Raw genomic sequence first — 115,343 nt, forward strand, 5'->3', positions numbered from 1 at the left:
ACCGGGCACAACAACGCCTCAATGAAAACGGCCCACCCAGCCTTCAAGCTATGGTGGGAAGTGTCATTTACGGGCATTGGGAGACTACCCGCCCCCCTACGCAAACCCAAAAGCAAAGTATAGCCGGGGCAGGGGAGGCCTTTTCCGTTTTTCAGCCGAAGATCCGGTCCTTTCTGGATGCCCTCCAGCAGTTGGAGTCAGATATGGAAAAAGCGGGAGCCCCCTACACTGCTGGTCGCAGGTTTTAGCCCGGAATTAAAATCTGCCAGGCCTGATCCGTTAAAAGGAGTCGATTATCTGGACGCCCGGATGGTCAAACCGATCCATTAAGGGCAGGGCTGTGGCGGCTTCTTCAAGGTGAATACGTTTTTGTATAAGTTTTTGTGGCTGTAAGATCCCGTTTTGGATCATTGTAAGCATTTCGGGGTATTTATGCGCCTGCATCCCATGAGTACCCAGAATTTGGAGTTCATCTGCAATTATCCTGCCCATGGGTACTTTGGGAGCTTTATGGTTTCCTGTCATAAGGCCGGCCTGAATGTGCTTTCCCCTTTTTCCAAGGCCGGAGATGGAATTCAAGCAGGTTTCCTGACTTCCCAGGGCATCCAGTGAAACCTGTACCCCTCCGTCGGACAGGTCTCTTATGGCCCCCGCGATATCAGTCGTTTCCCTGGCATTCAGGCAATGCTGCGCTCCCAGTTCGCGTGCCAGTTCCAGAGCAGCTTGCCTGATATCTACTGCAATTACCTGTGCTCCCAAAGCATTTGCAATCATAATGGCGGACAACCCTACTCCCCCACAACCATGAACTGCTACATATTGGCCTCCACTAACCCTTCCCTGGGCCACGATGGCCCGGAATGAGGTGATAAACCGGCAACCCAACACAGCCGCGGTGGCGTAGTCAATATCATCAGGCAACTTCACAAGGTTTGTGTCTGCATAGTCCACCGCCACGTACTCGGCAAAGGAGCCCCAATGTGTAAAGCCTGGCTGGGATTGCTTATCACATACCTGTTGATTTCCGGAAGCACATTCCCTGCAATGACCGCAGCCGCAGACAAAGGGAAGGGTAACCCGGTCGCCTGCTCTAAAGGCCCTCACCTCCCGGCCAACAGCCTCCACCGTGCCTGCCAATTCATGCCCGGGAACATGGGGCAGGGAAATATCCGGGTCATGTCCCATCCATCCGTGCCAGTCGCTCCGGCAGAGGCCGGTGGCTTTAACCCGGATCACCACTCCATGGGGATTGGGTTCGGGATCAGCTACCTGCCGGATTTCCGGGGTTTTCTGGAAGGCATCATAAAGCAGTGCTTTCATCTGGGAATATGGCTATTTGTGACGTTTGCCTGTTCATGTTAAATGATATACCTAATGGGCCAGGGGCTACTTTCCTCCATCCCCCATAGGCTGAATACCAGAGCTTTCCAGTAAACGGTTAACCTCTGGAATGTTTTCATTCATGACTTTCCCAAATTCAACAACATGCTCCTTCAGTTCTGCCGAAAGCTCCCTGAAAACGGTATAAGCCCCATCGGTAGGCCGGGCGTCACCGGTTTCCACGCTTCTTCTTAGTGAGGCCAGACGGTTATTCAATTTAATCGGGAAATTCAGCGGGTCCTGGCCGGATTGGTTCCGGACCTGGTAAAGTTTTTCTTCAATGACAGATAATTTACCTAAAAGCGGAACAATGATATTGGTGTAGCCCGGTTCATTAATTTCCGATTTATTGGATTCCAGAAAACCGCGAACCTTGCGAATATCAATGACCGTTTTGTTTGCTAAACTGGTCTTTTTCATAATTTCGGATGCGAGTTCAAATTGTTCCTTAAGGTCCGCTTCTGTAACCCCTTTTAGGTTGGGGTCTATGTGGATGGAAAACGGATAGGTTTGTTCATAGGACCCGGTCTTCATCCGCACACGGTATTCCCCGGGAGGGGCTTTGGGGCCCCTTTGCGGACGAGCGCTCCAGATAATCATCCCGTCAAAAGTTGTGGCCCCCGGGTACCTCAGGTCCCAGGTAAAGGTGTTCAGGCCTTTGGCCGTTGTGGGTTTGCTGGAGCCCCCGCGTTGCCACCAGGGGAGGTCCGGATCTACCTTGTATTCGGGTTGGCTGCCGGTAAAGGTGTCAATGAGCTGGCCATTCCCATCGAGTATCTCAAAGGTAATGCTGTCAATTTCTTTGCTGAGGTAATAGGGTATGGCTGCATCGCTGATCCCGCGGATCGCATCTGAGGGTTTGAAAAGTACGGCGCCGGCATCTTTCATTTCGGGCTGGTATTGCCGAAGGGAATGAATGTCATCCAGGATCCAGAAACCCCGTCCGTGGGACCCGAGGACCACATCATCATCCTTTACAACCAGATCCCGGATAGGTGTATCCGGCAGGTTGAGTTGCAGGCTTTGCCACAAGGCTCCGTCATTTAATGAGAAATAAACCCCATGTTCGGTTGCCAGGAACAACAGGCCTTGCCGCACCGGGTCTTCCCTGACCGCCCGGGCAAAATGCCCGTCTGCAATACCATTTGTGATTTTAGTCCAGGTCTTGCCGTAGTCATGAGTTTTAAAAACATAGGGTTGCCGGTCGTCTACCTGATAGCGATTTGCCGCCAGGTAAAGGGTTCCCGGCCTGTGCCTGGACTCATCAATAATACTGACCCTGGAATATTTCGGAAGGCCTTTGGGGGTAATATCCAGCCAGTTTTTACCGCCGTCCCGGGTAATATGTACTTTTCCGTCATCAGAACCTGCCCAGATGGTGTTGATGTCGTGATAGGAGGGCGCCAGGGCGAATACCGTAGCGTAAATTTCGGGGCCGTTCATATCCATGGTAATGACTCCCCCGGTTTTCCCCAGGGTCTCCGGGTCGGCATAGGTCAGGTCCGGACTTATCTTTTCCCAGGATTGCCCGTCATCTGTGGTTTTCCATACGTGTTGCGAACAGGTGTACATCACCCGTGAATCCTGAGGTGCAAACATGATAGGGAAAGTCCACTGCCAGCGCTCCGGAAGGGCCTCGGCCGGTTCTCCGGAGAAGAAACGCGGGTAAACCTGTATATCCCGGATTTGGCCGTTACTTCGGTCATAACGGGTAAGCAGGGCACCCTGGCTGCCTGCATAAAAAATATCGGGTTCGTCCGGATGCTGGGTAATCCAGCCACTTTCCCCTCCGCCCACGGCATAATACCAACCGTGATTAGGCCCTCTGGCCTGCATATGGTCCCAGCCGTCACTGGGCATGGCCAGGGTACTATTGTCCTGTTGTGCTCCTGCGACGTGATATGGCACATCACTGGTGGTCATTACATGGTAGAATTGCGTAGTGGTATAATCCTGCTCGGTCCAGGTCTTCCCGCCATTGATGCTGACATTTCCCCCTCCGTCATTGGAGTTGATCATGCGTTCCGGATTTTCAGGATCGATCCAGAGGTCGTGGTTATCGCCATGCGGCACCGGAAGGGTAGTGTCAAAGGTTATACCCCCGTCGGTAGATTTGTACAAACTGGTATTCAGGCAATACACCGTTTCTTTATCTTTTGGGTCTGCGTAGATTCGGGAATAGTAAAAGGCACGTTGGCGGAGTTTTCGCTCGTCATTGGTGCGTTCCCAGGTTTTGCCGCCATCCTCGGATCGGAAAACCCCTCCTTCGTTAGCCTCTACTATGGCCCAGACCCGATTGGAATCAACCGGAGAAACCGTAACCCCGATTTTTCCTATGGGGCCCTCGGGCATACCCGGGTTGCCGGTCAGGTCGGTCCAGTTGTCTCCTCCGTCTGTGGATTTCCAGAGTTTACTCTGGCCTCCGCCACCCCACATCTTCCAGGCTTTGCGATACACCTGCCAGGTACTGGCGTACAATACCTCAGGGTTGTTGCGATCGATGATCAGGTCTACGGCCCCTGCCTTGGGGCCTGCGTATAAAACTTTTTCCCAGGTTTTGCCCCCGTCCTTTGAACGAAATACCCCGCGTTCCTCGTTATCGCCATAAGGATGGCCGAGGGCTGCGACGTAAACAATGTCGGGATTATCGGGGTGGATCCGGATGCGGGCCACGGCCTGAGTCTCCTTTAGTCCTAAATGCTCCCAGCTTTCCCCTGCATCTGTTGATTTATACACCCCATCCCCCTGGGTAATACTACCCCTGAGTTGTACTTCCCCCATCCCGATATAAACAATATCCGGATTGGTTTCGGCTACGGCTACTGCCCCTACAGAAGAACTGGTGACTTTCCCGTCGGTAACGGGTTTCCACTCATTGCCCCCATCCGTGGTTTTCCACAAACCGCCCCCTGTAGCTCCAAAATAATACTCATAGGGTCTGCTGGGGCTGCCAGCGCAACCGAGGGAGCGACCCCCGCGATTGGGCCCGATATTGCGCCATTCCATGCCTTCATAAAATCCTGCCGGGAGGGTTTGATTTGCAGTATTCCGCGAATCTTTTTTTTGGGCCGCTGCGATCAGAAAACTGCCCAGGGCGATCAGGCTTAACAGGGTTCGGGTTAATTTCATTTCAAAAGTTTTTAAGGAGGATGTTGGTTATTGTCTTAATTGTTTAGGGTTGCATGATAACGGCCTGCCAGGGCTTAAGGGATACCGTCGTCCCGTCATTTTCAAGGGTTGTATAGTTGTTGATTATTGCCTTGCCAGCGCCCCATCCTTCCGGTAATGCTATCCGGGCCGGGCTTTCCGAAAAATTCAGCAAGACCAGCATTTGGTCTTCTCCCAGGGTTCGGGTATAGGCATAAATTTGCTCGTGGTCGGGCGCCAGCATTTTGTAGTCACCGTAAATCAGTACCTGGTTGTTATTTCTGAGCGCGGTCATTGCACGGAAATGGTTGAGCACGCTGTTCGGATCGGATTCCTGGGCGGCTACATTGATTTCCGTGTAGTTTTCATTTACCGGCAACCAGGGTGTTGCCGTGCTAAACCCTGCATGTTCTGTACTGTCCCACTGCATGGGGGTGCGACCGTTGTCCCGTGAGAGGAAATTCAGGGCCTGCATATGCAGCTCCATATCGGCACCTTCCGATAGCGCTTTCTGGTATCCGTTTATGGCGGCGATATCCTGGTATTGCTCAATGCTTTGAAAATCGATATTGGTCATCCCCAGCTCGTCTCCGTAATAGGTGTATGGGGTGCCCCGCATACTTAGTAAAAAGGTTGTCAGCAGTTTGGCAGATGGGCTTCTGTATTCGGGAGTATCGTTCCCAAAGCGACTGACAATACGGGAGACGTCGTGGTTGGAAAGGAAAATGGAAATCCAGCCTTTTTCAGCAAAGGCACTGTCCCATTTTGAGAAGACGTTTTTAAGCTCCTTCAACTTGTATCCTTCCAGGGAGTTGACCAGGTCCACAGTCTCGAAATGATAGGCCATATCCAATTCGTTCCGGTCTGCATCAACCAGCATATGGGCATCCTCAAAAGTAGAGCCGGCCCCTTCCGAAACGGAGAACACATCGTATTTGCTAAAAACCTCCCGGTTCATTTCCTGCAGGTAATTGTGCAGATGCGGACCCATGCCCACGTATTTGATAAAATCCTTCTCATAGCCTTTAGGCCAGGCAGGGAAAGTGGTGTCCTTGCTGACAAACTGGAAGGCATCCAGGCGAAAGCCATCAACGCCTTTATCCGCCCAGAACTTCATGATGTCATAGACTTCTTCCCGGACTTTGGGGTTTTCCCAGTTGAGGTCCGGTTGTTCGGCCGCAAAATAATGCAGGTAATAGGCATCCGTAATGGAATCGTATTTCCAGGCATTCCCTTCTGCATCAAATAGACTGTAGCGGTAAGGGGGGTCGCCTTTTTCTGCGGGCCACCAGTGGTAATAATCCCGATAGGGGTTGTCCCTGGAACTCCTGGACTGTTTAAACCACTCGTGCTGGTCACTGCTGTGGTTCACCACCACATCCAGCACAAATTTGATATCGCGCTGGTGCAGGCCGGCCAGCAACTCGTCAAAATCCTCCATGCTGCCAAAGGCCGGCAAAATAGCCCGGTAATCACTTACATCGTATCCATTGTCTACCATGGGAGACTCGAAAAAGGGGTTCATCCAGACCATTTTCACCCCGAGGCTTTCAATGTAATCCAGTTTGTCAATCACCCCCCTCAGGTCTCCAACCCCGTCCCCGTCACTATCCTTAAAACTTCGGGGGTAAATCTGATAAATAACCCCTTCCTTCCACCAGGCGCGGTTCGCAATTTCAGTTTTTTCGTCAGGCTTGTTCATATTTTCCGCACAGGCGAGGGGAATCAGCAGTAGCAGTAAGAGATAAAGCGATTTTTTCATAATGGTTGGTTTCAAGTGGGCCGGAACCTTAAATTTAAGGGATTACATTCAGAATTAATAGCTTAAAGCAGGTTACATTAAAATCATCAATTATTTACCTGATCGCTCTTTCTTTAGAGGGGGTTGCCCGATTGCTTCGAATTTAAAGATATCATCACGTGAATAATGCCCGGCGGGATCAAAATCCATCCTGCTTTCGGGTATTTTGCGCAGGTCCAGGGTAGCCATCAGGGCACCGGCGGTATCGTACAGGGGTCCTTCCAGTATTTCCCCAAGGGGGGAAACGATCAGGCTGCCGCCCCTGCAAAAGGGTTCCGGACTATCAGAAAGCTGATCCAGATAACGCACTGGATACATGGCTTTAGTAAAGAACTGGTTGCAGGCCAACACAAAACACCGGCCTTCAAGGGCAATGTGTTGCATACTGCTAACCCAGCTCTCCCTGGAATCGGCGGTTGGGGCTATATAGATTTCAACCCCCTGCCGATACATCGCCATACGGGCAAGCGGCATGTAATTCTCCCAGCAAATAAGGCCTCCCAATATACCGATGCGCGTCTGAAATGTAACCAGCGAACTGCCGTCGGCTTCTGCCCAAACGTATCGCTCTGCAGCCGTGGGTTTGATTTTTCGATGTACCCCGAGTAAACCTTCAGAGGGGGAGATATAAAGCATAGAACAGTAAAGACTGCCGTTTTTCCGCTGTTTTTCGGTAACCCCTATTACCAGGTATGCCCCGGTTTTTTTGGATAGCACTTCCAGGCGTTTCAGATCGGGGGAATCCAGGTCCAGGCTTTGCTCGTGGTATTCAGCATATAATTTCCTGCCTTCGGCACTTCTGCTCCCGATACTGGTCCCGAACGTAAACCCCCTGGGATAGCCGGGAATAAAGGATTCAGGAAACACAATGAGTTCTGCACCTTTCCTGGAATAGGTCTGTACCAGGGTTTCGATTTTGTCCAGGGTGGCGGCTTTGTCAAAGAAAACCGGGCTGTCCTGGATTAAGCATACCTTAACGGTCATTTATATCACACTTAAGTTTATGGATGCGCCTTTATTCATACTGTGGTCTTATGGGCATCCATATTTTTAAAGATAGGGAAATATTGAGAAGCTGCCCCTGTAGGTATTCAGGGCCTTTACAGTTTTTTCAGGAAATAGGTAATTCGGTCTTTGCGCTCAGGGAACTGCTTTTGGAGCCCGGGAGTTATGGGTTTCCCCCCAAGTTTCTCAACAGCTTTCTGAGATCGGATATTTTCCGGGGCAATGTGGAAGAAAACATAGTCTACTTGCTGAAAAGCATGGCTAATCATTAATTCCTTAAAAAGCCGGTTGTAAGTTCCGCCCCAATAATCCCTTTTTAGAAAAGACCAGCCAATTTCGATACCATTTGGAAAATCCACTATTCGCTTAAAGCGGGAACTCCCGATAATCTGCTGGTTTAACTGGTCGATGATGGCCAGGGCCCCGCAGGATGCCAGGGACTCCGCAAAGAAGCGTTCAAATTCTGCAGCTTGGTTGCGCTTGTTGGGGTGTTGTTCCCAGATCAGCGGATCGGAGGCTGCCTTAAAAAGGACTGCTTTGTCATTCGCCTGAAGCGGCCTTAATTTGAGGAACTCATTTTCGAGGGTGGGCTGTAAATCCATATTGGATTACATTCTGTAAACGGCAGCATTGATATTCATTCCGGCCCCAACCGAGGCAAAAACCACAAGGTCTCCCTTTTGCAGGTGATGGGGCTCCATCTGGTTTTTCAGGATGAGATCCAGCAGGGTTGGTACGGTAGCCACAGATGAATTTCCCAGGGTATCAATGGTCATGGGCATAACCCCTTCCGGCGGAGTATTTATCCCGTAGAGTGCGTATAGCCTTTTCAGGATGGCGTCATCCATTTTTCCATTGGCCTGGTGGATCAGTACTTTTTTGATCTTCTCAATGGGGGTATTGCTTTTTTCCAAACAACTCTTGATGGCCTGCGGCACAGTTTCCAGGGCATACTGATAGAGTTTACGCCCGTGCATCTTCAGGAAGATATTCCTCGATTTTTTGGATTCCGGTTTATAGGAGGGACCCATGTATAACATTTCAGAATACAAATAGGTGTCCGAACGGGTCGAATGGGCAAGAATCCCTGTAGGTTCCTCACTTTCCCGGGCCTCCAGAAGGGTTGCTCCGGCTCCGTCGGAATACAACATGCTATCCATGTCATGCGAATCGATTACCCTGGAGAGTACCTCTGCGCCAATTACCAAAATCTTCTGCGCATCCCCTGATTTGATATAGTAATCTGCCTGTATGAGTCCCTGCAGCCAGCCGGGGCAGCCAAAAGGAAGGTCATAAGCTACCGTGGCAGGGTTCTTAATACCCAATTTATGTTTAACCCTTGCCGCCAGGGTGGGTACCAGGTCAATTCTTTGGCTGTTGTGTTTTACATCCCCGAAATTGTGGGCCACAATAATGTAGTCAAGGGTCTCCGCATCCACTCCTGAAGAGGTTATGGCATCCCTGGCTGCAAAGTATGCGATATCTGAGGTAACGAGATGGTCCTTTACATAGCGCCTTTCCCTGATGGTAGTGATTTCCTCAAGTTTTTCAATAATTTGCTGATTGGACTTTTTTAATTTCTGCTGATCAGCCCCGTAAAATTCATTCTCGAGAAAGGCTTCATTTTTGACCTTTTGGGTTGGAATATAACTTCCTGTCCCTGTAATGACACTGTAAATTTTACTGCTCATAATTCAACCTGGCAAGAACTGCCGCTATGAGATTACTACTATTCAGGTACCTGACGACCTTTCTGCGGCTTAAAGGTCATCTTGCAAATCCTGTATTACAAAGGTACGTCAAGAATTCCGTATCCTTTGCTGTATCACAGCCGAACCCCTGTTTTTTTCGTGGACCACTTAAAACTGCACCCCGAAATCTGCAGGAAATTGCTGTGGTATTTCGCTGGCATCTTCCCCCAGGTTCTGTCTGAGGTCTATTTCTATCCCCCTGGCAATGGTGGAGATGGGTACATCATTAGAAGTACCCTCAAAGGGGTTTTCCCCCGTCCTTCCAATGCGCTCCATGGTATGGAACATCCAGGCTACCGCCACGTAGATGGGAATACTGAACCAGATAAACAATCTCGAAATAAGCGGGTAGGTTTCGGATAACCCCTTGCCGATATCCATAAATTGGGGGATGAGCGCCATAGGGAGCAGCATCAGTAACAACCACATAAAGTAATGATTCAGGGAGGCGTATTGGCGGGGGTATGGAAAATTCTTGATGCGTTCCGATTGTCCCTGTAGCGTAAAAAGCTCCTGTAGAAGGCCCTCAAGTTCCAGAAAGGAAAACTCCCAGATCACCCCCTGTTCTTTTAGCTTTCTGAAATGATGGGATTGCAGATACAGGACAGCTGTCTGCGGATTTCCCTTGCTTAGTACGTAATTCAGATCCTCATCGGAAAGGTAAGGCCTCAGATCTGCTTCCAGGCTGGATTTTCGTTCCGGGGGGAGAATGCCCCATTCCGAATTGGTTTTATGCCTAAAGGTGGTTTCCCAGCTTTTTTGCTGTCGCATGGAATGCCTTAAAGCTGTAAGCCAGGCCAGGTGCCGGTACGTCACTTTTTTGACAATAACGGCAATGTCTTTTTCAGTGATACCTTTCGGCCCCTGCTCCAGGGTGATCATATCCTTAGCATATACTCCCAGCGTCCTTGAGGTATTCACAATCCCACCCCAGATCTTGCGGGACTCCCAGATTCGCCCGTATACGGCGTTATTCTGAAACCCGATAATAAAAGCAACCGCCGTCCCGATCAGGGCCATAGGCGTCCAGGGGATCCTGAGCCAGTCCAGGTCCAGGAAAAAATATGCGCAAACCCATAGTCCGATAATAAGGATAAACACCAGGGTTTCGTAACGTGTCCAGCGCACCATATCAAATATGCGGTAGACTTTTTTGGTATACATGGTTCAGGTTGTTAGAGAGCTAAAAAGAGCACTTGGGATTGCTGACTTTATCTTGTAAAGCTCTCCAACAAGATAGGATTATTAATACAAAAGCAAAACAGTTTTGTGCTTAAAAGTCATGTAATGACGGGATTATCCTTATGCCTTTTTGCTGTGGAAGAAACCTGCAATCCAGTGGCATACTAAAATAAGGAGGGGTGCCGCAGCAAGGCCGTAGCTATATATCCAGAACAGTTGCGCAGCTAATTGTCCGCCCTGAAAGGAAGCCTTTTCTGAAAACGTATTCGTTAAATTCCCTGCCAGCAGGGCGCAGAGGGGAACCCATAGAACAGCAAGTACAACCACACCTTTTAAAGCCACTTTCAGCACTCTTCCAAATTTGGTATGAGGTTTTCGAAGTCCTTCTGAACCCAAAAGGATACAAATTGGAAGGGCAATAAGTCCTGCCCAGGTAATCAGGTTTCCAAGTGGAAACTCAGGGTTTTCCGAAAGGGCAAGGGTTAGTAGGGGGGAGCCTGTAACCAGTAAAAACAGGGCGGTTAAAAATACAAAAAGGCTAAACCAAAACCAGAATCTTTAGGAGGTCATAATTTGTTATAACAACTATTTGGTGAATAAAAGTAATCATTTTGGCGTTTTCCCAATTGATTCCTTCTTCCTTGAAAGTTGGGTTTCGGTAGTTTTTTCACATCTGTAACAATTCCTTACTGCAATCATCCTTACTATAAATTTTTAACAATGAAAGCGAACAAGTTGCTAACCTCCGGGCTGTTATTGTTACTGCCCCTTTCTATAATTGCGCAAGCGGAAACCGCATTTAACGGAATCCATTTGAAGCAGTCTGTAGATGCCGTCAGGCAAAAACTGACCCCAATTTCAGGAAACATACAAACCATCCGGGCAGAAGCTCCTGTTTTTCCGCTGGCACGCCAGGGGGAAACGCATCTGGTCTGCCATTCGGTTCAGCTTGAATCCGGCCTGATCGACCGGGCGGTCTTTACCTTTGCCGATAACGAGCTTTCCTATATAGAAGCCAGGGGAAATGCATACGAGACCTTTGCCAGACAGGACCGGGACAGCGCCCAGGTTTTTATGGGGTATGAGGTATATTTTGAGGATAAATTATTCCTGAACAAACAGGAGGATGCTGTTTGGATCATGACTGAAGAAGCCGTGCACCCAAATTTGTTTACCTGGAAGAATCCCTACTTGGGGGGAGCCTCTGAATCGGTACCGCTTATGCCCAATTCGGGTAAGATTCCTGAATTTATTGAAATGGGAGGGAGTTTTGATAAAATGAAGACTGTTCTTGAACAACAGAGTAGTTTTTTATATGAAGAGACCCTTGACGGGTCCGACCCAAACGCACAGGTGCAGCTAAATTGTTTCGGGATTCCTTATCTGGGGTTCCCCAGAAAGGTGGAAGCTCGCTTCGGGGATGGGGTTTTAAACGTGGTATGGATCCTCACTGGAAAAGGGGAAGAAGCACGGGTTAGGGCCGCCCTGGTTGAGCAGTTTGGACAGCCTGTTTTTGAAAATGAAGCATGGGAAATTTACAATGACTGGCAGGTGGGATTGCGCAAGGATAAGCCCGAAGTCCTCCTTATGGAGAAGGAAATAGGACAGTTTTACCGGAAGGAATATTTTAACCAGCAATAGCAGGAATAAGGCTTAGAGATATCCTGTTATTTGGAAGGCGAATCCGGTTTTGGCTGGGGAATGCCTGGTTGTTAGTAGCGTTTCTGATTAAAGATTCCTCCCCGTCCTGATATAATTTCTATATTTAACGGTCCGAAATGTTGGATACAGACAAACCAAACCACCCAAAACCACCGGGATGAAAATTATCAAACCAAGGCTTACGTTCTGGCAGATCTTTAATATGAATGTTGGATTCCTGGGGATCCAGTTCAGTTTCGGGTTGCAGCAAACCGCTGTAAACCCGATTTTTTCATTTTTAGGGGCCAACCATGAAGATTTGCCCATACTCAATATTGCCGGGCCCGTTACCGGGCTTATTGTCCAACCCATCATTGGGGCCATATCGGATAAAACCTGGTCTCCCCGATGGGGAAGGAGGAAGCCCTTCTTTCTTATCGGTGCCCTGCTGGGAAGCCTCTGTTTATTTGCCTTTCCATTCAGCCCGGCCCTGTGGTTTGCCGTGGGTCTCCTTTGGATACTGGATGTTGGAAATAATATGGCCATGGAGCCTTACCGTGCGTTCGTTGGGGATAAACTCAACGACAAACAAATGAGCTTTGGTTACCAGATGCAAAGCCTTTTTGTTGGTGCCGGAATTGTACTGGCCAACGCCTCAATTTTCCTGTTTCAGGATTGGTTTGGTGGAGCTGAAACGGTTACCGAGGCGGCGGATTCCATTCCCCGCTGGTTGTATTACTCCTTCTTTATAGGGGCTATCCTTTCCGTAACCACTATTTTATGGTCGGTCCTGAGGACGCCGGAAATCCCGCCTTCTTACGAAGAGATGGAGGAAATGAAAATTCATAATGCCAAACCTTTAAAAGATCGCATCCGGGCTCCCTTTATGGAAATAGTAGAGGCCATTAAGGATATGCCCAATTTTATGTGGAAACTCTCGGGTGTATATCTTTTTCAGTGGTATGCCCTGTTTGTTTACTGGCAATTCATTGCCCCGCTTTTTCGGGAGTCCATGAATTTTGACCAGTCGGAGGCGTTGAGCCAGGCTGCCAAAATGAATACCACCTATAATGTCACTACCATGGTCATTGCCCTTGCCCTGGTACCCCTGGCCGTGCGCTATGGCGGTAAGAAAGTATATACAGCCAGCTTGTTCCTCACGGCTATTGCGATGCTCTCAATCCCTTATATACACGATCCGTTGCTGGTCTTGTTTCCGATGGTTTTATTCGGGATTGGCTGGGCTGCCATGATGGGAATACCGTATTCCATGGTGTCCAAAATCGTGCCTCAGGAACGCCGTGGGGTGTATATGGGAATCCTCAATATGATGATTGTAATTCCCATGGGAATTCAGACCCTTTCTTTCGGGCCCATCGTTAAAAACCTGCTGGGCAACAGTGCCATCAATGCCATCCTTTTTGGCGGGGTCTTTTTTGTGATTTCCGGATTGCTGGCCCTGAGGTTAAAGGAACCAAAATCTTCCGAAGGGGAAGATGCTCCCATGCCGATGGGGGGAGGGCACTGATTCCTTAAATTTCCAATAAGGGCGTCAGGCAAACCTTCTTCATTAGCGCTACTCTGGCATTCAGGGTTCGTGGATTGCGTTTTGGCAAATGTGTTAAATTACTCCTTCTCCACAATACTGATCGCAAAGCCGCCGCCCGGGGCAAGGCGGATATCCATTTGGTCACCCTTTTTTACTTCCATGGCTTCAATGGCGTAGGCCTGTGGATTGGTTTCCCAGTGGGCATCCTCTGCATCCCGGTATACGTTTGCGGAATACGTTTTTCCGTCTTCCAGGAAGTCTAATGTCAGGTTGAGGGTCCTTTCATTTTCATCCGTAATACCCCCTACGAACCAGTTTCCGGTTTTCCGTTCCTGCCTGGCGATGGTAACAAAGTCACCAACTTCCCCGTTCAGGACCTTGGATTGCTGCCAGTCTACCCCCACATCGGTAATGAACTGAAAGGCCGGGTGGACCCTGCCATCCAGCATATAATGTTCCGGCAGGTCGCAAGCCATCTGTATGGGGCTGTAGATCACCACGTACAGGGCCAGTTGGTGGGCCAGGGTCGTGCTTACCCTGTTGTCTTTTTTGTATTCTTCAAATTTGATGTTGAAAACCCCGGGTGTAAAATCGATGGGGCCGGAAAGCATGCGGGTAAACGCTACCGTCGGGAGGTGGTCCGGAGGGTTGCCCCCGTCTGCAGACCAGGCGTTGAATTCCTGCCCCCTCAGGCCTTCCCTGGCTATGGCGTTCGGATAAGTCCTTCGTTTGCCGGTGGCCTTAATGGGCTCATGCGCATTTACGGCTATTTTTTTCTCTGCAGCTTTCTCCAGTACTTTCTGGTAGTGGTTCACCATCCATTGGCCGTGGTGGTATTCTCCTTTCGGGATGATCTTGCCCACATAGCCCGTTTTAACGGAATTCATTCCATTGGCTTTCATAAAATTATAAGCCTCTTCCATTTGTTTTTCATAGGTGAGGGGGGCTGCTGAGGTTTCGTGGTGCATAATCACCTCTACCCCTTTTTCATTGGCATAGCGCATTACCTCGTCAAAATCGTAATCCGCATAAGGCGTCATAAAGTCAAAAATCCCTTCGCGGTCTTCCGAATTCAGCCACTGGTCCCAGCCGGTATTCCAGCCTTCTACCAATAAGCCTTTAATTCCGTTCTCTGAGGCAAAATCGATATAACGCTTTGCGTTTTCGGTGGTAGCCCCATGCTGGGAAGACCCTACTTTTCCCGTCGTCCAGGTATTCATGTCCTGGCTGCCCTCCATGTCCCAGGTAGATTTACCAATGTGCATCTCCCACCAGATCCCCACATATTTCATGGGCGTGAAGTAGCTAACATCCCCGATGGCATTCGGGTCATTCAGGTTCAGGGTCATTTTGGATTCAATAAGGTCTCCCGCTTTTTCGGCTATCTGAATGGTTCGCCATGGCGTATTGAATGGCAAGCTTAGCTGTGCTTTCCCACCCAGTCGCTCTGAACCAACCAGTTCACTTACCATTCGGTGGTTTTCCGGGTCAACCTTGAGGGTCATCCCGGCATAGTTGGTAAGGTCGGCTTCGTGGAAACTCAGGTAAAGGCCGGTATTGGTTTTCATGGTTACCGGGGTGTTCACTGCATTTTCTGGAATATAGGTGGCCGCCAAGTCCGGGACGTCCCGCTTGGAGAGGGCGTCAATTTCGGAGAATTTGGTTTCGTTATACAGGTGTTCGTAAATGTCCCAGTCTCCAGGAATCCACCATACTGTATGATCTCCGGTAAGATTAAACTCGGTGTTTTCATCAAGGATAAGGATGTCCTTCAGGTTTTCCTGTTCGGGGAATTCATAACGGAAGGCCACCCCGTCGTTAAAAGCCTTAAAGTGGATGTTGACCTTGCGCTTTTCCCCATCCTTTTCTTCCAGGGATACCATCAGGCCGTTGTAGTTGTTTCGGACTTCCAATTGCTCCCCCCAGGGCATTTCCCAGGTCTCATCCAGGGTTTCCACCTGAGATGCAGTAACCTTAAAGTTATCTGCAAGTGCCGGCAGGTCTTTTAGCTCAAAGCTCATAAACGAGCTGTCAACTACCGTTTCGTTTTTATGTGCCACCATGTAAAAGGGTTCTCCTTTCTCAGTCAGGTCAAAGGTGATCTGGTTGTTGCCATCCGGAGAACTGAGCGTCAGGGATTCTGGTTCTGTCTCACAGGAGGTAAGGCTGAAAAGTACAAGCATAAAAGATAAAAGATAGTATTTGTTCATTGGTTTAAACTTATTTAGGACCCTTGCATTAAGGCAAAGGAGTTCGCTGATAATTAAAATTTCGAGGCCTTAATTTACGTAATTTATAGGCAGGAAGAAAGTGCAGTTTTTGAGGACTTCCGTCTCAGAACCCTAATGCGATCCCAATTCTCTGGGGTAGCGGTCGGCAATCAGGTTCAGATCTATACCGTGCTCCAGATAGGCCTTTAAGCCGGCAAGTACCCAGGAAAAACCGCCAGTTGCATCCCGGACAGTCGAAAGGATTTCATCTGTGCTGCCATCAAAGCCACTATTTACAACGGAAATATAAGTTTTATCATTCGCAAGGGGCCTGAAGGACCAATTAAGTTGTGTCTGCTTCCCTTTGTTTCCCCAGCTCATCAGTATACTTTTATCAGGCTCAATTTTTATCACCGAAACATCAACACTGTGGTTGTACATTTCCCAGGTCCAGCGAATCTCTTTGCCTTCCTTAAGCGCTCCGGAGCTTTTGGTAAACCAGAAGTGTGTCGTTATTTGCGGGTCGGTTATTGCCTGAAAAACTTCTGATACGGGTTTACGGATAAGCATACCGGCTTCAGCGTATGCATTTGATTTCCTGGAATCCATTGTTTTCAGTTTTTGGGTTTGGCATGCCAATGACAAACATTTCAGGGCCTCGCAATGTGTTGTTTGTCTTTGACCCTACTCCTTCTTGCTGTATACTACTTCCCCATTAAAAATGGTCATCACTACCTCGGTATCCAGCACTGATGGCTCGGGTACTGTCATCAGGTCCTGGTTGTAGATGGTAAAGTCTGCCAGTTTCCCGGGTGTGATGGATCCCTTTATATCCTCTTCAAAGGCTCCGTAAGCTGCATCAAGGGTATAAGACCTCAGGGCCTGTTCCCGTGTCATCCGTTCTGCAGGTTCATACCCTTCCTCTGGCGTTCCCTTCAGGGTTTTGCGGCTGATGCTGGCATAGAAACTTGGGATGGGGTCCAGGGGTTCTACCGGAACGTCTGTCCCGTTTACGATTGGAATCCCGCTCTGCAGCAGGGATTGCCACATATAGGCTCCTTCCTTAATGCGTTTCTCGCCCAGGCGGTCAATCGCCCAGGGTCGGTCTGATGACATGTGGATGGCCTGCATGGCCGGGATAACTCCCAATTCGGCAAAGCGCGGGATATCCTCAGGATGCAGGTGCTGAGCGTGTTCTATTCGGAAGCGATGGTCCCCTGCCAGGTCGGGAAGTTCTTTGAAAGCAGCCTCATACCGGTCCAGGATCTCGCGGTTGGCCCGGTCCCCAATCGCATGGGAACAAACCTGGAAACCGTTTTGCAGGCCATTAAGAGCTGTTTCCTTTACAATTTCCATGGGCAGGGTCTCGTGGCCGTAATGCCCGGGCCGGTCTGTATAGGGTTCCAGCAGCCAGGCACCACGGGAACCCAGGGCCCCGTCGCAGTTTAATTTAATGGACCGAATGGTCAGCAAATGTGCTGTATCTATTTGCGGCCCCCTTTCATACCATTCCTCCAGTAATTCAGGGTCCCAGCCGGTGAGCATGGTAAACAGGCGGATATTCATTTTACCTGATTCTTTCATTTGTTCGTAGAGCGCAATGGTTTCCCGGCCGATGCCCGCATCGTGGAAGCCTGTGATCCCGTTTCTGTGACAGGCTGCCACAGCCATTTCAAAAGCTTTTATATCCCGCTCCGGGGTATTTTCCGGTATATGCCGGGTGATCAGGGTTTGTGCCCTTTCGTTAAAGATACCGGTGGGCCTGCCCAGGTTATCCCTGAGAACTTCCCCGCCTTCTATTTCGTAGGTATCTGCTCCTTCTCCAGGAAGTATGCTGATCCCTGCAATCTCCATCGCCCTGGCGTTGGCAAAGCCAGCATGGCCACTGGCGTGACGCAGGTATACCGGGTTATCCGGGGACACGGAACTCAACAGGTCGTGGGTCTGAAACCCCTTGACCACTTCCTCCGGTATTTCTTCCCATTTGCTCTGGTGCCAGCCCCTTCCCGTAATCCATTCCCCGGGCTCGGCTTCGGCTACCTTTTCAGCCACGGCATCCACAATTTCCTGGTAGCTGGTGGTATTCATCAGGTCCAGGTCCAGTTCGTTATACCCCAGGCCCATAAAATGCCCGTGGCCTTCTATCAGCCCGGGAGTCATGGTCTTTCCCTGCAAATCGATTACCTGGGTTTGTTCTGTCTGGTATTGCTTTGCTTCTTCCAGGCTTCCTGCAAAGAGGATGGTATTGTCTTTGGTTGCAACGGCTTCCACCATTGCCTGGGTGGTATCCACAGTATAGATAGGGCCTCCGTAGATCAATAAGGTGGCCGATTCTTTTTCGGTTTTGGAACAGGCCGTCAAAATCAGGCAGGCAGCCAACAAGGTCCCTAAGACACTTTTTTGTATATGCATTGGTGTATGTTTATTGGGTTGAATTTACAATTTTAATTGGGATATGTTTCCTTTCCTTCCCCCTTATGGATTATGAAATGTGTAGCTATTCCGGAGCCAGAAATTATTTGTTTTTTGCCAGGAACAGCAGTTTGCCGTCCGGGTCCTTAAGGTTGATACGGGCTTTATTTAGATTTTTAATTACGGAAACAAATGGAGGTTAATCAAAATACCCCCCTGCAACTCCCCTCAAGGTAAACTGTGATTCTGTCTACTTCAACTGCCCCTACAGGTATTTCTTCCACTTCCAGGCCCGGGTAGCTTTCTGCAGCCTTCCAGTCTGCAATGGTGTTGCTGAAGAATTCAGTGGCCGCTGAATTGGTTTCATAGATAACCACATCAAAGGCCTCCCCCTGGTCTCCCCCGAAGCGGGTAATAACCTGCCATTCCCCGTTGTGTTTAAACGAAGTGTTGGTGTCATCAGATTGTGGGTAATATTTCTCGTCAGTAGGTTTTAACAACACCCAGATATCCTTATTATGCCCCATGGGATAAACCCCCATGGTCAGGATGCGGCATTTTACGGAATCGCCTTGCAGAGGGGAAATGACCTGTATGTCCTTTACCGGATATTCTACCGGTTTCTTGTCTTCAACAACCACGGTTTCGACCTGCCCGGGTGGGATCAGGGTTCCGTACGAAAACCCACCGTAAATGATCAGTAGTATCCCGATTACCCCGAGGGCAACCCCCAGGTTCGTGTTCACCAGCCCCAGGGGTTCCCCCTGGCGTTTTATGGCCGTACTCAATCCCAGAAGCAGAAATAAAATTCCAATGATGATAATGATGAGTTCTGCAGACATTGCTTTATAGTTTTTTTACCAAGACTCTGGCGCCTGTAAAGGCCTTATATAGAAACTATAAGATAATAAATATTTCTCTTTTTAGGGGCATTTTAAGAGGTGAAATTCAATCTTAATAAATTGAAAATCAATTACCTCTGAAGCCTTGGGAGGCTAAGATCTTCCTGTAAAATATAAAGGCATTATAACAGACTCTATTAAATAGCTACTGCAGCTTACTTATCGCTCCAAACAGCGAGCTCATTCCCGCCCGGGTCTTGAAAATGAAAGCGCTCACCCCCGGGGAAAGCAAAAATATCCCGGGTTATGGATCCCCCGGCAGCTTCAATTTTTTCCATGACGGCCTTAAGGTTTTCGTGATACAGAACAATCAGGGCCCCATTGACAGTTGGGTTTTCGGATATTTCAAAGCCTCCGGCAACCCCGCTTCCTTCAAAGGAGGTATAGGTAGGGCCGTAGTCAGTGAATTTCCATTCAAACACACTGCTGTAGAAGGATTTAATCTTTTCAAGGTCTGAGGCCTTAAATTCTATGTAATCAATATGGTTGTTTTGCATAATTGCCAGGTTTAATATTGATACCATATCCCATCACCACCCATTCAAATTCCAACAAAAGAGTTCATAAGGCTTCGGTTTCTGAAATAATCCCATCAATAATAGTCCCCGCTTCCATTAGATCATTTCGGTATACCAACAGGCGGTATAACAAATCGTCCATAAGGTTTTCATATTCCAAATCCCCGAAAATGGCAAACTTGTCTACCTGAAGGGAAGATTTGGTTTTCCATTGCAGCTCACCGTAAACATCGATGTCCTTTAGAGGGTAACGGGTGGTGAGGTAGGGGATCAGGTCCCTTTCTACCTTGTCATCGTAGCCTTCAAAATTGTCATCTGCTTTTTTCAATACCCGCGACCAGTTGTACAACAGGTCTTTCAGGGTTTCGTTCTGCAACAACTGCAACCGCCCCGATTGGATAAGGTCGGAAAGGGCGTTCTCGGATGGGTTAAAACGCCGGAAATCCACTGTTTTAAAGATCAGGCTGTCTGTGTTTGTGCTCCCGAGTTCCCCGGGCTCGCTGCCGATTAATTCCATAATATTCAGGCCGCTTTCATAGGATTTACCGTTCAGGTCCAGGACCGCATTCAGGGCCTCCTTGTTTTGCATGAATTCGCGGTTCAGGTTGGCCAGGATCGCCTTTTCTTCGGATTGCGACTTCCGTTCCTCGTTCCAGGTATCTATTTGCAAAGCGATCAGGATCCCGATTACCACCAGGGCAATTTCCCCAAGGGCGTACAGTATATATCTGCCGAATTGGTTTTCAGAAAGAAGTCTTTGTCGGAGATGGCGGAAAAATGTTATCATGGGTTATTTCAATTCCTGTTCAATCAGATCATTAATGGATTTCATTCCTTTAATTTGGCCCCGCATAAACACATTAGAGGTTTTTCGTGTTTGGATAATATCCACGATAAAGCCGGGGAGTCCTTCAATCTCCCGTAGCCTCTTGATTATATTTTCCGGATTTGTAATAGTTATGTTATCCCCGGTAAACCCACCCGGCTCCAAACTTTCATCGATATGAAGCCGGACTGCAGGAGGTAAAATGTCAGCCAGCAATCGACGCGCCCCGAAATTATAGGAGCTCCACTCGTGCTCCTGAAAGGTATTGACCAGTCGCATTACGTTGTACAGATCCGTCAATCTCATTTTTATTTCTTCATTACGGATGAGCCCTATATTCCCCGTGGCGTATAATTCACTCCAGACATCACTTACAAAAATAACTTCGTGGTTCCATCCGACATGTTCCAGTGCGATGGCCAGCTCCATGGGATCATAAGGCATATTGCCTTGTAGTAAATCCAGAATCAGCTTGCAGTTTATTATTTGGAAGTCGCTGAATTCGATCTGTTCATTTGCAAGTTGAATGTTAAATACCAATTCTTTTTTAAGATTTGCCAAATAGGTTGCTTCCAATCGCCTGTTCTTGCTTTCTTCATTCCAGGTGTTAATCTGCAGCGCGATCAGTATCCCTATTGTCACCAGTGCAATCTCCCCAACCGCATAGAGAAGGTACTTGCCGAATTTGTTATCAGTAAGAAGACGTTGGCGAAGTTGTCGGAAGAAGCGCAGCATATGGAAGGTAAAAGGACTAGGATTCTATTTCGCGATCTATCAGAATAATAAGTGCTTCTGCCATCTCCTTCATTTCCTGCATCTGGGCATTCATGGTCCCGTACTCCAGGATGGTCATCAAAAAGCCGTTCTTGATCTGCGTATTTTGTAAAAACGAATCGAAATAATCCGCGGGAATAGGAGTGTCCTTTCCCTGTGCTCCGTCGCTTACCCGGTATAAAAAATTATTGACCATGGGATTTAGATCCATAGTGTTGTACAGGGGTTTGTAAATAAGTTCTTCGGTGTCAAAACGGTAATGTTCCTCTTCGCTCTTTAGCTTTTTGTAAAGGGTTTCGATATTGAGAAGGGTATTCATTATGGAGTCATTGGATATAAGGGCCAAATTCCCGGAATTGACCAGTTCCTGGAACGTATTGTTGTTCTGGTAGAACTTCTGCCAGTTATAGATGGGTAAGCCCAGGGCGTTGAAATCTTCGATGTCTTCAATGGGTTTCCCTTCTATATGTGCAATAATCTGCTCAGCCGCCTGTATACTGCCATTGCGCACTTCTATATAACGGTCCAGTTCTTCTATGGTTGTTTGCAGGTCGGATTTCAGGTTGGAGAGGTAGTGGATTTCCTTGGCCCGTTCTTTTCGCGCCTCATTCGTATTGTTGATCTGAAGGGCAATCAGGATCCCGATAACGACCAGCACAATCTCTCCAATGGCATAAAGTAAGTATTTAGTAAAATTCTTTTCTGCCATAAGGGTCCGGCGGATTTTTCGCAAGAAAGTGATCATGGGTTGGCTGGTCTGATTTATCAGATAGTTAAAGTACAAAATAAATACAGGCGGCAAAGGGTATCTATCAGTGTTGCAGTTTAGGAGGGTCCACCTGATTTACTCAGGTTCCCAGCAAACCGTATCACGGCCTGTGCAATTTTATGCAGCACCCAGAAAATGGGCGCCAGGATACAGGCTACCAGCACTGGAAGTACTCCGCCTAAGACAAAAGCTGTTCCAAGGGCAAAGCCAATCAGGTATTCCCCCAGGTAAAGCGGGATAATAAATGCAATCACAAAAAGGGCCGCCATCATATATCCGGGGACCTCAGACCCGATGATAAAAAAATAGGACAGGATGCACCCGAAAAGCAGGCCAGCTGCAAAGCGGGTATAAATACCCCGTTTCTGCTGCATGGACCGGATGATGGTATCGCTTTTATACCGCCTGTTGATGCGAACCAGGACTACCCAGCAGAGTAGCGGAAGGGAAACAAGGCCCCACCAGTTTGAAATCCCGGGCAGGTCTGCCCGTTTCAGAAGGTGGTGGACTGGTACCCCTCCGTGGAAATAGTCCCACAGGATGTGTATAAGGGTACCGAAGAAGACGATTAGAGTATATAAGATCCGTTTATTTAAGGGCAGGATGGGTTGCATTGTGGTTGTATTAGCGTTGGTATTCCTATTGAAATATTTCCACCAACAGGAGTCCTAATTTAAGGAAATATTGGATGATACTCCGCCTGGGGTCATGCTCGAACCTTATCTGATAATCCAAGTGGCCGAGCCACCTCTGTTTTCAGGGGTTCCTTTTAAATACGGTTTCCCCGTTTTTTACCGTCTCCACAACCTGTATATCCTTGATGGCATCCGGCTCCACCTTCAGGGGGTTTTGGTCCAGGATCACCAAATCGGCTATTTTTCCCACCACCAGGCTGCCTTTGCTTTCCTCCTCGAAGTGCTGGTAGGCACTCCATATGGTGATTGCCTGCAGGGCTTCATAAGGGGTAAGCCTTTCCCCTTCCCCGATGACTATCCCGGAGCGGGACGTTCGCTGAACCGCTGTCCAGACCACCCGCATGAGGTTGGGCAGGGCCACCGGAGCATCCGAATGGATGGTCAGTTTCAGGCCCTTGTTCAGTGCCGTCCGTGTAGGGCTGATCCGGTTACCCAGGGAATCCCCGATTAGCTGCTTGTGCCAGTCGCCCCAGTAAAACGTATGCAGGGGGAATAAGGAAGCAATTACGTCCAACTCCCTGAATGAATCCAGTTGGTCTTCCCGCACATACTGCCCATGAATCAGGGTATTCCGCCGATCTCCCTTTCCATATTTCTCTACCAGGGGGCGTAGGGTTCGGATCATCTGGTCCATGGCTGCATCCCCGTTTGCATGGATCAGAGTTTGCCAGTTGTTCCGAAAGCCTTTGTCCAGGATCGCCTGCACGGTTGAATCACTGGGGATGGCCGGGTATCCGGCATATTCCGGGCCCTGCCCGTCAGGCGGGATCAGGTAGGGCTGGGTCCTCCATGCCGTACGGCCCTGTGGGGAACCGTCCAGGGTTACCTTCATGCCCCCGATACGGTAGTGGTTGGTGTAGGCCTTACTATCCCATTTGGAACCCATGTACTGATCCACAAGAAGGTAGTCGATGTAGCTCACCACATCCAGTTTCAGTTTTCCTGCCTCTGCATTGGCTGCAAGCAGTTGGTGGTTCTGCATGGCACGCCCTTCCTGGGCTGTGGTATAGCCATAAGACAGTGCCATGTCCTGCCCTGCCTGGAAGAAGCGCTCGGTTGCGGTTGTGTCTAGCGGCATCAGGGCTTTAATCATATAGGGGATGGCTGCCAACTCCTCCAGCACCCCATTGGGGGTTATGCCATCGGCTTCCCGGCGAATTACCCCGCCTTCCGGATCCGGGGTGTCCGGACCTAACCCCAGCATTTCCAGGCCTTTGGAATTCACCACTGCAAAATGGCCTGAAATATGTAGGATCATGATGGGATATTCCGTGCTAACCTGGTCCAGGTCGTGACGGGTAGGGAAACGCTTTTCCTCCAGAACCGAATCATCGAATCCTGTGCCAAAGATCCATCCGGTCAGGGCCCTGTTCTCCGGGGTATTCCATTCCCTGAGGATTTGGATCAGGGTTGGGATATCCTTACAGCCGGCATCAGGAGGGGCCAGCAGCTGCGCCCCGATTGCCTGCAGGCCGTAATTCGCAAAATGGGCATGCCCGTCAATGAAACCCGGAACCAGGGTCTGCCCGTTGAGGTTTACCATTTTATGCCCTGCCCCGGCCGCCTCCATTGCCTCTCCGGCATCCCCGGTGAACTCGATTACCCCATTACGGATAACGAGGGCATCCACATATTCCGGCGTTTCCCCTTCCATGGTCAGTATGTCCCCTCCATAGTATACCGTGGCGGGGGTTTTACCGGAAGCATTTGAAGAAGGGTCCTGCCGGCAAGCTGTAACTATCAAACAAAAGAACAGGCAAGCCGTGATGCCATAAGTGAAATTAGCTTTCATAAGCTTACAATTTTATGATTCAACCCCCAGGCCGGGATACGGGATAATTATATATGTTGATGAATTTAAATCATTTTAATTGAACCAGCCAGTGTGCTTATAATATTAAGTATCAGATAAGGGAATCTTAAGTCAGGCTTAAGTATCAGATATATTTGCTGGTTGTTACACTTTCAAATTACAGAAAAAGAGTTTATGGTTTGATGTTCTTAATGTGGAGGGGATATGCAGATGTGCAAACAACAATCTGCTCCGGTTAAGATGTGTAGTGCTGAACTTTGACATTTTCAAAATGCCTCTGTTTACTCTATTTTTTTCATCATTCTCTTATTTCCATCCTTATCCATAATCAAATCACCAACCAGGCTTAGCCCTAAAACTTCTCCATTTTTATCTAACTCTATCTTATATATAAAATTCTCATTTTTTTCTTGAGCGTAGAATATTAGATAATTTTTAGAATAGGGATGGATATTCCATTCTCCATACTTAGTACCATTGTTATACCAGATTATTTTCGATTCTTTCTTCTCATTAATTTCACCTTTCCATACTCCGGATCTTCCATACACACCCTCATAAACACCTAGGACGTGCTTAAAGTTTTTAAAGTCTTTAACCAATGAAGTGTCTTTTTCTATCAGAAGCATATCCATAATCTCCTTATAAAGATCTAAGGCTTTGGTTCTAAACCAGAGCATTCCACCTAAATGCCCACGTTCCCTATTATGTATCTCAATTACTTCATTTAAATAGAAAGGATCCGTCAAAGCAAACTGTATCATTTCGTCTGTGATAATACCATTGCCCAAATAGTCCGACGACCATGGTAACTCATCCATCCATTTCATTCTTTGATAAAAATGATACTCTGCTATTTCCTCATCATCTTTATCCGCATTTAATTTTCTTCTGCCATATAGATCTCTTAGTTCTGAGAGTATAGAATCCTGTAGCTCCGTGAGATTATTTTTACCTGCAAGAAGCTCCTGATAGTCTCCATCCATTAGGTTCGTTCTCATCCATAAATGTGTAAACCCAAATAAATTATAAGTTTTTTTATAGTCCTCGTAATCGACCTTTTTGTTGAATACAATAAAATATAGAGAATCTTTAACCAGATAGGTATTAATTATTTTATCTATTTCTTCAATATTCTGCACCAATTCTTCACTTACTTCCTGAAAAAGAATTTTGTTGTTCTCAGCTTTTATCCTTTTCTCATTCCAGTTGTCTACCTGTATGGCGATCAAAATCCCGATTACCACCAGCAGAATTTCCCCTACTGCATACAACAGGTATTTGTTGAACTTGTTATTAGTTAGTAGACGTTGGCGTATTTGTCGGAAGAAGCGGAGCATGGGTTATTCCTGGATTTAAATTTTTTATAAAACTATTTACTGCGTTGAGACTCTATTTCTTCGATAAGCCAATTAACTCTTTTCTGTATGTTTTTTAATCCGCCAATGGAATTCGTGGTTAAATAATTTACATTCCCGCACTGTAGTTGTAACTCAGTGTAAGCTTCTTCGAAGCGGACAGGGTCAATGACAGTAATTTCAAAATCAGAAGTCACAAAAAAGCCAATTTCCCTTTGAAGAAAGGGGATTAATAGGTTGTGGAATTTTTTGTCACTCACTTCATCTACATTTTCATATCTGGGACACCAATAATCATATAAGTCAATAAGGTCTGACTTAATCTTTTCCGAACTTATGAGATCAATTCCTTTATTGGACACCAGTGAATTATACGTCCCATACTTTGGAAAAAAGCTATACGCCCCATTGTAGACATCTAAAATTAATTCCGAGATTTCCCGGTTCGAATGCTTGTCCAACAGTTCTTTGGCATTTGAATTTAGAATAGTGTTTTGAGCGTTGAGGCTTTTGGTTTGAACATCAATGATCCGCACCAGCTCCAGGGAATCCTTGCGCAGGCTTGTTAATAGAACAGCGTAGGTCTGTTTTTCTGCGGCCTTTAATTCTTTTTTATTGGCCCAGTCATCCACCTGCAAGGCGATCAATATTCCAATTACTACCAGGAGGATCTCCCCAACCGCATACAGAAGGTATTTGCTGAATTTGTTTTCAGTGAAGAGGCGTTGGCGGATTTGGCGGAAGAAGCGGAGCATGGGTTGGTTGTAGATGGTTAAAATCGGTATGCTGGAGGAATTATACCATTTAGTCGAAGATATGTTGTTGCTTGTCCTTTGTGGTGAACGGTATGATTATATGCCAGCATAAGCACATCATAATCAGACAAATAAATCTCTCCATCCATGGTGTTGATAACATGTTTCGGATTATAAAGATCAATTGTGTTCAGGGGGTAAAACGCAGCTTTAAATCTTTCAAATCGAGATTGCAAATATGCCATCAGCGTTTTTTTCCCTTCGGACTTCGGCTCCTCAATTTTTTCAGTACCGTCAAGGATTTTTGCAAAATTATCCAGACTGAGTCCGATATGAGAAAAGAGCCTGGCAAATGACTTTACATCTGCGGTTGGTTGGAAATTAAACTGGTTATCAGGCATGGCATCGAATACTTCAAAAGTGTGCTTCCGGAGCCCTTCCCACCTTGTATTGAAAGCTTCTTTAAGCCCTTCACTCTGCTCAGTATCTTTTATTCCGGATATCTTGGAGGGAAAGGCAGATTGCACCAATAAAAGCGATCCAGCTCCAACAAGGCCTATTGATTTTCTTCTGTCCATAAGTATTGTTATTAAAGTAAAGTAAAAAAGTGTCTTAGTTCATTAAGATGATCCTTTCTTTCCTCATTCCAGTCATCTACCTTCATGGCAATCAATATTCCAATCACCACCAAGAGAATCTCTCCGACTGCATACAGCAGGTATTTGCTGAATTTGTTATCAGTCAGCAGGCGTTGGCGTATTTGGCGGAAGAAGCGGAGCATGGGTTGGTTGTTGCTCCTTCAAATTACGAAAAAAGTGCTAAAGCTGTGATAAATAATAAATTGCCAAAACCGCGGCCAGAGGAATTTGGCAATGATTTATTTATTAGATTTCGTTCAGATGAAACGCAATACCATTTTAATCGTTTTGGCCCTGTGCGGGATTTTAAGGCTCCACGCCCAGAACGAATTCAGGGCTCATATCATTGACCATAAAACGGGTGATCCGCTCTTCGGAGCCACGGTGCTGATATCCGAATTGAAAATGGGGGGGACTAGCGATGAATCGGGTAAGATTACAATGGATGGCATCCCCGATGGCAAATATACCTTGCGCTTTAGTTATGTGGGGTACGAAACCCTGGAGCGTTCATTTACGTTTCCCCTTGTGGCGGACCGGGGAACGGTTGTTATAGAGTTACATGCCGCACCTGAGGAAATGGACCAGGTTACCATAACCTCTACGAGAAGCACCCGATCCATAGAAGATATCCCTACCCGGGTCGAGTTTATTGCGGGGGAGGAATTGTCTGAAAAAGGCAATATGAAACCCGGGGATATCCGGATGCTCCTTAATGAGAGCACGGGAATACAAACCCAGCAAACTTCGGCTACCAGTTATAATTCCAGTATTCGCATCCAGGGATTGGATGGGAAGTATACCCAGCTCCTCAGGGATGGAATGCCACTGTATTCGGGATTTTCCGGGGGCCTGAGCCTGATGCAGATTGCCCCCCTGGACCTCAGACAGGTTGAGGTCATCAAAGGAGCCGCTTCTACGCTGTATGGAGGCGGCGCCATAGCGGGGCTGGTGAACCTCATAACCAAAACGCCGGGCGAAGAGCGCGAGCTGAGTTTCATGCTCAACGGAACTTCAGCCCTCGGATTGGATATAAGCGGCTTCTACTCCGAACGAATTGGTAAAGTCGGAACAACGGTATTCGCCTCTTATAACCTGGGGACCCCATACGATCCTGCAGATATAGGCTTAACGGCAATTCCGGATTTCAATCGGTTTACACTCAACCCCAAGCTCTTTATCTATTTTAATGATAAGACCACCCTGAACGCCGGGGTTAATATCATTTCAGAAGACCGGGTAGGGGGTAACCTGGAATATGCCAGAGGGGAACAGGTTCCGGACCCCTACTTTGAAGAGAACCAAACGGACCGGATTTCCACCCAAATGCAACTCAACAGCAAAATTGGTGATTCGAAACGCCTGGAATTCAAGAACAGCCTGAATTTCTACGATCGTTCCATTGCAGTCCCCGACTATGTTTTTGCAGGAAATCAATTTTCATCCTTCAGTGAGCTGAATTTTTCCTGGGGGGACGATCAAATTGAATGGATAACCGGGCTGAACCTGTGGACGGATCAGTTTCGCCAGGCCGAAGGCAATCCTGACGAAGATTTGAGCTATTCCAATGCGACCCTGGGAGGGTTTATGCAGAATACCTGGAATTTGCATTCCCTTTGGACATTGGAATCCGGGTTTCGACTGGATTATCAGAATCAATATGGCTGGTTTCCCTTACCCCGTTTTTCCCTGATGTTCAACCCGGCCTCCACCTGGACTTTTCGGCTGGGTGGCGGTTTGGGGTATAAGACGCCCACTGTATTCTCGGAAGAGGCAGAGCGTTTACAATTTCGGAACATCAGGCCGCTGGATACGGCGGCGCTCAGTGCCGAACGCTCGGTGGGCGCAAATTTTGACATCAACCACAGAATGCCCCTGGCCCCTGACCTTGTGATGACTTCCAACCTGCTTTTTTATTATACTCAGATCCGGGATCCGCTGCAACTCACATCCATAAACGGTTTTTTTGAATTTACCCAACCCGCCGGTTACGTGGATACGCAAGGGGTGGAAGTAAATCTGAAATGGAGCTACAGGGACCTGAAACTGTTCGTGGGCTATACCTATGCCAACGTCAAAGAGCATTACAATGGGGAAACATCCCAGTTTCCGCTTGTGGCCAATCACCGGCTCAACAATGTCCTGATGTATGAGAAACACGATAATTTCTGGATAGGACTGGAGGCGTATTACTTTAGCCCGCAGCAACTCAATGATGGTACAACGGGCCAATCTTATTGGATTACCGGGGTCATGACCGAGAAAAGGATAGGGGAACACCTTTCCATTTTCCTGAATTTTGAAAATTTTCTGGATACCCGGCAAACTGCTTTCGACACTATTTATACGGGGGATTTGAGCGATCCGCAATTCCGGGACATTTACGCCCCGGTGGATGGATTTGTGGTCAATGGGGGGGTTAAGTTGAACCTGTGAACAGGAAAGGAATAGATTCCCAATAAAACTTATTGTTTCAGGGGTTCGTATTATTACCTCCAATAGATAATCTACTGGCGCTAGTTGCTCCTAACCGGTTCCGCATCTGAAAATGCCAAAACCCGATCTTTGGAATTTGGAATTTGGTTCTTGGAATTTACTCCGTAAGGAGTCTCCAGGAGATACCCTGAAGTGAGCTCTGCTCTACTTCTGGGTGTTCCTGACCGGCCCCACTCCTGAAAATGCCAAAACCCAGCCCCCGCAGGCGGCGGGGGCGGTTTTTTATTTCCCGTTCGCTTATGAAAGCGAGCTTTCAACGCTTCCTGGAAATAAAAAACCCGCTCCAATCGGAGCGGGTTTTGGCGCTTTAAGTGGTACCTCCAGGAATCGAACCAGGGACACACGGATTTTCAGTCCGTTGCTCTACCAACTGAGCTAAGGTACCATTGGTAATTAAGCGGGGGCAAATATAAATTCATTTTTAGCAACAACCAACAAAAACCTGAAAAAAGGAGGTTGTTTTTTCGTAAATTCTGATCTTTGTAATATGAATCTGGTTATCGATGCAGGCAATACTCAAATTAAGTTCGCCGTCTTCCGGCGGAACAAGCTTTTGCATGTCGAATCCAGTAACGAGGCAGATTTTGCAAACCACCTGAAAGGGGTGTTTACCAAATATCCCAACATAAACAGGGCGGTTATTTCATCGGTCAGCAACCTGGACCGCTGTACGGTAAAGGCGGTATCGGTTTTCTGTGAGGTATATGAGTTATCTCCTAGTTTAAAGCTCCCGTTTAAAAATTCGTATGCAACCCCCCAGACCCTGGGTCCGGACCGGCTGGCTCTGGCAACCGCTGCTTTTTATCACAACCCCAAGGGAAATACCCTGGTCATAGATGCAGGTACCTGCATCACTTACGATATGGTTAACGATCACGGGGAATATTTGGGTGGAGCTATTTCTCCTGGTCTTTACATGCGCTATAATGCCCTTAATAAATACACAGCCAGGCTGCCGCTGCTCACTCCGGAAGAGGTATTCGATTTTATCGGAAATGCTACTGAAAGCAGCATGCACAGTGGGGTGGTTAATGGGATTTGCCTGGAAATTGACGGGGTTATAGGGCAGTACAAATCGCGATTCAGAGATTTAACAGTGATTTTAACAGGGGGCGATGCTCAATTTTTGTCAAAACGGTTAAAAAACACCATATTTGCCCATTCTAATTTTCTCCTGGAGGGCTTAAACCAGCTGCTGGAATACAACAAAAGCTAGATGGTAAAAAAAATCGTTCTCGCAATCTGCTGTTTTGCGACCTTTGCACTTTCCGCTCAGAACGGAAGTGTGTCACCTTATTCATTTTTCGGTATTGGGGACCTTCGCTCCATCAGTACTGTTGAGAACCAGATGATGGGAGGGCTGGCGATGTATACGGACAGCATTCACCTGAATATAAACAACCCCGCTTCCCTCGGTAAAATTGGCCCGACTATATATGCCGCGGCCGTTTCTCACAGGGAGTTGCGCCTGGAGACTTTTAGTGCGGAGCAAAACACCTCAGTAACCAATCTGGATTACCTGGCCATTGCGCTACCCTTAAAAGTTCAGCGGATGGGATTCAATTTTGGCCTTAAACCCTTTAGTTCGGTGGGCTATTCCCTGTTGGACGAGCGTACCAATGCTGAAGGGAATGCCGTAACCAACCAGTTTGCTGGAGACGGGGGTATAAACCAACTATTTCTCTCTGCGGGCTTTCGCCTGCTGCCAGGCTTGTATCTTGGGGCAACAGTTAATTACCATTTTGGACGACTGGAAAACAACAGGCAGCAAACTACGGAAGGGGTACAATTCGGTACCCTGGACCTGCGCGAGTCCCAAATTTCCGGCTTTGATTTTAACTACGCCCTTACCTACGAGCCTAAAATCAGTTCAAAACATACCCTTTTTAGTTCGGTACGGGTGCGGACCCAGACGAACCTGACCTCCGAGAATACCCAAACCATCGGGACCTTTGTTCCGCTTAGCGGGAATGAAATTGAGGTTTTTGATGTTAACCTGGATGAAGTTAACCTACGGTTTACAGAGATAAAGATACCTACAACCTACAGCTTCGGCCTGGGTGTAGGGGAAGACAAGCATTGGTTTGTTGGCGGGGAATACAGTTTGCAACAATTCAGCGATTATTCCAGCCCGTTTCTTGAGGCGTCCAATACGCGATATGAGGATGCAAGTGCTATTGCCTTTGGGGGCTACTTTATCCCGGATTACGCCTCTTTTGACTCCTATTTTAAAAGGGTGGTTTACCGTGCAGGCCTTCGTCTGGATAATAGTGGTTTTGTCGTAAATGATAAGGAGCTTAGCAACTTTGGCATGACATTTGGAATGGGTCTGCCTATAGGAGCCGATTTTACAAATCTGAATCTCGGATTTGAGCTCGGAAGAAGGGGGACCACCATGAATAACCTGGTCCGTGAAAGCTATTTTAAAGTCAGTATAGGGCTGTCCCTCAACGCCAGATGGTTCCTGAAAAGACAAATTAATTGATAAAAATTTAGTACATTAACCCACTCTAAATAAATGACAAGATGAAAAAGGATTTTTACGCAATGATGGTTCTGGTTTTGGGGATAGCCGGCCTTTCTTATGGCCAGGCGCAGAACCCCGAATGTATGACCAATCTTTCCATTTATGCTGAACATGCAAAAGTAAAAAATTACGAAGCCGCTTATCAACCCTGGAAAATGGTCTATGAGACCTGTCCGGGCATCAATAAGGCTAACTTCTCCTACGGGGAAAAAATCCTGGAGCATAAGATTGAGAATTCCAGTGGAGCTGAAAAACAGGCTTTTATAAAGGAATTGTCAAGTCTTTATGATACCAGGCGTCAATATTTCCCAAAAAACTATACAAAGGCTGAAGACATCACAGATAAGGTCAACCTTATGTATGATAACAAGATGATTTCGGACGATGATATTTATTCACAATTGTCCCAGGCCTTCAAAGAAGATCGTGCCAACTTCGATAATCCAAAATCCCTTTACCTGTATTTCTCAAGCCTGGTAGACCTACACGGGGCCGGCAAGAAGGAGTTGCAGGAAGTTTTTGATGTTTACGATGATGTTACCGAGAAAATCGAAGAGGAAAACGAGAAGTACCTTAAGCAAATTAATGTGCTGCTCCCCAAGGAAGAGGCCGGGACGCTTTCCTCAAAAGATTCCCGCAGGTTGAAATCTTATAACAGCTACTCCGAAAACTACGGTAAAATAGCAGGGAGTATCGATTCCAAACTGGGAGCCCTGGCTGATTGTGAAAACCTGATTCCGCTTTACCAGAAATCCTTTGAGGAGAAGAAAGGTGATATCGCCTGGGTAAAACGAGCTGTTGGAAGGATGTTCTCCAAAGAATGTACGGACGACCCGCTTTTCCGTAAGTTGTTTGAAGCGCAGCTGGCCCTTGAGCCCTCTGCCAGTGCTTACCTTTACGGGGGTACCTTAAAAGCCAAAGACGGGGATAACCGCGGGGCGATAGCAGATTTTGATAAGGCCGCCGAGCTGGAAACGGATGCCCGTAAGAAATCAAGCATACTGTACAAAGCGGCAACCATTGCCCGCAAGTTCAGTAAGTCTCAGGCCAGAGCTTATGCCCGCAGGGCTATTGACGCCAACGCGTCCAACGGAAACGCTTATCTTTTAATAGCAAACCTCTATGCGAGCAGTGCCAACGAATGTGGAAGCACTCCATTTGAGAAGCGAGCCGTTTACTGGTTGGCTGCGGATATGGCCAGAAGGGCCGGAAGGGTAGATCCATCTATCAGTGGCCGTGCCAGTCAGTCAGCTGCCAGCTACCAAGCCAAAGCACCATCCAAAACGGATATCTTTAATTCCGGGATGGCCGGAAAGCAGGTATCATTCCCTTGTTGGGTTGGTGGCAGCGTTACGGTTCCGAACCTATAAGGATGCATTTGAAAGAACATATCATTAAAAACATTGCCATGGTTAGCGCTGTGGCAATGTTTTTTTGTGCCTGTGAAGACAGCTATAAGCGGGTAGGAGACGAGGCCGCGCTGAAGGTTTATCCACAGGGGATCGCGAGCGATTTTACACTTACCTATACAGAAACCCAAAAGGAATTAAATACGCAGGATAGCAGTGCTTCACGGATAATTGCTATTTTAAAAAGCCCGCTTAGTGAAGATTATGACAACCTGAAATTTCCATTCAGGACCTTTCCCAAGGGCTTGCAGGTAGATTATTACGACGAGCAGGGGCTGAAAAGCACTATTGTTGCTGACTCTGCTATCATTTATACCCGAACGAACCTGATTGACCTCAGGGGAAATGTTGTCTTGGAAACACATGACGGGAAACGCCTGGAAACCCCTCAGCTATATTGGGACCGAAGCAGTGAATGGATCTTTACCCAGGACCGCTTTACTTTCAGCAATCCGGAAGAAGGATCGGTTTTAAATGGGGTTGGAATGGATTTTAATCGTGATTTTAGCTATTTTAATGCACATAAAACCGGCGGAGAAATGCTGATTAAAGAAGAAGAATTATGATCAAAATATTAAGATATACCGAGTATTTATACCTGGCAGTGGCCCTGATATCCATTTATAAAATCGGGGAACTCTGGGGGGTTAATCCAAAGGAGACCTATATATTTATTTTCTTTGCTGTAGTCTCCACGGCCATGTTTTTTTTCAGGAGGAATTATCGTAAAAAATTTGAAAAGCGGCGGGACAACCCGGATGCCTAATGCCAGTTGACCTGTTATGACTATTATCCTGATTAGTCTTTTGTGTTCCGCCTTTTTCTCGGGCATGGAGATTGCCTATATCTCGGCAAACCGGATCCATATTGAGATTGAGAAAAAGCAGGGGGGGATACTGGCTAAGATCCTGGGCCGGATAACGGCCAAACCCTCCAAGTTCATTGCTACCATGCTTATCGGGAACAATGTGGCCCTGGTCGTGTACGGTTTATATATGGGGGAATTACTGATGCAATGGTTTCTGGGGATGCTCCCCTCCGAATACACCCTGCTGCAACTCCTTCTGACAGATTTCAGCCTGCTTACCCAGACTTTGATATCTACTATCATCATCTTACTGACAGCCGAATTCCTCCCCAAGGTCCTTTTTCAGATTTATGCGAATTCCCTGTTGAAAGCGCTGGCCATCCCTGCTTTTTTGTTTTATCTGGTCTTCTGGCCCATTTCGGAATTTGTAATCCGAATTTCAGATCTGATCCTCAAAACCTTTTTTAAGACCGATGGCGACCAGGTGCAACTGGCATTCAGTAAACTGGAACTGGGAGACTATATCACAGAGCAAATGGAAACGGTTGAGGAAGCCGATGAGGTAGATTCTGAAATTCAGATTTTTCAGAATGCCCTGGAATTTTCGGAGGTCAAGGCCCGCGAGGTTATGGTTCCGCGCACCGAGATTACGGCTGTGGAGTTGCACGAAACCCCTAAGAACCTGACCAGGCTTTTTTCTGAAACCGGCTACTCCAAAATCCTGGTTTATAAGGATACCATAGACAACATTATAGGCTATGTGCACTCCTATGAACTATTTAAAAAGCCCAAGACCATTAAAAGTATTCTGCTTCCGGTGGAATTTGTCCCTGAAACCATGCTTATACAGAAGATACTGAACGTTCTCACCAAAAAGCGCAAAAGCATGGCCGTTGTCCTTGATGAGTACGGGGGGACTTCCGGCATCCTTACCGTAGAGGATATCATTGAAGAACTCTTCGGGGAGATAGAAGATGAGCACGACAGCACAGAACTTATAGAAGAACAGCTCAGGCCAGACACTTTCAAATTTTCGGCCCGGCTGGAAGTCGATTACATCAATGAACAATACCGCCTGGAACTTCCGGAAAGCGACGAATACGGAACCCTGGGTGGCATGATTGTAAACGAGACCGGGGATATCCCCAAACAGGACAGTGAAATTCGCATTGGCAAGTTTCTCTTTACCATTCTCGAAGTCTCCAATACGAAGATAGACCTGGTCACGCTGCAGCTGATCGATTCAGATTAGTCATCATCGCCTGATTCCCTGTTTTTTCCCTTTTATTATTGCGTTTAAAATACTAATTTCGCCCACTGATTTAAAGAATCCAGAGGATGGCAATTTTAGAGAAAATTAGAAAGCGCACTACGGTGCTTATTTTCATTATAGGGATGGCACTTTTTGCCTTCGTGATTTCCGGTATTTTTACAGGAAACAATTTTGGCGGGGTCAAGGTAGGTTCTGCAGTTGGAGAAGTCAATGGGGAAGCAATTTCCATTGATGATTTCCGGGCTAAAATGGAAGTGGCTTCCGGGAGATTTGGGAGCCAGGCAACAGCTACACAGATTGTCAATACCGTTTGGGATCAGGAAGTGAGATCCACTATCCTGGAGCAGGAATTCGAAAAGCTCGGGATCAACATAGAACAGGATCAGATTATGGAATTGATCCGCAACAATCCAAGTTTTACACAGAATCCTCAGTTCCAGGACGAAAATGGATTTTTTGATGAAACGGCTTTCCGGTCCTTTATCGCAGATTTAAGGGTCAATGCTCCGGAACAATACCGGCTGTGGTTGCAGAATGAACAGGCACTTATCCAGTCTGCCAAAGAACAGACTTATATGGACCTGATCCGCGCCGGAGCAGGTGCCAGCCTTCAGGAAGGGGAGCTGGACTACCACCTGGCCAATGACAAGGTAGACATCCGCTATGTACGCGTTCCCTACAGCAGTATCCCGGACAGCACCGTGAATGTAAACAGGAAGGAAATTGCCGCATATATTGAAGAGCATGAAGAGGACTACCAGCAGGAGGCTGCCCGGGATATCCAGTATGTCTTCTTTGAAGAAAAAGCTTCTATGGCAGATGAAGCGGCCATTAACGAAGCCATGAAGGAACTTTTTGTGGACAGGGAGGAGTATGTAGCCCAGGAAGACACCACCCTGGTTATCCCCGGGTTCCGCAATACTACAGAAATGGATGCCTTCCTGGACAGGAACTCAGATCTGAAGTACGATACTATTTTTAAACTCAGGAATGATTTGCCCGCACAGCATGCGGATTCGCTCCTGTCCCTTTCCGTTGGCGAAGTATACGGGCCTTATCGCGACGGGGAATATTTTAAGATGAGCCGTATGATGGAAAAGCGGCTTAATGGAAGTGTAAAGGCCAGCCACATCCTCATTACGTACGAAGGAGCGGAAAGAGCCAACCCAAATATCACACGTACCAAGGAAGAGGCGCAAGAACGTGCCGAAGAATTGCTGGCTGAAGCCCAAAAACCGGAAACGGTATTTGCTCAGTTGGCAAGGGATAATTCCGACGGTCCCTCTGCCCCAAGGGGAGGGGATCTGGGTTATTTCCAGGAGGGTATCATGACCCCTAAATTCAATGACTTCGCCTTCGGTAACGAAGTGGAAACCATTGGCCTGGTAGAAACAGAATTCGGCTTTCATATTGTACGTGTGGATGATAAACAGGATATTGTCCGCCTGGCTACACTCGCCCGCTTGATAGAACCTTCGGTAGAAACAGTTAATAGCCTGTTTACAGAGGCTACCAGCTTTGAAATGGCTGTAAGCAATGAAGGGGTTTCCTTTGCAGAAGAGGCGAGAAAGAATGAGTATCAGGCACGTCCGGTGAACAAGCTTAAGGCAATGGATGAAAACCTGCCGGGACTGGGCTCGGAACGCCGTATAGTACAATGGGCGTTCAACCCGGAAACCGAATTGGGAGATATCCGCCGCTTTGATTTAAGCAATGGATACGCCGTTGTGCAGCTTACTGCGAAATATGCGAAAGGCCTTATGAGTGTGGAAGACGCTTCGGTCAGGGTATTGCCCATTTTGCGAAAAGAAAAGAAAACGGCTCGTATCATGGAGGCGAACAAGGGAAAAGACATGCAGACTATTGCCGCGGACAACGGAGTTACCATAGCCAGCGCCAGTGCTCTGACTGCTAAAACCCCGACCATCCCGGGTGCCGGAAGGGAGCCCCTTGTGGTCGGAACAGCCGTTGCCATGGATCAGGGTAGCACCTCCGGATTACTTAAGGGAGAAACAGGAGTATACAAGCTGGAAGTTACCAACAGGGAAGATGCACCTTCACTGGATAATTATGCCCCTTATGCAAACACGCTTAAAAACAGCCTGGGTACCAGGGTGGCAGCAGATGTGTATAATGCCCTTAAAGAAAAAGCTGAAATAGAGGATAACCGATCGGTTTTCTACTAAGATAGAATTCGTTTTATAAGAAAATCCGCAACCATCAGGTTGCGGATTTTTTTATAGTATCATCTGAGCATACGGGATTACAGTAGGATATCCTTTTTTGATAAAATATTGCTGGGCTTCTTCACGGCCCGTTGCCAGTACGAAATCCCCTCCCCAGGCCCCCAGGCTTTTGATACTTCCCGGAAAATCAGCAAACCTGCTTTGTTTAACCGGAGGCAGGTCCAGGACCTCTGAAAGAAGTTCTTCGTGACGGGCCAGCAATGTTTCAAAGTCGTTCAATTCCGTTGCCTTCACCAGGGCCTCGCTTATTCCTGAGATTTCCAGGACCATTTTGCTCCGGTCGAATTTCTTTTTTCGGTAGCGCCGGATGGCCTCACCGGAATCTTGCTTGTCATTGAGAAAAACAAAAAACAGCTGCTCACTGAAAGGGGGATCAAATGCAGCCGGTTCAACCATTGGCGGTGATTTTGGATCCAGCCTATAAAAGACCGGAGAGGAAGCGGTGGCACAGGCCAGGTCGTAGCCGCTGCCCCCCATACTCCCCGCCAGTAAGTCATAGGGGTTTATTTCAGCCCATCGGGCCAGGTTGGAAATAAGCGTTGAGGAACTGCCAAGGCCCCATTTCCTTGGAAATTCCAGCAAGGTAGTAACCCGGACACCGTTGGGATCCGAAAGAAATTGTGGGTTGAGCCTGCGGGCCTGCCTTAAAAAATAGATAAGCCTTTGGGAGATTTCCCGGGGGAAGGGCTGGCCCGATACCGACTTTTCCAGACTTGCCTTGGGGATTGTAGTTTCGAACCAAACTTTTTTTTCGTGGTCCAGTGAAACCCAGTGAATAACCGGTTCTGTCAAAGTTTCGGTGCGTAGCCATTGTCCAAACCTGCAGGGCAGGGCCAGGGCACGGGCCCCGTCCAACACCAGGTATTCTCCGGATAAGAGTAATTTTCCATGGCTGTAAAACTCCTTTTCCATTAGTTGCTGCGATGCGCTTCCAGGGCTTTGACGACCTCGTTGTGGCTTACGGTGTGGGTTTTAAAATAATCTACCATAGCTTCTTTTTCGGCATTGCTGGCCCCCATTTGATTGAGGATATTGAGCAGGTGCATTTTCATATGCCCTTTTTGAATGCCTACGGTTACCAAAGACCGCAATGCAGCGAAATTCTGGGCGAGGCCGGCAACTGCAACAATTTTCATCAATTCCTCTGCCGAAGGATTCTGGAGTATTTCAAGGGAAAGTTTAACAAGGGGGTGCAGGCTGGTCAACCCTCCAACGGTGCCAAGGGCCAAAGGGATCTCAAGGGTAAATTTGAATAGGTCCCCTTGAATTTCGGCCCGGGTCAGGCTACGGTATTGCCCGCTGCGGGCGGCATAGGCATGCACTCCTGCTTCCACAGCCCTGAAGTCATTCCCGGTGGCCAGTACAACAGCATCTATTCCGTTCATGATTCCTTTATTGTGGGTGACTGCGCGGTACGGCTCGTTATCGGCAATGGAAACGGCCTGTACCAGTTTACGTGCAAAAGTGTCTCCAGACAGCCCGCTTTCTTCGTCCAGTTGTTCAACAGGGCAACTCACCTCGGCCCGCACACGGCAATCGGGCGTGTAATTGGAGAGTATACTCATCAATACCTCTATATCCCCCTGTTCCGTTATTAGGCCGTCATAGTCCTGGGCCTCTCTCAACAGGCTTGTCGAAAACTGTTCGAGGCAGGAATTGATAAAATTGGCACCCATGGCATCACGGGTTTCAAACCGGCAGTGCAATTGATAATAGTTTGCTATTTCAGCGGTTTTGTCGCGCAGCTCAATCCCGAGAATGCCACCCCCTCTTTTTTCCATGTTAGCCGTTAGGGAAGAGGCATCCTGTTTCATAATTGGAATCAGGTATGAGATAAAGCTCTTGAGCCGCTCCGGATTCCCCTGATAAAGGAAATGGACCTGCCCTATTTTTTCCGTACCCAGGATCTCAGCCTTAAACCCCCCTCTTTCCAGCCAGAATTTAGCGGCCTTGCTGGCTGCAGCCACAACGGAGCTTTCCTCAATGGCCATAGGGATGGCATAAAGTTTCCCGTTTATCAGGAAATTGGGGGCAACCCCCAGCGGGAGATAAAAATTGGAAATGGTATTTTCAATGAACTCATCGTGCAGTTGCTGCAATTTGGAATCTTCATTCCAATAGCGTTTTAACAGGGCTTCAGTTGCTTCCGGGTGTGTCGTATATCGGGAGGCAATCCACTGGATTTTTGCTTCTTTACTCAGTTTTGAAAAGCCTTCAACGGGTGCTGTCATCAGATCGGATTTCTGTCGGCAAAGATAGGGAAACCCCCAGAATTAAGTGGTCATTCAGCAAGACTCAAAGGGGTAATAAAATAGGGGCAAAATTGCAATAATTGGTAAAATATTCATAAACTTGGAGGTTTGTTAACCCATTTTTGTCAATTCATGAAAAATCGATATCGGATATTGTGTTTTTGTTTGCTGATCGGGGCTGTACTCTCGGCCCAGAAGGAGATAACCCTGGAGGAAATCTGGGGCGGTGCCTTCCGCACAGAAGGACTGGATGTCCTTCGTTCTATGAATGACGGGCAACATTATACAGTACTCAATACAGACAGAGGACAAAACATCAGTTCCATAGATAAATTTGAATACCGTACACAGCAGCAGGTGGCTACCCTCCTTCAGAGCGATCCGGAGAAGGGGATCCCCTTTTTCACCTCTTACAGTTTTAGTGAAGATGAGTCAAAAGTATTGCTGGCAACGGAGGTAGAGGCGATCTTTCGCCGCTCTCGCCTGGGTATTTATTACATCTATGACTTTAACACTTCGGAAATCGTAAAAATATCAGAGGCCAAAATTCAGGAACCTACCCTGTCCCCGGCCGGGGATAAGGTGGCTTATGTTTTTGAAAACAACCTCTATGTGCTGGACCTGGAGCGTTCCGACAGGATGCAGATTACTACGGATGGAAGGAGAAACGCCATCATCAATGGGGTAACCGACTGGGTTTACGAAGAAGAATTTTCGTTTGTCCGTGCCTTCGACTGGAATACCTCCGGGGATAAAATTGCCTTTATGCGTTTTGACGAAAGCGGTGTGCCGGAATTTTCCATGGATGTGTATGGCGGCGAACTGTACCCGGATCAATCGGTCTTTAAATATCCCAAGGCCGGAGAGGATAATGCGGAGGTTTCCCTGTTTATCTATGACTTGAAAGGCGGGCAGACCACTGAGGTGGATCTGGGGGAGCCCTATTACATTCCGCGCATGGAATGGATGCAACATCCGGATCACCTGAGTGTTCAGAGCCTTAACCGACATCAGGACCATCTGGTCCTGCATAAGGTCAATGCGAAGACCATGGCCGTTTCTGTATTGCTGGAAGAGCGGGATGCAGCCTATGTGGATGTAACGGACAACCTAACTTTCCTTCCGGATGATCGCTTTATCTGGACCAGTGAGAAAGACGGCTACAATCATATCTATCTGCACAAGGCCAATGGGGAGCAGCAGTACCAGTTAACCTCGGGTCCCTGGGAAGTAACCGCATATTACGGATACGATGCCAAAAGAAAACGGATCTTTTATCAGTCCTCCGAGCAGGGTTCTATCCTCAGGGATGTCTACAGTGTAAGTGATAAAGGAAAAGGCAAACAAAGGCTTACTGCCGGGGTGGGAACCAACCGGGCCTCCTTTAGTGCCGATTTCAGTTATTTCATCAATACGTTCAGCAGTGTAAGTACACCGCCGGTTTACACCTTGCACAAGGCTTCGGATGGGGAACAGGTCAAAGAACTTAAAAATAACCGGGCACTAGTAGAAAAGCTAAAAGGCTATGAATTAGCCCCAAAGGAATTCAGCACCATAATGGTCAATGGCAATGAGCTGAATATGTGGATGATCAAACCGGTGGATTTTGATCCTTCAAAGGAATATCCGCTTTTTATGTTCCAGTACAGTGGCCCCGGATCACAACAGGTGGCCAACAGCTGGTTTGGATCTAATGATTACTGGCATCAGATGCTGGCTTCCAAGGGATATATTATTGCCTGTGTGGATGGCCGGGGAACCGGGCTCAAGGGCCGGGATTTCAAAAAAATCACACAGAAAGAACTGGGCAAATACGAAGTGGAAGATCAGATTGTCGCTGCCGAAGAACTAAGTAAGAGGCCATATATAGATCCGGACCGGACCGGGATTTGGGGGTGGAGCTACGGTGGTTTTATGTCTTCCAATTGTATTTTAAAAGGGAATGAGGTCTTTGAAATGGCTATTGCTGTGGCCCCGGTTACCAGCTGGCGTTTTTACGATACCATTTACACCGAACGCTATATGCAGACCCCTCAGGAGAACCCCTCTGGCTATGACGATAATTCGCCCATATTTTTTGCGGACCAGTTAAAGGGGAAATACCTGCTGGTACACGGTTCGGCGGATGACAACGTTCACGTACAGAATACCATGCGGATGATAGAGGCACTGGTCCAGGCGAACAAGCCTTTTGACTGGGCTATTTATCCGGATAAAAACCACGGGATATACGGAGGCAATACGCGCCTGCACCTGTTTAATAAAATGACCAATTTCGTACTGGAAAACCTCTAACCAAAAAAGCAACCCATGCAGACTCAAACCAAACCGGCTCACAAAAAGCAACTTTTCGGACATCCCGTTGGACTTTATATCCTCTTTTTTACAGAAATGTGGGAGCGATTTTCCTATTACGGGATGCGGGGTATCCTGGTACTGTATTTAACAGCCGAAACCATGGGGGATAATCCCGGACTGGGCTGGCTCAATGCAGAGGCCCTTTCGCTTTACGGCTGGTATACGATGTTGGTGTATGTGGCATCTATTCCCGGGGGGATAATTGCCGATAAAATTATCGGTCAGAAGCGAGCGGTTATGATTGGTGGCTTTTTATTGGTAATGGGCCATGGGATCCTATCGATAGAAGAAATGTGGGCCTTTTATTCCGGGCTTACCCTCATTGTATCCGGGGTAGGGATGCTGAAACCCAATATATCGACCCTTGTGGGCGGATTGTACCGGCCCGGGGATATAAAACGGGATAAGGGGTTCTCCATATTTTATATCGGGATTAACACCGGGGCAGCCCTGGCAGCCCTTTCCGTAGCCTATGTGGCCGATCTGTATGGATGGCATGCCGGATTTGGACTGGCAGCCATCGGGATGGTCCTTGGGCAGGTAGTTTACATATTCGGACAGCGTTACCTGACAGAAGTAGGAAATAAACCGGTCAAAAAAGAAATGGATACAACCCATGTTTCCATCGGGAAGATTTTTTCAGACCAATTCAGTAAAAAGACACCGCTGGTGGTTACTCTTTTGCTTGGGATATTTTCCTTTCTGGGAGCCTGGTTTTTTATTGAAGACCAGCAATTGGCGTATATGATTTTCTTCCTCTTCCTCTCCCTTGTTGTGGGGATGATGGTTGCTATTTTCGGGGATCTGGATTCCAGGGAGGAAAAGGACCGCTATATAGTTTTGCTGCTTTCATTTATTATTGTTATTGTCTTCTGGGGTGCCTTCGAACAGGCCGGGGGGCTGATGAATCTTTATGCGCAGGACCGAACCGACCGTATGTTCCTTGGCTATGAGATTCCGGCAGCAGCCTTTCAATTCTTCAACCCTTTTTACATAATCTTATTTGCGGTTCCCGTGGCTAACTTCTGGATGTGGTGGAAAAACAGGGGAAAAGAGGCGTCTTCGCTATTCAAGATGGCAAATGGTGTAATCATTATGGGGCTGGGCTTTGTCTTCATGGTTTTCGCTTCCATGGAATATGAAGCTGAAGGACAATCTGCCTTATACTGGCTCGCTCTGGCGTATCTTTTCCACACCATCGGCGAACTGAGTGCCTCTCCGGTGGCACTTTCATTTATTACCAAGTTGGCCCCTGTAAGATACGGTGCGCTTATGATGGGGGTTTATTTTGCCGCTACGGGCCTTGGGAACAAGGTGGCCGGCTTGTTGGGGGAATCTGCTTCAGAAGCAGGGGAGCTTACCATTTTTACAGGAATAACGATTTTCTGTGTCATATTTGGAATATTGGTTATCACCATAATCAAACCCCTTAAAAGGCTTACCCACGGCGTGGAGGAGGCCGAGAGGAAAATGGACGATTAGAGATTTAGCCGGAAGGCCCCATCTGTAGATGTTATATGCAGGGGTATTCCCATTTTTTTACAGCTTTTTTTCCAAAGGGAAAGATCACTTTTATAATTACTCCCGTCTACTACCAGCAGTTTGGGATTCAGCTCTGTCAATACCCTTTCCAGATGGATTTTAGGGGATTCCCGGATCCATAACAAATCGGGTGCCTGCGGGGGACAGGGATAAACCCCGCTGCTGTCAATGATCAGCAGTTTGAATTCTGCCAGGGAATATGAATTCTGCAAAGGCAAAAAGGACTGTTGATCAATCCTGACATGGGTTCTTAAGTCTTCCAACAAGGGTAAAAAAGCAAGGCTGTCTGTGCTGTATAAATCAATCTTCCCCTGCTGTCTCAGCCAGAAGCCACTGGCCGCAACTTTGTGCGGGATACAGAATTCCCGGATAGACTGATCCTGCTTTAGGGAAAATAGATTCCATCCCAGTAAAACAAATACCCCTGCAATTGACAAGGATATAAACCAACGGTAATTCCGGAACCTCAGCGCTGCAAGTCCCAAAAGGATCAATGCCAGGCAAAGGGAAGCCGGTAAATCCCAACGGATATTTTCAAAGAAGAAGACATCCATATTACTGAGATACCGGACGCAGGCATTCATAAGACTGAGTAGTTGGCCGTAAAGAGTAATAAGTAGTTCCGGGATCCATCCCAATCCGGAAAGACCTACAAAGACAAACCCCAGCAGCAATAGTATTCCGAGCCCCGGAATCAACAACAGGTTTGAAACCAAAAAGATACCCGGAAACTGATGGAAGTAATACAAACTGAAAGGAAGCACCCCGGCCTGGGCGGCAATGCTCACAGCCAGTAACCCGCCGGTTTTACCCAAAACTCCCTTCTTCCAGGGCCATAGGGCCATAAGGGGTTTAAAGAATACAAGTATGCTGGCCACAGCTGCAAAACTCAGTTGAAACCCCACATTTAACAGCCACAAGGGGTTGATGCTTAACATAAATATGCCGGCCAATCCAAGAAAGTGAAGGGAAAACCCCGGACGTTTGAAGGCCTGGCCAATACTCAGAAAAGAAAAAAGCAGGCTTGCACGCACTACTGAGGCGCTCAGGCCACTGAGAGCGGCATATCCCCATAAACCCGAGAGGATGATCAGTAAAACGGGCCAGGGTTTTCGCAACCTGAGGGCCAGCGGCCTGAGCAACCAATGCAGTAAACCTGCAACGATCCCAATGTGCAGGCCAGACACAGCCAGGATATGTGCGGCTCCTGCACGCTGGTAGGAACGATAGAGGCCGGCGTCTAATTCGGTCCGATCGCCAAGGATCAGTGCCCTGAACAGGCCAAGGGCGGCAGCATCCAGGCCTGTCTCAGAAAGACCGGCTGCCAGAGCATCGCGGATAGCTCCAAGTGATTGTTTGCCTTTGCTTTTCCTGTCTATCTTCAAAAAGCCCCCAGGCTTTAGCTGAAGTTGGCCGTAGACCCCATTTTTCCTCATGTATTCACCATAATCAAATTGATAGGGATTCAAAGGAGGTCGTATTGGCAAGGTTTCTCCCCATAAAAGCAATTCATCTCTGACCACTGGCAGCTGATCTGTACTGTCCCGGGGTATTTTGAGCAATACCGTACCGCTATACAGTGGTGGCTGCAGGCGTTGTATTTCTGCCAGATAGGGCTGGCTCCATTGTGTAGCTTTTAGTTTTTTGATCAGGCGGGCCCTGAGGCTTCCGTTTCCACTCTCCCAATGGTGTACGAAATGCGTGGCTTTGTTTTCAGGCAGGCGGATCGCTACAGTGATTATGCCCAGAACCAAAAAACCAAAACCTATCACTAAGGCCTGAAGCCCGGGCCGATCTTTCCCCATTTTCCAATACCCAGTGATAATTACCAACAAAGAGCAGAAAAGCAGAAGAATGCAAAGGAACAGGCTGGGTTTTAATGAATAACCCAGTAAAATCCCACCTGATAGCCATAGCAGCAACCAAAGTACCGGGGTTTTTGGCCGGGGCATGTCAGAATATCCGGGTCGCCTTTACAAAGGCATAATTCCAGTACCCTTCATCCAGGCTGGAAACAATTACACCACGGGAAGTAGTAGAGTGAATAAACTTAATCTCTTTCCCGTTTACGTCCACAACCATTCCTACATGGTTGATCTTGTTATTTCGCCTTCCGGTTTTAAAAAAAAGCAAATCGCCTTTCCGTATTTTTCCTTCCCCTATTTTGCGACCTTCCTGGGCCATTAATTTTGAGGTCCTGGGCAGGGGCAGGTTGTGTTCCATAAAAGAAGTGTACAAAAGTCCTGAACAATCCATCCCTTTACGGGTTGTACCCCCATACCGGTAGCGGACCCCTGCAAAGGTGAGGGCTGTTTTGATTACCGCTTCAATTTTACCGCGGGGTTCCTCAATATCCGGCTCATTATTTTCCGCAGGACTGGTGTCTGTAATTACTATGACTGAGTCTGTAGTTACTTCCGGGCTTCGGGTAGCGCTATAGGTTCTTTTTTTACTTCCGCAGCTGGCCAGAAGCAGGGCAAGAGTCAGAATAGGAAGAAGGTACCTCATACAATTTTCTAACGCTGAAGCTACCGCTAAATTATGTAAAAATTAAAAATTGAATTTGGCCTCAGCTTTTCAATCAGGACGCAAGCTAAGACTGCCGGCTGAAATTTACGATCAGTTTGGCGGCATTCTGACTGGCACCCGGTCCTCCCAGTTTTTCGCGCAGGGTCTGGTAGGCTTGCAATTGCTTTTTACGCCCGGATCCTTCCAGAATTTTCCCGAGTTCGGTGGTCAGCAGCCGTGGATTCAGGTCCTTTTGTATCAGTTCCCGCACTACTTCCCTGTCCATGATCAGGTTGACCAGGGAAATGTACTTAAGCGTTATAAGCCGCCTGGCTATCTGATAGGAAATCCAACTTCCTTTATAGCACACTACCTGGGGAATCTCGAGCAGGGCGGTCTCCAGGGTTGCTGTTCCACTGGTCACCAAGGCCGCAGTGGAGAGCTGCAATAGGGGGTAGGTTTCTCCCATTACCAGAGTTACCTGCTTATTTTTTAAAAAGGGATGGTAATATTCCGGGTCCAGACTCGGGGCTCCGGCAATTACAAACTGAAAGTCGGGAAAGGCGCCGGTAACTTCAATCATGATGGACAGGATTTTATCCACTTCTTGTTTGCGGCTTCCCGGTAAAAGGGCAATTATGGGTTTTTTCGGATCCAGACTGTGCCGGTTTCTGAATTCTTCCTCCTTTGGCGGTGCCAGGCCGTCCATCGCATCGATCAGCGGGTGGCCCACAAAATGTACAGGAAAACCATGCTTTTCTTCGTAAAAGGCTTTTTCGAAGGGAAGGATAACATACATGGCATCTATGTCACGTTTGATTTTCTGAATCCTGCCTTCCCGTGAAGCCCATACCTGGGGTGAAATGTAATAATGAGTTTGAAATCCCTGTTTTTTTGCCCAGGAGGCGATTCGCAGATTAAACCCGGAGAAATCAATAAAAATAAGGGCGTCTGGCTGAAAAGCCAGAATGTCTTTCTTGCAATAAGCTATGTTTTTAAGGATGGTCGGAATGTTGGCCAGAACCTCGAGGAACCCCATAAAAGAGAGGGTTTTATAATGTCTGACAAGCGTTGCTCCGGCCTTTTCCATCATGTCGCCTCCCCAGCAGCGGATAGTGGCATCCGGATCCTCACGGTGCAGCGCTTTGATAAGGTTGGAACCGTGCAGGTCACCCGATGCTTCTCCGGCTATCAGATAGTATTTCACCTTAACTGAGTTTATAAAATAATATGATCAATGCCGTCAGGACGGTTGCCATCAGTACGCCTCTGGCCCGGTAATCCCGGCGAATTTTCAGAAAGGCGAAAAAGGCTATCAGGTTAAGTATGGCTCCCAGGGCGAGTAAACTCCCCACATAGCCCTGTTCTACTGCGGCCTGATAGGTCTCGAGGATCCCGAGATCCGAAAACAGGAGGATATATAACAATACCCCTATAGTATTAGCGATTATTCCCACTACAAACCCTATCAGTACTTCTTTGTTTCTATTCATTGAGAATCCAGTTATTTACATCTTGAATGAAATGGTGGGCGGTTAGGTCGAACTGAGTGGGGACCACTGCAACATAGCCCTGGCTCAGGGCCCATTCGTCTGTATCCTCCCCTTTATCCAGCAATTCGAATTCCCCGGTCAGCCAGTAATAATCCTTGCCCATGGGGTTCGTCCTTTTATCAAATTTTTCCTTCCAGTTTGCACGGGCCTGCCTGCAAACTTTCACTCCCCTGATTCCGCCGGCTTCCGTTTTTGGGATGTTGACATTCAGGACCACTCCCCTCGGCATCCCATTTCGCAACGCTTCCCTGGTTATTTGTTTGATGGCTGTTTCTGCCGGGCTGAAATTCGCTTCCCAGGAATAGTCGCAGAGGGAAAAGCCGATGGCCGGAACTCCTTCAATGCCGGCTTCAATGGCTGCACTCATGGTACCCGAGTAGATCACGTTTATGGAAGCGTTTGACCCGTGGTTAATGCCGCTAACGCAGATGTCCGGTTTTTTGGGGAGTAATTCCTGCAGGGCGAGTTTTACGCAGTCAGCAGGGGTTCCGCTGCAGCTGTATTCCTCAGGGGCACCATCTTTCTGGTCGATTACCACCTTCTTCGAATAGAGCGTATTATCCAGGGTAATTGCATGGCCCATACCGGACTGAGGACTGTCCGGAGCCACTACCACCACATCCCCTATTTCCTTCATGTAGCGAATCAGGTGCCTGAGCCCCGGGGCTGTAATTCCATCATCATTTGTAACTAATATCAGGGGTTTCGACATCCGGTATACTTTATCGTACAAAAATACGTTTTTCATAAATAGCGCTCCCGCCCCTGCTTTAACAAAAAATTAATGGGGACCGCCCAGACTGGCATGGTTTTTTCAGTATCTTAGGGAGTTGAATCACAAATTAATAGACGCAGGGTTATTTTTCCTGCGGCGGCAAAAAAGATATACATGAAAAGGAATTTTGTGTTAGCATGTTTAGTCCTCCTAATCGCAGTTGCTTCCTGCAGTTTCAGAAGCAGCTCTTTTGAGACGGATGACAAGGACAAACTACTTCTGGATTTAATTACCTATGTACTGGAAAGAGGGCATTACGAGCCCAAAGATATCAACGATGATTTTTCCGTAAGCGTTTATGAAGATTTTATAGACGTGCTGGATCCTACCAAGCGCTACTTCCTGGAATCGGACATCTTTGAATTTGAACAATACAAATTTCAGTTAGACGATCAGATTAAGAATACCGAAATCAGCTTCTTTAACCTGGTTTATGAACGCCTGATGCAACGCATGGGAGATGCCAGGGAGATTTATGACGAAGTGCTGGACACTCCTTTTGACTTCAACGTTGAGGAAAGCATAGATGTGGATTACGAAAAACAGGGCTATGCTGCTTCGGTTGATGAATTAAAGGAACGATGGAGAATGCAATTGAAGTACGCTACCATTGGAACCTATGATTCCAAACTCAGCCTGAGTAAATCCTCGGATAATAATGCTGAAGCCCTGACGCCTGAAGAGGCAGAAATAGCAGCCAGGGAATCTACCCGCAAGACCCTGGATGAATTTTTTGATTTTGTGGATGACCTGGAGCGCAAAGACTGGTTTGTACAATACCTCAATACCATAGTAGACGAATTTGATCCGCATACCTATTATTTTGCCCCTGAAGACAAAGAGCGGTTTGATGTTAGCATGTCCGGGAAATTCGAAGGGATTGGCGCCCGTTTGCAGAAAAAGCCTGAAGGAGCCAAAATCGTGGAAATCATTTCAGGAGGTCCGGTTTGGAGAGACCAGCGACTGGAGGTTGGCGATGAAATCCTGAAGGTAGGCCAGGCAGGAGAGCCTCCTGTCAACATTGTGGGGATGCGCCTGGATGATGCCATTAAACTTATTAAAGGGCCCAAAGGGACTGTGGTAGACCTGACTGTTAGAAGAGTAGACGGGACTATAGAGGAAATCTCCCTGACACGGGATGTAGTGGAGCTGGAGGAATCCTTTGCCAAGTCTGCAACCGTTATCAAGGGGAATCAAAAATTCGGACTGATAAACTTGCCAAAATTCTACGTGGATTTTAACGATTATACCAACCGAAACGCTGCCTCGGATGTAGCCAGGGAAATTGAAAGGCTGAAAAGCGAAGGAATGCAGGGCCTGGTACTGGACCTCAGGGACAATGGAGGCGGATCGTTGAAAACGGTTGTTGAAATGGCCGGGCTTTTTATCAAAGACGGACCGGTAGTTCAGGTGCGTTCATCTGCCCGTGACAAGGAAATTTATGAGGACCTGGATGAGAGGATACAATGGGATGGCCCGTTGGTGATCCTGGTGAACGAGTTGTCTGCATCGGCTTCAGAAATCCTTGCAGCAGCTATGCAGGATTACAAGAGGGCGGTTGTGATCGGAAGCAAACAGACTTTCGGAAAGGGTACTGTTCAGAATGTAATCCCTTTAGAAAATATTGTAAGGAGCAATGAATACGGAGATTTGGGTGCTATAAAGCTAACTACCCAGAAATTTTACAGAATCAACGGAGGTTCTACCCAGCTGGAAGGTGTAAAGAGTGATGTGGTGGTCCCGGACCGCTACAGCTATATAGATCTTGGAGAAAGGGACCAGCAGAACCCCTTGCAATGGGATAAGATCAGCCCCGCGGATTTTGAGCCCTGGGATGGCTATATCGATTATGAAACTACCATAGCCAAGAGTAGTGCACGGATGAAAGTGCATCCTCAGATTGCGCTTATTGAGGAAAATGCCAAATGGCTTAAGGAACAGCAGGAGCAAACAGCAGTCCCTTTAAATTACGACCTGTACAGGGAGCGGGAGCAGCGAAACAAGGAAAAGTCTCAGTACTTCAAGTCCAATATGACTTATGACTCCAAGCTGACCTTCAGTTCACTTCAATACGAAAAAGAACTCTTTACACAAGATTCAGTGCTTCGCGAAAAACGCAATCGCTGGCATAACAACCTGGCCAAGGATGTGTACGTAGAAGAAGCCATTAATGTGCTGGAAGATTTGAAACTAAACAATTTTAAAAAGGATAAACTGGCCAGCCGGCTGGAGAACAGAAAATAGTTATAAAAAAATCCCGGGTAATACCCGGGATTTTTTTTGACAGTAACTTTCCATTGCAAATAAATCAGTCAGCTAAAAATTCGCTGTAGGCTTGCCGCAGTTTTTGCAGTTTAGGGTCTATTACAAACTGGCAATACCCCTGAGTCTTATGCTGGTTGTAGTAATTCTGATGGTCCGCTTCGGCCTCGTAATAATTGATCAGGGGGCTCACTTCCGTGACGATGGGTTGCTGGTAATAAGGCTCTAATTCACGGATAACGGCCTCAGCAATTTGTTTTTGCTGATCATCGTGGTAAAAAATAACAGAACGGTACTGAGTTCCCACATCTGCTCCCTGCCGGTTCAGGCTGGTAGGATCATGGGTGGTCATAAAAATAATCAGCAAATCCCTGAAAGAAATGACACCCGGGTCAAAAGTCACCCGAATGACCTCGGCATGCCCGGTTCGCCCTGAGCATATTTCCCTGTAGGTAGGCCTTCCGGGAACATTCCCTCCACTATAGCCCGAAGCTACCTCAATTACACCTTTGAGACGCTGTACAACTGCCTCGGTACACCAAAAACACCCTCCGCCCAGGGTCGCAGTTTCCATAACCTCAGGATGCATTTTGTTCAGTAGTATCCAGGCTCAGGGCTGCAGAATTGATACAAAAACGCAGGCCGCTTGGAGGGGGCCCATCGGGGAAGACATGGCCCAGGTGCGCATCACAGGTGTTGCACAGGGTTTCGACCCGTATCATCCCAAAGGACGTATCTTTCCGATACCGGATTACATTTTCCCTTACAGGTTCTGTAAAGCTGGGCCATCCCGTCCCTGAATCAAATTTGATCCGCGAATCGAACAGAGGGGTGCCACAGCAAACGCAACCGTAAATACCAGGGTCGTAGCTGCTGCAATGGGCTCCGGTATGCGGGGCTTCAGTGCCGTGCTGGCGGGTTACCCGGAAAGCCTCAGCGGTAAGTTCCTCGCGCCATTCTTCCTCGGTTTTCTCCACGCGCCGGTCCGGTTCCGGACTGCCATTGTTGGCGTATCTGATGATGTCATTCCAGTTTAATGCAGGCATATGTATTTAATCTTTTTTACAGGTATTTCGGTTGTTTTTTCTTACTGACCCTTCAGTCGGTGTTTCGTCCCTATACTTACAACAAAGGCATCGGTAATTCAGACGAATTTACTTTAAATTTGCGGCATGTCATCAGGCCGGTTCCGCAAAAATAGAATCATTTATTCACTGCTTCTGGCATTGTGCATCCTGGGGTTCTGGCTCTTTGAGCAGTACTACCGCCCGGATCCTTTTCGAGGCACTGAAACCGCTGCTGCCACTGCCTTTTTCCCGGAAATGTATCTTCCCGAATTTGAAGGCGGACAAATCGTGCACCATGACTTTTATTCCCTTGCCTATAGCGAACCGCATGAACAGGCAGCCTGGGTTGCCTATACCCTGCAGCCTGAACATCTTTCCAGGGCCAGAAGAAAACGTCCCTATTACGTTGAAGACCCTGAGGTTCCCACCCGTTCTGCCGCCTGGTGGAATTACCGGGGGTCTGATTTCAACAGAGGGCATCTTTGCCCTGCAGGGGATCGTCGCTTTTCTGAGCGGGCCTATAACCAAACCTTTTATACCAGTAACATCAGCCCGCAACATCCGGACTTTAATTCAGGGGTATGGAACCGCCTGGAAATGCAGGTGAGGAGATGGTGTAAAAAATACGGAAAACTCTATGTGATTACAGGGGGCGTCCTTAGCGGTGACCTGTATTCAATCGGAGAGGAGGCGGTGAGTGTTCCCGAATATTTTTATAAACTCGTTTTCAGGGGTGAAGGAACGGAGATATCGCTTATTGCATTTTTAATTCCCAATCAGCCCTCTGAGAAGCCCATAGAAGCTTTTATGGTCAGCGTAGACGAGCTGGAGTCCCGATCGGGAATTGATTTTTATCCACAATTTTCGAAAACCCTTCAGAAACGCTTAGAAAGCAAGGAGGTCCATGGAAACTGGGAATTTTAGATCCACTCGTTCAGCCGGTTGGCGTCCAGCCTCAGGAAAATAAACAACAATAAAGTAAAACCGAGCAGTCCGGAACCTCCATAACTTATAAAAGGTAGCGGTATGCCAATGGTTGGCAATAAACCAATTACCATTCCAATATTGATAAAATAATGCACCAGTAAAATAGAGATGACCCCATAGCCGTACATTCTGCTGAATTGGTTCTTCTGTCGTTCAGAAAGGATCACCAGGCGCATCAGTAAGGCTGTGAAAAGAATAACTACCCCGGCTGTGCCAAGAAAGCCCCACTCCTCGCCAATGGTTGTAAAGATATAATCGGTATCCTGTTCAGGGACAAAATCTCCCTTTGTGCGGGTCCCCTCCAGGAACCCTTTGCCCCATGCTCCTCCGGCCTCGATGGCTTTTTCAGACTGATAGGTATTGTATCCAATAGTTTTGCGTATTTGCTCCAGTTTTTCCGGATCTTTTTCCAGGCGCAGCCACAGGCTGAACCTATCTCGGTGGCGCTGCTCGAAAACATTTTCAAATACAAAATTTACGGAAAGTGAAAATAAAATTGCCAGGGCATAAATACCAATAAGCGGCAAAACCCTGACTTTCACGGAGGCTCGCTTCACCATCAGGAATATCCCAATTAGCAGTGCCAGCCCAATTCCGACCCATACGGTGCCAAACATCAGGGTTAAAGCGAAAACTACTATAGAAAACAGGGCTATTCCCAAATACCAGAGCGGAAGCCCTTCCCTGAAAAGCACGAAGATCAAAGCAAAAAACACAAGGGCGCTTCCGGGATCCGGCTGGGGAACCACAAGGAGCGCAGGAATAATAATAATAGCAAGGGCAAATAGCTGATCCTTACGCTGTTTGATATCGGTTTGAATGTCACTTAAGTATTTGGCCAGGGCCAGGGCGGTGGCCGTTTTGGCCAATTCGGAAGGTTGCAGGTTAAAAAAACCGAGGTCGTACCAGGAAGTGGCACCTGCAATAGTCTTTCCAAACACGAATAGCCCCAATAAAAGCAGGATTGAAAACACATATAAAACACTGGAAAAACGTTCATAAAAACTGGCTTCCAGTGCCATGATCAGGATAATGGCTGCAAATGAAATAAGAATAAAGATGAGTTGTTTGCCGTAGCGCTCGCCAAAATCGATTACAGCCGAAGCCTCGTCGTTAAAGGTGCTGGAATAGATATTTAACCAACCTATTCCTACCAAAACAAGGTAGAGTAGAATGGTCAGCCAATCCACCCTCCTGAGGACGTTGCTACCAGACATATTCGTTTATCTTGAATTCTTCCCCACTGTAAGGTTTCGCATATTCGTGCTCCAGTGTTTTCTCCAGCATTCGCTTTTCAAGATCTTTTCGGCTGATCTCCCCTTTGATATACTTTTCAATAAGCAGAGACGCAATGTGTCCGGCATAGCGGGCCCCGTAATAACCGTGTTCGATGTATACCGCCAGGGCAATTTTAGGGTTGTCCACAGGGGCAAAGGCAACGAAAATGGAGTGGTCTGTCAGTTGGGTACGCACCCCGTCAATACGGGTGTAATTCTCAACCGTACCGGTCTTCCCGGCTATAGTAACATCCGGCACCTGTAGCCATTTTGCCGTTCCTTTGGAATAAACATCTGCCATTCCCTGAATAACAGGCTCAAAGTGTTGTGGGTTGATACTGGTGTATTTTTTTTGGGTATATCGGGGATCCCTGATCTCTTCCCCTCCGATTTTCTTGATAAAATGAGGGGTGTAATAATAGCCTCTGTTCGCAATGGCTGCTGTCATATTTGCGAGCTGTATAGGGGTGGCAGCCACTTCTCCCTGCCCGATGGCATTGGATATAATGTAGGTGGAAGACCAGCGCCCGTCTCCGTATACGCCGTCGTAGTACTCGGTATTGGGGATCCTGCCCTTGCGACCGGTGGGTAAATCGTAGCCAAGATAGTCGCCAAGGCCAAAGCTTTTCATGTGCTTTTCCCACACATCCATGCCTTCGTCAGTAGTCGGGTATTTTTCGTAGAATTTGCGGAAGGTTCCCGCAAAATAAGCGTTGCAGGACTTATAAATCCCACTGTTCATGGTTCTCAGTCCGCCCCCGCAATGACAGCCCCTTTTTTTGTTTCCAACATAAAAGCCATTGTAGCAGCGAAAAGTAGTTTCCGGGCTAATCACCCCTTCCTGCAGCGCCACCAGGGCATTCAGGGTTTTAAAAGGAGACCCCGGGGAGGGCTCAGCCAGGATAGAGCGGTCCCAGGTGGGTTTTGAGATGGTATCGTAATGCAGTTTGCTGTAATTTTTTGAACGTTCCCGGCCAACCAGTAATGCGGGATTGTAGGTGGGGCCGGAGATCATTGCCAGGATTTCTCCTGTGGCCGGTTCAATGGCTACAATACCCCCGCGCTTGCCGTTCATTAGCTGTTCCCCGTATTCCTGCAGGGCTTTGTCCAGGCTTAGTTGTATTTCCTTGCCGGGTTCCGGCAGCGTGTCCAGGGTTCCATTTTTATAAGGGCCGATATCCCGGTTAAAGCGGTCTTTTTGAATGACTTTAACCCCTTTTCTTCCCCTGAGCTCTTCTTCGTACTGTTTTTCGATCCCGGTACGGCCGGTAAGCTCTCCCTGCTCGTAGTAGGGGTTGCGTTCCAGGTCCCACTCATTTACCTCGCTGATATAGCCCAGTACATTTGCAGCAGCAGGGGTGTTGTAATCTCTGAGGGAGCGTTTTTCAATATAAAATCCTTTGTACTTCCTCATTTTTTCCTGTAGCCCGGCATAGTCTTCCTTGGAAAGTTGCGGAACCAGTACTGATGGCAGCCGGGGAGAATAAACCCTGGCTTTTTTTAATTGGGAAATAAAGCGTTCTTTGGAGATTCCCAGCAGGGAGCAAAATTCCAGGGTATCCAGGGGCTTTACTTCCCTGGGGATCACCATAACATCATAGGCCGGCTGGTTTGCCACCAGCAGCTCTCCGTTGCGGTCGTAAATGTAACCCCGTTCCGGATAGTCATAAACTACCTTAATGGCAGGGTCTTCCAGGATTTGATTGGCAGAGGACCGGAAAAGCTGCAAATAGGACAACCTTCCGATAAAGGTTATCCCAATCAGGATAATGATAGAAGATAATACTAGCTTTTTCATCTAATTTTCCGGTTCAGACAGGACAAGGGGCCCAAGGGATCCCCTGCCATGTAATTCTTTAATAACTATTCCTTGCGAACGGCGAATAGGGAGGTCAGCAAAATGGTAAAAATAAAAGTGCTTAGCCCTGTAAAAAGTACCCTTTTCAAAATTAATAGCAAATTAGAGAAACTAAAAATTTCAAGCACAAAGAATACGAGGTGGTGTACCAGTATTAATAACGCCAAAAAGGTGATTTGTTGTACACGGGTGGAATTGGACAACCTAAAATTCTGGAACTCGAGGTTTACCCCGAAAACAAAACGCATCAGCGCAGGTCTGAGGAAAGCAGTCGTAAGGGATGCAGCGGTATGCATGGCCATTGTATCCGAGAAAAGATCTATGCTAAAGCCCAGTGCAAAAGCAATGCCCAGCAAGAGGGTGCGGTTTTCCTTTACCGGGTACCAGTAAAAGAAGATGATATAGATCATCGGGTTGATAAAACCAAAGATGTTCAGGTTGTTAAAAATAAGCACCTGAGCTAGTAGCAGCGCAATAAAACGAATGGCCCCTATGAAATAGTTAGTCGTCATTGGCTACTTCAGATTCAAGTTGCAGGATTTCTTCCCGATTGCGGTTTTTGATGATGTATACTTCCTTAAGATTGGTCATGTCATTAAACAATCTTACATCAATATTGTAGAAACTGGCAGATTCCTTGAGTTCAAAATTGTCTATTGCCCCAATGGGGATGCCTTCCGGAAAGATGCTGGACATGGCCCCCGTTACTATGGTGTCTCCGATTTGCAGCGGGACCAGCCTGGGGATGTCTTCCAGCTGAACCAGCTGGTAATCTCCCCGATTCCACACCAGCGAACCAAAATAATTGGTATTCTTTATTTTGGCGTTGATATTGGATTTTGAGTTGAGGATACTCTGCACGGATGCGTAGTTGGCGCTGCTCTTTTCCACAATGCCCAGTATGCCTTTGGAGGTGATCACCCCCATATCCTGTTGTATGCTGTCATTTCTTCCGCGGTTCAGGGTAATGTAGTTGTTGGGTTTTGAGTAGCTGTTTTTGATTATTTGAGCCCGCATAACAACATAGTCCAAAGCACTGCTATCCAGGGTTGTACTTTCTTTAAATTCCTTGTTGAACAGCCGTGTGCGGAGTCGCTTGTTCTCTTCCAGCAACTTTTTGTTTTCTTCTTTGAGGTTAAAATAACCGGTGATGGAGAAAGAAGCGTCATAAATATTGCCACTGAGCCAGTTTGCAGAATTAAAGTAACGCGCCTGATGGTAACTGTGGCTTTGAACGGTAAGGATAAGGGACAGGAACATCAGGAAAGCATACAGCAGGGTAGTTTTATACCGGAGAATAAAATTTATAATGCGTTGCATGCGCTTGCCCTATTATTTCAGCCGGCAGCTTGCCGGTTAGCCGAAAACGAAATTATTTGATCAGGATACTTTTGTAGCGCTCCAGGTTTTTCAGCGCAATACCGGTACCCCTTACTACAGCCCGCAATGGGTCTTCCGCAATATACACAGGCAGGTCTGTTTTTTGGGAAAGCCTTCTGTCTAACCCTCTAAGCATGGACCCTCCGCCGGCAAGATAAATCCCTGTGTTGTATATATCTGCTGCCAGTTCAGGCGGGGTCTGGCTGAGTGTTTCCATAACGGCGTCCTCCACCCGGAGTATCGACTTATCCAGGGCCTTGGCTATCTCCCGATAAGAAATAGAAACCTGTTTGGGTTTTCCGGTAAGCAGGTCCCTGCCCTGAACGGACATTTCGTCCGGAGGGGATTGCAGGTCTTCCGTGGCTGAGCCGATCTGGATCTTAATATTTTCTGCCGTGCTTTCCCCAACATAGAGGTTGTGCTGGGTGCGCATATAGTAAATGATATCGTTGGTGAAAACATCCCCCGCGATCTTAACGGATTTGTCACAGACAATCCCACCGAGTGCGATCACCGCAATCTCCGTGGTACCGCCCCCTATGTCGACAATCATATTCCCTTTGGGCTGCATGATGTCCAGGCCGATCCCTATGGCAGCTGCCATGGGTTCGTGGATCAGATAGACTTCTTTGCCATTAACGCGTTCGGCAGACTCCTTAACGGCCCGCATTTCCACTTCCGTAATTCCCGATGGGATACAGATTACCATGCGCAGTGCAGGGGGGAACCACTTTTTCTTAAGTGCAGGGATATTTTTGATGAACATATTGATCATCTTCTCGGAGGCATCGAAATCTGCAATTACCCCGTCTTTCAGCGGTCGGATGGTTTTGATATTCTCGTGTGTTTTCCCCTGCATCATATTGGCCTCCCGGCCCACTGCGATAATCTTTCCGCTGATCCGGTCGCGGGCTACTATGGAGGGGCTGTCCACAACAACTTTATCGTCGTGGATAATGAGGGTATTCGCCGTTCCCAGGTCGATGGCGATTTCCTCAGTCAAGAAATCAAAAAATCCCATTGGTTATTCGTTTGTTTCCCGTTAAACGGGTAAAATTTATCGACAAAAGTAGTAAAATTAATGCTTAAAATGACGGGTGCCTGTGAGTATCATTGCAATTCCGTTTTCATTGCAGAAATCAATGCTCAATTGGTCTTTAATAGAGCCTCCCGGTTGAATAACTGCACGTATTCCACTGCCATGGGCAATCTCCACACAATCCGGAAAAGGGAAAAAAGCATCGCTGGCCATAACGGCCCCGTCCAGGTCAAAATTAAAGCTCCCGGCTTTGTGTATTGCCTGGTTGAGTGCATCCACCCTGGATGTCTGACCCGTCCCACTGGCACAGAGCTGTTTGTTTTTGGCCAGGACAATGGTATTGGATTTGGTATGCTTGCAAAGTTTAGATGCAAAAAGTAGGTCCTCCAGTTCCCGTTTATCGGGACGCTTTTCAGTTGCGTAATTCAGGTCTTGTACTGAATCCGTCTTAAGGTCTTTGTCCTGGTACAGGATTCCGTTCAGGCAGGTCCGGATCTGGTCTTTTGGCAGCTCTGTGGGCTTTTGAACCAGCAGGATACGATTCTTTTTCCCTTTGAGAATTTCAAGGGCATCGGCCTCGAAGGCAGGGGCTATGACTACTTCGCAGAACAGTTCATGTATCTTGGCGGCAGTTTCGGCGTCCATAGGGCGGTTACAGATCAGGATGCCTCCAAAAGCAGATACCGGATCTCCGGCCAATGCATCGGTATAAGCCTCCGACAGGCTGGAGCGGGTGGCAAGGCCACAGGCATTGTTGTGCTTTAAGATGGCAAATGTGGGGTCGTCCCCGTCAAATTCCTGCATCAGGTTAACCGCTGCGTCAATGTCCAGGAGGTTATTGTAAGACAGCTCCTTGCCGTGCAACTGCTCAAAAAGCGCATCAAAATCTCCGTAAAAAATACCTTTTTGGTGCGGGTTCTCCCCATACCTGAGGCTTCGCCCTCCGGGCTCGCTTATTTTCAGGGCCGGGATCCCGGCCTTGCGGTTAAAATAATTGAAAATAGCTGCATCGTAGTGTGAAGACACGTTAAAGGCGTTAGCTGCAAAACCCTGCCGGTCTTCCAGAGAGCTTTCCCCATTTCCTTTTTCGAGTAACTCCAGCAGTTTTCCGTAATCCTGCATGGTGGCCACACAGAGTACATCCTTATAATTCTTTGCCGCGGCGCGAATCAGGGAGATTCCTCCTATATCTATCTTTTCAATAATTTCCTGCTCCCCCGCACCTTCGGCCACAGTTTTTTCAAAGGGGTAGAGGTCTACTATAACGATATCCAGTTCGGGGATTTCATATTCCTGCAATTGTGCCCTGTCATCCTTCAGATCCCTCCTGCTCAGAATGCCCCCGAAAACTTTTGGGTGCAGTGTTTTCACCCTCCCACCCAGGATAGACGGGTAACCCGTAACGCTTTCCACAGGGATAACGGGAATATCCAGTTTTCGGATAAAGGCTTCCGTGCCGCCTGTTGAGTACAGGGCTACTCCCAGCTCATGGAGTTTACGGACAATGGGCTCTAGGCCGTCTTTGTGAAAAACGGAGATAAGGGCGGATTTCGCCTTTTTCTGGGTACTCATAATTGCTTGTTTGATAGGGTTCAGGCAAGCAAATGTACTTTATTTAAGCAAAAAATATCGGGTGGGTTATCAACAATAAGCCGAAAGTTTTAAAGAATACGACTTACCTCAGCGCAGATGAATTCGAGAAATTCCTCGTCTTCTTTTGTAAAGGGGTCCGGCTGGTGTGAATCGATGTCTATCTGTCCGATATTCTGGCCATTTACAAAGATGGGAACCACAATTTCGGCTTTCACGTCAATGCTGCAGGCTATATAATTGTCCTGTGCCGCCACATCCGGGACTACAAAGTTCTGGTTGCTCAGGGCAACCTGCCCGCAAATCCCTTTGCCAAATGGAATGATGGTATGGTCTGTAGGGGCTCCTGCATAGGGCCCCAGTTTGAGCTCCTCTTTATCTGCGTTCCTGAAGTAAAAACCTACCCAGTTGTAGTAGGAAATATTTTCCCGAAGCAGTTCACAAACACCCTGCAGGCGTTCAGTAGTCAGGAGCGCGGGGTCTTCAAGGATAGAAGTCACATCCGTTTTCAGTTTCGATAACATGCTGATATTATTAAGGGCCAAAAGGTACAAAACTCTTCCTGTTTTTTGCCTGGTATGAAAACAAAAAACCGGCAGGATTTCCTGCCGGTTTATCTGTTAATACACTTAAGCCGTATTACATCATTCCGGGCATTCCGCCTCCGCCCATTGGTGGGCCGGCAGGAGGATTGTCCTCTTTGATTTCAGTAAGGGCACACTCTGTGGTCAGGATCATCCCGGCAACAGAAGCTGCATTTTCAAGTGCAATACGGGTTACCTTTTTCGGGTCAATGATCCCTGCCTTCATCATGTCTACGTAGGTTTCTGATTTCGCATCAAATCCGAAATCTCCTTTGCCTTCGTGTACCTTGGCAACTACCACTGATCCTTCTCCTCCTGCGTTTTCAACAATGGTACGCAATGGGGATTCGATGGCACGGGCCACAATTTGAAGTCCGGTTTCCTCATCGGCATTTTCCACACTCACCTTGGCCAGCACTTTCTTTGAACGTACCAGGGCAACACCCCCTCCGGCAACAATGCCTTCTTCCACGGCGGCACGGGTGGCGTGCAATGCATCGTCTACCCTGTCCTTTTTCTCCTTCATTTCCACTTCGGATGCAGCTCCCACATAGAGAACGGCAACACCTCCGGCCAGTTTGGCCAGGCGCTCCTGAAGTTTTTCCTTGTCGTAGTCTGAGGTGGTAGTCTCTATCTGTGCTTTGATCTGATTTACGCGGGTTTTGATGTCCTTGGCGGCACCGGCCCCGTTTACGATAGTGGTATTGTCCTTATCGATACTCACCTTTTCGCAGGTTCCCAGCATGTCCAGGGTGGCGTTCTCCAGAGAGAATCCACGTTCTTCTGAAATCACCGTACCTCCGGTCAGGATGGCAATGTCTTCCAGCATGGCTTTTCTGCGATCACCAAATCCGGGTGCTTTTACGGCAGCGATCTTAAGGCTTCCCCTCAATTTGTTTACTACCAGGGTGGCCAGGGCTTCCCCGTCAACATCTTCTGCGATGATCAAAAGGGGCTTCCCGGACTGTGCTACAGGTTCAAGAACCGGCAGCAGGTCTTTCATGGTAGAAATCTTCTTGTCGAAGATCAGGATATACGGGTTCTCCAGGTCTGCAACCATTTTCTCGGAATTGGTCACAAAATAAGGAGAGAGGTATCCACGGTCAAACTGCATTCCTTCAACTACGTCCACGTAAGTGTCCGTACCTTTCGCTTCTTCCACGGTGATCACTCCTTCTTTACCAACCTTGTTAAAAGCCTCAGCTATCAGTTCTCCGATGGTTTCATCGTTGTTGGCAGAGATAGAGGCAACCTGCTTTATCTTTTCAGAAGAATCCCCGACTTTTTTAGACTGGCTAGACAGGTTCTCTACGATGGCCTCAACAGCTTTGTCAATTCCGCGCTTCAGGTCCATTGGATTGGCACCTGCTGCTACGTTTTTCAGGCCTTCTTTTACGATTGCCTGTGCCAGAACGGTTGCAGTTGTAGTCCCGTCACCAGCAAGGTCGTTGGTTTTGGAGGCAACCTCCTTAACCATCTGGGCACCCATGTTTTCCAGAGCATCGGCTAATTCAATTTCCTTAGCCACAGTAACCCCGTCTTTGGTTACAACCGGGGCTCCAAAGGATTTGCTGACGATTACGTTGCGTCCCTTTGGCCCTAAGGTTACCTTAACGGCATTTGCCAGGGCATCCACACCCCTTTTTAGGCCGTCGCGTGCTTCAATATCAAAAGTTATTTCTTTTGCCATAATTTCACTTGAGTTTTTTAGTTTTTACAGCCGGCTTAGTTTCCGGCCTGAATAATTTTGAGGTACTTTTATATGATTGCCAGAATATCGCTTTCCCGCATCATCAGATAGTCTCCACCATCCAGTTTTAATTCGGTCCCGGAATATTTTCCGTACAGGACTGTATCGCCAACCTTCACGGTCATTTTCTCATCCTTGGTTCCTGGCCCTACGGCAACAACCTTTCCTTTCTGCGGTTTCTCCTTAGCCGTATCCGGGATGTAGATTCCCGATGCCGTTTTAGTTTCGGCAGCCATTGGTTCGATAAGAACCCTATCTGCCAATGGTTTGATATTTACTTTAGCCATATTGATTGATTTTATTGGATATTAAAGTTTCGCGATTCAAATGACAGAAATTGTGCCAAGTCATAAAACCTGACAGTTTGTTAAACAAAAATGCCAGCTTGTCACAAAAGCTGGCATTTATAAGTTGTTATTCAATGTATTTACTGAAGCGTGTCTACCGGACTGCCGTTTTGAGGGGCAGGGGTTTCTTCGGGAATTTCGTCCAGAACTTCAGGAACGTTTTCGATATCATCCTGCTGCAATAATTTGGATTCTGCTTCCTGAAAGTTGCTCTTGAGGGCAACATTGGAAAGCAGGATCAGAACGATAAGCAGGGATGCAAGGGTCCAGGTACTTTTATCCAGGAAATCCCCTGTTTTTTTGACCCCGCCTACTACCTGGTTTCCGCCACCTCCAAAAGAGGAAGAAAGGCCTCCACCTTTAGGGTTTTGAACCATTACCACCAGCATTAGCAGCAAACAAACTACTATGATCAGGATCAGGAATATTGAAAATGTACTCATTTCTTTTTATTCGGTTTATCTTGCCGGAGCTTTTCCACGGCTTTAATTTGGTCCGCAAAGAAACCACTTTTTTCCGGATATTTCAAACTTAAAATTCGGTAGGCCTGTACGGCTTTTTTAAATTTCCCCTGCTCTAGATAAACCCGCGCCAGGGTTTCAGTCATCAGCTCGCTTTTATCCAGTTGCAGTGATTCTTTTATGTTGACTTCGGCAACATTTTTGGAGTCCGGGCTTATTTTCGGATTCTCCTCTATAAACTTGTCGATCAGTTCGAATTTCCGTTTTCGAGAAGCAGTTCCGGCTGCCGGAATATCTTTTGATGCAGGAGAAGCAGTTGCTTTCCTGCTTTCCTTTTGTTTTTCTCTTTTAAAACTGGTAAGCTGCAGCCATTCGGTAAAGGAATGCCGTTCGGATTTGGTAAACTCCAGCGGTTTTCCCAGTTGTAATTCCTTTTCAGCCGCTCTTCGGGAAGCTTCAATGGATACATCTATACTGGGATCTTTGGAACGGAACAGTTTGGGGTCCAGGATCTGGTCTGCCTCCTTGCTGGATCGCGGCAGCGGGCTGTCTTCTTCTTTTTCTACCAGGCTTGTGTCAGTATCCGGGCTTGGGGGCACTTCCTCTGCAAAAGTTTCCTGTTCCTCCAGGGACTGTTTGCCTGAAATGGCATCGGCAATGCTGTTCTGCAGAAAATTTTCAGAAGTGATAAAATCGAATAGCACTTCCCGGTCTGCGGTACAGGCAGCTGTGTATTTCAGCGCCTGATTGTATTTGTAGCTGTTCAGGTTTTTCAGACCCTTGAGGTGCAGGGCCCGGGCGGCCTGAAAATACGGATAGGAATTCGCAACTTCCTCCAGCTGCTTTACCAGCAACGGACTGTTTACCTTTTCAGGTGTTTGCAGCAGGTTTGTGAAGTCACTTACTTTCATAGGGTTACCAGTCTGCGAGGGATTTGTTAAAAATATCCTGGAGGATACGCTCAAAAATGGCCTGATGGGCCTCATCGCGAACCGCAGCCAGTTGGGAATTGGCCGGATAATCGTAGAAAAACGAAAAGCGCTGCTCGAAATTTACATCCTCCTTGGTATTGTTGTAAAACCGAACATTCACCCCAATGGTAAGCCGGTTTTGTGCTGCCCGCTGTTGTGCGGTGGCTGTCATGGGGGAAATCCGGTATTCAACAATTTCCCCTTCGTAGAGCAGGTCCCCGTTGGCCCCCACCAGGTCCAGGCTTGTCTGGCTGTTGATAAGGTCCTGCAGGGCCAGGGTAAAATCCCTGTCCAGGCCGGGGTCAAATACCGAGCCAGGGGTTTGACTGGCGTAGTTCTGGAAATAATTTACCTGGAAGGTTTTGGCTGTACCAACATCCCCTCCCGTAAAATTATAGACCCCGCAACTGCAAAGCAACAGCGCAGCAGACAGGGATAAGGTTTTCCGATTTAAGACCACTCTTTTTAAATTCATATCAGAGGTCGTACTGTTTGATTTTTCGATACAGGGTGCGTTCCGATATCCCCAGCTCGGCGGCCGCAGCCTTTCGTTTTCCCTTGTTGCGCTCCAGGGATTTCTTGATCAGTTCCACTTCTTTCTCCTGTAAAGATAGGGTTTCTTCTTCTTCAATTTCCTCTGCGAAGTGGTACTTGTCTTCCACTACCGGCGCCTGTGGCACCCGGATTTCCTTGCTGGAAGTAGCTGCCGGTAAAACAGCCACTTCCGGCTGCTCCTCAGTTGCTTCATCATCATCCCCGTAAATTTTGCGGATCAGGTGTTCATTTTCCTCCTGAACCTTTTCACTGTCTTCGTGCTTCAGCATTTCCAGGGTGAGTTTTTTCAGGTCATTCAGATCCGATTTCATATCGAACAGGACCTTGTAAAGTATTTCGCGCTCATTGCTAAAATCCCCTTCCTTCCGGCCTTTTTCAATTACGGCAGGGAGGTTCGGGCTTCCTGCATTGGGAAGGTAGGCACGGAGCGTTTCCGCTGAAATAGACCGCTCTTTTTCCAGGACGGAAATTTGTTCGGCTACATTGCGAAGCTGGCGGATGTTTCCAGGCCAGCGGTATTGCTGCAAGAGCACAATGGCGTTGTCTTCCAGGCGGATGGTGGGCATTTTGTATTTCTGTCCGAAGTCTGAGGCGAATTTCCGGAACAGCAAATGGATATCTTCCCGCCGTTCCCTCAGGGCAGGGATATGGATTTCCACTGTGCTTAAACGGTAGAACAAATCTTCCCGGAACTTTTCCTTTCGGATGGCTTCCAGCATATTTATATTGGTAGCGGCCACAATACGTACATTGGTCTTTTGTACCTGGGAAGATCCAACTTTCAGGAATTCCCCGTTTTCCAGCACGCGCAACAGCCGAACCTGAGTGGTAAGGGGGAGTTCCCCCACCTCGTCCAGAAAAATCGTTCCGCCGTCGGCCACCTCAAAATACCCGCTGCGGGTTTGGGTTGCCCCGGTAAAGGCCCCTTTTTCATGTCCGAATAATTCGCTGTCTATGGTTCCCTCTGGAATGGCCCCGCAGTTGACAGCTATGTACTTGGCGTGTTTACGATGGGAGAGTGAATGGATGATCTTGGGTACTGCTTCTTTTCCGACCCCGCTTTCTCCGGTTACTAAAACCGAAATATCGGTGGGGGCTACCTGAATAGCTTTTTCAAGGGCACGGTTCAGGTGTGAATCATTCCCGATAATCTCAAAACGCTGTTTTATGGCTTGTACCTGTTCCATGGATTACATATTTTGAGAATAACCTACCGCTTTCCCGATAAGCGTTGCCGAGGTGCAATCCTGAATTTCAACCATCACAAAATCTCCTACCTTGTATTGTTCTTTTGGAAATACCACCACCGTATTCTGGGTATTTCGGCCCATCCACTGGGCATCAGATTTTTTGGAAGTCCCTTCAATCAAAACTTCCTCTACCTTACCGAGGTGTTGTTCGTTTCTCAGGCGACTGTGTTGCTGCTGCAGTTCGATAATTTCGCGCAGACGCCTTTTTTTCACGGGCTCCGGGATGTCGTCTTCCAGTTTACGGGCTGCAAGGGTTCCGGGGCGTTCCGAATAGGCAAACATAAAGCCGAAATCGTATTTGACGTATTCCATCAGGCTCAGGGTTTGCTGATGGTCTTCCTCGGTTTCCGTTGGAAAACCGGCTATCATATCCTGGCTGATCCCACAATCGGGGATAAGGTTCCGAATTGTGTCAATAAGGGCCATATATTCCTCACGGGTATGCAGTCTGTTCATGGCTTTCAATACCCGGTCGCTGCCACTTTGGACCGGCAGGTGGATATAATTGCAGATATTGCGGTGCCGGGCCATACTCTCGATCACATCAACCGTCATGTCCTGTGGGTTGGAAGTTGAAAAGCGAATACGCATTTTCGGATAAGCAGTGGCAACCTGATCCAGTAAATTGGCAAAGTTAACCGCGGTAGCCTGCTGAATGGCACTGGCTTTTTCGAAATCTTTTTTCAGGCCGCCCCCGTACCACAAATAACTGTCTACATTCTGGCCCAGGAGGGTAACTTCCTTAAAACCCTTTTCCCAAAGCTGTCCAACCTCCTGTAAAATAGACTGAGGGTCCCTGCTACGTTCCCGCCCCCTGGTAAAGGGGACTACGCAAAAGGTGCACATATTGTCACAGCCCCTTGTGATGGATACAAAAGCGGTTACCCCGTTTGAGTTCAGGCGCACCGGGGCCACATCCCCATAGGTCTCTTCTTTTGAAAGGATCACGTTTACGGCCTGCTGGCCTTCGTCCACTTCCCGCACCAGGTTGGGCAGGTCTTTATAAGCGTCCGGGCCCACTACCATGTCAACGATCTGCTCTTCTTCCAGCAGCTGGCTCTTCAGGCGCTCCGCCATACAACCCAGGACACCTACTTTTAAGTTCGGGTTATCCCGTTTTACAGCATTGAATTTCTCCAGCCGTTTGCGTACGGTTAGCTCGGCCTTTTCCCTGATGGAACAGGTATTTACCAGGATCAGGTCGGCTTCTTCCATTTCCTGGGTGGTATTAAAACCTTCCTGTCCCAGGATGGATGCCACGATCTCACTGTCGGAAAAGTTCATCTGACACCCGTAACTCTCTATGTAGAGCTTGCGTTTGTTGCCGTCTTTTCCCCTTAATTCAAGGGCAGTACCCTGCTGTTCTTCGCGTATTGTCTTTTCCATGCCTCATGCTTCCCGATACTTGCGGGAGGGCAGCAAAGATAGCACATAAAACAATTATGACAATTTGGCAGGCCCTAAATTTTTGCAAAAATCGGGACTGTAAAAGATATGTCTGACTTAATGAGCCGATATCATTGGAATACCCGCATCCTGTACCTTTTTGTTGATTTTATCAACTTCGGTTGCCAGCAGGGCGTCCAGCGCACTCAATTCCTGTTGCAATTCCTGTTTGATTTCCCCGAAAAAGGCGAGGGACTGCTCAGTAGGGGGGTAATCCCCACGCTGTGAATCGGCCAGCAGGAATGCCAGGCGGTTATTTATGCGGATACCATAGTTCAGCGGATCCTGACGGCTTTGATTCTTGGTCATATGGATCTTGTTTTCAATGGTCTCCAGCTTTTCCTCAAAAGCCCTGGCCATTTCCATCAATTCAGGTTTTTCCGCTGCTTTCTCCTTCAGGTATTTCAGGTCTTTTTCCACTTTCCGGATACGGACAATGGCACTATTGGCCCGGCTTACTTCGTCCCGAACGGCAATCAGGAAATCGAATTGTTCTTGAAAATCAGCCGTCGAATTGGGTAGCCTCGGGTCTTTATCAACATTGAAAGAAGCCTCGCTTACCTGCCCGTTATAGCTAAGGCGTACTTTGTACTCCCCCGGTACTGCCTTTGGCCCGTTATTGGGGGAAGAATACAGTACCATCCCTTCAAAACTGACGAATCCGGGGTAGCGCAAATCCCATACAAACCGGTTGCCGCCACTTTTGACCTTTAAAGGTTCGGTTGCATCGGGTTGGTGTTTTTGCGCTTTGGCCTTGTTGCTGAATTTGCGGATGGTGCTGCCATTGGCCTGCAGTATTTCAAGTTCTACGGTATCTGTGTCTGCCAGTTTTCCGATGTAAAAATTAATGATAGCCCCATTCGGGTGGTTGCTGCCTTCTTTGAGGCTGTCCGGGCTTCCCCAGCCGGATTGCGGCATTCTGTAGGCCCTGTCCGGTTTGTAGAGGAAAAATGTACTGTTTTTGACTTCTGCTGATAATTGATGCAGGGGGGTCAGGTCGTCTATCATCCAGAAACTCCTGCCATGGGTTGCTGCAATCAGGTCATTATCCCGCACATGCAGGTCCCGGATGGAGGTTATGGGGAGGTTCAGTTGGAAAGGGCTCCAGCTTTCCCCATCGTCGAATGAGAGAAACATCCCCCATTCGGTCCCTGCATACAGCAGGCCTTCACGTACTTTGTCTGAACGAATAGCCCGGGTGTAATAATTTTTTGGAATCCCGCTGGTGATAAGTTTCCAGCTTTTGCCGTAATCTTCGGTCTTATAAAGGTAAGGAGTGTAATCCCCGAACTTATAGGAAGTAGCGGCCACATACGCTGTTCCCTTTTTAAAAGGGCTTGCGTCTATGCAGTTGATCATGTTTAATTTGGGGGAGAGGGATGCCCCTGGGGTAACATTTTCCCAGGTTGTACCATTGTCCCTGCTGACGTGTATAAGTCCGTCGTCGCTGCCGGTCCAGATAACCCCTTCTTCCAGTGGCGATTCGGCGATGGCAAAAAGGTTTGCATAGAACTCGGCCCCTGTGTTGTCTTGCGTAATTGGCCCTCCGGAAGACTTAATGGTTTCAGGCAGGCCGCGGCTGAGGTCGGGTGAAATAACCTCCCAGCTCTGTCCGCCATTGGTAGTTGCATGCAGGTAATTGGAGCCGGCGTAGAGTTTTTTGGGGTTGTGGATGCTGAAGGCGATGGGGAAGTTCCAGTTAAAACGGTATTTCATGACTTCTACCCCTGAACCCGCCGGGTTATCCGGCCATATATTTACGGAACGGGTTTGCCCCAGCCCGTGGTCTTCCATCATCATATAACCTTTATAGGTTCCCCCGTAAACAATTTCATTGTTGAGGGGGTCCGGCGCGAGGTGGGCACTTTCACCTCCTGCAGTGGGTTCCCAGTCCTGTTCCGTAATCGCATTGCTATTGGTCCGGTGTGCTATACGAACGGTGGAATTGTCCTGCTGGGCCCCATAGATCCGATAGGGAAACTGATTGTCTGTGGTTACCCTGTAAAACTGTGCCGTAGGCTGGTTGTAATAGGTAGACCAGTTATTGCCCCCATCATTGGAAACCTGGGCGCCCCCGTCATCGGCGATGATCATCCGCTGGTTGTTGAGCGGGTCTATCCAGAGGTCATGATGGTCTCCATGCGGAGCATTTTTAAGTTCAAAGGTTTTCCCTCCGTCGGAGGAAACCCCGTAACTCACATTCATTACATATACCTTGTCTTCATTTTGTGTATCTGCATAGATGCGGCTGTAATACCACGCCCTTTGCCTCAGGGCCCGGTTTTCGTTTACCTTGGCCCAGGTTTTGCCCCCGTCGTCTGAGCGAAAAACGCCCCCTTCTGCAGCCTCAATGATTACCCAAATCCTTTCGGAATTCACAGGGGATACGGCAATACCTGAGATTCCCCATGGAAAGCCCGGCAGCCCTTTGCGCTCCGAAATATCGGTCCAGCTGTCACCCCCGTCCGTACTTTTGAACAGGCGGCTGTCCGGCCCCCCGCTATCCATTCGGTAGCCATTGCGCTTCATCTGCCAGGTAGAGGCATAGAGTACCCGCGGGTTGTTGGGGTCCAGGATGAGGTCTCCTGCACCCGCCTTATCACTGACGTAGAGTATGCGTTCCCAGTTTTGCCCCCCGTCTGTGGAGCGGTAGACCCCGCGGGTTTCATTCGGAATCCAGAGGTTTCCGATAGCAGCAACATATACCGTATTGGGATCCTTTGGATGGATGCGGATCCTGGCTATGTGTTCGGAGCCTTTCAGTCCTATAAATTGCCATGTCTTCCCCCCGTCCATGCTCTTCCACAGGCCGTTTCCGGAAGAGACATTTCCTCTGAGGGTCTGTTCTCCTTCCCCAACATATATAATATTAGGATCCGATTCGGATACGGCAACCGCCCCGATGGAGCCGCCAAAAAAGCCATCGGAAATACATTCCCAGCTACTTCCCGCATCTTCTGTTTTCCAGACGCCTCCCCCGGCGGTTCCCATATAATAAAGGTTAGGATTGCCCACTACTCCGCAGACTGTCCCGGCACGCCCTCCCCGGAAGGGGCCAACCAAACGCCATTCCATACCGTTATAGAGGGTCTGGTCAAAACTGGTGGTGGTCTTTTTTGATTTTCGCTGCCCCTGCATATTCAGGGGGATCAGCAATAGTAATAGAAAAATTAAGAGGGGATGGGTTGGTTTCATTTCTGTTGGTTTAATTCCTTTAAAAATAAGGAATATTTTTAGGCTGGAATATACAATTGTATAAAAGTGAAAAAGAGGGGAAAAGGCCATATGAATTCTTTTGCGGTCCGGACAACTGCAAAGAGATTGCAGAAGTAAATAAAAAAATTGACCTACTTTTGTGATCCAAAATCCACATGAATGGCAAAAAATCTGGTAATAGTAGAATCGCCGGCCAAGGCAAAAACCATTGAGCGCTTCCTCGGGAAGGATTACAAGGTCACTTCGAGTTTTGGCCATATTGCCGATTTGCCCTCCAAGGAACTTGGGGTGGATGTGGATAATGACTTCGCTCCCAAATACATTGTGGATAAGGAAAAGAAAGCCCTGGTCAAAAAACTCAGGGACCTCGCATCCAAAGCGGAGACTATCTGGCTGGCCAGTGATGAGGACCGGGAAGGGGAAGCCATTTCCTGGCATTTGGCCGAAACCCTGAACCTGGATAAAAATAAAACCAGGCGTATTGTATTCAATTCCATTACGAAATCTGCCATTCAGAAGGCTATTGAAAACCCCAGGGCTATCAATTACGATTTAGTCAATGCCCAACAGGCCAGGAGGATCCTGGACCGGCTGGTTGGGTATGAACTTTCCCCTGTGCTCTGGAAAAAAATAAAGCCGGGGCTCTCCGCTGGCCGGGTACAGTCTGTGGCCGTTCGGCTAATCGTAGAACGGGAGCGCGATATTGAAGCCTTTTCTCCTGAAAGCAGTTTTAAGGTTGCCGCCGAATTCCAAACCAGTTCCGGGACCGGGTTTACCGCCAAATTGCTGAAAAGTTTCGACAGTGCACAGCAGGCGCGTACATTCCTTGAAAGCGTAAAGCCGGCAGAATTCAGTGTGGACAGCCTAGATACCAAACCGGCAACCAAATCTCCGGCACCCCCCTTTACGACATCAACCCTGCAGCAGGAAGCCTCCCGGAAACTGTATTTCTCTGTTTCGAGAACCATGCAGGTTGCCCAGCGCCTGTACGAGGCGGGGCTTATTACTTATATGCGTACCGATAGCGTTAATCTGTCCGGGGAAGCGATTACTGCAGCAAAGAACACAATCGTGGACCAATTCGGGGAGCAATACAGCAAAGTCCGCAAGTTCAGCTCAAAATCCAAGGGGGCACAGGAGGCGCACGAAGCCATCCGGCCTACGGATATGAATCTGCAAAATCCAAACCTTGAGCGGGATCAGGCCAGGCTATATGAACTGATACGGATGCGGACCCTCGCTTCCCAAATGAGCGATGCCAAGCTGGAACGGACCAATGTTAAAATTAAAAACGACCAGCAGGGAGACCTCTTTAGTGCCAATGGGGAGGTGATCAAATTTGATGGTTTCTTAAAAGTATACCTGGAAGGGAAGGATGAAGAGGACCTTGAAGAACAGGACGGAATGCTCCCGGCCATGAAAGAAGGGGAAGTCCTCAAGGTCAGGAATATCTCCGCTACCCAGCGATTTACCCGTCCTCCTTATCGGTTTACCGAGGCTTCCCTGGTTAAAAAGCTGGAGGAACTCGGCATCGGAAGACCTTCTACCTATGCCCCAACCATCTCCACTATTCAGAACAGGGGTTATGTGGAAAAGGGTAGTGTAGACGGTCAACAGCGCGATTATCTACAATTTATTCTGGAAGACCAGAAAATTAGTGAGAAAAAGCTCACCGAAACGGTGGGTTCCGATAAAGGCAAACTGGTTCCCACGGATATCGGCATGATTGTAACAGACTTTTTGGTAAGCCACTTTGCAAATATCCTGGATTATAATTTCACGGCTAAAGTGGAAAAAGACTTCGATGATATTGCAACCGGGGAGGAAGACTGGCAGGAGGTCCTGAGGGATTTTTATAAAGGCTTTCACCCAACGGTGGAAGATGTGGAAGAGAATGCAGACCGAGCCAGCGGCGAACGCGTACTTGGGAAAGACCCCAAGACGGGCCGTCAGGTTTCTGTACGCCTGGGGCGCTTCGGGCCCATGGTACAGATCGGGACTTCAGAGGAAGAGGAAAAACCACAGTTTGCCAGCCTGCTTCCCGACCAGTCACTCAGCACGATTACCTTTGAGGAAGCCATGGAACTCTTCAAGTTGCCCAGAAAACTGGGGACCTTTGAGGGCGATGAGGTGGAAGCCAATGTGGGGCGCTACGGACCCTATGTACGCTACGGAAAGAAATTTGTTTCCCTTGATCCGGGAGAAGGGGTTTTCGATGTAGACCTCGAGCGCGCAATTGAGCTGATCCGGGCAAAGAAAAAGGCAGATGCACCCATTGCCACCTACGAGGGAAAAGAGGTTACCAAAGGCAAGGGGCGTTTCGGACCCTTTATCAAGTGGGACGGGATGTTTATCAACGTCAGTAAGAAATACGATTTTGACAACCTGAGCAAGGAAGATATTAATACCCTTATCGAGGAGAAGAAAAAAAAGGAGGCGGAAAAACTGGTTCGGGAATGGCCAGATAAAAATATACGCATAGAGAAGGCCCGCTGGGGCAGGCACACCTTAATAAAGGGCAAGACTAAGGTAAACCTGGCAAAAGAACAGGATCCACAGGAGCTCACCCTGGAACAAGCCGAGGAACTCCTGGCTCAAAAGAAACCCACGAAAAAATCCAAATAGCACTACGGCAGCTCAACTATGGCTTTCGATTTTCTAAAACCCGTTTCCCAGAAAGTATTGGCACATACCGAACTCCTGTCACCACAGGCTTTGGGACACAGTATCTATAAGCATACTGAACAGGAAGGTTTGCCGGTACTTGCAGGTGCCACCTTTGCGCTGTTGGGGGTTTTGGAGTCCCGGAATGCCTTCGTTAAAAAGACCTCCCGCCTCAACCTGGATGAAATCCGTATTCAATTGTATAAATTGATGCAGGGGAACTGGGAACAGGGAGTCCTGGATTTGGGGGATATTGAAGAGGGGGAGACCGTAAAGGACACCTATTTTGTGGTACGCGAAATAATTGCGGGGCTGCTGGAGGAAAATATCATCCCGGTAATCATAGGGGCTACTCAGGATATCACCTATCCTGTATATCGCGCCTTTGACGGGATAAAGGATATGGTGAATCTGGTTTCCGTAGACAGTCGTTTTGACTTTGGGGCCGATGAGGAACTCATTTCTTCCAATTCCTATATGAGTCGCATCATTACGGACAAACCCAACAACCTATTCAATTTTAGCAATATTGGATACCAGAGTTATTTCAATGCCCAGGAGGAAATTGATTTGATGGAACGCCTTTTTTTTGATGCCTACCGGCTTGGGGAGATTGCATCAGACATTACACTGGCGGAACCGGCCCTTAGAAATGCCCACCTGGTAAGCCTGGATGCCCGGGCGATCCGGGCCAGTGAGATGGGGATGCACGACGCTTTTTCCCCAAATGGCTTTACGGGCAGGGAAATCTGTGCCATTACCCGTTATGCGGGAATGGGGGAGGACATCTCCGTTTTGGGTATTTTCGAAATTGAGAACAACATGCAGTCTTACCAGCTTGTGGCACAGATGATCTGGTATTTTATGGAAGGACATAACTTCCGCGTAGACGAATCCCCTTCCGATTCCCATCCCGATTTTACTAAATATATCGTTCCTTGTGACAGCGAGGAATTAGTCTTCTATAAAAGCGCCCTCACCAGCAGATGGTGGGTTGAGGTTCCCAACCTGATCAGTGCGCATACTAAATCCAATTCAGCTGCGTTATTACCTTGCACCGAGAAGGACTATCTGGACGCTTGCGATCAGAATATACCGGAAAGGTGGTTTAAGGCCTACAAGAAAGGTTTTAACTAAACCAATTTATTTGCACCAGATAAAGGGTATTGTACAATAAATTATTCAATTTTCAGTTTTAGTGAATAATCATTGATAGTATCGTTTACAGTCTTAATTGAAATTAACCTAAAGTATGAAGAAGCTATTGTTATCATCTATAGCGTTTGTTTTTTTGCTCAGCAGCTGTGGTTCCAAATCTAAGGGGGAACTGGTAGGCGTGCAGGGAAAAAAATGGTACCCGGAAAAACCTTATGGGATGGAATTGATCCCAAGAGGTGCTTTTATTATGGGTAAGAGTGAAGAAGACATGGCACAAGTTCTCAATGCCCCTACCAAAACGGTTACCGTACGTTCCTTTTATATGGATGACACCGAGATCACCAATAGTGAGTACCGGCAGTTTGTGGAGTGGGTAAAGGATTCTGTTGTGCGCACCAGACTTGCCATTTTGGCCGATGAGCTGGGCCTGGGTCCGGAAGATGACGGAATCGGGCTTTATGCATTTAAGGATGCAGATACAGCCAACCTTTCTGTTTATGACAAATACATGCTGGACAATTACGCCGGGATGGGAGATGACTATTACGAGGGCCGCGCCTTAAACAAGGATGAGGATCTGGTTTGGGAGACTTCGGATTATCCGGACGAATACTACGCTGAGGTAATGGACTCCATGTACCTGCCTGAAGAAGAGTCTTATAACGGGCAACGCACCATAGACGTAAACAAATTAAAGTACAAGTACAACTGGATGGATATTGAGTCTGCCGCGCGCTCTAAAAACGGACGCCGGAAAGATTTCATCATTCAGGAAGAAACCCTGATATATCCGGATACCACTGTTTGGATCCGGGACTTTGAGTACTCTTACAATGAACCCATGCACAACGATTACTTCTGGCACGATGCCTATAGTGATTATCCGGTTGTGGGGGTTTCCTGGAGCCAGGCGAAAGCCTTCTGCCACTGGAGGACCAAATTTAAAAATGACGATCAGCGCGATCGCGGGAAGCAGTTTGTTAACCAGTTCCGTCTGCCCACAGAGGCGGAGTGGGAATACGCAGCCCGAGGAGGGATCGAAGGGGGAACTTACCCCTGGGGAGGCCCTTATGTGATCAGCGATACAGGTTGTTTTATGGCCAACTTTAAACCCCAGCGGGGAGATTATGCCGCCGATGCTGCAATGTATACGGTAGAAGCGAAATCTTATGAGCCAAATGACTTTAACCTGTACAATATGGCCGGAAATGTTTCGGAATGGACCAACTCAAGTTATTACCCTGGTTCCTACGAATACGCTTCCACCATGAACCCTAATGCAGATTCTAAGGACAACAACCGAAAAGTGATCCGCGGAGGGTCCTGGAAGGATGTGGCTTATTTCCTGCAGGTGAGTACACGAGATTACGAATACAAGGATTCCGCGAGGAGCTATATCGGCTTCCGCACGGTACAGGACTACATGGGTGAAGAAGATTCAACTCAGTAATAACAGGCCCTGGCCAACTAAACAGATCAAACGTTAACCAAATACTTATTATTAACTTTAACCTAAATTAAATTTCAAATTATGGCACAGTCTAAATCAACTAAAAAGCTCTTTAACATGGCCTACGGCCTGGGTGCTTCGGTGGTGATCATCGGGGCGTTGTTTAAAATCCTTCACTGGGAATTTGGACCCCTTACAGGAGGTTTGTTACTCGCGGTAGGTCTTATTACAGAGGCCCTTATTTTCGCGATCAGCGCCTTTGAACCGGTAGACGACGAATTCGATTGGTCTCTGGTTTACCCCGAGTTAGCCGGTGGTGAGAAGAGCAACAAAAAGAATGCTGCTCAGGAAGCCAAAGAAGCAGAAGGACTGCTTTCCAAAAAACTGGATGAACTGCTTAAGGAAGCCAATATTGACGCTTCCCTGTTCAACAGTCTGGGAGAAAGTATCCGCAACTTCGAAGGAGCTGCCAAGGGTATTGCCCCTACAGCCGATGCTATTGAGCACACCAAGAAATATTCCGAGGAACTGTCTCAGGCAGCTTCTCAAATGGAATCATTAAACAGCCTTTACAAAGTTCAACTGGAGAGCGCCAGCCGTCAGGCTTCCATCAATGAGGAAGTAGTACAGAATGCGGGTGCCCTTAAAGACCAAATGGAGTCTTTGGCCAGTAACCTTTCTTCCCTGAACGGGGTTTACGGAGGTATGCTGACCGCAATGAACAGAAACTAAAGGCGTCATTGTTCTAGTATTCCCAAATTAAAGTAACTATTAACAACTAATTAGAAACAATGGCATCAGGAAAACAAACACCACGTCAGAAGATGATCAATTTGATGTATTTGATCTTCATCGCTATGCTGGCGTTAAATATGAGCAAGGAAGTTCTTGCTGCTTTCGGTCTTATGAACGAAAAGTTTGAAGCTTCCAATTCCAAGGCTACAGAGAGCAACAATGCGTTTCTGGCCAGCCTGGAGACCAAGGCAGAAGAGGATGCAGCTAAGTATGCGGAGCTGTACCAGGACGCCCAGAAAATCAAGCAACTTTCCCAGGAGTACTTTACGTACCTGGAAGAATTAAAAGAATCCATGACCAAGGAGATTGAAGATCCTACGGATTACCAGGTGATGGACAAGTCCGATTACCTGGACCAGAAATTCTTTCAGGGAGACAACCTGGCTCCGGAAGGAAAGGAGTTTATGAAACGTCTGAACGATTACCGTTCATCTGTTACTGCAATCCTCGGGGAAGATTTCCCTGAAGTAAAGGCAAGCGTGCAAACCCGTTTTAAAACAGGAGATGACAACGGAAAGGTTGAACGACGCGACGGCGTAAAGGTAGACTGGATTAATTACCATTATGAAGGTTTCCCACTGATCGCTTCGCTGACCAAGCTTACTGCTTTGCAGTCCGATATTAAGGCAACCGAAGAGGCGGCTTTGAAATCCATGTTGCAGGGAGAGCTTTCCAATCAGGTGAACCTGTCTAACTTCTCCACTTTGCTGGAGCAGGAAAAAGCAGCTTTCTACAGCGGAGAGCGTTTCCAGGGGACTATTGTCCTTGGGAAAACCGACAAGTCTGCCAAGCCTGTAAAGGCTGAGCTGACCCTTGACGGGCGTAAACTGAGCGAAGGCAAGGATTACGAGCTGATCGAAGGTGGAGTGGATATGAAGATTGGTGCCGGAAACCCCGGAGACCATGTCATCGCCGGATCCCTCTTCTATATGCAGGATGGTGAAGAGAAAGAGGTTCCCGTAAAGAACTCGTTCTCTACTATCTCCAAGCCTAACGCGGCAGTTATTTCTGCGGATAAAATGAATGTTGTATATCGCGGGGTTGCAAACCCAATGACTATCTCCATTCCCGGCATCCCTGATAATAAGGTATCTGCCAGTGCTGCGGGACTCTCCAGAAGGAGTGGCAGCAACTATGTGATGAACCCTGGAACGGGACGTTCTGTAACTATTACAGCTTCCGGAACGCTTCCAGACGGACAAAACATCACTACGCGTTCAGAATTCCGTATCAAAGACATCCCAAGACCTTCCGGAGCAATCCGCGGGGAAACAGGAAGTGTTAAGATGCCGAAGAAGAACCTGGAGATTTCTACCATCAGTGCCGTGCTGGAAGACTTTGACTTTGACCTGAACCTTGCGGTGAGCGGATTCAAAATCAAGGTGCCCGGACAGCCTACGGTAAGTGTGAATGGAAATAAACTGGATGCAAGGGCCAAGTCTGCTCTGAGAAGAGCCGGTAGAGGCGATGCGGTTCAGATATTTGATATCGAAGCGTATATCAGTAATAACAAGAGTTATAAGTTGAAGAAGGTATCCCCGGTTATCATCGAGGTTACCAATTAGAAAGTGCAAAGTAAATTCCGGTGCGGTTGAACAGCTGTTCGCTGCACCGGCATTTAATCAGACTAATAAATTAATACAATGAATTGGAAAAATGTTTTAGTAGTCGGCTTCGTAGGAATGCTGCCTTTTACCGGTCTGTCACAGGCTAATATCCTGAACGCAAAAAAGCCGGAGCAAATTGGAGAGCGAACGGAAGACCAGAAGGCCATTGACAATGATGTGCCACTGGACTACGGCTATGTGGATGATCGCGATATACTGTGGTCTACAACAATCTGGGAGGTCATAGACCTTGACGAGCGGGTGAATTTCCCCCTCTATTACCCGATTGATACCGTAGACATCAGTGCAAACCGCAGATCGCTTTACGACGTACTGATCAAGAATATGCGGAATGGCAATCTTACAGACGTTTATGCGGACAGTTACTTTACTGAAAAAAGGACGCTGGACGACCTGAGAGATGCGCTCAAGAAGGTGGATACCACCGACCTTGGATATGAGCAATACAACGCAGGCGAGGAAATTTCCCCGGAATTTATAAACCAGAGGGAACTGACCGCTGCGGATATCGAGGAATATCACATTAAAGGAATCTGGTATTTCGACAAGCGGCAGGGAGAATTGAAGTATCGTTTACTAGGGATCGCTCCTGTGGCCCCGGATGTAAACTTTATCGATGATGAGACCATGTCCTTTGAGGATGCCAAAGTAGAACTCTTCTGGGTTTGGTTCCCGAGCGCCAGGAATATCCTGCATGAAGCCAAGGTTTTCAACCAGCGTAATTCGGCCCAGCCGATATCCTTTGACATGTTGTTGAATGCCAGGCGTTTCAATGCGGTGATCTATAAAGAGGAAAATGTTCACGGAGATCGTGAGATCAAAGATTACATCGCAGATAATGCACTCTTCCAGTTACTGGAAGCCAAGCGGATCAAGGAGTCTATCCGGGATCGCGAACAAGATATGTGGGCCTATTAAGGACCTGCAGTTTCCAATTCTTTAGTACAAAAGGGCCCGGGCATTACTGTCCGGGCCCTTTTATTATGGCTGTTTTCCACGGATTGTTACCTACCTTTGCGGCATGCTTGATACAATTGTTGTCGGTTCGGGTTTGGCGGGCTCCGCTTTTGCCCTTAAAATGCTGGAGGAAGGGGCTGAAGTAATCGTTTTTGAAAACGGTTCTCAGCAGGCCTCCAATGTTGCTGCAGGCCTGTACAACCCTGTGGTCCTGAAACGCTTCAACATGACCTGGCAGGGGCAGATGCTCATGCAGACGTCCCTTCCCTGTTACAGAAAATATGAGGCGATCCTCGGGCAGCAACTCCTTGAAGAGCTCAGAATATTTCGCCGCCTGGCTTCAGTGGAAGAACAAAATAACTGGGTAACGGCCAGCGACCAGCCGGGGTTGTCCGAATTCCTGAACCCCAAATGCCTGCCAAATAGGAATCCGCAGATAGATGCCCCCTTTGGTTTTGGTGAATTGCTGGGGTGCGGGCGCTTGCATACTACTGCTTTTTTGAAGGCCTTCAGGAAATTGATGAAAGACAGCGCACGCCTCAGGGAGGAGCGGTTTGATCATAAGCAGCTGCAGATAAACGGGGATACCCTCTTATACAAGGATATTAAGGCGAGGCATATCGTTTTCTGTGAAGGCTTCGGGATGCGGCAGAACCCCTACTTCAGCTATCTTCCGCTGCAGGGAACCAAAGGGGAGTACCTGATTATTGAAGCTCCGGATTTAAAAGAGGCCGCGGCAATCAAGGCGGGCATGTTCCTGCTCCCTCTGGGGGATGACCACTATCAGTTTGGAGCCACCTACAACTGGAAAGACCAAAACCCGGAACCTAGCAAGGCAGCCCGTGAAGAGTTGCTCCTAAAACTGGATAAGTTAATTTATTGTGATTACAAGATCGTGGAGCAGACCGCCGGGATCCGGCCAACTCTCCCGGACCGGAGGCCACTGGTGGGACGGCATCCCGAATACAATAATTTATACACCTTAAATGGTTTTGGTTCCCGGGGAGTGCTCCTGGCTCCCTATGCATCACAGGCGCTTTTCGATCTGATACACAAGGGCAGCAACCTGCCTCCGGAGATGGATCTCAGCCGCTTTAAGTAGCGTTACGCGAAATTCCCAGAATCATAATTTAAGGATGCGGTTTATTTTCCACTTAATTTTTCTGATTTTTGCAGCGCGGATAAGACACTGTTAATAAAACCAGTAAATGTTAGATGTTCACAAGGTATCGGTAGCTTTTGGAGGGGAAGACCTTTTTGAAGAAATTTCATTCAGGCTGAATCCGGGCGACCGGGTTGGCTTGATCGGGAAAAACGGGGCTGGTAAATCTACCCTGCTAAAACTCCTGGCAGCAGAGTCTGAACCCAGTTCAGGTACCATTTCCAGGGAAAAGGGAAAGTCAGTTGGTTTTCTGAAACAGGATCTCGAATTTGAGACAGGCCATACCGTTCTGGAGGAGGCCTATTCCGCCTTTACGGAAATCCGCAAGCTGGAAGAGGAACTTGAAAAAGTGAACGGGGAACTGGCTGAACGGGAAGACTATGAAAGTGAAGGCTATCACGACCTGATGGTTTCCTTAAGTGAACTCACCCACCGTTTTGAGCTTATAGGCGGGTATCAATATCAGGGGGAGACTGAAAAAATATTGCTGGGGTTGGGCTTTCAGCGGGAAGATTTTGAAAAACAGACGGAAACCTTTTCAGGCGGCTGGCGCATGCGGATTGAACTGGCCAAACTACTGCTGCAAAACAATGACCTTCTGTTGCTGGATGAGCCTACCAACCATTTGGATATCGAATCCATTCTCTGGCTGGAGGACTTTCTGAATCAATTTAGCGGGGCGGTAGTCCTGGTCTCCCATGATAAAATGTTTCTGAACCAGGTAACCAACCGTACTATTGAAATTTCGCTTGGCAGGATTTACGATTATCCCAAGCCCTATTCTGCCTTTTTGGAATTAAGGGAAGAAATCCGCCAGCAACAGCTTAGCGCGCAGAAGAACCAGGAGCGGGAGATACAACAGGCCGAAAGGCTGATCGAGCGATTCCGGGCAAAATCATCCAAGGCATCCATGGCCCAGTCATTGATTAAGAAGCTGGACAAGATGGAACGCATTGAGGTAGATGTGGAGGATACCCGAACCATGAACCTCCGTTTTCCGGTTTCTGTGCAACCCGGGAAAGTGATAGCCGAGCTAAAAGACCTTGGTAAGTCTTATGGTGAAAAGAAGGTGCTGCAGGGAATAGATCTATTGATAGAGCGTGGGAGCAAAATTGCCTTTGTAGGGCAGAACGGGCAGGGAAAAACCACCCTGGCGCGAATCCTGGTAGGGGAATTGTCCCATACGGGGAACTGCCAGCTTGGGCACAATGTGCAGATCGGGTATTTTGCGCAAAACCAGGCGGAATACCTGGATGGCTCCAAAACCGTCCTGGATACCATGCTGGATGCAGCCAACGAAACAAACCGGCCAAAAGTTCGCGATATCCTGGGAGCCTTTCTTTTCAGAGGGGAGGAGGTAGACAAATACGTAAAAGTTTTGTCCGGAGGGGAGCGGAACCGCCTGGCCCTGGCAAAAATGTTGCTACAGCCCTTTAATGTGCTGGTAATGGATGAACCGACCAACCACCTGGATATCCCTTCCAAAAAAGTGCTGAAGGAAGCGCTTCAGAAATTTGAGGGTACCCTAATTCTGGTTTCGCACGACCGGGATTTTCTGCAGGGGTTGACCAATACGGTTTACGAGTTCCGCAACCGGCAGATCAAACCGTTTCTGGGGGATATCAACTTCTATCTCGAACAGCGGAAAGTGGATAACTTCCGAGCTATAGAAAAACGGGATGAAACCGATCCCAAATCTGCTTCCAAATCTGAAAAGCAGGGAGACAGCGATTACAAAGCTCAAAAAAAACGAAAATCCCTCAAAAACCGATTGAGTAATCTGGAGTCGAAAATACAGCAACAGGAAAAGGATTTGGCTGATATTGACCATCAGCTGCTGATGGAGTACGACCAGACCATAGCGGCCCCCGGTTTTTTTGATGCTTACCAGGCCCGAAAAGACGAGCTGGAGAGCCTGATGGAGCAGTGGGAAGAGGTGTCTTCCCAGCTGGAATCACTTGAATAAACGGGATTTCGAAAATACAAACCACAAAAATTGTAGTCTACACAACAAAATGACTGCTGTTCATCGATAATAGCTGCTTTTAATCCTCTATAATACGTATACTTGTAGGTAAATTCCCTATTTCATTATAGGATAAAATGTTATATAAGAGGTAAGTATTCTTAAATGGATAAGAAAATGCGCTGTAATCCAATTCTGATTTTTTGTTTATTCTGCCTGTTTGCTCTCCCGGCCCAGTCTTTAAAAAAGGACAAGGAAATCCTTCTGGAATTATATGAGGTCACCAATGGAACACACTGGGTACGCAAATGGGATCTGAAGCAACCGGTTTCACAGTGGTATGGGGTATCAGTACGCGATAACCGCGTGGTAGGTCTGGAACTCTTCCATAATAATCTGATGGGTCCTATTCCTGAAAGCCTTGGACAGCTGGATAAACTGGAGCGCCTGAACCTGGCATTTAACAATCTTACAGGGGATTTGCCTGAATCCCTGTTTAACCTCACAGAACTACAGGTACTGAAAATTGAAATGAACCGCTTAAAAGGCAGCCTGCCCCAGTCCATTGGGCAATTGTCCCATCTTCAGGAGTTTTCCGCCTTTAATAACTTCTTATCCGGAAGGATTCCTGCAGAAATAGGCTACTTGGAGCAATTGAAAATTCTGAACCTCTCCAGTAATAATCTAATCGGGCGAATCCCCGAAAGCGTTGGTTCGTTAAGCCAGCTTCAAAGCCTGGGTCTTTTTGAAAACCAGCTATTTGGAGATATTCCGGAGACAATCGGGAACCTTACTGCCCTGAAAGAACTCGTGCTGGCCAATAACCAGTTAGGAGGGGCTATCCCTGAGAGTTTCGGGCAACTGGCCAATTTGGAAGTACTGCAGATACAGCACAATAATTTTGAGGAGTACCGTAACCTGGGCAGGTTAAACACCCGGCAGCTCCTGGTTTTTGATTACGATGTGGAAAAGTCCGAAATTGATTTCAGGGACCTCAATTTCTCGAGGACCCGTATGGCTGATACAAAGTTTGAAGACGACAACGAGAATGATTAGTTAGCTTTTTAGGTTGATACGTAGCTGTTTTGGGGTGCCTCGGGCACCCCATTTTGTTTAACCTCATTTATGATTTATTTAACGGGCTTGGCGGAAACTTATAATAATTTTGCATTTGCGACCTATTTTAACCAACGCGCAAATGAGAAAAATTTTATTGTACGTACTTGGAGTCCTTGTCCTGATGCTGGCAGGCTGGATATCATACCTGCTTGTAAATCGTGAAGATCAGAAACGACCCACCCCACCCAAACAAATAAAGACCGTTTTTGTAGATACGGTACGGCTCAGTTCGGTTCCCGTCAGGGTAAAATCGAACGGAAATCTCATCGCCAAGGAAAGAGTGTCCCTCTTTGCTGAAGTACAGGGGGTTCTCCGCACTAGTGCGCGCCCTTTTAAAGCGGGTCAGCCTTTCAGAAAAGGGGAGGTGCTCCTCAGAATTGACGCCTCCGAATACCGGGCGAGTGTGCAAAGTGCCAAAAGCAATTTGTTTAACCTCATTACATCCACATTACCGGATTTACGGCTGGATTATCCCGAAATCTATCCCAAATGGCAGGCCTATCTGAACAGTTTCGATATTACCAGTACAACGCCCCCGCTTCCGGAAATGACCACTGAAAAAGAGCGGTATTTTATAAACGGGCGTAACATTGTCACAACGTATTACAATGTCAAGAATTTAGAGCAGCGATTAAACAAATATATCCTTCGGGCGCCATACAACGGAGTGCTTACTCAGGCGCAGGTTACGGAGGGAACCCTTGTTCGGCCCGGGCAATCGCTGGGAGAATTCATCAACCCTTCGGTATACGAACTGGAGGTTGCCGTTAGCAAGAGTTACAGCGATTTTCTGAAGTTGGGTAAGAAAGTTGCACTGACCACCCTGGAAGGCAACCGGGAATACCAAGGCACTGTTTCGCGCATTAACGCAGCCGTAAACCAGCAATCTCAAACGGTTTCTGTTTTTATAGATGTTTCGGACCCTTCATTAAAAGAAGGTATGTATCTGGAGGCTACTATTGAAGGAAAGGAAGAAGAGGATGCCATAGAGATTCCCAGAAAGCTCATTACAGAACAGGGGGAGCTATTCATCCTGAAAGATAGTATTTTGGATGTCATCCCCGTTAATCCTATCTATTTTACAGATCAGACAGCTATCCTGAAAGGAATTCCTGAAGGAACCATCTACCTGTCCCGTTCGGTTCCCGGCGCTTATCCGGGGATGCTTGTAAAGGTCTATGGAGCGGAAACCCCGTCCGAAACGGCACAGGCCAAACAGATTCAGTAAGCCATGAAAAAGATCATCAGTTATTTTATAAAATTTGACGTAGCTGTAAACGTCGTAATCCTGGCTTTCGTGGTTTTTGGGATTATCGGGGCCCTGAGGATGCGTTCGTCCTTTTTCCCACTGATTGATTCCCAGATTATTTCCATCAGCATCAACTATCCGGGAGCAGCCCCTGCTGAAATTGAAGAAGGGGTAGTGCTTAAAATAGAAGACAACCTGAAAGGCCTTGTTGGGATTGACCGTGTTACTTCGGTTTCCCGTGAAAACGGAGGGAGTATCACAGTGGAAATAGATCAGGATGAAGACATCGATGTGATCCTGACGGAGGTAAAAAATGCGGTGGACCGGGTTCCCAATTTCCCCGGAGGAATGGAGCCTTTGGTGGTGGCCAAACAGGAGGCCATCCGGTCGACCATCAGTTTTGCAGTAAGTGGCGAGGGCATCTCCCTGGGGTCACTCAAGCAAATCGCAAGGCAGATAGAGTACGACCTCCGCGCCATGGATGGGGTTTCGCAGATAGAAATATCGGGTTATCCCGAAGAAGAAATTGAAATTGCCGTTCGCGAAAGCGATCTGCTGGCCTATAACATGACCTTTCAGGAAGTGGCCCAGGCCGTTGCCAGCGCCAATATTCTGACTACAGGGGGAGATATAAAGACCGAAGAAGAAGATTACCTGATCCGGGCCAACAATCGCTCTTATTACGGAGACGAACTCAACAACCTGGTAGTGCGGTCCGATCTTTCAGGCAATATCATTCGCCTGAGTGACGTGGCTGAGATCCGCGATCGTTTTTCAGAAACCCCGAACTCCAGTTATTTTAACGGGAACCTGGCTGTGAACATCGAGGTCAGCAATACCAATAATGAAGACCTTATCCCCACGGCAGACAAGATCAATGAATACATTGAGAATTTCAACGCCACCAATAATAACGTGCACCTGGATGTGGTCTCTGACCGCTCAGTGACTCTTAAACAGCGAACCGCCCTGTTGATCGAAAACGGTGCTGTAGGGATCTTGCTGGTCCTTATTTTCCTGTCCTTTTTCCTCAATACCCGTCTGGCATTCTGGGTAGCCTTTGGCTTGCCGATTTCCTTCCTGGGGATGTTCATATTCGCCGGGAGCTTAGGGGTTACCATCAATATCCTCTCCCTTTTCGGGATGATTATCGTAATTGGTATCCTCGTGGATGACGGGATCGTTATTTCAGAAAATATTTACCAGCATTACGAAAAAGGGAAACCTCCTATTCAAGCCGCCATTGATGGCACCATGGAGGTGATCCCACCAATTATTTCCGCCATCATCACAACTGTTCTGGCATTCTCCACCTTCCTGTTCCTCGATAGCCGGATAGGGGAGTTTTTCGGGGAAGTTTCCACGGTGGTAATACTGACCCTTTCGGTATCCCTGATAGAAGCACTGATTATCCTTCCGGCCCACATTGCCCATTCCAAGGCACTGGTGCAGGAAACTGAGGAAGAAAAAGCCCGTAAGAAAAACTTCATGGAGCGAATTTTCCTGAGACTGCGCTTTTTTAACCGGGTGGGTGACCGTTTTATGTCTTTTTGCCGGGATACCCTGTATGCCCCGGCGCTGCGCTTTGTGCTGGGACACCGCTTTATGAGTTTCTCTGTTTTCCTCGGTTTACTGATTGTCACCTTTGCCTCTATTTCGGCGGGGATCATCAGGGTGACCATTTTCCCGAGTATTGCCAGCGATCAGGTCAGTATTGACCTGCTCATGCCCGAAGGAACCAACCCACAGATCACCTACGATGTGATAACAAGGGTAGAGGAAGCTGCCTGGAAAGTCAATGAGGATTTTACCAAAAAACAAACCGGGAATAAGCAGGTTGTCGAAAATGTTATCAAAAGGGTAGGTCCCGGAAATAACAAGGCTTCAATCCGTGTAAACCTTCTGCCCGGAGAGGAGCGCGATTTTCCAAGCCCAGTGATCACCAATGCCATTCGTGAAGCAGTTGGAGAAGTATATGGGGTGGAACGGCTTACTTTCGGATCCGGGGGGAACTTTGGGGGAAGCCCGGTTTCAGTTGCCCTCTTGAGCAATAACAACGAACAGTTGGAGTCCGCCAAGGATGAACTGCGAGCTTACCTGGAAAACAATCCGAAGCTAACAGATGTTACGGATACAGATCCGGAGGGGATTAAAGAAATCAGCATAGAATTAAAAAACAATGCGTATGCCCTGGGATTAAACCTGCAGGGGGTAATGAGTCAGGTACGTGCCGGATTTTTCGGGGCCCAGGCACAGCGCTTTCAGCGCGGACAGGATGAAATAAGGGTTTGGGTCCGTTACGACAAGGCCAACCGTTCTTCCATCAATGACCTTGACGACATGCGTATTTTGACCCCTTCGGGCCAGCGGGTACCTTTTTCTGAAATTGCCGGCTATTCTATAGCCAGGGGTGACGAATCTATCAGCCACCTGGACGGAAAGCGCGAAATCCGGATTGAGGCCGATATGGAGGACCCCAATGAAAGCGCCACGGAAATCCTGCTGGATATACAGCAAAATTTTATGCCGGAACTACAGTCCCGTTACCCGGGCCTGAGCGTTTCTTATGAGGGGCAAAACCGGGAGGCTCAGAAATTATCCAGTTCGGCAAATAAGGTTTTCCCGGTAATACTGTTTCTCATTTTTGCGGTTATAGCCTTTACCTTCAGGACCTACAGCCAGCCGGTAATCCTTTTGTCACTAATCCCATTTAGTATTATCGGGGTGGCCTGGGGGCATGTAATCCATGGCTTCCCTATAAACGTGCTTTCCGCTTTGGGGATTATTGCACTCATTGGAATTATGGTGAACGATGGCCTGGTGCTTATCGGGAAATTCAATTCTTATTTAAGGGAGGGGATGAAATTTGACGACGCCCTGTTTGAAGCAGGCCGGTCCCGATTCAGGGCTATTTTCCTGACCTCTCTGACAACTATTGCCGGGTTGGCTCCCTTGTTGCTTGAGAAAAGCCGGCAGGCTCAATTCCTCAAACCCATGGCTATTTCCATTTCTTATGGGATAGGTATTGCCACTATTCTTACCCTTTTGCTTCTGCCACTGTTCTTATCCCTTGTGAATGATACCAAAGCCAAAATGAAGTGGCTGCGGACAGGGGAATCTGTAGACAGGGAATCTGTGGAAAGAGTTATCAAAGAGATGAAGACACAGGAGGATCTGCAGGATAAACTGGCCGAAACCAATGGTGCCGCAGTTGGTACTGGAAATGACAAAACCGGGGAAGCAGAAGAGTCCAACGTTATAGAAGCGCATTCCAAATGAAACATTTTTACGTGCTATTGATCGCTGCAATTGGGTTGCCGGTAAGCATCGCTGCCCAGGAGTCTGTTCTGACGAAACAGGAAGCGATTTCAATTACCCTTGAAAATAACCTGGGAATCCGGGTTTCCGAAAACCTCAGGAAAATAGACCAGAACAATGCCGGCGTACTGAATTCGGGATATCTGCCTACGGTTACTGCCACCGGGGGAGGAACCTTTGACCGCCAAACCACAGAAGGGGAATTGGCCAACGGAGATATCAGGACGGCAGACGGAGCTGAAACCCGCAGGTATAACGCCTCTGTAAACCTCAATTATGTCTTGTTCGACGGACTGGGGCGGTACTATGATTATAAGCGTTTTAAGGAGCGCTCTGCACAGTCCGAACTGGAGGTCAGGCAAACGATTGAAACAACCCTTTTACAGTTGTTTTCGGTCTATTACGAAGTGGCCCGGCTGGAGGAGAACGCTTTAAACCTCAGGGAGGCACTGACCATTTCACAACGCAGGCTGCAGCGGGCAGAATATCAATTTGAATACGGGCAAAATACCGGCCTGGATGTCCTAAATGCCGAAGTAGATGTTAACACCGATAGCGTAAACCTCCTGAATGCCGAACAGTTGCTGCGGAATACCAAGAGAGACCTGAACCTTATTCTAAACAGGGACCTGAGTGAATCATTTGCTGCCGATACCACAGTTCAGTTTGTGCCTTCCCTTAAGATGGAAGAAATCCGGGATCAGGCCAAACAGAACAATGTGAGGATGTTACTGGCAGAAAAGGATATTAAGATCTCGGAGTACTCCCTGAAGGCCAACCGAAGCGGTTACCTGCCTACAGTGGGCTTAACGGGCTCTTACGGCTGGAACGAATCCAATAACAACAGCCCGCTGGCATTCGTGCTGCAAAATACAAGTACCGGGATTTCTGCTGGCGTCAATATAAGCTGGAACCTATTCGACGGGGGCACTACCCTTACCAACGGGAAAAACGCACGTATAGATTTCGAAAACCAAAAGCTCCTGAAAACGCAAACGGAACTGGAAGTAGCCCGGGATATTGAAAATGCCTGGGACAGTTATCAGAATGCGCTCTTTGTACTCGAAGTACAGGAAAAGAACCTGCAGACCAATCAGGATAACTTCAACAGGTCTCAGGAGCGCTATCAACTGGGGCAGATTACCTCCATAGAATTCCGGCAGGCACAATTAAATCTGCTGAATGCAGAACTTGCCAAAAGCCAGGCAAAATACAATGCCAAGCTCGCCGAATTACAATTGCTGCAGGTAAGCGGGCAGCTCCTCAACGAGGACTTCTGAGATGGTTGAACATTTTTTCCAATGTCCGTATTGCTGGGAGGAAGTCTCAGTACTTATAGATACCTCCATTAGCAGGCAAAGCTATGTGGAAGATTGCGAAATCTGCTGCAATCCTATGGAATTCCAGATGGTCTGCGAACCGGGTCAGGTAATTTCTTTTGAGGTTAATGAACTCGGGCAATAGACCGTTTTTATTAGGGATGAGAGTCATTCCTGAATTCCGGAAGACCTTACCCACTATACTTTTTAATAGTAATTCCGCTGCAATTTACCAGGTGTTTGTTCAGGATGAATGCATTCTGCAGCCCGGGAAGTTAGTTTCGCTGCTGTCAATTGGAATCCCGGCCGGGAAGATTGGCAAACAGGAAATACTCATCTAAGGCGGATACAGGCAATTCTGTCACAACTTTCAGTACCGATATCTGCACTGGACGCATATTTCCCATTATCTAATCTTAAAAGCTGTATTATGAAAAATTTATGGATCCCCGTTCTGGGGTTGATTGCGTTGTTCCTGGGTTCCTGTAGTCAGGAATCTACAGAAGAAGTAACTCCCGATTATTTTGTAACCCGGGATCTCTCGTTCCTCCTTGGCGAAGAGGATGGGCTAACTGCCAAAGGCTGGCCTGTAAATGGATGCAAGGAGTTCGATGTTAAGGCTAAAGTCCCTTTTTTAGGAGAAGTGCGTTTTACTGTACTCAATTGCTGCGTCAATCTGGTTTGTAATTCCCCGGCTGTACTTGAGGTGATAGATTATTTCATTGGAGGAAAAAACTTACAAAAAATCAACGAAATAACTATAGTATCCTCCAGTTTTATTAAATTTAATCAGTATGATATCCAAATTAACCCGGGTACTTATGCATTAGATGCGAAAACGAAGCGACTAGTAGACCTTGAATACAGGGTGTACATCCGTAACAACCCGAAACTCTCAACCAAATGAAAACAGCTAAAATGAATCGTATAGGGGCACTACTTATTGATTTGATATTAATAAGCCTGGCCTATACCCTCATTTTCAATTTTATCCCAAAGGAGTGGCTATCAACAACCCAGCTGTACGGTTGGGGGTTTGAACCGGACACCTTGCTGTATTACGGGACTTTTCTGGTCTATTTTCTCTTGTTTGATTTTACGAATTCCGGAGACTCTCCGGGAAAGGAAATACTACGGCTACAGACACTGGATATCAGCAGACAAAAACTGGAACGAAAACGGGCTGTAAATCGGACGCTACTCAAACTGGTCAGTCTGATAATATTCCCGGTTTCAGCTTTGTTATACCTTTTTGGGGAAGGGGAATTCAGTTTACACGATGCTTATCTCAAGACAGGTGTCTTCCCGCAAGGCAAGCCAGTAAAAAACCATTTGTTTAATTAGTTTAGTTCTCATGGGGCCCGTTTCGGGCCCCTATTTTTGAACAATTGGAATCCTGATCTCCGAGGGATATTTCGCGGAATGGTGGATATTATTGATGGCAATAACTCCTTCGGTTTCGTCATAATTATTCCCGCCAGTATTGAGGTTCCTCGCAAAACGAGGGAAATTACTGCTGGAAATTTCGATTCGGATCCTGTGGCCCTTTTTGAAATAATTACTGGTAGACATCGGGCTCATCTCTATTTTGTATACTTCCCCGGCCTTCATAAATTGTTCTTTGTCGTAGCCATTCCTATAACGTGCACGTTGGATGGTTTCATCCAGGTTGTATGCCGTCCCGTCCGGATACACATCAATAAGTTTAATGCTAAAGTCTGTGTCCCTTGCGTCTGAGGAAACGAAGAGCGTTGCCTCTATAAATCCACTGACCTCTGTGTCTTCTTCCAGGGGCTGAGAGGTATAAACCAGAATGTCGTTCCGGGCTTCCATCTTTCGCTGGTCAAAGGCCCCGCCTTCTACTGCATTTCCTGTGCAGCAAACATTTCCGCCATAGGAATAAACCGGGTTTTCCGGATCATAGGCGTAGGTGTCCGCCGGATCATTTTCTGGCTTTGTTTCAATGAGCTTTCCATCTCCGTAAAGGCTGTTGGCCCGGCCGTTGCTGCTGAGGTAATATCGCTTCATTTGAGTTCCTTCCGGAGGCCAGGAGGTTGATGTCTGCCATTGGTTCAGCCCCATGGTGTAATACTGCACCCTTGGAATGTCATCTAATAAATCCGGGCTACCCCCTTTTAGCCATACCTCAAACCATTTGTCATACAATTTGTAATAATCCAGGCGGGCATCGCCCAGGTTTCGTTCTCCCACAACCGTATTTTCCGTGGCCCTGGTATACCGGCAATGCAGGGTGGGGGCAATGACCAAAAACTGCGAATCCGCAACTGCCGGGTCCGGGTGTTGCCGCAGCTTGTTGAAAAGCTCCAGGTTGGGCCCGGTAGATACATCGTACCAGGAAACGAACCAGAAACCGGGCTTGTTAAAGGGCATGTCCTCGTGGTAGAGGCCTCCTGTTCTCCAGGCCGGGTCATTGGGTTTGCGAATGATCATTTTATCGAATATTTCGCGTTTTCCCTTTATGTTCTGTAAGAGGTCGGTTAGTGGTAAATGAGATAAGGCTTCTTTCATATCTACCCTGGGATTCTCAGGTGCCAGGTCATAGAAGCGGGAGATCCGGATCAGGTCTTCCTGGCTGGCCCCTGCAGGAATCCGCGGTTTGAATTTGTCGTGTTCCACCCCGTAGAGCCAGGCCGTAAACAACATCTGGTGTGCGCCTCCGCGATACCAGTTTCCCTGCTCGTTAAAGCGCCCAACCTTACCAACCCCGGCACCAAAACCCTGTGCAATTAAGGCTGCATGTGCGGGGTGATCCAGGGAGGCCACAGCCATTTGCCATTCTGCTGTTGAGGAACAACCAATGGTCCCTATTTTCCCGTTGGACCAGGACTGCCTGGAAAGCCAGCTGAAGGCGTCGTAGCCATCGGTAAGGGGAACGCCCAGGATATCCCACTCCCCTTCTGAGAAATAGCGACCCCTTTCATTTTGTACCACATAGGCATAACCTTTGCGAACCCAGTCCAGGGCCTGCTGTAGCGTTCGGGTACGCATTTCCCCATCACCCCAGGTATTGAAATTGTAAGGTGTTCTGGAAAAGACCACAGGGACAGCCTCGGTGCCTTTAGGGCGGTAAATGTCAGTTGCCAGTCGTACCCCGTCTCGCATGGGCATCATTACTTTCTGGTCAATAATGGCGATTTCGCCCAGTTCTTCAAGTAGTTCTTCCTGGGCGAAGCCCGATATAACAAAACAAAGAGAAAGTAGTAACAGGAATTTTCGAATATACATTTCAGGGGTTCAATTAGGTGATCAATAGGTTTTTTCAGTAGCGGACCATAAGTTAATTAATTTTTGAGCTTCCCGGACGTGGAAGGGTTTAATTCTGAAGCTCAGCTAACCGGACCCAGCCCGGGGTGGCCCGAGGGGATCATAATTCCGTTTTCAATGGTAAAGAGTGCTGTAAATGGATCCCCGAGCAGGTCCAGATGCCCGTCCAGGTCCGCAAAATGTATATTAGGGCGGCTCAGGGCGAAATGCAATCCTGCTGAGATCCCCAGTGCCGATTCATCCATGCACCCAATCATTACTTCCAGCCCTCCGGCTTTGGCTACCGAGTTGATATGGGAGGCCTCCAGAATGCCCCCCACTTTCTGTAATTTTATATTCACCATATCCATCATCCCTTTCCGTGTAAAGTGGTAGGCATCATCCAGGGATTTGATGCTTTCATCAGCCATGACCGGGATAAAAGTGTTCAGGCTTACCTCCTTCATGGCCTCCGGATGCTTCACCGGGGTGGGCTGCTCCAGGATATCGATACGGGCGCCTTTAGATTTTTTTACAAATTCGATTGCCTCGTTGGCCGTATACCCCTGATTGGCATCAAAACGAATGGCGAAGTCGTTCCCAAGGGTTTCCCGCAGTTTGTGGACCTTTTCAAGGTCTTCTTCCGGGCTGATCCCGCCCTTTAGTTTCAGGATGGTAAAACCCTGACCAATAAATTTACGGGCCAGTTCCAGGGTTTCCTGCAATGGAAGAATCCCGATGGTAATGCTGGTGGGAATTTGAGGTCGATACCCTCCCAAAACCTTATAAAGCGGCAAACCCGCCTTTCGGGCCAGCAGGTCGTAAAGCGCCATATCAACCATGGCCCTTGCAGAGGTGCCAATACCTTCAATATTCCGAATGGCCTGCATATACTTTCCTTGCTGGAAGGGGTCTTTACCTTTTAGCAGCTCAGTAATGGGCCCTTCTATCTGCTGCAGGATATCCCTGGCCTTTTCCCCGGTCACTTCCCAGTCCGGAGCCGCACAACCATAGCCGACAAGGCCACTGTCTGTAACCAGCCGGAGGATTACATTCTCGCAGCTGCTAATGGTTTCATAGGCAATCTGGTAGGGCACCGCCAGTTTCAACTCCAGTAAATCGTATTCCAGGCTTTGGATGCGCATGTTAATAACGGTTCTGATGCAGTTCCTCTAGTGGAGTATGCATGATGCTTTCGATAAATTCAACCATTTTCTGAATGGAGATCTCCCACATCTGATGCCCCTTTTCGGCAGTAGCTTTGGTGGCATTCCCTATAACTCCGGACCTGGAAAGTTTTTGGGTATGGGCGTACCAGCTTACGCCCCGGTCTGAGGTGAAATCCAGGTATTCGTTTTCCAGGTCCAGGGTTTCATCTACCGCCTTGTCCATATCCACCAGTTCCGGGCGAAGGGCCAGGGTGGTACTGGTTTCTATTTCTCCTGCGTGGATATCATTGTGGGTGTCAATTAAATCATAGAGGTCTATATCGCTGGTCTCTCCGGTTTCCACACAGACAAAAATTTTGGCATCCCGGTTGATGAGCTGGGCCGCAAAGGTCAGGGTGGGTTTATTGTCTCCGTGCCCGTTCAGGATCACTATTTTTTTGATCCCGTTATGCGCCAGGCTCATGCCAATATCGTGGATCAGCGCCGCAAGGGCATTATTGCTTACACTGATAGTCCCTTTAAATTCCGAGTGGTGATAAGAAACCCCGTAAGGGATGGGGGGAAGGACGAAGGGTTTGATCCCCGAACAACGCTCGGCAATGGCCTTGGCCATATAGTAGGCGTCAAAATGGTCCACATCCACAGGCAGGTGGGGTCCGTGTTGTTCTATGGCGCCACAGGGAAGGATGGCCGTATCCATCACTTTGAGTTTTTCGGCTATTTCCGGCCATTTCATTTGTTCCCATAAATACGATTGTTCAGGACTGAATTTCATAAGGCGTGTATTTTGTTTGTTCTAGTTGTTGCTCTGTAAATGCAGCTGCTTTCCACTGGTGACCTTCCCGTTGTACGAGCTCATGCGCATAGGGTTTAAGGATATGCAGCAAGGGTTTCCGGATATGAACAGGGAGGTCCTGCAGGGTGCTGCGCTCTTTGTCAAAGCGAAGCTTTAAAATTTCAGGATGGGCCCTGGCCCCTTTTTTGGTAAAGGGATTGGACGCAATAGCCCCCTGTTCGAGCAGCATATAGTACAGATGTGCTGCATCGCTGCCGATTTGCTTTACGGATTTGGAGGCCAGTTGTGCCAGCCCGTTCCGGATTTGTTCCTGGCTGTACCCGCAGTTTTCCGGATTCGCGCCAAGGGCAACCATCATCCCGATGATCCTTCTGCATTTTTCACAATTTCCGCAGGGTTTCATCTTTCCGTCCTGCTCGTGGGCGGCATGACAGGAAACCTGGTGTTGTTGAAGTTGTGGGTAGCGCCTGATCAGTATTTTCATAATGAGTAATTCGGATAGGCTTCTTAAGATGGAATACTGATAAATGTTCCATCCTTTCTTCCGGTAATACCGGCTAAGGGTATTATCAAAATATTTACTCTGGTCAAAAAGGCCGTTATAATGTGAAATTCCGGTTGTACTGCCTTTGACTGTAGTATCGTATTCATTCCCAATAAGGACGTTCCCTATATTGCGCTTTCTGACCACGGGAAGTACCCCAAACAGGAAAACCGCCACGGTCCAAAGTCGTATCGGATAAATATCCGCCCGTATATGGGCATAGTTCTCCCGGATAAAAGGAAATTGTTTCAGCATCCAGTTAAACACCCTGTCGGAATTGGTCCAGGGTTTCACAGTATTCGGCTCCGTTTCCTTGTAATAACGGTAGGCATTTACGGCAGTAAACCAATGTCTTCCGGATTCATTGATATAAACGGGATGTGCTGTCCCCAATTCTCTGGCGATCCCATAGCTGAGCAGGCTGTCTTTTCCACCGCTGCTGAGAATGGCATACTGATCCCGGGCCGGCTGTTGCTGCACTCTGGGAATCTTGTATTCGGAGTAGGCTGTATTCTCGAATATCAGTTTGGCCTGGGTATAGTGTTGCTTTTTTTCAACCTGCAGGTTTTTATGGGACTCCTTGATGAACTCATTGTCTATCAGCAGCTTATTGGTAATGATTTCTCTGCTGGTGTTTTCCAGCATGGCTTTAAGGAATTCCTGGTCTGCCGTATCAAAAAGTCCGTCCAGGACAATTTCACGACAGAATAAGCCATAATTCAGGGCCACCTGGCAGAGTGCCATACAGGCCAGGTTGATATCCTCGGGTTTGCGGGGGTCGAAGAAAGGCTTCTTATAGGAAAAAATATGCTCAAAATGCTGTTCGGGCCGGCTGTCTTTCCTAACGGTATAGTCGGCTTTTATCTGGCCGGGTTTGACCTCGATCTGATGGACCCTGAGCTGGTCGATAACCAAAAAGTCTGAAAGCTGGCTCATTTCAGGTAGGACTTAACCAAGTTGCTCAATCCCTCGGGACCATGGGCCAGCACATCAAAGGCCGGCAGTCCGGTTTCTGCCGTAATGGCCTGGCAGGCCGGGCCAATTTCCTCCGGCTGCATTCCTTCGTGGTTTACCGTAATGGCTATTACCTTGCGTCCTGATATCATCTCTATAGCGGCAATCTGTTCGTCCAGCGGGTGCAGGGGATATCCGGGAAATCCGTCGTATTCAAGCCTTTTGGGGGCATGTTGCATAATGACGTAATCGGGTCTGCCGGCGGCCAGGATTTCAAAACCCCCTGGGTAGGCCGGGTTCATCAGGCTTCCCTGTCCTTCAATTACAATCAGATCGGGATTTTCATTTTTCCATGCTTCATATACGGCATGTTCAATTTCTCCTGAAACAAAATCATTTATACAACTATCCATAACCATGGAATACTTGGCTCCCTGTAACCAGGCCGTTTGTCCGGTACCCACCAGTTCTGCTTTCAGTCCTGCATCTCTGAAACCGTGGACCAGCAACCAGGCGGTGGTACGCTTTCCCACAGCAGAATCGGTGCCCAGAATAGCCACCTTCAGGCAACTGACTTCTTCAATTTTTCCGCTGAAAAAATGCAAATCCTCCCGCTCCGGGGTTTTACGGATGTCTCTCAGTTTACCTCCGTAGGTTGCAGATAGCTCTACAAATTCAGGGTTTTTATAGAGGAAATCGTGCAGGCCACTGTCGATATTCATCCCCAATTTCAGGGCCTCGGAAATAACGGACTGGGCTGCAGCCGGCAACCTCCCACCATCCGGGGCCAGGCCGATTACGAAAAATGGAATTTCCAGCCCTGCATGAGCCTTCAAAGCTTGCTGTAAATTTTTATAAACCGGGATTCCATTGGCCTTTCCATCCAATACCATGCCTGAGTCCTGCCCGGCGTATCGCTGGTCGATCACCCCCAGCACCTTGTAGCGTTCTGTAAAACGGACCAGGCCGTGTGCAGTTTTTCCATTGGGGGTATTAAAAGCCCCATCGGCATAAACCAGGGCATTTCCATCTATAATTCGTTCCATTACATTATGTTTTAAATAAGTACACCTTAAGTCCTGTTTAATACCGCATTAATTCCGGGCGGTCACAATAGCCACATAGCGGTCATTGGGAAAAGGTTCCTGCTGGTGTTTCTGCAGCAAGGCAATCAGACCTGCCGTGGCTGCAGGCAAAACTTTAAACCCGTCTGTTTTCAAAAGGGTCGAGGTCATCATTCGCATCTTCTGGTCACTGATCGGTTCGGCGGCGCCCTGAGAATGGATCAGAGCATAAAGGGCTTCGTCTCCGTCAAAACTGTGCCAGTTTACCAGGGGTTCATTGATGGAAGTTTCCTTTATTTTTTCGGGTTTGAGGTCCTCGCAGTGTTTCAGCCCGCGGTTAAAGGAGGAAACAATCGGGTTTTTGTTGCTCGAGGAACCGGCAATAAAATGAGGAATGCGGGAGGTTTTACCCCGTTTGTATAAATTCACAAACCCCCGGTAGACCCCGGCCAGAAGGGTGCCGTTGGAAACCGGGCAGGCTAGGTATTTTGGTGCATCCCGCAGCTGATCGTAGATTTCAAATGCTATTTCCGAGTAGGCCTTAAGCTGCAGGGGGGTATTACTTCCCCCGGGGTTGGCGTCGTACATCCCATTTTCATTTGCCTCCCGGCTGGAAGTCATTACTGCCTCTTCGTAGGTTCCGGGTACCCGGACGATCTCAGCCCCATAGGCCTGCATTTCCTCAATACGTTCGGTATGGTAGGTGCTGGGGATATAAATTCTGCACCTCAGCCCTGAAAGATAACTGGCAAAGGCCATCGCCACCCCGTAGTTTCCGCAGGTGGCCAGCACCACAGTATCGTAATCCCTTCGCAACGCATCGTATACCTGGGCAAAAGCGATCCTATCTTTTTGAGTGCCTGTGGGGTTGTCGCCTTCAAATTTGATATACAACTGGCGCATCCCGTATTCGCGTTCCAGATTGCGCAGGCGCAGCAGGGCCGTATCCCCAACCTCAAGGTTTATAATATCCTCCAGGGCCTCCAGGCGGTCTACCACAGAGAGGTTTATGTCTTTGACTTCCTCACTGAGCAGGCTTACGTCCCTGGTAACTTTTATGGGATTCGGCTTGACCCCATCCAGCATGTTAATTGCTGTACTCATATGTTTTTGGTAACACGCTGTACACGTCTAATAAATTTAACAAATAATCGGCCTTCTACGGGATAAATACCTATTAATTCTCCGGATTTACAATCCTTTTTCATTGAGGATTCCATCCATCCTGAGGTGGGTGACAACGGGTATAGAATCCATTCGCACCAGGGAGATATGATCAAAGGCAAGGGAATCGGCCGGGTTCTGACTGCCCCCGGTAGTTCCCAGGATGCTGTAGTCCATCCCCTTTCTTTTGCGGTAGGAGAAAGAATGGAAATGCCCGTTGATTACCGTATAGTTCCTGCCTGCCAGGGCATCTTCCAAAGGCCCGAGGCCCTTGGAATCTTCCCGCATCCAGAGCGGCTTGTGCATGAGGACAAAGGTCCAGCGGACCTGCGGATGTTCTTTAAGTACCGCTTTAAAGTACTCTAACTGCTCGGTACCCATGGCCCCGATCCTGCGTTCGGGCATGTGGTAATAAGTGGTTTCTTCGTAGATCCCCGGGAGATCCCCATCGATAATCCGGATGGCCGAATCTCGTGCCTGATATATTTCCATCATCCGGGCCTCGGTATAATCTTCTGAATCCAGCATCAGAAAAAGCACATCCTCATAAAGGAAATGGTAGTATCGCGGGCCAAAGCGGTTTTCCCAGAAAACCCGCATGGCAGGGTTGGTAAGGTCGTGGTTCCCCCCCAGGTGGAAAAACGGCATGTTGAGCTGGGCAGTGCGCCGATCAAAGGAATCCCATTCCTTCGCCAGCTGCAGGCTGTCTTCGGTACCCCCATCGATCAGGTCTCCGACACTAAGGACAAAGGTCGGATCCAGGCGGTTCAGTTGGGTGACAGCCTTACTGTAAACCCCTTCCCTTTCGCCCCCGTTCAAGTCTGAAATGATACCAAATGTGAAGTCTTCTTCGGTTTCTTCAAACTGATCTGAAGTCCATGGGACCGGACCTTCCGTTATTGAGTGACGGAAAGGGGCCTGTATTGCTTCTTGTTTCTTGCAGGCGGTCTGCACAATGGATAGTAATAATAAGCAGCTTAAAGCATTGGATTTAAAGTTCATAAGGCTGGTGGTATGGTTATTTTCGGGTTTTTTTCCTGCGCAATTCGTACAGGTCTTTACGCCTGTCCTTTAAATTGCGGACACTGCCAAACTGGTTGAGTTCCCGCAGCAGGCTCAGGTCTACATCGGCAATCAGTATCATTTCGGTATTAGGAGTGGTTTCCGCCTTGACCCCATTGGTCGGAAAGGCAAAATCGCAAGGGGTCAGCACCATGGATTGGGCGTACTGAATATCCATGTTTTGTACTTTGGGCAGGTTGCCCACACTTCCCGTAATGGCCACGTAGCATTCGTTTTCAATTGCCCGTGCCATAGCGCAGTTCCGCACCCGGGAGTAGCCGTTCTGGGTATCCGTCAGAAACGGGATGAATAAAATGTCCATCCCCTCATCAGCCAGGATACGGCTGAGTTCCGGAAATTCGGAATCGTAACAAATGAGAATCCCAATCCTGCCGCAGTCGGTTTCATAGGTTTTCAGCTCTGAGCCCCCCTGCATTCCCCATACTGTTTCCTCGTCCGGGGTAACATGCAGCTTTTCATAGCGTTCGGTGCTCCCGTCTCTTTTACACAGGTATCCCACATTGTAAAGGTTTCCATCCCGCATCTCGGGCATACTCCCGCTGATGATGTTGATATTATAGGAAATGGAAAACTCTGAAAACCGTTCCACAATTTTTTCGGTGTACCCCGCCAGTTCCCGTATGGCATCCGGGGTGGAAAGATGGTTGTTTTCGGCCATCAGCGGCGCATTGAAGAATTCGGGGAATACGGCAAAATCAGAACGATAGGCCGAAACGGAATCCAGGAAGTACTCTGCCTGGTTCATCAGTTCCTCAAAGCTTTTATAAGGGCGCATCTGCCATTGAATCAGGCCCAGGCGCACCACTGTTTTCTGGCTGACCGGTTGTTTTTCAGGCTTTTCGTAATAAATATTATCCCACTCCAGCAAAACAGCGTATTCGTTGGAAGCCCGGTCTCCTTCCAGGTATCCTTTCAGGATACGGGCCGGGTGAAAATCATTGGAGATCTGAAAATTCAGGACAGGGTCGTCAATTTCCTTTCGCCTGACCTTTTCGATGTATTCCTTAGGGCTCAGTGTATCGGCATAACGATGGTAATTGGGGATGCGTCCGCCGGCGGCGATACCTTTCAGGTTTAATTTTTCACAAAGTTCCTTACGGTAATCGTACAGCCTGCGCCCCAGTCGCAGCCCCCTGAACTCCCTGCGGATGATTACCTCTATCCCATAAAGCATATCCCCTTCGGGGTCATGGGTGCTAAAGGTTTCATTCCCGGTAATTTGTTTGTAGGTATGGCGGGGGGAGTATTTATCGTAATCCACAATAATACAAAGGGCAAAACCGGCCAGCTGTCCATTGACTTTGATCACAACCTGCCCCTCCGGAAATTTGGTGATAAGGGTTTCAATTTGTTCCTCTTCCCAATGTGGTTCCGGAATGTTCTCGTAAGATTCCAGCATGGTTTCTTTCAATTCCCGGTAATCTGTCATTTCCAGGAATTTCAGCTCGATGTTTTCAATTTCCTTCAACTCCATAAATAGTTTTTAAGCTTTCTATAACCAAAGTAAAGATACGATCAAATAAGTGACACAGATCTGCTAAAGATTTCAGTCAAATTATTTAGCATCATCATTTTTTATTTTTGCCTGAAGGCTCTGAGGTGTACAGGAATTCCTTTCGGTAAGCAAACATGAATGATTTTGTTAAGGGGTTTTATTCCATGCTTTTCTGCTTATAAACCCCATAAGGCCTAATGCCGGGCCTAAGGCAAGGACCATATAGCCCCATGGGGAGGTGCCCGGGGTGATCAGGTAATTCAGGCATTGAATACTCAGGATGGTAATGCTAAAACCGATACAATTTACAATGGTAAGGGCGGTTCCTTTAACATCTGCTGTAGCGCTTTGTGCCACAAGGGTGGAGAATAGCGGGGAATCGGCAATTACAACCATGCCCCAGAAGAGCAGAAAGCTGAGAAAGGCCCAGGCCGGGGCAAACAGAAAGAGTACAGGCATTGCCAGACAACAGAGCAGCGAACTCGAAAGGGCCCCTCTGGCAACTTTGACAGGTCCCAGTACTTCCGAAAGATGGCCTCCCAACACACAGGAGATACCGCCTATCCCGATAACCAGGAAAGACCAGATCGGGATGGATATCGAAAGCTCCGGATGTTGTATGAAATACGATTGCAGCATAAGCGGGACAAAAGCCCAGAAGGCATATAATTCCCACATATGGCCAAAATATCCAAAGGCTGCTGTCCTTAACCCTTTGATTTTGAATAGTTCAAAAAAGGCCGTAAAGCGGATTTGTTGCGCTGCCCTGCGATAGGGTCCGTCTGATATGAACAATACAATCAACAGACCGCCTGCAAGGGCCAAACCAGAAGTTGCCAAGATAACCATCCGCCAGGGAATTTGAGTTCCCAGGCCTTTGATGAAATGGGGGAGGGCCGTCCCCAATACCAGCGCCCCCACCAGGTACCCCAGGGATTTTCCCAGGCCTTTTTCAAAATAGTCGGCAGCAATTTTCATCCCAACCGGATAGATGCCGGCAAGGAAAAATCCGGTTCCGAAACGAAAAAATATGAGCGTCCATAAAGAATTCCCCGGCCAAAGCATACCGAGGTTGATCCCGGCTCCCAGCAAAGCGGAGACAAAAAATACACGCGATGGAGAAAAGCGATCGGCCAGGCCCAGAATGGCAAACAAAAGCGTTCCGGCAATAAACCCGAGCTGGACGGCCGCTGTTAGATGCCCCAGAGCAACCTCAGGCAGTGAAAAGTTGCTTATAAGCTCCTGCATCACCCCGTTCCCTGCAAACCAAAGGGAGGTGCAGGAAAATTGGGCAAAGACAATGAAGGCCAGGGTTTTTTGTGGCTGAACAGAGGTGCCCATACAGGGATCAGGAGTTGATTATGAATTTATTACTATGAACGGTTCCTTAAAAGTATCCCTGTGTATGTAAAATCAGGATTGCCGATAAGAGAAAGAATACTGTAGCGGGCATGGACTTCTTCAGCGGGTCCTTTACCTTCAGGTGCATTCCTATCGCCCCCAGCATTAAAACACCCATGACTCCGGCGGAGGGGAGCAGGGCCTCTGGGTACCAGACAGACGCCATAATACCTGCTGCCGCAAGCACCTTAAGTGCTCCCACCAAATACATCATTGGTGCCGGAAGCCCATATTTTTCAAATTCTTCCCGCATACTCCCTGCTTCTCCCGGGCGGTAAGGGGTTTTGCTGTTAAACCTGATAAACCAAACATTGATAATACTTAGAAAAATGGCGACCTTTATGGCCAATATAAAATACTCCATGGGAAGGCTTGTTGATTCGTGTTTCTCTAAAAATACCTCCTTTATGGGGGAAATCATAAAATAAAAGCATGAATCTGACCCCGATTTCCCTTTTACAGTTGTTTACGGCCGTCTCCTTTGGTTATTTCGGTATCAGTTGCCTGGTGGCCGAATACATGGTGGTGGAATTTGAACGCTACGGTTTAAAAAACTTCAGAAAGATAAATGGTATCCTGCAGTTGGCAGGTTCCCTTTTTCTTTTTATAGGTTTGGGTCAACCAGTCTTTACGGTAATTGGGGCCTTTGGACTGGCACTCATGATGCTGGCCGGATTTATAGTGCGTTTGAAAATAAAAGACGGCTTTATAAAATCTTCACCTGCCTTTATTTTTATGGTAATAAACCTGATTATCGGGATAGACGCTCTGCAGTTGTCTTCTTTTTGAGGTACCGGGAGATGTCCCCCGCAGAATGTATCTTTACTAAAAAAAATGCCAGTAATTCTCGACTTCCCGCAAATTATGCAGTTCCAATCCCGCTACAGGGGTACATTAATCAACAAAATTGCAGGCTATAAAACCGCCAATCTTATCGGGACCCGGAACGCCGCAGGACAGGAGAACCTCGCGCTCTTCAATTCTGTGGTCCATATTGGGGCCAATCCGCCCTATTTGGGTTTTATCCTGAGGCCCACTACCGTAGAGCGGCATACCTATGAGAACCTGAAGGAAACCGGTTTTTATACCATCAACCAGGTGACCTCTGAAATACACCGGCAGGCCCATATGACATCAGGCAAATTCCCGAGGGGGATTTCTGAGTTTGAAGCCTGCGGGTTAACACCTCATTATGAAGCGGGTTTTCCGGCTCCTTTTGTAGCTGAAAGCCATATCAAAATAGGCCTGAGCTTTGAGGAAGAACACCTTGTTAAAGCCAACGGGACCATCCTTGTAGTTGGTAAAATCGAAAAATTGATTGTACCGGATGATGCGATTGCCCAAGACGGGGATCTGGCCCTGGAATCATTGGATACGGTGGCCATTGGCGGGTTGGACACCTATTACACCGGAACCAAATTAGGGCGGTACGGCTACTATCGGCCCGGGGAGGCCCTGGAAGCAATCGATTAGTCCCAGACAAACCGCCAGCTGCCGTCTGACTGCCGTTTCCAGACGGTGTGGAAGATCCCTTCCTGGGTCCGGGTCTGGCCCAGGGAATCTTTCATGGAAAAAACATACTGCCCGTAGGTATAGCCCAGGTCCCCGGAAGCGGAAACCGAGACAAAATCAGGTTCCCAGCTTAATTGGGTGGTGGAATCGGAAAGGATGCTATTGTTCAGGTGTTGACTGATGGCTTCCATTCCTTTAATAAGGCTATTGCCCCGCATCAATACTGCTTCCTCGGCGGCATATTCCAGGAAGGCTTCAGGAATCCCCACTTCTCCGGCCATTTTTGAAAAGGCACGTTCGGTCTCCACAATCTCGGCCTCCCAGTCGCCGCGCTTATCTTCTGAGGCCTGTTCGCCGCAACCGCAGCACAAAAGGCCCAGCAGGCCCAGTAATCCAATGGTTTTCATAAGGTCAGTTTTAAGTATTATTCCAATGCAATGGTCTGTATCAGCAGCCGGAAGGCCTGGGGTTTTTTATTCGCAATCAGGAAGCCCAGTTCTGCTATCTGTTCCTGGTCAAAAGGCGACAAGTCCAGCTCCCGGCCCCGGAATACCGGCTTAAAATTCTTAAGGGGCAAAACCACTTCTTCCCATTCGCCTGTGGTTTTAAAACTACAGGTATAGGAGTAATAACTCCCGCTGCTGTGCCTGATGCGGAACTGATAGGTTTTCCCATCCCCATTTAAGTGGATGCGTATCTGGCTGGCCTCTTTCACCGCTATAGGCTGCATTGGGTACCTCAGGGAGGAAAAGCCCCCGTTATTTTCCAGGGAGACGTTCCCGCTGAATTCCCCGTAACCCTCTGTTGTGATTTTAAAATGCCCCTCGGATCGACCTCCCATTACCACGTCATCTATAACCCTCCAACTGCCGTTGGGGGTTTCTTTCGTAAACTGGAAGAGGGGCTGGCTGTGCATATTAAAACTTATCAGAATCAGGATCAACAAACGAATCATAGGGGCACCCTTTTAGGGGATTCCTGAAGGTAATCAATAGTAGCGGGAATTCCTTTTTTGCAGCCTGTAATTTACCTTTTGGTTAGGGAGAAAAGATATTGCCCGGATGAGTTGAAAATAACTATACCTTAAGGGATACTTATGCGAATATTATCTTTTGCTTAAAAGCAGTTCCCCGTAATCATGCGTGGCCAGGTATTCCTGTTTTAAGTTCCAGAGGACCCTCACCACATCTCTCTTCTGGGGATAGTCCGGGGCAAGGCAATCCTTGAACTGGCTATCCCGGACGGTTATCAGGATATACCAGTATTCGGAACGGGAGGAATAGGTTTCTTCCAAAAACGGGCCGGTATCCTGGGTGGCCAGGACGGCGTCAATCAAAACGGGAAAGATGTTTGCAGTTTTTGAAACGCGTTCCCGCTCGTAAAATGACATATAGACCGTTTGGGTTCCAATACTCATGGGTACATTCAATTCCACCTCCTGGTGGTCCAGCTCAAATTTGGTGTTGATGTAGTGGTAAAATTCATCCGCCTCCTTGGGGTCTTCAAATACAAAAGCGTATTCCCGGGGCAGGTCCCCTTTAAACTTTTTGGCAACCACAATCTTATAGTCCCGGATGGTGGGGGCCACCCTGAGAGGGATACAGGAAACGGTGCTCAGGAGCAACAGCAGGACGGTTAGTTTTTTCATGCCCGGTCAGTTTCTTTTTAAACCTCAAATATTGTACCAGCTGAAGCGGAGCGGTTACATTTCACTTAAACCTTGAACTTTGAACTAGTTCCCCACTGCCTACTGCTACTGCATACTGCAACTGCCTACTGCCTACCGCAACTGCCAACTACCTACTTCAGCCCAAGCTCCTTATCCCAGGCCGGGTCCCAGTCGCCTTCTTTTCTAAGGTTTCGATGTCCAAAATTCAATAAGGAGGGGGCATTACAAAATAGAGGATCAGATATGCCAAAAGGCCGGAACCCCCAATGAGGACCAATAATACAAAGACAAGGCGCACCCGATCTGGCTCCCAACCATAAAATTCGGCTATCCCCGCGCATACGCCACCAATCAATCGGTTATTTGATCTTCTTAGGCCCTGGTTCCCCATATATTTTAAATTGCTAAAGTAAATTACAAAAAAACAAGATAGTAGCTTTATAATCTGATCGTTAATATAAAGCGGAAGAGTAAAGCCATAAGTGGTCGGAAGTAGCAAATATGAATCATTCTATTTTTGGCTGTATATACTTCCTTGTCGTTCCTTCTTCCACCAGCAAATTGGCAAACCAGGACAGCCCTAAAACTTCTCCGTCTTTCCCGTATTCAATCTTGGCCAGCCAGTTATCATCTTTTTTATCATCCCGGTGGATTATCAAATGAGAGCGGTGATATGGATAAACTTTTGCTCCCGGACCCATGAGGGAATCATTGTCATATAATTTCGTTCTCAATTCCTTTTTTCCGGTTATATCAAATGAGGTTTGACCTCTTCTGTAAACACCTTTGACGTGCTCAAAATCTGCAATGTCCGGGATCAGGGAAGAGTCCGTTTCAAGTTGAAGCATCTCCGCAATCTTCTCATAGAGATTCAGTGCCTTTACCCTAAAGGCGAGCAACCCCCTCATATGCGATTGCTCCCTATAACATAGTTCACTCAATTGATTATGGAAGAATGTGTCGTTTAAAGCAAACTGGATCATCTCATCAGATATATCTTTGAAGTTTACATAGTGAGACCACCAAGGTTGCCTTTCCATCATTTTATCTCTTAAACTGAGTTGGGATCTATAAATGGTTTCATCATCGGTATCGACATTACTTTTAATTTTCCCGTAAAGATCCTTTAATTCTGAAAGGATAGAATCCTGTAATCTGGTGAGCTTATCCTTTCCGGTAATGAGTTCCTTGTAGTCTTCATCCACCAGGCCGGTCCGTTCATAGCCTAATGGATTAATAAGGGTAGTCATGTCATCCATAAATGCGAAATGGAACAAGCGGGGATATTTCTTATAATCTTCGTAGTCGGCAAAGCCGTTGAATAAGTAGAAATAAAGGGAATCCTTCTCGATATAGAGGTCTATAATCCGGTCCGTATTCTGGATATTCTGTAGTAGTTCATCATAGACCTCTTTAAAAAGAAGTTTGTTTTTCTCCGCTCCGCTCCGCTCCTCATTCCAGTTGTCTACCTGAATGGCAATGAGGATACCTATGATCACAATAAAAACCTCAATAATTACGTAGAGAATGTATTTATTAAGTCGATTCTCTTCAAGGAGTTTTTGGCGTATATGGCGCAGATAGCTGAGCATTGCTTTATGTCTTTTGGTTTAAGATTAAACTTTATGCGGTTTGAATATTTCCATCTTAAATTCGATCGGTTAAAAATCAATTATAGGCTTTAAACGACTCCAAGATGGCACTGCTTTTCTTCTGCATTTCCTTATAAACCCTTAGTTCCAGCTTTCGATTGTATTTTAAGTATTTAAGCATGGTAACAAAAACAGTGTCCTTTTGTAATCTCTCATAAACTGCCACATCTCTTTCCGTGAGCGAGTCCTTTTCAATTGGAGGAAAACCCTTGTCTATAAAATACTGCTGAAGTTTCTGTACATCCCTGATGGTCGGCTCTACCAAAAGGTAATGGTAATCGATCCATTGGTAGTATTCATAGATTTTCATCATCAATTCTTCGTCAAAGCCGGCGGGTACAATTTTGCTGTTTTCCAGTTGGTGATAGCCGGTGGTGACATAGTCCGGCCAGTCATAAAACATAATTATATCCAGGCAAGTCCGGTTGGGAAGACTCCCTTTAGGTAATCCCAAAATGCTGAGGGGTTCGTTTAGCAGTTTATCAATGCAATCAAGCTGCCCAATGATGTCCCTTTTATCGCTGAGCATTTCAATAGAATCCAACCGGATATTCTTTTCAATTTCATGCATAATCATCCTGAAATCTGCCTTATCCTGAAGGTTTTCACGCCAGTTTTCGGCTATAAAAGCCAGCATAACCCCCAGAAAAATGACTAGGACTTCGAGGAGATACTTACGGATCTTATGGAGGAATTGAATCATGTTCCCTGGATTGACCTTTGAAGGTAATACAGGACTTAATCAAATCGTATGATTTTTGTCAATACCGCAGGTTTTCGACTTTAAACGGGAAAGGACTTCTGGCTTTCTTTGTAGTGGGAAAGCTTGAATTATCGAACCAAAATGAGTTTATAACTGACTTTATAAAAGTTGTTGAATTCTAAAATATCATGGCAAGCAGAAATGAAAAATTTACAAACGTATAGAAGATATCATATTAATAGTTAGTTAACATAATTTTCTGTTTTAATTAATTTTCCGTTTTCATCATAATATTCCCATTGACCAATAGGAGTCCCCTCACGGTAATTTTGTATGCTTTGAAGTTGTCCATTTCTATACCAATGCTTCCACTCACCATCCTTTTTCCCATCTTTATATATACGTTCTGAATCTTGCTGACCATTATAATACCAAGTCTTCCACACACCATCCTCTTTTCCATCTTTATATCTACGTTCTGACGAAAGATTACCATTATTATACCAATGCTTAGACAGACCATCTTCTTGACCTTCTTTGAATAATGTCTCTTCAAGCGTTTGACCGTTTTCATCCCACCTCTTAAGAAGACCATCTATTTTGCCTTCTTTGTAAGTCCTCTCTTCACTTATGAGACCATTTCGGTGCTTCAATATAAATAAGCCATCTTGTTTACCTTCTCTGTATATTGCTTCTAAATAGATATTACCGTCTGGGTACAATTCCTTCCAAATGCCATCCTTTTCACCTTCTTTGTATTGCCCCTCTTCTCTTAAATTCCCATCTTCATTCCAGGTTTTATATAAACCTTCCTTTTTGTCGTTTTTGTATAAAACCTCTTCTAGTTTATTGCCATTTCGGTACCACACTATAGATAGGCCATCCCGTTTACCTTCTATGTATTTTTCTTGTAACCGGATATTACCGTCTAAGTGCCATTCCTTCCATATACCATCCCTTTTACCTTCTTTGTATTGCCCCTCTGCACTTATTTGCTCATTTTCATATTCATAGTATACCTTATACAAACCATTCAATTTGTCATCTTTGTAAAATGACTCTTTAATAAGTTGTTCTCCTTGTTCGACTAATAACCACTTCTTCCAAACCCCTTCCTTCTTATTATCATTATATAATCCTTCTTCTTTATACAACAGTTGGCCGTATAATTCTGTCCACTTCTTCCACATCCCAACCTTTTTATTGTCTGTGTATTGACCTTCTTCTATTAAATCTCCATTCTCATTCCAGGATTTAAAAGGCCCATTCATTAAATTATTTTTATAATAAACATCATATGCCAATCCTCCTTTATTATTCCAACGTTTAAGATTCCCATTTAGCTTACCATTCTCAACATAATAAGATATATGGAGTTTACCATCTCGACGATATCCAACAACTTTCCCATTAACCAATTTGGAGTCTCTCCGGTTAAATAATAATGAATCCTTGAGGAACACATCATTATAATTTATCACCTTCTCATTTTGTCCAAATGCTAGTATTGGAACTGTAAATAGTAGTAGTAAAATAGGTTTCATTTAACAATTATTTCCTTAAAAATAGAAAAATACCATGTATCTTAATAAAGTTCATGTCACCAACACCGAAACCCAACTCATTTGTCTAAACCAAAACTTGGTTTGGCCAAGTTATTCGGTCAAATAAAAAAACCTCACATTTCTGTAAAGATTCTCATCTAGTAGCGGGAACTGGATTGTTTTCCTCTCCGCCTTCAGCGGATCGGAAAACGGCCTTGGGGGGAGCTTTACAATGGAAGCCATCTAGATTTGTTGGTGCTTGGTGCTTGGCCCCGATAGCTATCGGGGTGGAATTTCAAACCTGGCTGCTGGCATGCATGAATGGAATTGCAAAAATAATTTTCATGTTCAAAGGTTAAATGGGTTATCCTGTGCCCTTTAAAGGGAAGGAAACCTGATCCTTTCCAAAGTAGCATTGAAAGTAGTGCAAGGAATGGATTTAGTTTAGCGACAAGTGTGACTCTTTATGGCTGTGCTGACTATCAATAATTTCGATTAATACATGCGGATCCATATCTCGTTTTCAGGGAGAACAGGCATCAATCACCTCACCAATTTGATTTAAAAGCTCCTGGTTAGTGTCGAGAAGTTCATCAACCAGGGAGAGGTGTACGGCGCTTATGCGATAGCGGTATTGTATTTGGTTAACCAACTCCAACTCTTCAAGGGGATCCTCCAGCCGTTCGGCAATGAAATCGAAATAACCTGATTCAAACTCCGAGGGACGATTGAACTTTTCTTTAATGTAACCCTTTTTCAAAATATTTTCACTCCATTTTAACTGATGATTCGGGACATAATGGGTGCTCACCTGCAAAGCTAAGGGGGCAAAGTGATTGTCTATGTACTCATTATTTTGGCGGATGATGGTCTCAAACTGTTCCACCGTTTGGAAATACAGCATGATCCTTTGTTTCAGGTTTTGATCCATCAATAAATTTAAATCTCCGGTGGCCAGGAGTTCTTTGTAGGTCGCATTGTGTTTGCGAAAGGTGCTACGATTGTTCAAAATGCTGAGCTGTCTTGAAAACGCATCATCCACCTCAATCTCACCCCTGTCATAATAGGCCTGTAAAAGAGTTTCTGCGTTGGTGATTACTTCCTTGTCAAACTCAGCATAGGTTCCCAGGAAGTTTTTTTCAATGGTAAGGTCGGCTAACAGACTGTTGAGGTATTCACATTCCTTTAAGCGAGCCATTTTGTTTTCCTGGTAGGTATTGACCTGCAGGGCAAGCAGAATCCCTATTACCACGAGCAAAATCTCCCCAACCGCATACAGCAGATACTTACTGAATTTATTGTCAGTCAAGAGTTTTTGACGGATCTGGCGGAAGAAGCGGAGCATTGGTCGTGAAATGGTATTTTTGAAGCTTCAATGGTGGTGTTGAGGATTCGTAGATTCTATCTTTTTAAAGGTATGGGCATTACCAAAGCCTTTTTGATAATGGTTCTTTGGTTTGATTTATTTCTGTTCGAACCTCTTCAATCAGCTGCTCCAGCGATTCTTGCGTTTGGGTTAGTCTCAAAATATTCAACTCCAAACGCCCATTTTTCAGGTGGAGGATATTTGCATAAGTGTCATCGAAGGTTAATTCATTATAATCTCTGGGCACTGTAACCATCTGATCATAATATTCACTCTCCTCGGATTCAATCTTCTCTACTTTGAAATGTGTTAGCATAAATGGCTCCAGGTGATCCCATTGAATGGCAAGTAACTTGTCGTTTCTTATTTTAACCATTTTAAGGATATCTTCAAAATAGTAAGACAGCTGCACCCTTAAACTATCGTTTTTTAATTCACTTGAACCAGAATTTAACATGGCCGTGTATCCGGTGTCAACAGGGTTGAAATCTTCCTGTACCAAGGTAAGTTGAATATAATATAACAGTGAATCGGTAATAGGGGCTTTGGAATCCAGGTGTTCTAAAATGAATCTTCCTGATTTGAGTAAGAGTTCGTTTAAATGCTTAAGGTCAGCAAATTGGGTTCTGCTTTCGACTAAATCTTGTTCTATTTGTTTGAGAATCTCATGTTCCTCTTTGGCCTTTTGCCTATTTTCATTCCAATTATCAATCTGCAACGCAATCAAAATCCCAATCACAACCAGCAGAATCTCCCCAATGGCATACAGCAGGTACTTGCTGAACTTATTATCAGTCAGAAGTCGTTGACGTATTTGGCGGAAGAAGCGGAGCATTAATTATTTACTTTGTGCCATTTTGAAAAGTAATCCTTTAGGATTAGCTCACCATCATCTTGAATAATTGTAAAGTATAAAATAGCGTAAGTTCCTTGCCAATTTTCTTGTTCAACTTCTTTATACCAAATAGGAGGAAACCAATTAAGCTTACCATTCGTTAAATCAAATACCTCCCGTGAAATGGTGTCCTGATTGAATTTCAAGAATAACCGACCCTCATTGTATTTCAACTCTAATTCGTAATCCGGAAACCTGTCGGACTTCCATGCCCCTTGAACGTTCTCGGCTGTTTCTTTATCAAAATAAATTTCCCCATCATAGGTATTAGAGCTATCCAGTAAAGTTTTAATTTCATTAAGTACCTCAATAGCCACGCTACGATACCTTATTAGGTATTGTACGTGATTAAGGATCCCGTGGACATACCACATTCTGATTTTGCCTCTGTGATAATCAGAATTTAGAAAATAATCTATCCCTTTCTCGAGACTTCCGTCATTGCTTGATCTGGGAGTAAACCAGGGATGATTTTCGGATAGGTGGTTGAAGTATTCGATAATAATTTGCTGCATAATTTCATTTTTGATATTCAACTCCTCATATCTAACATTATACAGGTGATTTATCCTTGAAATTAGGCCTTTAAATTCTGCTGGGATAACATCAGAAAAATCCATTAGTTTAGTCCACGTTTCATTATTTAAAGTGGCTGCAGTGTAGGAAGTAGTCAGAAAACCTAAATTGCCAGGAGTGTTGTTCCTGTAGTTTTCTGCCGTCAGTTGATTGGTAATTGCAAGGAAGATAGTGCTATCCCTATCCTCATAGAATTTCATGACGCGAGCAACCTCGTTAATATTGGCTTCCAATTCAACCGTCATATCTGACAGAACAATCCTGACTTTTTCTTCATTTTCTCGTTCTTGATTCCAGTTGTCTAACTGTAAAGCGATGAGAATACCGATTACCACTAAGAGAATCTCCCCGATAGCATATCTGGAATACTGAAAGAACCTATTTTCTTTGGCGAGTTGTTTTCGGATTCGGTTAAAGAAGCGAGGCATTGGTTGGTTGTTGCCCTATCAAATTACGAAAAATTTCACGGTCGTATGCCCTGGTAGCTGGATTTGAATTTGGCCCCGATAACTATCGGGGTGGAATTTCCCCAAGGGCCTGGATTCTTTTCCTCACTTCGCTCGGAAAACATCCAGAGTAGGGGGGAGTTGCAAAGCAACTTCTGCTTGCTATGCAAGTAAGCCTTTTTCAACACTCCAAATCACGAGCAAGCTCGGCTTTTTCGTATTAAAAAATTCTTTAATCCTTTAGAAGTTGCTTTGCAGTAGGGCCTGGATTGCTTTCTCGGCTACGCCTCGAAAGCGGCCTTGGGGTGAGCTAATTAGCCAAGCCGTCCACCTCGCCTTTGCGAGGTGTTGTCTTTTCCATTTGTCCACAAGCTCAAACAAGTTTGGCTTGTTCCCAAATAAAAAAGCCGCTAACTGATGTTAACGGCTTGGCTAGTAGCGGGGACTGGACTCGAACCAGCGACCTTCGGGTTATGAGCCCGACGAGCTACCTACTGCTCTACCCCGCGATGTGGACGGCAAATATACGATGGTTTATTGGTTTAATCAAAAAATTACCAGGAGAATTATTTTGGGGCCTGCGGCTCCTTTTTTTTGAAATTCCCTACCTTCGGGGCTGTTAGGAATCCTATGGGTGCAATCAACGATTTCATTGCCGGCCTCATCCCCTATACAGAGTGGCCGATGTTTATCCTGCTGATAGGGGGCGGGCTTTTTCTGGTGCTTTACTCCCGCTTTTTGCCCTATCGCTTCTTCGGGCATGCCATTGCCATAACGGCCGGCAAATACGACGATAAAAATGCCGAAGGGGAAGTGAGTTCTTTCCAGGCGCTTTCGGCCGCTGTGGCTGCAACGGTGGGTCTTGGGAATATATCCGGGGTGGCCATTGCCATCCACGACGGGGGGCCCGGGGTGGTTTTCTGGATCTGGGTTACCGCCCTGATCGGGATGAGCATAAAATTTTATTCCTGCAGCCTGGCCATAATGTTCCGGGGGAAGGATTCGGACGGGAAATTGCAGGGCGGCCCCATGTTCTACATTACCCAGGGGATGGGCAAAAAAGCTAAGCCGCTGGCCACCTTTTTTTGTATCTGCGGGCTGTTTGGCTTCCTGGGGGTTTTTACGGCCAACCAGTTTACGGAGACTTTTATGAGTGTGGTGGAGCCCACCGAGACCCTTTGGGCCACCTCTGAATTCAACTGGAAATTGCTGATCGGGATCATCCTGGCGGTCATTACCTCCTTTGTAATTTTCGGTGGCCTCACCAAAATAGCCAAAGTGGCCTCGGCCATTGTGCCTTTCATGGTGCTGGTCTACCTGCTGGCGGTTATTGCCGTAATGGTGATGAACTCGGAACTGGTCTGGCCCTCCCTCAAACTGATCCTTACCGAGGCCTGGAATTTTAAAACGGTAGTTACCGGGGGCTTCTGGGGGCTGGTGATTATCGGGATCCGCAGGGCCATGTTCTCCAACGAAGCCGGCCTTGGAAGTGCCCCGATGTACCACGGACAATCCAAGAACAATGAGCCCATCAAGGAAGGACTGGTAGCCATGCTGGGCCCTTTTATAGATACCATCATGGTTTGCACCTTTACCGCTGTTGTAATCATCCTGAGCGGGGCCTACCTTGAGGAAGGCAGTGGCATCGTGATGACCCTGAACGCCTTTCGCACCACTCTTTTCGGGATGGGGGATGAACTTTTGATGATCATCGTAAGCGCCTTTGCCCTCTCCACCCTGTTTACCTATTCCTATTACGGGGTCAAAAGTTTGTCCTTCCTAACCAATGCGCGCATCGGGCGCTGGTACAATGTCTATTTTGTACTGATGATCGTCTTTGCGGCGATTGCCTCCCTGGAACTGGTAAAAAACCTGATCGATCTTTCGTATGCCCTGATGGTGATCCCCAATATGATTGCAGTGCTGTATCTGGCACCAAAAGTCAATAAGGCCTCTAAAAAATACTTTGCCCAACTGAAAAATGAAAAAGCATAAAGCCGGATTTGTAAATATTATCGGGAACCCCAATGTGGGGAAGTCTACCCTGATGAATGCCCTGGTGGGAGAACGCCTTTCCATTATTACCTCCAAGGCGCAGACCACCCGCCACCGTATCCTTGGGATTGTGAACGGGGATGATTTTCAGGTGGTTTTTTCCGATACCCCGGGCATCATCAAACCAGCCTACGAACTTCAGGAGTCCATGATGGACTTTGTTCGGTCGGCACTTAAGGATGCAGATGTTTTGCTCTATATGGTGGAGGTGGGGGAGAAAGGCCTGAAGGATGAGGAATTCCTGAAAAAATTAAAAAAAACCAAGGTGCCCCTTTTGCTGCTGATCAATAAAA

The 115,343-nt window shown here is 47.4% G+C and carries 100 protein-coding genes and 2 tRNA genes (2 of these 102 cut by a window edge); 34 read left to right on the plus strand and 68 right to left on the minus strand.

Annotation, left to right across the window (positions count from 1 at the left end; all coding sequences use genetic code 11):
* Positions 1 to 248, plus strand: the 3' portion of a protein-coding gene (locus ACT6NV_RS08520) for a VPS10 domain-containing protein (RefSeq protein ID WP_445384058.1). It extends 3,028 nt beyond the left edge of the window; the window shows 248 of its 3,276 coding nt (coding positions 3,029-3,276); its start codon lies beyond the left edge, outside the window; it ends in the stop codon at positions 246 to 248.
* A gap of 31 nt (positions 249 to 279) precedes the next feature.
* Here ACT6NV_RS08520 and ACT6NV_RS08525 read toward each other — a convergent pair whose 3' ends face one another.
* From ACT6NV_RS08525 to ACT6NV_RS08560, 8 genes are all read right to left on the minus strand, one after another.
* Entirely contained in the window at positions 280 to 1,320 is a 1,041-nt protein-coding gene (locus ACT6NV_RS08525; protein WP_445384059.1) for a zinc-dependent alcohol dehydrogenase family protein, read from the minus strand.
* Positions 1,321 to 1,386: 66 nt separating this feature from the next.
* Positions 1,387 to 4,509 carry a WD40/YVTN/BNR-like repeat-containing protein gene (locus tag ACT6NV_RS08530; protein WP_445384060.1) on the minus strand — a complete coding sequence of 1,041 codons (3,123 nt, stop codon included), beginning with the start codon at positions 4,507 to 4,509 and terminating at the stop codon, positions 1,387 to 1,389.
* Between the two features lie 43 nt (positions 4,510 to 4,552).
* Entirely contained in the window at positions 4,553 to 6,289 is a 1,737-nt protein-coding gene (locus tag ACT6NV_RS08535) for a glycoside hydrolase family 13 protein (RefSeq protein ID WP_445384061.1), read from the minus strand.
* Between the two features lie 90 nt (positions 6,290 to 6,379).
* Entirely contained in the window at positions 6,380 to 7,312 is a 933-nt protein-coding gene (locus tag ACT6NV_RS08540) for a carbon-nitrogen hydrolase family protein (protein WP_445384062.1), read from the minus strand.
* Between the two features lie 116 nt (positions 7,313 to 7,428).
* Complete coding sequence (locus tag ACT6NV_RS08545) at positions 7,429 to 7,935, minus strand: GNAT family N-acetyltransferase (RefSeq protein WP_445384063.1); 507 nt, start codon at positions 7,933 to 7,935, stop codon at positions 7,429 to 7,431.
* Positions 7,936 to 7,941: 6 nt separating this feature from the next.
* Positions 7,942 to 9,024 carry a 3-oxoacyl-ACP synthase III family protein gene (locus tag ACT6NV_RS08550; RefSeq protein ID WP_445384064.1) on the minus strand — a complete coding sequence of 361 codons (1,083 nt, stop codon included), beginning with the start codon at positions 9,022 to 9,024 and terminating at the stop codon, positions 7,942 to 7,944.
* Between the two features lie 168 nt (positions 9,025 to 9,192).
* Positions 9,193 to 10,248, minus strand: a complete 1,056-nt coding sequence (locus tag ACT6NV_RS08555; protein ID WP_445384065.1) for a bestrophin family protein — start codon at positions 10,246 to 10,248, stop codon at positions 9,193 to 9,195.
* Positions 10,249 to 10,386: 138 nt separating this feature from the next.
* The gene (locus ACT6NV_RS08560; RefSeq protein WP_445384066.1) at positions 10,387 to 10,662 is read right to left on the minus strand and encodes a hypothetical protein; all 276 of its coding nucleotides are present in this window, start codon (positions 10,660 to 10,662) and stop codon (positions 10,387 to 10,389) included.
* Positions 10,663 to 10,986: 324 nt separating this feature from the next.
* On the opposite strand from ACT6NV_RS08560, the gene ACT6NV_RS08565 reads away from it, so the two are divergent.
* Both ACT6NV_RS08565 and ACT6NV_RS08570 read left to right on the plus strand, forming a co-directional pair.
* On the plus strand, positions 10,987 to 11,907 hold the full coding sequence (locus ACT6NV_RS08565; protein ID WP_445384067.1) for a hypothetical protein: 921 nt from the start codon (positions 10,987 to 10,989) through the stop codon (positions 11,905 to 11,907).
* Between the two features lie 178 nt (positions 11,908 to 12,085).
* Entirely contained in the window at positions 12,086 to 13,435 is a 1,350-nt protein-coding gene (locus tag ACT6NV_RS08570) for an MFS transporter (protein WP_445384068.1), read from the plus strand.
* A gap of 98 nt (positions 13,436 to 13,533) precedes the next feature.
* On the opposite strand, the gene ACT6NV_RS08575 is transcribed toward ACT6NV_RS08570, so the two are convergent.
* The 14 genes from ACT6NV_RS08575 to ACT6NV_RS08640 form a co-directional block, all read right to left on the minus strand.
* Positions 13,534 to 15,666, minus strand: coding sequence for a glycoside hydrolase family 97 protein (locus ACT6NV_RS08575; protein WP_445384069.1), 2,133 nt, complete (start codon positions 15,664 to 15,666; stop codon positions 13,534 to 13,536).
* 132 nt (positions 15,667 to 15,798) lie between these two features.
* Positions 15,799 to 16,275, minus strand: a complete 477-nt coding sequence (locus ACT6NV_RS08580; RefSeq protein WP_445384070.1) for an SRPBCC family protein — start codon at positions 16,273 to 16,275, stop codon at positions 15,799 to 15,801.
* A gap of 75 nt (positions 16,276 to 16,350) precedes the next feature.
* Complete coding sequence (locus ACT6NV_RS08585; RefSeq protein ID WP_445384071.1) at positions 16,351 to 18,078, minus strand: amidohydrolase; 1,728 nt, start codon at positions 18,076 to 18,078, stop codon at positions 16,351 to 16,353.
* Positions 18,079 to 18,281: 203 nt separating this feature from the next.
* The gene (locus ACT6NV_RS08590; RefSeq protein WP_445384072.1) at positions 18,282 to 18,920 is read right to left on the minus strand and encodes a hypothetical protein; all 639 of its coding nucleotides are present in this window, start codon (positions 18,918 to 18,920) and stop codon (positions 18,282 to 18,284) included.
* A 215-nt stretch (positions 18,921 to 19,135) separates the two neighbouring features.
* Entirely contained in the window at positions 19,136 to 19,477 is a 342-nt protein-coding gene (locus ACT6NV_RS08595) for a VOC family protein (RefSeq protein ID WP_445384073.1), read from the minus strand.
* A 64-nt stretch (positions 19,478 to 19,541) separates the two neighbouring features.
* On the minus strand, positions 19,542 to 20,285 hold the full coding sequence (locus tag ACT6NV_RS08600; protein WP_445384074.1) for a DUF6090 family protein: 744 nt from the start codon (positions 20,283 to 20,285) through the stop codon (positions 19,542 to 19,544).
* Positions 20,286 to 20,288: 3 nt separating this feature from the next.
* Positions 20,289 to 21,059: a DUF6090 family protein gene (locus tag ACT6NV_RS08605; RefSeq protein WP_445384075.1), complete on the minus strand. Its 771-nt coding sequence runs from the start codon at positions 21,057 to 21,059 to the stop codon at positions 20,289 to 20,291.
* Between the two features lie 16 nt (positions 21,060 to 21,075).
* Positions 21,076 to 21,843 (minus strand): DUF6090 family protein, encoded by a 768-nt coding sequence (locus ACT6NV_RS08610; RefSeq protein WP_445384076.1) that lies wholly within the window; start codon positions 21,841 to 21,843, stop codon positions 21,076 to 21,078.
* 80 nt (positions 21,844 to 21,923) lie between these two features.
* Entirely contained in the window at positions 21,924 to 22,481 is a 558-nt protein-coding gene (locus tag ACT6NV_RS08615; protein ID WP_445384077.1) for a hypothetical protein, read from the minus strand.
* 142 nt (positions 22,482 to 22,623) lie between these two features.
* Positions 22,624 to 24,354: an amidohydrolase gene (locus tag ACT6NV_RS08620; protein WP_445384078.1), complete on the minus strand. Its 1,731-nt coding sequence runs from the start codon at positions 24,352 to 24,354 to the stop codon at positions 22,624 to 22,626.
* Positions 24,355 to 24,656: 302 nt separating this feature from the next.
* Positions 24,657 to 25,649 (minus strand): DUF6090 family protein, encoded by a 993-nt coding sequence (locus tag ACT6NV_RS08625; RefSeq protein ID WP_445384079.1) that lies wholly within the window; start codon positions 25,647 to 25,649, stop codon positions 24,657 to 24,659.
* A 98-nt stretch (positions 25,650 to 25,747) separates the two neighbouring features.
* Positions 25,748 to 26,488, minus strand: a complete 741-nt coding sequence (locus tag ACT6NV_RS08630) for a DUF6090 family protein (RefSeq protein ID WP_445384080.1) — start codon at positions 26,486 to 26,488, stop codon at positions 25,748 to 25,750.
* Between the two features lie 17 nt (positions 26,489 to 26,505).
* On the minus strand, positions 26,506 to 27,066 hold the full coding sequence (locus ACT6NV_RS08635; RefSeq protein ID WP_445384081.1) for a DinB family protein: 561 nt from the start codon (positions 27,064 to 27,066) through the stop codon (positions 26,506 to 26,508).
* 11 nt (positions 27,067 to 27,077) lie between these two features.
* Complete coding sequence (locus ACT6NV_RS08640) at positions 27,078 to 27,269, minus strand: hypothetical protein (RefSeq protein ID WP_445384082.1); 192 nt, start codon at positions 27,267 to 27,269, stop codon at positions 27,078 to 27,080.
* Positions 27,270 to 27,387: 118 nt separating this feature from the next.
* On the opposite strand from ACT6NV_RS08640, the gene ACT6NV_RS08645 reads away from it, so the two are divergent.
* On the plus strand, positions 27,388 to 29,562 hold the full coding sequence (locus tag ACT6NV_RS08645) for a TonB-dependent receptor (RefSeq protein WP_445384083.1): 2,175 nt from the start codon (positions 27,388 to 27,390) through the stop codon (positions 29,560 to 29,562).
* A 372-nt stretch (positions 29,563 to 29,934) separates the two neighbouring features.
* On the opposite strand, the gene ACT6NV_RS08650 is transcribed toward ACT6NV_RS08645, so the two are convergent.
* Positions 29,935 to 30,007 (minus strand) — tRNA-Phe (locus ACT6NV_RS08650).
* A 102-nt stretch (positions 30,008 to 30,109) separates the two neighbouring features.
* Here ACT6NV_RS08650 and ACT6NV_RS08655 point away from each other — a divergent pair.
* The 7 genes from ACT6NV_RS08655 (at position 30,110) to ACT6NV_RS08685 (ending at position 37,825) form a co-directional block, all read left to right on the plus strand.
* On the plus strand, positions 30,110 to 30,838 hold the full coding sequence (locus tag ACT6NV_RS08655; protein ID WP_445384084.1) for a type III pantothenate kinase: 729 nt from the start codon (positions 30,110 to 30,112) through the stop codon (positions 30,836 to 30,838).
* Positions 30,839 to 32,107: a hypothetical protein gene (locus ACT6NV_RS08660; RefSeq protein ID WP_445384085.1), complete on the plus strand. Its 1,269-nt coding sequence runs from the start codon at positions 30,839 to 30,841 to the stop codon at positions 32,105 to 32,107.
* A gap of 41 nt (positions 32,108 to 32,148) precedes the next feature.
* A complete protein-coding gene (locus tag ACT6NV_RS08665; RefSeq protein ID WP_445384086.1) occupies positions 32,149 to 33,519 on the plus strand; it encodes a tetratricopeptide repeat protein in 1,371 nt (456 codons plus the stop codon).
* 2 nt (positions 33,520 to 33,521) lie between these two features.
* The gene (lptC, locus tag ACT6NV_RS08670; protein ID WP_445384087.1) at positions 33,522 to 34,124 is read left to right on the plus strand and encodes an LPS export ABC transporter periplasmic protein LptC; all 603 of its coding nucleotides are present in this window, start codon (positions 33,522 to 33,524) and stop codon (positions 34,122 to 34,124) included.
* On the plus strand, positions 34,121 to 34,324 hold the full coding sequence (locus tag ACT6NV_RS08675) for a hypothetical protein (protein WP_445381240.1): 204 nt from the start codon (positions 34,121 to 34,123) through the stop codon (positions 34,322 to 34,324). The genes lptC and ACT6NV_RS08675 overlap by 4 nt, the downstream gene beginning before the upstream one ends.
* 16 nt (positions 34,325 to 34,340) lie before the next feature.
* Positions 34,341 to 35,618 (plus strand): hemolysin family protein, encoded by a 1,278-nt coding sequence (locus tag ACT6NV_RS08680; protein ID WP_445384088.1) that lies wholly within the window; start codon positions 34,341 to 34,343, stop codon positions 35,616 to 35,618.
* An 86-nt stretch (positions 35,619 to 35,704) separates the two neighbouring features.
* Positions 35,705 to 37,825, plus strand: a complete 2,121-nt coding sequence (locus tag ACT6NV_RS08685; protein ID WP_445384089.1) for a peptidylprolyl isomerase — start codon at positions 35,705 to 35,707, stop codon at positions 37,823 to 37,825.
* Between the two features lie 51 nt (positions 37,826 to 37,876).
* On the opposite strand, the gene ACT6NV_RS08690 is transcribed toward ACT6NV_RS08685, so the two are convergent.
* Entirely contained in the window at positions 37,877 to 38,797 is a 921-nt protein-coding gene (locus ACT6NV_RS08690; protein WP_445384090.1) for a GYDIA family GHMP kinase, read from the minus strand.
* A complete protein-coding gene (locus ACT6NV_RS08695; protein ID WP_445384091.1) occupies positions 38,797 to 40,116 on the minus strand; it encodes a hydroxymethylglutaryl-CoA reductase, degradative in 1,320 nt (439 codons plus the stop codon). Before ACT6NV_RS08695 ends, ACT6NV_RS08690 begins: the two co-directional genes overlap by 1 nt.
* 153 nt (positions 40,117 to 40,269) lie before the next feature.
* On the opposite strand from ACT6NV_RS08695, the gene ACT6NV_RS08700 reads away from it, so the two are divergent.
* Both ACT6NV_RS08700 and ACT6NV_RS08705 read left to right on the plus strand, forming a co-directional pair.
* Complete coding sequence (locus ACT6NV_RS08700) at positions 40,270 to 42,432, plus strand: S9 family peptidase (RefSeq protein ID WP_445384092.1); 2,163 nt, start codon at positions 40,270 to 40,272, stop codon at positions 42,430 to 42,432.
* A gap of 15 nt (positions 42,433 to 42,447) precedes the next feature.
* Positions 42,448 to 43,977, plus strand: coding sequence for a peptide MFS transporter (locus tag ACT6NV_RS08705; RefSeq protein WP_445384093.1), 1,530 nt, complete (start codon positions 42,448 to 42,450; stop codon positions 43,975 to 43,977).
* Here the strand turns inward: ACT6NV_RS08705 and ACT6NV_RS08710 are convergent.
* From ACT6NV_RS08710 to surE, 5 genes are all read right to left on the minus strand, one after another.
* Positions 43,974 to 45,989: a ComEC/Rec2 family competence protein gene (locus ACT6NV_RS08710; protein WP_445384094.1), complete on the minus strand. Its 2,016-nt coding sequence runs from the start codon at positions 45,987 to 45,989 to the stop codon at positions 43,974 to 43,976. The two genes, ACT6NV_RS08705 and ACT6NV_RS08710, sit on opposite strands and share 4 nt — an antisense overlap.
* A 1-nt stretch (position 45,990) precedes the next feature.
* Positions 45,991 to 46,545 carry a C40 family peptidase gene (locus ACT6NV_RS08715; protein WP_445384095.1) on the minus strand — a complete coding sequence of 185 codons (555 nt, stop codon included), beginning with the start codon at positions 46,543 to 46,545 and terminating at the stop codon, positions 45,991 to 45,993.
* A gap of 85 nt (positions 46,546 to 46,630) precedes the next feature.
* A complete protein-coding gene (lpxB, locus tag ACT6NV_RS08720; protein ID WP_445384096.1) occupies positions 46,631 to 47,752 on the minus strand; it encodes a lipid-A-disaccharide synthase in 1,122 nt (373 codons plus the stop codon).
* 1 nt (position 47,753) lies between these two features.
* Positions 47,754 to 48,038: a hypothetical protein gene (locus tag ACT6NV_RS08725; protein WP_445384097.1), complete on the minus strand. Its 285-nt coding sequence runs from the start codon at positions 48,036 to 48,038 to the stop codon at positions 47,754 to 47,756.
* A complete protein-coding gene (gene surE / locus ACT6NV_RS08730) occupies positions 48,031 to 48,810 on the minus strand; it encodes a 5'/3'-nucleotidase SurE (RefSeq protein ID WP_445386682.1) in 780 nt (259 codons plus the stop codon). Before surE ends, ACT6NV_RS08725 begins: the two co-directional genes overlap by 8 nt.
* A gap of 177 nt (positions 48,811 to 48,987) precedes the next feature.
* Between surE and ACT6NV_RS08735 the strand changes: the two genes are divergently transcribed.
* Positions 48,988 to 51,117 (plus strand): carboxy terminal-processing peptidase, encoded by a 2,130-nt coding sequence (locus ACT6NV_RS08735; protein ID WP_445384098.1) that lies wholly within the window; start codon positions 48,988 to 48,990, stop codon positions 51,115 to 51,117.
* A 64-nt stretch (positions 51,118 to 51,181) separates the two neighbouring features.
* Here ACT6NV_RS08735 and msrA read toward each other — a convergent pair whose 3' ends face one another.
* Both msrA and msrB read right to left on the minus strand, forming a co-directional pair.
* Positions 51,182 to 51,709: a peptide-methionine (S)-S-oxide reductase MsrA gene (gene msrA, locus ACT6NV_RS08740; RefSeq protein ID WP_445384099.1), complete on the minus strand. Its 528-nt coding sequence runs from the start codon at positions 51,707 to 51,709 to the stop codon at positions 51,182 to 51,184.
* 4 nt (positions 51,710 to 51,713) lie between these two features.
* Positions 51,714 to 52,181, minus strand: a complete 468-nt coding sequence (gene msrB / locus ACT6NV_RS08745) for a peptide-methionine (R)-S-oxide reductase MsrB (RefSeq protein WP_445384100.1) — start codon at positions 52,179 to 52,181, stop codon at positions 51,714 to 51,716.
* A gap of 126 nt (positions 52,182 to 52,307) precedes the next feature.
* On the opposite strand from msrB, the gene ACT6NV_RS08750 reads away from it, so the two are divergent.
* The gene (locus tag ACT6NV_RS08750; RefSeq protein WP_445384101.1) at positions 52,308 to 53,126 is read left to right on the plus strand and encodes a DNA/RNA non-specific endonuclease; all 819 of its coding nucleotides are present in this window, start codon (positions 52,308 to 52,310) and stop codon (positions 53,124 to 53,126) included.
* On the opposite strand, the gene rodA is transcribed toward ACT6NV_RS08750, so the two are convergent.
* The 15 genes from rodA to ACT6NV_RS08825 form a co-directional block, all read right to left on the minus strand.
* Entirely contained in the window at positions 53,123 to 54,406 is a 1,284-nt protein-coding gene (gene rodA, locus ACT6NV_RS08755) for a rod shape-determining protein RodA (protein ID WP_445384102.1), read from the minus strand. The genes ACT6NV_RS08750 and rodA overlap by 4 nt on opposite strands.
* On the minus strand, positions 54,396 to 56,264 hold the full coding sequence (gene mrdA, locus ACT6NV_RS08760) for a penicillin-binding protein 2 (RefSeq protein WP_445384103.1): 1,869 nt from the start codon (positions 56,262 to 56,264) through the stop codon (positions 54,396 to 54,398). The genes rodA and mrdA overlap by 11 nt, the downstream gene beginning before the upstream one ends.
* A gap of 65 nt (positions 56,265 to 56,329) precedes the next feature.
* Entirely contained in the window at positions 56,330 to 56,836 is a 507-nt protein-coding gene (locus ACT6NV_RS08765) for a rod shape-determining protein MreD (protein WP_445384104.1), read from the minus strand.
* On the minus strand, positions 56,826 to 57,644 hold the full coding sequence (gene mreC, locus ACT6NV_RS08770) for a rod shape-determining protein MreC (RefSeq protein WP_445384105.1): 819 nt from the start codon (positions 57,642 to 57,644) through the stop codon (positions 56,826 to 56,828). Before mreC ends, ACT6NV_RS08765 begins: the two co-directional genes overlap by 11 nt.
* A gap of 52 nt (positions 57,645 to 57,696) precedes the next feature.
* The gene (locus ACT6NV_RS08775; protein ID WP_015753772.1) at positions 57,697 to 58,725 is read right to left on the minus strand and encodes a rod shape-determining protein; all 1,029 of its coding nucleotides are present in this window, start codon (positions 58,723 to 58,725) and stop codon (positions 57,697 to 57,699) included.
* A gap of 57 nt (positions 58,726 to 58,782) precedes the next feature.
* The gene (gene purH, locus ACT6NV_RS08780) at positions 58,783 to 60,315 is read right to left on the minus strand and encodes a bifunctional phosphoribosylaminoimidazolecarboxamide formyltransferase/IMP cyclohydrolase (protein WP_445384106.1); all 1,533 of its coding nucleotides are present in this window, start codon (positions 60,313 to 60,315) and stop codon (positions 58,783 to 58,785) included.
* An 89-nt stretch (positions 60,316 to 60,404) separates the two neighbouring features.
* Entirely contained in the window at positions 60,405 to 60,857 is a 453-nt protein-coding gene (locus ACT6NV_RS08785; protein ID WP_445384107.1) for a GAF domain-containing protein, read from the minus strand.
* A 115-nt stretch (positions 60,858 to 60,972) separates the two neighbouring features.
* Positions 60,973 to 62,607 (minus strand): chaperonin GroEL, encoded by a 1,635-nt coding sequence (gene groL / locus ACT6NV_RS08790; RefSeq protein WP_445384108.1) that lies wholly within the window; start codon positions 62,605 to 62,607, stop codon positions 60,973 to 60,975.
* A 68-nt stretch (positions 62,608 to 62,675) separates the two neighbouring features.
* Complete coding sequence (locus ACT6NV_RS08795) at positions 62,676 to 62,954, minus strand: co-chaperone GroES (RefSeq protein WP_445381263.1); 279 nt, start codon at positions 62,952 to 62,954, stop codon at positions 62,676 to 62,678.
* A 140-nt stretch (positions 62,955 to 63,094) separates the two neighbouring features.
* The gene (gene secG, locus ACT6NV_RS08800; RefSeq protein ID WP_445381264.1) at positions 63,095 to 63,457 is read right to left on the minus strand and encodes a preprotein translocase subunit SecG; all 363 of its coding nucleotides are present in this window, start codon (positions 63,455 to 63,457) and stop codon (positions 63,095 to 63,097) included.
* Positions 63,454 to 64,386 carry a hypothetical protein gene (locus ACT6NV_RS08805; protein ID WP_445384109.1) on the minus strand — a complete coding sequence of 311 codons (933 nt, stop codon included), beginning with the start codon at positions 64,384 to 64,386 and terminating at the stop codon, positions 63,454 to 63,456. The genes secG and ACT6NV_RS08805 overlap by 4 nt, the downstream gene beginning before the upstream one ends.
* A 4-nt stretch (positions 64,387 to 64,390) precedes the next feature.
* Positions 64,391 to 64,921, minus strand: coding sequence for an LptE family protein (locus ACT6NV_RS08810; RefSeq protein ID WP_445384110.1), 531 nt, complete (start codon positions 64,919 to 64,921; stop codon positions 64,391 to 64,393).
* A 1-nt stretch (position 64,922) separates the two neighbouring features.
* Positions 64,923 to 66,188, minus strand: a complete 1,266-nt coding sequence (locus ACT6NV_RS08815; RefSeq protein ID WP_445384111.1) for a sigma-54 interaction domain-containing protein — start codon at positions 66,186 to 66,188, stop codon at positions 64,923 to 64,925.
* 3 nt (positions 66,189 to 66,191) lie between these two features.
* Entirely contained in the window at positions 66,192 to 67,637 is a 1,446-nt protein-coding gene (gene miaB, locus ACT6NV_RS08820; RefSeq protein ID WP_445384112.1) for a tRNA (N6-isopentenyl adenosine(37)-C2)-methylthiotransferase MiaB, read from the minus strand.
* Between the two features lie 117 nt (positions 67,638 to 67,754).
* A complete protein-coding gene (locus tag ACT6NV_RS08825; protein ID WP_445384113.1) occupies positions 67,755 to 70,892 on the minus strand; it encodes a WD40/YVTN/BNR-like repeat-containing protein in 3,138 nt (1,045 codons plus the stop codon).
* Positions 70,893 to 71,072: 180 nt separating this feature from the next.
* Between ACT6NV_RS08825 and topA the strand changes: the two genes are divergently transcribed.
* The 15 genes from topA to ACT6NV_RS08900 all read left to right on the plus strand — a co-directional run bounded on the left by topA (position 71,073) and on the right by ACT6NV_RS08900 (position 91,042).
* Positions 71,073 to 73,538 carry a type I DNA topoisomerase gene (topA, locus tag ACT6NV_RS08830; protein ID WP_445384114.1) on the plus strand — a complete coding sequence of 822 codons (2,466 nt, stop codon included), beginning with the start codon at positions 71,073 to 71,075 and terminating at the stop codon, positions 73,536 to 73,538.
* 18 nt (positions 73,539 to 73,556) lie between these two features.
* On the plus strand, positions 73,557 to 74,714 hold the full coding sequence (locus ACT6NV_RS08835) for a formimidoylglutamase (RefSeq protein ID WP_445384115.1): 1,158 nt from the start codon (positions 73,557 to 73,559) through the stop codon (positions 74,712 to 74,714).
* 115 nt (positions 74,715 to 74,829) lie between these two features.
* The gene (porK, locus tag ACT6NV_RS08840; RefSeq protein ID WP_445384116.1) at positions 74,830 to 76,185 is read left to right on the plus strand and encodes a type IX secretion system lipoprotein PorK/GldK; all 1,356 of its coding nucleotides are present in this window, start codon (positions 74,830 to 74,832) and stop codon (positions 76,183 to 76,185) included.
* Positions 76,186 to 76,266: 81 nt separating this feature from the next.
* The gene (porL, locus tag ACT6NV_RS08845; protein ID WP_445381273.1) at positions 76,267 to 76,917 is read left to right on the plus strand and encodes a type IX secretion system motor protein PorL/GldL; all 651 of its coding nucleotides are present in this window, start codon (positions 76,267 to 76,269) and stop codon (positions 76,915 to 76,917) included.
* 59 nt (positions 76,918 to 76,976) lie between these two features.
* Positions 76,977 to 78,545 (plus strand): type IX secretion system motor protein PorM/GldM, encoded by a 1,569-nt coding sequence (gene porM / locus ACT6NV_RS08850; RefSeq protein WP_445384117.1) that lies wholly within the window; start codon positions 76,977 to 76,979, stop codon positions 78,543 to 78,545.
* Positions 78,546 to 78,623: 78 nt separating this feature from the next.
* Positions 78,624 to 79,526 (plus strand): type IX secretion system ring protein PorN/GldN, encoded by a 903-nt coding sequence (porN, locus tag ACT6NV_RS08855; protein ID WP_445384118.1) that lies wholly within the window; start codon positions 78,624 to 78,626, stop codon positions 79,524 to 79,526.
* A 103-nt stretch (positions 79,527 to 79,629) separates the two neighbouring features.
* Positions 79,630 to 80,667, plus strand: coding sequence for an NAD(P)/FAD-dependent oxidoreductase (locus tag ACT6NV_RS08860; protein ID WP_445384119.1), 1,038 nt, complete (start codon positions 79,630 to 79,632; stop codon positions 80,665 to 80,667).
* A gap of 106 nt (positions 80,668 to 80,773) precedes the next feature.
* Complete coding sequence (locus ACT6NV_RS08865; protein ID WP_445384120.1) at positions 80,774 to 82,693, plus strand: ABC-F family ATP-binding cassette domain-containing protein; 1,920 nt, start codon at positions 80,774 to 80,776, stop codon at positions 82,691 to 82,693.
* 165 nt (positions 82,694 to 82,858) lie between these two features.
* The gene (locus ACT6NV_RS08870; protein WP_445384121.1) at positions 82,859 to 83,749 is read left to right on the plus strand and encodes a leucine-rich repeat domain-containing protein; all 891 of its coding nucleotides are present in this window, start codon (positions 82,859 to 82,861) and stop codon (positions 83,747 to 83,749) included.
* A 142-nt stretch (positions 83,750 to 83,891) separates the two neighbouring features.
* Positions 83,892 to 85,040 carry an efflux RND transporter periplasmic adaptor subunit gene (locus ACT6NV_RS08875; RefSeq protein ID WP_445384122.1) on the plus strand — a complete coding sequence of 383 codons (1,149 nt, stop codon included), beginning with the start codon at positions 83,892 to 83,894 and terminating at the stop codon, positions 85,038 to 85,040.
* Positions 85,041 to 85,043: 3 nt separating this feature from the next.
* Positions 85,044 to 88,340, plus strand: coding sequence for an efflux RND transporter permease subunit (locus ACT6NV_RS08880; protein ID WP_445384123.1), 3,297 nt, complete (start codon positions 85,044 to 85,046; stop codon positions 88,338 to 88,340).
* On the plus strand, positions 88,337 to 89,659 hold the full coding sequence (locus ACT6NV_RS08885) for a TolC family protein (RefSeq protein WP_445384124.1): 1,323 nt from the start codon (positions 88,337 to 88,339) through the stop codon (positions 89,657 to 89,659). Before ACT6NV_RS08880 ends, ACT6NV_RS08885 begins: the two co-directional genes overlap by 4 nt.
* Position 89,660: 1 nt before the next feature.
* Entirely contained in the window at positions 89,661 to 89,843 is a 183-nt protein-coding gene (locus tag ACT6NV_RS08890) for a CPXCG motif-containing cysteine-rich protein (protein ID WP_445384125.1), read from the plus strand.
* Positions 89,844 to 90,128: 285 nt separating this feature from the next.
* Positions 90,129 to 90,605, plus strand: coding sequence for a hypothetical protein (locus ACT6NV_RS08895; protein WP_445384126.1), 477 nt, complete (start codon positions 90,129 to 90,131; stop codon positions 90,603 to 90,605).
* Positions 90,602 to 91,042 (plus strand): RDD family protein, encoded by a 441-nt coding sequence (locus ACT6NV_RS08900; protein ID WP_445384127.1) that lies wholly within the window; start codon positions 90,602 to 90,604, stop codon positions 91,040 to 91,042. The genes ACT6NV_RS08895 and ACT6NV_RS08900 overlap by 4 nt, the downstream gene beginning before the upstream one ends.
* Before the next feature lie 30 nt (positions 91,043 to 91,072).
* On the opposite strand, the gene ACT6NV_RS08905 is transcribed toward ACT6NV_RS08900, so the two are convergent.
* The 10 genes from ACT6NV_RS08905 to ACT6NV_RS08950 form a co-directional block, all read right to left on the minus strand.
* Entirely contained in the window at positions 91,073 to 92,944 is a 1,872-nt protein-coding gene (locus tag ACT6NV_RS08905) for a CocE/NonD family hydrolase (RefSeq protein WP_445384128.1), read from the minus strand.
* Between the two features lie 101 nt (positions 92,945 to 93,045).
* Complete coding sequence (locus ACT6NV_RS08910) at positions 93,046 to 94,107, minus strand: mandelate racemase/muconate lactonizing enzyme family protein (protein WP_445384129.1); 1,062 nt, start codon at positions 94,105 to 94,107, stop codon at positions 93,046 to 93,048.
* A gap of 1 nt (position 94,108) precedes the next feature.
* Positions 94,109 to 94,906: a creatininase family protein gene (locus ACT6NV_RS08915; RefSeq protein ID WP_445384130.1), complete on the minus strand. Its 798-nt coding sequence runs from the start codon at positions 94,904 to 94,906 to the stop codon at positions 94,109 to 94,111.
* On the minus strand, positions 94,890 to 96,407 hold the full coding sequence (locus tag ACT6NV_RS08920) for a hypothetical protein (RefSeq protein ID WP_445384131.1): 1,518 nt from the start codon (positions 96,405 to 96,407) through the stop codon (positions 94,890 to 94,892). Before ACT6NV_RS08920 ends, ACT6NV_RS08915 begins: the two co-directional genes overlap by 17 nt.
* Complete coding sequence (locus tag ACT6NV_RS08925) at positions 96,404 to 97,471, minus strand: DUF1611 domain-containing protein (RefSeq protein WP_445384132.1); 1,068 nt, start codon at positions 97,469 to 97,471, stop codon at positions 96,404 to 96,406. The genes ACT6NV_RS08920 and ACT6NV_RS08925 overlap by 4 nt, the downstream gene beginning before the upstream one ends.
* Positions 97,472 to 97,519: 48 nt before the next feature.
* The gene (locus ACT6NV_RS08930; protein WP_445384133.1) at positions 97,520 to 98,593 is read right to left on the minus strand and encodes a pyridoxal-phosphate dependent enzyme; all 1,074 of its coding nucleotides are present in this window, start codon (positions 98,591 to 98,593) and stop codon (positions 97,520 to 97,522) included.
* Positions 98,594 to 98,680: 87 nt separating this feature from the next.
* The gene (locus tag ACT6NV_RS08935) at positions 98,681 to 99,655 is read right to left on the minus strand and encodes a metallophosphoesterase family protein (protein ID WP_445384134.1); all 975 of its coding nucleotides are present in this window, start codon (positions 99,653 to 99,655) and stop codon (positions 98,681 to 98,683) included.
* Between the two features lie 16 nt (positions 99,656 to 99,671).
* Complete coding sequence (locus ACT6NV_RS08940) at positions 99,672 to 101,210, minus strand: carbon-nitrogen hydrolase family protein (protein WP_445384135.1); 1,539 nt, start codon at positions 101,208 to 101,210, stop codon at positions 99,672 to 99,674.
* Between the two features lie 168 nt (positions 101,211 to 101,378).
* Positions 101,379 to 102,572, minus strand: a complete 1,194-nt coding sequence (locus tag ACT6NV_RS08945) for an MFS transporter (protein ID WP_445384136.1) — start codon at positions 102,570 to 102,572, stop codon at positions 101,379 to 101,381.
* A gap of 46 nt (positions 102,573 to 102,618) precedes the next feature.
* Positions 102,619 to 103,053: a DoxX family protein gene (locus ACT6NV_RS08950; protein WP_445384137.1), complete on the minus strand. Its 435-nt coding sequence runs from the start codon at positions 103,051 to 103,053 to the stop codon at positions 102,619 to 102,621.
* 11 nt (positions 103,054 to 103,064) lie between these two features.
* Between ACT6NV_RS08950 and ACT6NV_RS08955 the strand changes: the two genes are divergently transcribed.
* Positions 103,065 to 103,421, plus strand: coding sequence for a DoxX family protein (locus ACT6NV_RS08955; protein ID WP_445384138.1), 357 nt, complete (start codon positions 103,065 to 103,067; stop codon positions 103,419 to 103,421).
* 45 nt (positions 103,422 to 103,466) lie between these two features.
* Positions 103,467 to 104,105, plus strand: coding sequence for a flavin reductase family protein (locus tag ACT6NV_RS08960; RefSeq protein WP_445384139.1), 639 nt, complete (start codon positions 103,467 to 103,469; stop codon positions 104,103 to 104,105).
* Here the strand turns inward: ACT6NV_RS08960 and ACT6NV_RS08965 are convergent.
* From ACT6NV_RS08965 to ACT6NV_RS09015, 11 genes are all read right to left on the minus strand, one after another.
* Positions 104,102 to 104,551 (minus strand): YybH family protein, encoded by a 450-nt coding sequence (locus tag ACT6NV_RS08965; protein ID WP_445384140.1) that lies wholly within the window; start codon positions 104,549 to 104,551, stop codon positions 104,102 to 104,104. The genes ACT6NV_RS08960 and ACT6NV_RS08965 overlap by 4 nt on opposite strands.
* Before the next feature lie 17 nt (positions 104,552 to 104,568).
* Positions 104,569 to 105,099, minus strand: a complete 531-nt coding sequence (locus ACT6NV_RS08970) for a CIA30 family protein (protein ID WP_445384141.1) — start codon at positions 105,097 to 105,099, stop codon at positions 104,569 to 104,571.
* Positions 105,100 to 105,249: 150 nt separating this feature from the next.
* Positions 105,250 to 105,792, minus strand: coding sequence for a hypothetical protein (locus tag ACT6NV_RS08975; protein ID WP_445384142.1), 543 nt, complete (start codon positions 105,790 to 105,792; stop codon positions 105,250 to 105,252).
* 226 nt (positions 105,793 to 106,018) lie between these two features.
* Positions 106,019 to 106,204: a PspC domain-containing protein gene (locus tag ACT6NV_RS08980; protein WP_445384143.1), complete on the minus strand. Its 186-nt coding sequence runs from the start codon at positions 106,202 to 106,204 to the stop codon at positions 106,019 to 106,021.
* 115 nt (positions 106,205 to 106,319) lie between these two features.
* Positions 106,320 to 107,405 carry a DUF6090 family protein gene (locus ACT6NV_RS08985; protein WP_445384144.1) on the minus strand — a complete coding sequence of 362 codons (1,086 nt, stop codon included), beginning with the start codon at positions 107,403 to 107,405 and terminating at the stop codon, positions 106,320 to 106,322.
* A gap of 76 nt (positions 107,406 to 107,481) precedes the next feature.
* Positions 107,482 to 108,168 carry a hypothetical protein gene (locus ACT6NV_RS08990; protein WP_445384145.1) on the minus strand — a complete coding sequence of 229 codons (687 nt, stop codon included), beginning with the start codon at positions 108,166 to 108,168 and terminating at the stop codon, positions 107,482 to 107,484.
* A 242-nt stretch (positions 108,169 to 108,410) separates the two neighbouring features.
* Positions 108,411 to 109,712 (minus strand): toxin-antitoxin system YwqK family antitoxin, encoded by a 1,302-nt coding sequence (locus tag ACT6NV_RS08995; protein ID WP_445384146.1) that lies wholly within the window; start codon positions 109,710 to 109,712, stop codon positions 108,411 to 108,413.
* 523 nt (positions 109,713 to 110,235) lie between these two features.
* Positions 110,236 to 111,057 carry a hypothetical protein gene (locus ACT6NV_RS09000; protein ID WP_445384147.1) on the minus strand — a complete coding sequence of 274 codons (822 nt, stop codon included), beginning with the start codon at positions 111,055 to 111,057 and terminating at the stop codon, positions 110,236 to 110,238.
* A gap of 79 nt (positions 111,058 to 111,136) precedes the next feature.
* Positions 111,137 to 111,913, minus strand: a complete 777-nt coding sequence (locus tag ACT6NV_RS09005) for a DUF6090 family protein (RefSeq protein ID WP_445384148.1) — start codon at positions 111,911 to 111,913, stop codon at positions 111,137 to 111,139.
* A complete protein-coding gene (locus ACT6NV_RS09010) occupies positions 111,913 to 112,977 on the minus strand; it encodes a DUF6090 family protein (RefSeq protein WP_445384149.1) in 1,065 nt (354 codons plus the stop codon). Before ACT6NV_RS09010 ends, ACT6NV_RS09005 begins: the two co-directional genes overlap by 1 nt.
* Positions 112,978 to 113,431: 454 nt before the next feature.
* Positions 113,432 to 113,504 (minus strand) — tRNA-Met (locus tag ACT6NV_RS09015).
* 121 nt (positions 113,505 to 113,625) lie between these two features.
* Here ACT6NV_RS09015 and ACT6NV_RS09020 point away from each other — a divergent pair.
* Positions 113,626 to 114,990: an alanine/glycine:cation symporter family protein gene (locus tag ACT6NV_RS09020; protein ID WP_445384150.1), complete on the plus strand. Its 1,365-nt coding sequence runs from the start codon at positions 113,626 to 113,628 to the stop codon at positions 114,988 to 114,990.
* Positions 114,977 to 115,343 carry the beginning of a GTPase Era gene (era, locus tag ACT6NV_RS09025; RefSeq protein ID WP_445384151.1) on the plus strand. 521 nt of this gene lie beyond the right edge of the window, so the window shows 367 of its 888 coding nt (coding positions 1-367); the start codon lies at positions 114,977 to 114,979; its stop codon lies beyond the right edge, outside the window. The genes ACT6NV_RS09020 and era overlap by 14 nt, the downstream gene beginning before the upstream one ends.

The sequence above is a fragment of the Robiginitalea insularis genome (assembly GCF_052497835.1).

Coding starts and splice junctions, on each gene's coding strand:
- ACT6NV_RS08525 (WP_445384059.1), bottom strand. CDS start 1,320: ATGAAAGCACTGCTTTATGATGCCTTCCAGAAAACCCCGGAAATCCGG.
- ACT6NV_RS08530 (WP_445384060.1), bottom strand. CDS start 4,509: ATGAAATTAACCCGAACCCTGTTAAGCCTGATCGCCCTGGGCAGTTTT.
- ACT6NV_RS08535 (WP_445384061.1), bottom strand. CDS start 6,289: ATGAAAAAATCGCTTTATCTCTTACTGCTACTGCTGATTCCCCTCGCC.
- ACT6NV_RS08540 (WP_445384062.1), bottom strand. CDS start 7,312: ATGACCGTTAAGGTATGCTTAATCCAGGACAGCCCGGTTTTCTTTGAC.
- ACT6NV_RS08545 (WP_445384063.1), bottom strand. CDS start 7,935: ATGGATTTACAGCCCACCCTCGAAAATGAGTTCCTCAAATTAAGGCCG.
- ACT6NV_RS08550 (WP_445384064.1), bottom strand. CDS start 9,024: ATGAGCAGTAAAATTTACAGTGTCATTACAGGGACAGGAAGTTATATT.
- ACT6NV_RS08555 (WP_445384065.1), bottom strand. CDS start 10,248: ATGTATACCAAAAAAGTCTACCGCATATTTGATATGGTGCGCTGGACA.
- ACT6NV_RS08565 (WP_445384067.1), top strand. CDS start 10,987: ATGAAAGCGAACAAGTTGCTAACCTCCGGGCTGTTATTGTTACTGCCC.
- ACT6NV_RS08570 (WP_445384068.1), top strand. CDS start 12,086: ATGAAAATTATCAAACCAAGGCTTACGTTCTGGCAGATCTTTAATATG.
- ACT6NV_RS08575 (WP_445384069.1), bottom strand. CDS start 15,666: ATGAACAAATACTATCTTTTATCTTTTATGCTTGTACTTTTCAGCCTT.
- ACT6NV_RS08580 (WP_445384070.1), bottom strand. CDS start 16,275: ATGGATTCCAGGAAATCAAATGCATACGCTGAAGCCGGTATGCTTATC.
- ACT6NV_RS08585 (WP_445384071.1), bottom strand. CDS start 18,078: ATGCATATACAAAAAAGTGTCTTAGGGACCTTGTTGGCTGCCTGCCTG.
- ACT6NV_RS08590 (WP_445384072.1), bottom strand. CDS start 18,920: ATGTCTGCAGAACTCATCATTATCATCATTGGAATTTTATTTCTGCTT.
- ACT6NV_RS08595 (WP_445384073.1), bottom strand. CDS start 19,477: ATGCAAAACAACCATATTGATTACATAGAATTTAAGGCCTCAGACCTT.
- ACT6NV_RS08600 (WP_445384074.1), bottom strand. CDS start 20,285: ATGATAACATTTTTCCGCCATCTCCGACAAAGACTTCTTTCTGAAAAC.
- ACT6NV_RS08605 (WP_445384075.1), bottom strand. CDS start 21,059: ATGCTGCGCTTCTTCCGACAACTTCGCCAACGTCTTCTTACTGATAAC.
- ACT6NV_RS08610 (WP_445384076.1), bottom strand. CDS start 21,843: ATGATCACTTTCTTGCGAAAAATCCGCCGGACCCTTATGGCAGAAAAG.
- ACT6NV_RS08615 (WP_445384077.1), bottom strand. CDS start 22,481: ATGCAACCCATCCTGCCCTTAAATAAACGGATCTTATATACTCTAATC.
- ACT6NV_RS08620 (WP_445384078.1), bottom strand. CDS start 24,354: ATGAAAGCTAATTTCACTTATGGCATCACGGCTTGCCTGTTCTTTTGT.
- ACT6NV_RS08630 (WP_445384080.1), bottom strand. CDS start 26,488: ATGCTCCGCTTCTTCCGCCAAATCCGCCAACGCCTCTTCACTGAAAAC.
- ACT6NV_RS08635 (WP_445384081.1), bottom strand. CDS start 27,066: ATGGACAGAAGAAAATCAATAGGCCTTGTTGGAGCTGGATCGCTTTTA.
- ACT6NV_RS08640 (WP_445384082.1), bottom strand. CDS start 27,269: ATGCTCCGCTTCTTCCGCCAAATACGCCAACGCCTGCTGACTGATAAC.
- ACT6NV_RS08645 (WP_445384083.1), top strand. CDS start 27,388: ATGAAACGCAATACCATTTTAATCGTTTTGGCCCTGTGCGGGATTTTA.
- ACT6NV_RS08655 (WP_445384084.1), top strand. CDS start 30,110: ATGAATCTGGTTATCGATGCAGGCAATACTCAAATTAAGTTCGCCGTC.
- ACT6NV_RS08660 (WP_445384085.1), top strand. CDS start 30,839: ATGGTAAAAAAAATCGTTCTCGCAATCTGCTGTTTTGCGACCTTTGCA.
- ACT6NV_RS08665 (WP_445384086.1), top strand. CDS start 32,149: ATGAAAAAGGATTTTTACGCAATGATGGTTCTGGTTTTGGGGATAGCC.
- lptC (WP_445384087.1), top strand. CDS start 33,522: ATGCATTTGAAAGAACATATCATTAAAAACATTGCCATGGTTAGCGCT.
- ACT6NV_RS08675 (WP_445381240.1), top strand. CDS start 34,121: ATGATCAAAATATTAAGATATACCGAGTATTTATACCTGGCAGTGGCC.
- ACT6NV_RS08680 (WP_445384088.1), top strand. CDS start 34,341: ATGACTATTATCCTGATTAGTCTTTTGTGTTCCGCCTTTTTCTCGGGC.
- ACT6NV_RS08685 (WP_445384089.1), top strand. CDS start 35,705: ATGGCAATTTTAGAGAAAATTAGAAAGCGCACTACGGTGCTTATTTTC.
- ACT6NV_RS08690 (WP_445384090.1), bottom strand. CDS start 38,797: ATGGAAAAGGAGTTTTACAGCCATGGAAAATTACTCTTATCCGGAGAA.
- ACT6NV_RS08695 (WP_445384091.1), bottom strand. CDS start 40,116: ATGACAGCACCCGTTGAAGGCTTTTCAAAACTGAGTAAAGAAGCAAAA.
- ACT6NV_RS08700 (WP_445384092.1), top strand. CDS start 40,270: ATGAAAAATCGATATCGGATATTGTGTTTTTGTTTGCTGATCGGGGCT.
- ACT6NV_RS08705 (WP_445384093.1), top strand. CDS start 42,448: ATGCAGACTCAAACCAAACCGGCTCACAAAAAGCAACTTTTCGGACAT.
- ACT6NV_RS08710 (WP_445384094.1), bottom strand. CDS start 45,989: ATGCCCCGGCCAAAAACCCCGGTACTTTGGTTGCTGCTATGGCTATCA.
- ACT6NV_RS08715 (WP_445384095.1), bottom strand. CDS start 46,545: ATGAGGTACCTTCTTCCTATTCTGACTCTTGCCCTGCTTCTGGCCAGC.
- ACT6NV_RS08725 (WP_445384097.1), bottom strand. CDS start 48,038: ATGAATAGAAACAAAGAAGTACTGATAGGGTTTGTAGTGGGAATAATC.
- surE (WP_445386682.1), bottom strand. CDS start 48,810: ATGTCGAAACCCCTGATATTAGTTACAAATGATGATGGAATTACAGCC.
- ACT6NV_RS08735 (WP_445384098.1), top strand. CDS start 48,988: ATGAAAAGGAATTTTGTGTTAGCATGTTTAGTCCTCCTAATCGCAGTT.
- msrA (WP_445384099.1), bottom strand. CDS start 51,709: ATGGAAACTGCGACCCTGGGCGGAGGGTGTTTTTGGTGTACCGAGGCA.
- msrB (WP_445384100.1), bottom strand. CDS start 52,181: ATGCCTGCATTAAACTGGAATGACATCATCAGATACGCCAACAATGGC.
- ACT6NV_RS08750 (WP_445384101.1), top strand. CDS start 52,308: ATGTCATCAGGCCGGTTCCGCAAAAATAGAATCATTTATTCACTGCTT.
- rodA (WP_445384102.1), bottom strand. CDS start 54,406: ATGTCTGGTAGCAACGTCCTCAGGAGGGTGGATTGGCTGACCATTCTA.
- mrdA (WP_445384103.1), bottom strand. CDS start 56,264: ATGAAAAAGCTAGTATTATCTTCTATCATTATCCTGATTGGGATAACC.
- ACT6NV_RS08765 (WP_445384104.1), bottom strand. CDS start 56,836: ATGACGACTAACTATTTCATAGGGGCCATTCGTTTTATTGCGCTGCTA.
- mreC (WP_445384105.1), bottom strand. CDS start 57,644: ATGCAACGCATTATAAATTTTATTCTCCGGTATAAAACTACCCTGCTG.
- ACT6NV_RS08775 (WP_015753772.1), bottom strand. CDS start 58,725: ATGGGATTTTTTGATTTCTTGACTGAGGAAATCGCCATCGACCTGGGA.
- purH (WP_445384106.1), bottom strand. CDS start 60,315: ATGAGTACCCAGAAAAAGGCGAAATCCGCCCTTATCTCCGTTTTTCAC.
- ACT6NV_RS08785 (WP_445384107.1), bottom strand. CDS start 60,857: ATGTTATCGAAACTGAAAACGGATGTGACTTCTATCCTTGAAGACCCC.
- groL (WP_445384108.1), bottom strand. CDS start 62,607: ATGGCAAAAGAAATAACTTTTGATATTGAAGCACGCGACGGCCTAAAA.
- ACT6NV_RS08795 (WP_445381263.1), bottom strand. CDS start 62,954: ATGGCTAAAGTAAATATCAAACCATTGGCAGATAGGGTTCTTATCGAA.
- secG (WP_445381264.1), bottom strand. CDS start 63,457: ATGAGTACATTTTCAATATTCCTGATCCTGATCATAGTAGTTTGTTTG.
- ACT6NV_RS08805 (WP_445384109.1), bottom strand. CDS start 64,386: ATGAAAGTAAGTGACTTCACAAACCTGCTGCAAACACCTGAAAAGGTA.
- ACT6NV_RS08810 (WP_445384110.1), bottom strand. CDS start 64,921: ATGAATTTAAAAAGAGTGGTCTTAAATCGGAAAACCTTATCCCTGTCT.
- ACT6NV_RS08815 (WP_445384111.1), bottom strand. CDS start 66,188: ATGGAACAGGTACAAGCCATAAAACAGCGTTTTGAGATTATCGGGAAT.
- miaB (WP_445384112.1), bottom strand. CDS start 67,637: ATGGAAAAGACAATACGCGAAGAACAGCAGGGTACTGCCCTTGAATTA.
- ACT6NV_RS08825 (WP_445384113.1), bottom strand. CDS start 70,892: ATGAAACCAACCCATCCCCTCTTAATTTTTCTATTACTATTGCTGATC.
- topA (WP_445384114.1), top strand. CDS start 71,073: ATGGCAAAAAATCTGGTAATAGTAGAATCGCCGGCCAAGGCAAAAACC.
- ACT6NV_RS08835 (WP_445384115.1), top strand. CDS start 73,557: ATGGCTTTCGATTTTCTAAAACCCGTTTCCCAGAAAGTATTGGCACAT.
- porK (WP_445384116.1), top strand. CDS start 74,830: ATGAAGAAGCTATTGTTATCATCTATAGCGTTTGTTTTTTTGCTCAGC.
- porL (WP_445381273.1), top strand. CDS start 76,267: ATGGCACAGTCTAAATCAACTAAAAAGCTCTTTAACATGGCCTACGGC.
- porM (WP_445384117.1), top strand. CDS start 76,977: ATGGCATCAGGAAAACAAACACCACGTCAGAAGATGATCAATTTGATG.
- porN (WP_445384118.1), top strand. CDS start 78,624: ATGAATTGGAAAAATGTTTTAGTAGTCGGCTTCGTAGGAATGCTGCCT.
- ACT6NV_RS08860 (WP_445384119.1), top strand. CDS start 79,630: ATGCTTGATACAATTGTTGTCGGTTCGGGTTTGGCGGGCTCCGCTTTT.
- ACT6NV_RS08865 (WP_445384120.1), top strand. CDS start 80,774: ATGTTAGATGTTCACAAGGTATCGGTAGCTTTTGGAGGGGAAGACCTT.
- ACT6NV_RS08870 (WP_445384121.1), top strand. CDS start 82,859: ATGGATAAGAAAATGCGCTGTAATCCAATTCTGATTTTTTGTTTATTC.
- ACT6NV_RS08875 (WP_445384122.1), top strand. CDS start 83,892: ATGAGAAAAATTTTATTGTACGTACTTGGAGTCCTTGTCCTGATGCTG.
- ACT6NV_RS08880 (WP_445384123.1), top strand. CDS start 85,044: ATGAAAAAGATCATCAGTTATTTTATAAAATTTGACGTAGCTGTAAAC.
- ACT6NV_RS08885 (WP_445384124.1), top strand. CDS start 88,337: ATGAAACATTTTTACGTGCTATTGATCGCTGCAATTGGGTTGCCGGTA.
- ACT6NV_RS08890 (WP_445384125.1), top strand. CDS start 89,661: ATGGTTGAACATTTTTTCCAATGTCCGTATTGCTGGGAGGAAGTCTCA.
- ACT6NV_RS08895 (WP_445384126.1), top strand. CDS start 90,129: ATGAAAAATTTATGGATCCCCGTTCTGGGGTTGATTGCGTTGTTCCTG.
- ACT6NV_RS08900 (WP_445384127.1), top strand. CDS start 90,602: ATGAAAACAGCTAAAATGAATCGTATAGGGGCACTACTTATTGATTTG.
- ACT6NV_RS08905 (WP_445384128.1), bottom strand. CDS start 92,944: ATGTATATTCGAAAATTCCTGTTACTACTTTCTCTTTGTTTTGTTATA.
- ACT6NV_RS08910 (WP_445384129.1), bottom strand. CDS start 94,107: ATGCGCATCCAAAGCCTGGAATACGATTTACTGGAGTTGAAACTGGCG.
- ACT6NV_RS08915 (WP_445384130.1), bottom strand. CDS start 94,906: ATGAAATTCAGTCCTGAACAATCGTATTTATGGGAACAAATGAAATGG.
- ACT6NV_RS08920 (WP_445384131.1), bottom strand. CDS start 96,407: ATGAGCCAGCTTTCAGACTTTTTGGTTATCGACCAGCTCAGGGTCCAT.
- ACT6NV_RS08925 (WP_445384132.1), bottom strand. CDS start 97,471: ATGGAACGAATTATAGATGGAAATGCCCTGGTTTATGCCGATGGGGCT.
- ACT6NV_RS08930 (WP_445384133.1), bottom strand. CDS start 98,593: ATGAGTACAGCAATTAACATGCTGGATGGGGTCAAGCCGAATCCCATA.
- ACT6NV_RS08935 (WP_445384134.1), bottom strand. CDS start 99,655: ATGAACTTTAAATCCAATGCTTTAAGCTGCTTATTATTACTATCCATT.
- ACT6NV_RS08940 (WP_445384135.1), bottom strand. CDS start 101,210: ATGGAGTTGAAGGAAATTGAAAACATCGAGCTGAAATTCCTGGAAATG.
- ACT6NV_RS08945 (WP_445384136.1), bottom strand. CDS start 102,572: ATGGGCACCTCTGTTCAGCCACAAAAAACCCTGGCCTTCATTGTCTTT.
- ACT6NV_RS08950 (WP_445384137.1), bottom strand. CDS start 103,053: ATGATTTCCCCCATAAAGGAGGTATTTTTAGAGAAACACGAATCAACA.
- ACT6NV_RS08955 (WP_445384138.1), top strand. CDS start 103,065: ATGAATCTGACCCCGATTTCCCTTTTACAGTTGTTTACGGCCGTCTCC.
- ACT6NV_RS08960 (WP_445384139.1), top strand. CDS start 103,467: ATGCCAGTAATTCTCGACTTCCCGCAAATTATGCAGTTCCAATCCCGC.
- ACT6NV_RS08965 (WP_445384140.1), bottom strand. CDS start 104,551: ATGAAAACCATTGGATTACTGGGCCTGCTGGGCCTTTTGTGCTGCGGT.
- ACT6NV_RS08970 (WP_445384141.1), bottom strand. CDS start 105,099: ATGATTCGTTTGTTGATCCTGATTCTGATAAGTTTTAATATGCACAGC.
- ACT6NV_RS08975 (WP_445384142.1), bottom strand. CDS start 105,792: ATGAAAAAACTAACCGTCCTGCTGTTGCTCCTGAGCACCGTTTCCTGT.
- ACT6NV_RS08980 (WP_445384143.1), bottom strand. CDS start 106,204: ATGGGGAACCAGGGCCTAAGAAGATCAAATAACCGATTGATTGGTGGC.
- ACT6NV_RS08985 (WP_445384144.1), bottom strand. CDS start 107,405: ATGCTCAGCTATCTGCGCCATATACGCCAAAAACTCCTTGAAGAGAAT.
- ACT6NV_RS08990 (WP_445384145.1), bottom strand. CDS start 108,168: ATGATTCAATTCCTCCATAAGATCCGTAAGTATCTCCTCGAAGTCCTA.
- ACT6NV_RS08995 (WP_445384146.1), bottom strand. CDS start 109,712: ATGAAACCTATTTTACTACTACTATTTACAGTTCCAATACTAGCATTT.
- ACT6NV_RS09000 (WP_445384147.1), bottom strand. CDS start 111,057: ATGCTCCGCTTCTTCCGCCAGATCCGTCAAAAACTCTTGACTGACAAT.
- ACT6NV_RS09005 (WP_445384148.1), bottom strand. CDS start 111,913: ATGCTCCGCTTCTTCCGCCAAATACGTCAACGACTTCTGACTGATAAT.
- ACT6NV_RS09010 (WP_445384149.1), bottom strand. CDS start 112,977: ATGCCTCGCTTCTTTAACCGAATCCGAAAACAACTCGCCAAAGAAAAT.
- ACT6NV_RS09020 (WP_445384150.1), top strand. CDS start 113,626: ATGGGTGCAATCAACGATTTCATTGCCGGCCTCATCCCCTATACAGAG.